This window comes from Rhodococcus sp. C-2, from assembly GCF_027854095.1.
Taxonomy (GTDB): Bacteria; Actinomycetota; Actinomycetes; order Mycobacteriales; family Mycobacteriaceae; genus Rhodococcus_F; species Rhodococcus_F qingshengii.
The window spans coordinates 113,510-225,950 of record NZ_JAQGFI010000006.1 but is presented as its reverse complement, the minus strand read 5'-3'; the positions used below and the strand labels follow the sequence as shown (position 1 = coordinate 225,950).

The window sequence follows — 112,441 nt, the reverse complement described above, 5'->3', positions numbered from 1 at the left end:
TTTCCAAGTCGAGGGTGCGAGCCGCTTTGCGACGCTCAACTTCGGTGGAAGTACGGCCACCACCGTCAGTTTTGTCGTCGACGCAGTTTCCTGAAGGTGCAGCCCAACCCAGCCTTTCCCCATCAGTCGAAAAGAGAATTCCATGGACGTCGAAATCGTAGGCAAGTTGTTGTCCACCCTTCCCGCCGATGACGATCACCCGTATCGCACCGGCCCGTGGCAACCCCAGACCACCGAGTTCAAAGCGGACAACCTCGAAGTCGTATTCGGTGAGGTTCCGAAAGACCTCGACGGTGTCTACCTGCGTAACACCGAGAATCCGCTCCATCCCTCGATGAAGGCGTATCACCCCTTCGACGGTGACGGCATGATTCACATCGTGGGCTTTCGCGACGGAGAGTCGTTCTACCGCAACCGATTCGTACGTACCGACGGCTTGGCGGCCGAGCAGGATGCCGGCGCTGCGTTGTGGGCCGGGCTTGCCGAGTCTCCCAAACTCAGTCGCCCCGAGGGCGGCAAGGGTGCGCGCACCCGGATGAAGGACGCGTCCAGCACCGACGTCGTCGTTCACCGGGGGACTGCTCTCACCAGCTTCTACCAGTGCGGAGATCTGTATCGTCTCGATCCGATGTCGGCGGAGACACTCGGCAAGGAAAGCTGGAACGGCAAGTTCCCCTTCGAATGGGGTGTGTCCGCGCATCCGAAGGTGGACGACAAGACCGGAGAAATGCTGTTCTTCAACTACAGCAAGGAAGCGCCGTACATGCACTACGGCGTCGTGGACTCGGCCAACGAGTTGGTCCACTACGTCGACGTCCCACTTCCCGGTCCGCGCTTGCCGCACGACATGGCCTTCACGGAGAACTACGCGATCCTCAACGACTGCCCCTTGTTCTGGGATCCGGTTCTGCTGGAGAAGGGCGCGCACGTCGCGAATTTCCATCCCGATATCCCGCTGCGTCTCGGAGTCATCCCACGCCGCGGAAATACTTCTGACATCAAGTGGTTCGAAGCCGATTCGACCTATGTCCTGCACTTCGTGAACGCCTACGAAGAGGGGGACGAGATTGTTCTGGACGGTTTCTACCAGGGTGATCCGGAGCCGTCGGACAACGGTATGGGCAATCAGTGGGAGCGCGCCTTCCGTTTCCTCGCTCTCGATCGCATGCAGACCCGGCTTCACCGCTGGCGTTTGAACCTGGTCACCGGAGCCACGCGTGAAGAGCAACTCAGTGACTCGATCACCGAATTCGGCATGATGAACGGCAATTTCGCGGGTGAGAAGTACCGATACGCCTATGCGGCTTCTGGTAAGCCGTCGTGGTTCCTGTTCGACGGCTTGGTCAAACACGACCTGCTTACGGGGAACGAGGAACGATTCTCCTTCGGTGACGGCGTGTATGGAAGCGAGACCTCGATGGCACCACGCGTGGGTGGTACCGCCGAAGACGACGGCTATCTCATCACGTTGACCACCGACATGAACGAGGACGCGTCCTTCTGCCTGATCTTCGACGCTGCCCGCGTCGGAGACGGACCATTGTGCAAACTTCGCCTTCCCGAACGGATTTCGAGTGGCACCCACTCGACGTGGGCGCCGGGTGCCGAGCTTCGACGCTGGCAGAGTGCCGACACCGCAGCCGAAGCGGTCGGACTGTGACGGGCACGCACGACGCGGGCACGTGGGAGATCCTGCGACAGGTGGTGATCGGTGCACGAGACCTGGACAAGACCGGTCAACAACTACGTGAAGCGTTGAATCTGGCACCAGGATTCACAGATCCACTGCTCGAAGACATCGGTTTGGCCGACGAGACCTTGGCCGTCGGGCCGCAGGCATTTCTCGAGATCGTCGCGCCGCTCGACGAGACGGTCTCGCTGGCGAGATGGATCCGCAAGGGCGGAGGGGAGGGCGGCTATGCACTCTCGATCCAGGTTTCGAACATCGAGCCCTATCTGGAACGTGCAGCTGCGGCCGATGTTCGGACGGTGGCCGATCTCGAGGCCTACGGTCACCGGATCGTCCAACTTCATCCCGGTGATCTCGGACTGCTCGTAGAACTCGACGAGATTCCCGACGCCGACGAGTGGTTCTGGGATGAGACGGAGAAGGAGGTTTCCCTCGATCCCTGGGTCGACGACATCCTCGGCGTCGACGTGTCCTCGTCCGATCCGGCCAGGACGGCGACGCTGTGGGCCGAAGTGTTCGGAAAGAAACCGGTCTCGGCGCAACCACTCTCGATCAGGCTGGGATCACGCGTCGTGTCGTTCGTTCCGGGGGAGCGGTCGATGCTCACTGCAATCGATCTGGCGGCGTCGAGCGGCGCGTCTGCCGTCGAGCCCGGGCTGAGTGTCGGCGGCGTGGAATTCCGGATTCACCCACGCTGAGCGTGCTTCACATCGAACGACAGAAATCGGGGCCGATCGCTCGAAGCGACCGGCCCCGAATTCGTGTCATGGACTCAAGCGAAGTCCTGTCGCAAACGAGTCTTGAGCAGCTTCCCGCTAGCGTTGCGTGGCAGCTCCTCGATGAACCGAACCGCACTGGGGCACTTGAAGTGAGCCAGTCGCTCGCGTGACCACTCGATGATCTCCGCTTCGGTTGCATCCGAATCAGCAGCTCGAACGACCACGGCAAGGGGAGTCTCACCCCACCGATCGGAGTGAACGCCGACTACCGCGACCTCGCGGATGCCGGGGTGCCCGGAGAGAACACTCTCCACCTCGGCCGGATAGACGTTCTCACCGCCGGAGACGATCATGTCCTTGAGGCGGTCGTGGAGGTAGAGATAGCCGTCCTCGTCGAACGATCCGCCGTCTCCGGTGCGAAGCCAGTCGCCGTCCAACATGGTGGCCGCAGTGGCTGCTTCGTTACGCCAGTAACGCTTCATGACGTGAGCGCCGCCGATGACGACCTCTCCGCGGGTACCGACCGGGACGTCTTCGAGCGTCACGGGATCGACGATGCGGATGGGCACTCCGAACATCGGCTGCCCGACGGACTTCAACCGATGCGCGGTCGACTCGTCGGTCGCCCGATGATCTTCCGGGGTCAGCATGGTGACGCCGCCGGTCGACTCGGTGAGACCGTATGCCTGCAGGAAACTACACCCGAAGACCTCGGTCGCGTCTTGCAACAGGGGCAGTGGCATCGGCGCGGCTCCGTAGACCAGGAACTGCAGGGCACTCCAATCTGCCTCGCGCACAGCCGGAAGGGAGGTCAGGACGCTGATCACCGCGGGAACGGCGACCGCATGCGTGACTTTGTACTCCTGCATCAGCGCGACGAGTTCGAGAGGTCCGGCGATGGTCTCGAGCAGTAGAGCGCCACCGCCGAGCGTCGTGACCAGGGCGAGACCCAGTCCGGCCACATGGAAGAACGGAACCGGGCACATAGCCACGGAGTCGGTGTCGAGATCGAGCAGGTGATACATGGTGGCGAGGGCACGGCCGAGGTTGGCGCCGGTGAGTTCGATTCCCTTGGGGTGACCGGTGGTTCCCGACGAGTAGAAGATCAGCGCTGTGTCGTCGGGGCGGCGCGACGACCCCGGATCGTCGTCGCCGACACCGGAAAGCCAGTCGTTCCACGAGATCGAGTTTCCGGCGCCATCCACCGTGACGACGGTCCGGACGCTACCGACCGCCGCGGCGACGTCGGAGAGGCCCTCATCGCCTGCTCCGAGTACGACGACGGTCGGCTCGCTGTTGCTCAGGATGTAGTCGACCTCGCCCGGTGCCAGCCGATTGTTGACGGCCGTCAGGATCGAGCCCATCTTCGAAGATCCGTACAGGACGGAGAGGAAAGACGGTGCATTGGCCCCGATGTACGCCACCCGGTCGCCGGGTCGAACACCATCGCGCAGAAGTGCATTCGCGACACGATTTGTTTCGATGTCGAGTTCGCGGAAACTGGTACGCCCGTCATCGGAGATGACGGCGGTGCTCTCCGGACTGGCAATCGCCCGGCTGCGTAGCAAGTCTTCCAGATTCTGCACGGGGCGACCGTCGGGCAGGAGCGCGTTCACGGAAGGTTGACGGACGGCAGGTTCACGGGTGGCAGGTTCACGGGTGGCAGGTTCACGGGTGGCAGTCGAACCTACGGCCGTCGGCTGAGTTGTCATGCTGAATGCTCCAATCTGAAGGGGGCAAAGACAGGGGGTTCGAAAATGCCGGCGGGAGCAGCGAGTACATGCTCGACGGCGCGTAGTGCCGGGCCTGCAGTGATGAACTGACCGGCTGTCGTGCGACTGTTCGGATCTTGTGGTTCGACCAGGTTGACGGTCATCACGATCTCGGGTTTGCCGAAGAGGTGGACTTCCCATTGGTCCCGTCCCGCGTATTCGTCGCGATCAGGTTCCATGGTCCAGATGATGGCGAGGGTGAGGAACTGCTTTCCGTCGACCATTGCGTGCCAGCGCCATTCGGTGGTTCCGACGGTTCCCGCGGCGATGCGTCCGGCGGCGACGTCGAGATCCGTACGTGCCGGAACGACCCTGTGATCGGACACGACCCCGTCGTAGGTGACGCCCAGGCGCTCGCACATGAACGCGATGGTCTCGAGGTACAGCGACGCGTACAGCGAGGGCAACGGCCCGGTTCCGTCCAGTTCCTCCGGGGGCGAACCCATTCCCATGACGGTGAACGCGAAGTCGGGGTCAGGCATGCCGCGAGCGTCGAGCACCTCGTCGATCGTAATTCGGTCGAGTTCGATCGATGTTCCCGTCAGCGCCAACGCCAATCGCTCGCCGATGACACCTGGGCTCACGCCGACCCCGAAGAGCGTCGAATCGCCTTCCTTGCATGCTTGGGCGAACATGTGCTCGCGTTCGGTGCCGTGTGCGCGGGGGAAGTGCTGCCCGGCCGTCGTGATCACGTTGATCCCGGCGCGAAGCAGACGGCACAGATCGTCGTCGTGGCGTTCGTACGGAATCTGCAACCGCGGACTGTGGATGAGAACCTGTGGGCGCGAGCGGATGATCTCGTCCACGTCGCGTGTAGCGATCACCCCCGTCGGTGCTCGTCTGGCGATGTCACCGGCGTCTCGACCCGCCTTGGCGTCGCTGTACACGTAGAGGCCGACCAACTCGAGGTCGGGACGATCGATGATTCCGCGTAGCGCTGTCTTGCCGATGGCACCGGTCGCCCACTGGGCAACACGAATCGGATCGCTCATGATCGAGTGGTCAGTTCGCCGGCGAAGAGGAGCTTGCCCAGACCGCGTTCGTACCGAATCGGGTCGCGGGCCAGACGCGCACGGGCATCGATTGCCATGAAATCTGTGTCGCACGTCCACTCACCGCGTTGCGTGGCGGCGAGTCCGGTCGCGGCGATGTCCAGAGGATTTTCCTTGTGGCCCTGAACATGTGACGCCATGCGGGTATCGACGCTGCCGACGATCAACGACGTGACGGTGATGCCGTGCGGTTCGAGTTCGGCGCGAGCGATGCCGCCGAGCGACAGAGCAGCCGCCTTGGCCGGTGAATAGCCACCCATGAAGGCGGTCGGAGCGATTGCGGCCACCGACAGGACGTTGACTATCGATCCTCCGCCGCGGGCGGCGAGTACCGGCGCGAAGGCGCGGATCATCGTCAGAGGCCCGAAGTAGTTGACCTCCATCTCGGCTCGCGCAGCCGCTTGGTCGTCGGCCTCGATCAACCGATTCCCGGTGAACAGTCCGGCATTGTTGACGACCACTGTGGTGTCACCGCACGCCCTGGCCGCTGCATCGACGAGTCCTGGATCGGTCACGTCGAGTTCGACGATGTGTGCTCCGGTGGATCGCAGCTCGGCGGGCGCCTCGTCGGGATTTCTCACCCCTGCATAAATTTTGGCGGCACCCATCGACTTCGCCTGTTGGACGAAGGCCAAGCCGAGCCCTCGATTGGCGCCGGTGACGAGGACAGTCGCGCCCTCTATCGGCGTTCCGCGAAACCTTGTCATGAGTGCTCCTGTGTCTGCCGTGTGTAGATGAGGTCGTCGGGAAATTTCTTGCTCTTCTTCAAGGACGTTTCAGGCGCGAGCATCCCGAAGATCCAGCCTTCGGCTGTGGCCATGTCGTGGTTCCAGTCCCACCGCAGTGCGCGGTGGCGGATTCCCCACCTGCCGTCCTCGTAGCCGAAGCGGTCGATCAGGCGCGCCGCGGTGAGTGTGTCGGCTATGCCGTCCGAGTGCTTGATTCGTGCGAAGGCAAGCACGTAGGACTCGACGTGTGCTGTGGCCCCGTCGAGTTCGATCAGGACGTTGGTCATTGCGTGGGTCGTCAGTGACCGTGGGTGAGTGATGGCCCCGGCGATGTGGTCGATGTAGTCGTCGGCGGTGCCGGTGAAGACACCCCCGTGGTCTTCGGTTGCGCCGGGTAGATAACACCGCCTGGCGTCCTCGACGTCTCCGCGATCGGCAGCTCGGAGGAAACGAGCCAGAACCTCGTAGATTTCCTGCTTGGCGACGAGAGCGTCGACCCGGCTGTAGTCCCTGACGTCTGGGCCCCCGCCGCTGTCGACTGCGTGAATGTTGTTGGACCTCACGATGATGTCCCTTCTCGGCTCCGGATCGGGGGCCGCACGTTGACGGAGTGCCTCTGTTTACTGTAGTAATCTCTATCACACTGTTAATTGAAGTGTCACGAGGAGGTGAAACCAATGCTTGGAAACACACCACCCGCACAACCTGCGAATGACCCGGTCGTACTCACGCTCTCCGATGTATCGATCGAATTCGGCGGAGTCACGGCTCTCGACGACGTCGGCTTCGACGTCCACGCCGGCCAGATCTGCGGACTCATCGGGCCGAACGGCGCTGGTAAGACCACGCTGTTCAACTGCATCACAAGGATTTACGAACCGAGTCGCGGTGTCATCACCTGGCAAGGAACCGACCTCTTGGGATTGCGGCCCTATGCAATGGCATCTGCAGGGATCGCTCGGACCTTCCAGAATCTCGCACTGTTCAGCGGCATGAGCGTCTTCGACAACACCATGGTCGGCGGATCGTCTCGGGGCCGCTTCGGACTGGCGAGCGGGCTTCTCGGCTGGCCTCCAGCGCGCGCCCGAGTCCGAGAACTGCGAGAGAAGGCCTGGTACCTGCTCGAACGCCTCGAACTCGTCGACGTCGCGAACGCGCCGGCAGCAGGCCTTCCGTTCGGAACACTCAAGCGCGTCGAACTGGCACGAGCATTGATGTCCGAGCCTTCGCTGCTTCTGCTCGACGAGCCCGCCGGCGGGCTCACACACAGCGAAGTCAAGGAGTTGGGAGAACTGATCGTCTCGCTCCGCGACGACTTCGGCTTCGGAGCGCTTCTGGTCGAACACCACATGGGATTGGTGCTGGGTATCTCCGATCACGTTGTCGCACTGAACTTCGGCCACAAGATCGCTGAAGGTACTCCGGCGGAGATCCAGCAGAACGACGCCGTGATCAATGCTTATCTGGGGCGAGCGGCATGAGCCTGCTGAGCGTCGATGATCTGCATGCCGGTTACGGGCGAGGCAATGTACTGCACGGGGTTTCGCTCGACGTGGAACCCGGCGGGGTCGCTGTCGTTCTCGGCGCGAACGGTGCCGGCAAGACCACCATGATGCGTGCGCTTGCCGGATTGATTCCGCACCAGGGAACGATCACCTTCAACGGTTCGCCGCTCGGATCCAAACCTGAACGCGCCGTGGCCGCCGGCGTCAGCCTTGTCCCACAGGGCCGTGGAACTCTCGGTCAACTGTCGGTACGTGACAACCTGCTCGTCGGCGCTGCGCTTCGCAACGACAAGGCGGAGATCGAGGCCGACATCGAGCGGTGGTGTGAGACATTTCCGGTGCTCGCGAGGAGGTCCACACAGTTGGCAGGTTCGCTGTCAGGCGGTGAACAGCAGATGCTCGCGGTCGCGCGGGCATTGATGAGCCGTCCCACCCTGCTTTTGTGCGACGAACCGAGCCTGGGTCTGGCGCCCATCGTCATCGCCGAATTGTTCGACACGCTCGGTGCGATCAACCGGAGCGACGGAACTGCACTGCTGATCGTGGAACAGAATGCCGATCTCGCGATGAAACTCGCGTCGAAGGTCTTCCTGCTCGACGTAGGCACCATCGTCGCTGCCGGCACGCCCGAGGAATTTCGTTCGGACGACGTCGTGCGCAGCGCCTATCTCGGGTACCAGGAGTAAACGGTGACACTCTTTCTCGAACGACTCATCTCCGGATTGACCAACGGCTCGATCTACGCAATTCTCGCGCTGGCACTCGTGGTGGTGTTCCGTGCCACCGGCACGATCAACTTCGCTCAGGGCGAGTTGGCCCTGTTCACAACCTTCGTGGCGTGGTGGCTCACAACGATGTCCTGGCCGATCTGGGCCGCGATCGGAGCGGCTCTCGCTCTCGGCTTCCTGCTCGGGGCGTTGATGGAGCGTCTGCTCATCCGGCCGGTTCAACGTAGAAGTGACATGGCAGTGCTGATAGTGGCACTGGGATTGTTCACCGGGCTCAACTCGTTGGCCGGAATGCTGTGGGGGAGCGAAACGAAGATCATGCCGAGCCCGTTTCCCAACGGTCCCACCGACTACATCTCAGTGGGCGGCGCGCGCGTGTACGGCGACGCACTGGGCGTACTGGTTGCGCTCGTTGTCCTACTTGTGTTGATGTCCTTGCTCTTTCGCAAGACGAGAGTCGGTCTGCACATGCGTGCCGTCGCGGACAATGCCGAATCTGCCACTCTCGCCGGAGTTCCGACCAGCCGGATACTCGCAATCGGCTGGGGTGTTGCGGCAGCGATCGGCGCACTGGCCGGTGTCCTGGTCACTCCGCTCTCGCCGCAACAACTCGGCCTCACGACCATGTTCCCGATCTTCATCGCAGCATCTGCGGCAGCGCTGTTCGGCGGTCTGGACAGTCTTGTCGGCGCAGTTGTGGGTGGGTTGACGATCGGTGTTCTGGAATCGATGCTCAGCGGCTACATTTCGGTCATCGGCGGTTCGCTGCAGCAGACATCCGCGCTACTGATCATCGTGGTGATCCTCTTCGTCAGACCCAATGGACTGTTCGGTACCAAGAAACTGGAGCGGGTATGACGACGCTTGCCGAGAGAAATGAACCCGCGGTCGCCGAAAAGGCAGTCAGGCAGCCGCGCGTGGTGGTTGCCGGATCGACGTCGTACCGGATACTCCAACTGGTTCTGCTGGTGGCTGCCGTCTGTGCCCTGCTCCTCGTGTCGCAGAGCGCGCCGTTTCGCGTAGGGCAGTTCACGAGTGTCTTCATCATCGCGATTGCCATCGCCGGACTGAATATCGTCAGCGGGTACACCGGACTTCTGTCGATCGGCCATTCTGCCTTCTTCGGCCTCGGCGCGTACACGACCGGCGTTCTGATCGTCGATCGCGGATACTCGCCGTTGACCACAATCCCGATGGCAGTCGTATTGTGTTTCGTACTAGGACTTCTCGTCGGGCTTCCCTCCTTGCGGATCAAAGGGCTGTATCTGGCCCTCGTTACCCTCGCCGTCGCTGTGGCGTTTCCCGAAGTGATCCGCAAGACCGGGGATCTCACCGGTGGCGCGGCCGGCATGGTCGTTCGTGCGAATCTTCTGGTCCCGCCGAAATGGACGGGTTTGACCCGCGCGGACACCTATCTCTGGATCTTCTGGGTTTCGGTAGTGACGCTGGCAGTGGTCATGCTCCTGATCCGCAATCTCGTCAAGAGTCGATTCGGTTTGGCAATGGTTGCGGTGCGCGACAACGAGATTGCGGCGAGTGCAAACGGCATCAACGTCGCGCGGGTCAAGATTCTCGCTTTCGGACTTTCCGGCGCGATCACCGGTCTGGCAGGTTCGCTGTTCACGATGTACATCGGCGCGCTCTCACCCGAGTCCTTTTCGTTGATGAAGTCGATCGAGTTCATCACCGGACTGGTGTTGGGCGGAATCGCAACGCAATTCGGCCCGATCGTCGGGGCGACGGCAGTGGTGTTCCTGCCGTACTACACCGGAAGCGTCACCGACGGCCCCGTGTCGGGAGTGGTGTTCGGCGCGGTGCTGATCGCGATCGTGTTCTTGATGCCGGACGGAATCGTCGGCCGGATCAACAGCGTTCTCCGACGGTTTGTCCTCGTGGTTCCCGCAGATCATCCCAAGTATCGCGAAGGTGAACCCCGCACCTGAGCGCCGTCTCCCTCGCCCACTCTCGTTTCTCTCAACTCACAGCAAGGAACTGGACGATATGAAAAGGCAGACCACGATTCCCGCAGTCATCGCCGCTGCGGCACTACTCCTTTCGGCCTGCGGAGGTAACTCCGACGCAGAGAGCAACACGTCGACCTCGGCCGGAGCAGTATCGGTCGACGACTGCAGCGATCCCAGTGGTGCCGCGGCGCCGATCACCGACAAACTCACGGTGGGGTGGAGTGGGCCGACGTCCGGCCCGCTCGCCGACGCGGTCGGCAACGTGATCGAAGGAATGCGAGCACGGTTCGAGGTCGAGAACGCGGCCGGCGGCGTCGGCGGCGTCAAGCTCGACGTCGTGGTCAAGGACGATGCCTTCTCCCCGGAGCGCGCCAAAGCCAATGTCGGAGAGTTCATTCAGAAGGACAAGGTCGACGTTCTGGGCACGTTCGGAGCAGGCCAGTTGAACGCCATCGCGGACGACCAGACCACTGCCTGTGTTCCACTGCTCTTCGCGCAGGCAGGCATGCCCGAGTTCCGGGTGATCGAAGACTTTCCGTGGACCACGGAGTATCTACCGGATCCGGGCGTCGAGATGGAGGTAGTGGTCGAAAGCCTGAAGAAGAAGTATCCGAGCGGCGCCAAGGTTGCCTTGGCCACGAACCAGACCGAGTCCGGACAAGGGATCGCCAACGGCTTCAAGTCCGCGATCGAAGGAACGAACTTCGAGATCGCAGCCGAAGAGGCGCTGACCGACCCCAAGACGGCGGCATCGACCCTCAAAGCCAGTGGCGCCGAGGTATTGGTGGTGGCCGGTGTCACCACCGATTGCCTCGCGATCACCCAGGCGATCGGACGTGTCGGATGGAAGCCCGACACCGTGATTCAACCGTCGAACTGCGTCGACGGTGCGACGCTGTATGCGCCCGCCGGTGATGCTGCCGACGGGCAGCAGGTGATGGTGTGGCTCAAGGATCCCAACAACGCCCTCTACAAGGATGACGCGGCGGTACGTGACTACCTGGCCGGTGCGGCTGCTCACGGTGCCGATTCCCCGACCAACAGCTACACCGTGAACGGCTGGGCCATCGGTGACCTGTTGGTGGACAACTTCACTCGGGCCTCTGAGTCATCCGACGGACTCTCACGCGCCAGCATCATGAGTGCCGCACGAACGCAGGACTACCACCCGCCGATGTTCATCGACGGAATCAAATTCACGATGACCGCGGACCATGCATTGGGAATCCTGGCATTCCAGCCGTTCGAGTGGAACGCCGCTACCCAGGCGTTCGAGAAGCAAGGCGACGTGATCGACATTTCCGGCCGTTACGAGAACTGAAACGAGTACGCGAATGAACAAGGCACACAGGGGATTGCACCCTCGCGTCAAGGTGGACGAATACACCTCGAAGGGGTGGTGGTCCGACGAGACGATCGATCAGGTGTTCCGGGCGCAGGTGCGGGTACGCGGTGACGAACTTGCCGTGGTTGATCCGGCGAACCGGAGCGAGTTGTCCGGCGGAGATCCGCGACGCCTCAGTTGGAACCAACTGGAGAGCGAAGTCATCGCGCTCGCTGCCGGCTTCTCCGAGGTGGGTTTGGGCCGGGGAGATGTTCTGGGCGTGCAGATGCCCAATACCGTCGAATTGGTCGAGGTCTACCTTGCAGCGTGGTCTCTGGGGATCGTGGTCTCGCCATTGCCCATGCAGTACCGCGAACGTGAAGTGGAAGGAATGGCAAACCAGGCGGCGTTTGCAGCATTTGTCACCGTACCCAGTTTTGGTGACAGACTCCCTGCTACGGAGATCGCTGCAATCAGATCCCGGATTCCCTCTCTGAGATCGGTGTTCGCCTACGCTCCCGCATCCGAGCTTCCGGCCCAGTTGCCGGCCGGTGTCGTGGGGCTGAGTCCTCGGGCGGCCACCGAAACACAGCGCAGTGAATTGGATGTCCGAATCACCGAAGATCCCAACGACCCCAACGATGCGATGACGATCTGTTGGACCTCCGGGACCGAAAGCGAACCGAAGGGGGTCCCACGTTCGCACTACGAGTGGCTGGCCATCTGCTGGGCCACGATCGACGCTCCCGACATCGGCGTCGGCGACGTCTTGCTGAACCCGTTCCCGATGGTCAACATGGCCGGAATCAACGGAATGTTCCTGCCGTGGCTCCGCACGGGATGTGTACTGGTACAGCACCACCCGTTCGATCTTCGAGTTTTCCTCGGGCAGATCGAGGCCGAGCGCGTGATGTACACGGTAGCGCCGCCTGCGCTGTTGTGGATGCTGCTCGCCGACGAGTCGATGCTCGCGGCGGTCGACCTGTCGAGCTTGACTCGGATCGGTTCGGGTTCGGTGCCACTGCAACCTCCGATGGTCCGGGGATGGCAGGAGCGATACGGAATCGGAGTCATCAACTTCTTCGGATCCAACGAAGGCATCAGTCTGCTCTCCTCGCCTGCGGACATGCCGGATCCGGACGACCGCGCACGGTACTTCCCCCGCTTCGGTGTCGAGAACTTTCGCTGGAGCACCAGAATCTCCGACTGGATGGACGTGCGCTTGGTCGACGTGGTCACCGGCGAGGACATCACCGAAGTCGGGCACCCGGGTGAGTTGCGAATCAGCGGACCGACGGTCTTTGCCGGCTATCTCGGCGATCGGCCGTCTCCGTTCGACGAACGCGGATTCCTCTGCACCGGAGACATCTTCGAGATTGCCGGTGATCACGGGCAGTTTCTCCGCTACCTGGACCGGGGGAAGGACCTCGTGATCCGCGGCGGAATGAACATCGCCCCAGCCGAACTGGAGGGATTGATCGCCGAGCATCCGGCCGTCGCGGATGTGGCCGTCATCGGCGACCCCGACGAAGTACTCGGTGAGCGCGTCGCAGCAGTGGTCACGCTGCGGCCCGAGACGGAACTCGAGCTGGACGCTCTGGTCGCGTTCCTGAAGGACAAGCGCATTGCGTCGTACAAACTTCCCGAGCGGCTGGAGATTCGGAAAGAACTGCCGCGCAATTCGACCGGAAAGATCCTCAAGCGTGAGCTTCGACAGAAGAGTGTGGCATGAGTGTGATGAACGACAGTGACAAGCTTGCGTTGGCGCGTGAGATGTTCCAGGCGTGGGACGTCATGGACTGGACACGCGTCGTCGACTTGTTCGCCGAGGACGGTGTGCTCCACAGCGTCATGCAGGAACCTCTTGTCGGCAAGGAGGCCGTTGCGGGCCGAATTGCGTTACTGGCAAGCAAGTGTGAACGGATCACACTGAAGATCGAGTCTCTCGGCGTGATCGACGGAAGGGTATTTGTGCAGCGAGTGGACGACTTCCACTTCGACGGTACCCATGGCGTCGTTCCTGTTGTCGGAATCCTCAGCATGGCAGACGGACGGATCACCGAGTGGCTCGAGTACTACGACCGTCCGACACTGTTGGAGGGAATGGGTCTTGTCTCCGACTTCGAGTAGAGGTTTGCCGACCATCGACATCTCCCTGGGGTTGTGGCAGGACCGTCCGCCGCAGGAGGTGACCGCTACTGCACGCCTCGCCGACAGACTCGGGTTCGGCCGAGTGTGGGTGGGGGAGATGGCGACGTACGACGCCTTTGCTCTGGCGACGTCAGTCGGCACCGGATTCGAGCACTCCGAATTAGTGGTCGGCCCGCTCGCGGTGACGGTTCGTGATCCGGCGATGATCGCGATCGGGGCGGCGTCGGTGGCCGATCTCACCGGGCGCCACGTGTCGATCGCCTTGGGTACGTCCAGCACTGTCGTGGTCGAAAAATGGCATGGACGAAGCAGGTCCGGGGCAGCTCGGGCGCTCGCGGAGTCCGCCCGCGGTGTACGAGCGCTGATGGACGGTGAACGGGGCGAAGTCGCCGGAACGGTGATGCGGACCAGCGGATATCGGCTGCGACTTCAGCCGCCAGGTGGGCGGCTGATCGTTGCGGCATTCGGGGACAAGGCGCTTCGGGCCGCGGTGGAGTTGGGCGACGAACTGGTGCTCAATCTGGTCAGCCCGGAGCAAGCGGGGCGCCTGATCACACGGTGCAAGGAAATCGCTGCCGAGTTGGAAACCGGCATGCCTTTCGTGTCGGTGTGGGCACCGGCTGCCGTCGCCGAGAATGGACCGTCACAGGTGTCGATCGATCAACTTCGACGCGGGCTCGTACCGTATCTGGCTGCTCCGGGGTACTCGGACATGTTCGTCCGCGCGGGCTTCGCTGATGTGATCGAGGCAGCCAGGGCCGGGGCCGCGCCGCGCGAGCTCTTGAGCCAGGTCTCGGACGCGATGGTGGCAACGGTGGGAATCGTCGGGACTCCGGCCGATGCCCGCGAGCAACTCGAGGCGTACCGAGCGGCGGGAGTGGACTCCGTCGTGGCCGTGCCTTCATCCACTGATTCGGATCCTGCCGGCAAAGTGACCATGGAACTTCTTGCGGAGATGGCATGACGGACCCCCGACGAACTTACTCTCAGGTAAGTTCGTCGGGGGTATGTCTAACCGAAGGAGTAGCCGTGAGTGATCGCGTTCGTGTCGAGGTGGTGCAGTCGGTGGCGTACGTGACGCTCAGCCGACCGGAGAAACTCAACGGTCTCGATCTGGACATGCTCGACGCCCTGGTGGACGCCGCTCGAACTATCGAAGCTGATCGTTCGATCCGGGGCGTGATTCTTCAAGGCGCGGGTGACGCGTTCTCGGCCGGGTTGGACTTCGCCTCTGCGGGTAAGCAACCGAGGCGCATGGCGAAGGCCTTCGCGAAATTTCCCGGTCAGAAGACCAACCTCTTCCAACGCGCGTGCTGGGTGTGGCGCGAATTGCCCGTGCCGGTCATCGCGGTCGTTCACGGGCACTGCTTCGGCGGGGGACTGCAATTGGCGCTCGCCGCAGACTTTCGATTCACCACCCCCGATTGCACGTTCTCGGTGATGGAGGCGAAGTGGGGATTGATCCCCGACATGACCGGAACGGTCACGATGCGCGAACTCGCGGCAATGGACGTCGTGAAACGCCTCGCCATGACTGCTGAACTGTTCGACGGAAATCAGGCTCTCGAGTGGGGGTTCGTGAGCGGAGTCAGCGACAATCCGATCAAGCCGGCACAGGAACTGCTGTCGCAGATCGCGGTTCGCTCGCCGGACGCCGTCGCAGCGACGAAGACGTTGCTGCACAAGACCTGGAACCGCTCGCCTCGCGGCGCGTTCTGGATCGAATCGCGGATCCAACTGGCGCTGATGCGAGGCAAGAACCACAAGATCGTGCGTACAGCGAATGCTGCGAAGAAGTTGCCGGAGTTCGCCTTTCGAAAGTTCGGCTGACAAACTCCGGCATCGCGACGCCGTTGGGCGTCCACATTCAGGTCGATCACACCATCAGGTCTCGTCCTGATCGATCCTTGATGAGCATCGTGGCGACGAACGAGACCGCCGCCAGCAGGGCGAGGTAGATCGAGATGGCAAGGGTGCCACCGGTCTTGCCGAGGAGCCACTGTGCGACGGTGGGAGCAAAGGCGCCGCCGAAGATGGTGCCTACCGCGTAGGAGATCGACGCACCGCTGTAACGGATCGAAGCCGGGAACAGTTCGGCGAACAACGCGGGTTGAGGTCCGTACGACAGCCCGAGTCCGACCGAGAACAGGATCATCGCCACGTAGATCCAGCCGAGATTCCCGGTGTCGATGAGGAGGAAGAACGGCACCGCGAAGAGGACCATTGCGAGGTTGCCCACGTTCATCACCGTGGTGCGGCCGCGTCGATCCGACCAGTAGGCGCCGATCATGGTGAAAACGCCCCACGTGACGGCACTTGCGAGCGTGGCAATCAGTAGTTCGGTCTTACCCAGGCTATAGGTCTTGGTTGCGTACGCGACGATGAATCCGCCGATCACCATGTAGCCGTTGCCGTTTGTGCCGATGAAGGACAGCGCCGCGAGTACGACCTGCTTCGGGTGTTTCTTGAACAGAGTTCGGATAGGCGTGTTGCTCTCGGTGCGGCGTTCCTTGAGTTCGGCGAATACGGGTGACTCGCTGACCTTGCTTCGAATGTAGAAGCCGACGCCGATCAACACGACGCTGAGCAGGAACGGCACTCGCCATCCCCAGGTGGTGAACTGTTCGTCCGTGAGGGTGAACGTGCACAGTGCCAAAACGCCGGTGGCGAGCAACATTCCGAGCGGTACTCCCATCTGTACGAACGCTCCGAAGAATCCTCGACGCTTGGTGGGTGCGTGTTCGACGGCAAGAAGAGCGGCCCCGCCCCATTCGCCGCCCGTCGAGAATCCTTGGACGACGCGAAGCAGGATCAACAGGATCGGTGCCCAGATTCCGATCGAGGCATACGTCGGCAGCACGCCGATGAGAACCGTCGCGGCACCCATCATCGCCAACGTCGCGACCAGGACACGTTTGCGGCCGAGCCTGTCGCCGAGATAGCCGGCCACGATGGCACCGAGAGGACGGAAGACAAAGCTGATGCCGACCGTGACGTAGGAGACGATCTGGCCGGCCGAGCCCATCGGCTTGAAGAACAGGTCGGCAAAGATCAGGGCTGCAGCTTGGGCGTAGATGAAGAAGTCGTACCACTCGACGGTGGTGCCGACCATCGACGCCATCGCGGCGCGGTCGTATTCCTTCGCGGCGGGCTTGGTGCCAGTTCTGGTTGTGGTCATCGAGCTACTTTCTGCCAGTCACGTGGTTCACCGACACGGTGAAACTGCGAAGTCGGAACAGGGGAGAAACGCTGTTCGATCTGCGACGTTGCCGGTGTGCTCGGTGCATGCTTTTGGCTGACTCGGAGCGTTCCTGCGCGATCTCATCGTCGATATCGGCAACCGAATGATCGGTAGGTAATGAATTATGCAGAAGTGTGAGCGTCAACACAAGCGATGCCGGAAAAGTCTGATTGTTTGATGCGGAGCGTGCGAGAAGTCAGCGACTCACGTGTGGAGTGACGCCGCGATCCGCAGATCGATTTCCCTGGCGCTGAGCAGATGGTCGAGGACGAGAACCGCACAACCGAGGATGCCGGATTGTGCGCCGTGGCTGACCGAAGCGATCTGAAGCTTTCGGGTGGCAAGCGCCGTTGCGTTGCCGTAGACGGACTCCCGAAGCCCGGCGAGGAAGAGTTCGTCCGCCTCGGCCATGTCGCCGCCGATGATCAGGACCTCGGGATTGAGGAGATTGACCGCGCCGGAAATGACGTCGCCGATCAGTCGGCCGCTGCTTCTGATGAGCCGGCGGGCTTCGCTGTCGCCGTCCAGGGCGAGGCGGACGACATCACGCACGTGACCGACGCTTCGGCCCTGATCTCGGAGGGCATGCACGAGAGCCCAACCGCTGGCGACAGTTTCGACGCAGCCGACGTCGCCGCAGCGACACTTCATGCCCCGCGCTGCAGCGGTTTTGGTATGCCCGATCTCGCCGGACGCTCCGAGTGAACCGCGTTGGAGGACTCCGCCCATGACGATTCCTGCGCCGAGGCCGGTTGACGCCTTGATCATCAGGAGGTTGGGCGCACTCTCGCGTCGCTCGCTCAATTCGGCCAGAGCCATCACGTTGGCATCGTTGTCCGCGAACAGCGGAGCCGTGGTCACCGATGCCAGATAGGGGGCAAGCGCGACTCCGTCCCATCCCGCCATCATCGGAGAGTCGAGGCTTGCTCCCGCGGCGACGTCGACCGTTCCGGGAATGCTCAGTCCGATTCCGATGACCTCGGTAGACGCGCGGTGGACCTGGGCCAGTAGTGACGAAAGATGCTCGGCAATTTCGGGCATCAGTTCGTCGGGGCCGACCCCGACCGACTTGTCGATGTCTTCTGCCGCGAGGATCGTGCCCGCCAGGTCGGTGACGGCAAGTTGTGCCCGCGATCGACCGATGGCCACGACGAGAACCACGCCGGACGAGTTCGCGAAGGTGAGAGTGGACGGCGGCCGGCCGCCCGTCGACGGGCCCTCGTCGTCATCGGCGATCAAACCAAGCGATTGAAGTGCTGCAACCCTGGCCGATACCGCCGTCCTGGACAGGCCGGTGAGCTTCCCGATCTCGCTGCGCGTGGTCGCGGAACCGCTGCGTATCAGCGTGAATACCTCTCCCGCGGTAGCCGGAGTCGTGGACGGTCGGGTCATTGTCCTATTCAAGCATTCCTCGTCGGTAACTTCAGCGTGCGAAAGTTCGCATACTTTGTCCACAAAAAGACGTAAGTAGGTCTTGTGAAAAAGCAGAAGTAGGCATAGTCTGTGTCTTGACTCACTGCCACGGGCGTCCGAGGAGACGAGTCGCAGTTTCTGTGAAGCAGGGCGCACAAACAGGGGAGAACCTGATGAGCCGCACCGATACACAAGAGATCGTCGAGTTCGCACGTAAGTGGCAGCAGTTCGACGGTGGACCTGACGAAGAGATCTTTGTAACCTTCGGCCTCGCCCCGGACGAGTATTTCCGCAGGCTGCAGGCAATTCTCGACGACGGCGTCGTAGCGCTGACTCCGCCGGTCACCGGCGAACTCGCAACGGTCTGTGCACATCGACTCGGCCAATCGGTCAGGCGTCGATAAGTCCGACCCGGCGTCAGCCCAGAGTCACCCGAATCCGTGTCACCCGAGTAAGGAATTGAGGTCGCCATCATGCACAAGCACCTTCCGATGCCGTACCCGACCGCCGAAGTGTGGGACTGGCAGCTGCAGGGAGCGTGCCGCGGGCACGATTCCGCGGTGTACTTCCATCCGGACGGCGAGCGTGGACACGCCCGCGAGAACCGTGAACGCAACGCCAAGAAGGTCTGCGCGACGTGCCCTGTACTCCAGCAGTGCCGCGAACACGCACTCTCCGTCCACGAGCCGTACGGCATCTGGGGTGGAATGACGGAGACCGAGCGCGCAGAATATGTGCGATCGCTGCGTAAGCGCAGCAACCGGATGCCCGCGGTCGCCAACGCGAGCTGACGGTCCTTCGGAAAGGACGCCAGTGTGGCCCTCGTAGCCGGTATCGATTCGTCTACCCAGTCGTGCAAAGTCATTGTCCGTGATGCCGATTCGGGAGAGCTGGTACGAGAAGGGCGGGCGGCGCATCCCGTCGGTACCGAGATAGATCCGGCATGCTGGCTCGAGGCGATGGACAGTGCAATCGCCGCAGCGGGTGGGCTCGGCGACGTCGCAGCCGTATCGGTCGGAGCTCAACAGCACGGCATGGTGTGTCTGGACAGTGGCGGCGAGGTCGTCAGACCGGCGTTGCTGTGGAACGACACTCGCTCGGCGAAGGCTGCGACCGATCTGGTCGAAGAGCTCGGCGGACCCAAGGCGTGGGCCGACGCAGTTGGTGTAGTTCCGGTCGCCGCGGTCACGGCAAGCAAGCTTCGATGGCTGGCAGATCACGAACCCGGCAATGCCGATCGCACTGCCGCGGTGTGTCTTCCGCATGACTGGTTGTCCTGGAAGTTGGGTGGGTCCGGCTCGATCGAGGAGCTTGTTACCGACGCGGGCGACGCCAGTGGAACCGGCTATTATGCTGCCTCGACGCGCGAATATCGTAAAGATTTGCTGGCGTTGGCATTTCGCGGTCGAACCCCGCATGTTCCCCGAGTTGCATCGCCGAACGAAAAGATCGGAAGTACACGTTCCGGAGGTATTGTCGGGCCTGGCACCGGTGACAATGCCGCAGCCGCACTGGGTTTGGGGGCAGTTCCCGGTGACGTGATCATCTCGATCGGAACATCCGGCGTCGTCTCGGCTGTATCGGCCACCCCCACGCATGATCCCGGCGGGAACGTGGCAGGATTCGCGGACGCAACCGGCCTGCACTTGCCGCTGGTGTGCACTCTCAACGGCGCGCGCATTCTTGATGCGACGGCGTCCATTCTCGGTGTCGATCACGCCGAACTGTCGCGGTTGGCGTCGACGGCGCCCCTCGGAAACGACGGGCTGGTCATGATTCCGTACTTCGAGGGTGAACGGACGCCCAACCGCCCTGACGCCACGGGGGCCATGCACGGATTCCGGCTGCAGAACTCGACGCCTGCGCACTTTGCACGAGCCGCAATCGAAGGGCTCCTGTGCGGCTTGGCCGACGGCGTCGACGACCTGGTTCGTCAAGGCGTCGAGGTGAAGCGAGTTCTCCTCGTGGGAGGCGGAGCGAAGTCGCGCGCTCTCTGTGAGATCGCGCCGGCAATTCTCGGAGTGCCGGTCGTGATCCCTGCTCCGGGTGAGTACGTCGCCGAAGGGGCATGCAGGCAAGCAGCATGGGCACTGTCCGGGGACACGCAGCCGCCGGTGTGGCCGAAACCGGAAGAGCGACGATTCGACGCCGAACCAGCTCCCCACGTGCGCGAGCGCTACGCGTCGTTGCGCGAACTCACCGAAGGTGTCTGAGCGCTCCCTACAGAAGCCCGAACTTCCGCACTGCGTCGAGTAGCGCGTGCGGGCGTTCGGTCGTCGGCAGGGGATCGACGAGTGCGAACTGGCAACCGACGTCACGGGCAGCGCCGTCGGCGATGTCGCTGTCACCGACCATCAGAGTCTGCGCCGCATCCACATCGAGTTGTGCGAGGGCGTACTCGAAGATCGCCGGTTCGGGCTTGACTGCACCCACCTCGAACGAGAGAACGAACTCGTCGACCCAGACGTCCCAGCCGCGGTCGGCGAACGCCGGACGGATGTCGAAGGCGATGTTGCTCAAGACGGCAGTGCGTATGCCCTTCTCCGACAGTGACTTCAGGACCTCGCCGGTATCCGGGTACGGCGACCACTGATCCGGATCGACCAGCAGGGCGTAGAAAGCTTCGGCCCGAACCGGATCGGGCACCCCGGACTTACTCAACACGTCGAGGTAAGCCTGACGATGCAACTTCGGATCCCGGTCGCGGTTCTCCCACGCGTAGATCCCCGCTTCGTCCATCTCCACGGTTCTGCCCACCGGCGCGGTCATCCGACGCATCAGCTCGGCTTGAGCGTGCACGTCGAGCGGATCGCCTTGGTGATCGACGAGGTGCTCGGTCCAATCGTCGCTCTCCTCCAAACGGAAGAGGGTTCCGGAGAAATCGAACAGCGTCGCGGCGATATGTCCGTCTTGATGGGCCGTGCTGTCAGTGTTCACCTCGACAGGTTATCGGCGTCCGCTTTCCGATGCGTGATGTGAGCCAGTGCACGCGTACTTTGAGAGAGCACATTTTCCGAGGTTCCCCCGACGGGCACGATTTCGATGCCCCGGATGAACCGTATGACGAGGGGGATCCTCCGTGTCCGACCACGCGAATACACCAGACCTGACGAAGCCGTCCGGCGAAGACCCCCACCTCTCACGTCAGCTGTCCAACCGGCATATCCAGCTGATCGCCATCGGTGGTGCCATCGGCACCGGACTGTTCATGGGATCGGGCAAGACGATCTCGCTCGCCGGGCCCTCCGTGATCTTCGTGTACATGATCATCGGATTCATGCTCTTCTTCGTCATGCGGGCGATGGGGGAGCTGCTGCTCTCGAACATGGCGTACAAGTCGTTCTCCGACTTCGCCGCGGATCTGCTGGGCCCCTGGGCGGGATTCTTCACCGGCTGGACCTACTGGTTCTGCTGGATCGTCACCGGCATCGCGGACGTCATCGCGATTTCCGGGTACTTCAAGTACTGGTGGCCAGGGCTCGCGGCGTGGATTCCTGCTTTGCTGACGATCGCGGCGCTGTTGCTCCTCAATCTCCCGACCGTTCGCGCCTTCGGTGAAACCGAGTTCTGGTTCGCGCTGATCAAGATCATCGCCATCGTCAGCCTGATCGTCGTCGGCATCGTCATGGTCGTCTCCGGGTTCACGGCGCCGAACGGTGCCACCTCCGGTATCGACAACCTCTGGAACGACGGCGGGATGTTCCCGACCGGATTCATGGGCTTCGTCGCCGGCTTCCAGATCGCCGTGTTCGCCTTCGTGGGTATCGAGCTCGTCGGTACGACGGCAGCCGAGGCGAAGGACCCGGAGAAGAACCTGCCGAAGGCCATCAACTCCATCCCCATTCGTGTCCTGCTGTTCTACGTCGTTGCACTGACCGTGATCATCGCGGTGACTCCGTGGCGTGAAATCAGCGCAGACAAGAGTCCGTTCGTCGCCATGTTCACACTCGCCGGCCTCGGCATCGCTGCTTCTGTCATCAACTTCGTCGTGCTGACCTCCGCTGCATCTTCGGCCAACTCGGGTATCTACTCCACCTCGCGCATGGTGTTCGGCCTTGCGCAGGAAGGCGACGCACCGAGGGCCCTCGGCAAGCTGAACTCACGCAAGGTCCCCGCGAACGCCCTGATGTTCTCGTGCATCTTCCTGCTGGCGTCGTTGATCCTGCTGTTCTCGGGCGATTCCGTGATCGAGGCCTTCACCGTCGTCACGACCATTTCGGCGCTGCTGTTCATGTTCGTGTGGACGATCATCCTGGCGAGCTACATGGTGTACCGGAAGCGTCGTCCGCACCTGCACGAGGCGTCGAAGTTCAAGATGCCCGGCGGCATCGTGATGTGCTGGGTCGTGCTCGCGTTCTTCGTCTTCATTCTCTGGGCACTGACAACCAAGGACGACACCCTGCAGGCACTTCTCGTCACGCCGATCTGGTTCGTGGTTCTGGGCATCGCGTGGGCGATCATCCGGCGTCGACCCGCTCACCGGGCACGATACGACGCATTCAAGTCAGAACTGGACGCCAGCCGACAGAACGGCGAGAAATAGTTTTGGTCAAGATCGGGTAACGGTGGCGGCCGCCTTGATCAAACTGTTACATTCTTCGGCAGACAGAGGAGCGGGCTTCATCAGAAGGACGCTGCACGCCGACGACTGACGGAGTACACACTGTGGGAAACCACCACCGCACGGGCAATGACGATGTTGTCTTCGAGATCGATCCCGAGGCAGCAAGCGGCCGCCACCGCACCCCGTCGGCTGGCCCTGGTGCCGGTGTCAAGGCAGGTGTCGTAGCTGCGGCTACCGGTGCACTCCTCGTCGGTGCAGGCCAGATGGGCGCAGGAACCGCTGCTGCGGCGCCGGCAACACAGACCATCGCCGGCATCGAAATCCCGCAGGGTCTGCTCCCCGAGGGCGTTGTCGTTCCGGCTGAATTGGCGGCACTTCCGGCTCTCGACATCCCCGAGCTTCCCGATTTTGCTGCCGACCTCAACACGCAGGCACAGCAGTTCCTCGCTGGGATCAACCCCGGCACCTCAGCTCGTACCGTGCAGCCGGTGTCCGGAACGCTGACCTCCACCTTCGGTTCGCGCTGGGGAGCACACCACGGTGGCCTCGACATCGCGGCTCCGATCGGTACGCCGATTCTGGCTGCAGCCGACGGCCAGGTCATCGACGCCGGCCCGGCGTCAGGTTTCGGCCTCTGGGTCCGCGTCCAGCACGACGACGGCACGGTCACCACGTACGGCCACGTCAACGACTACCAGGTCAACGTCGGCCAGCGCGTCAACGCCGGCCAGCAGATCGCCACCGTGGGTAACCGTGGCCAGTCCACCGGCCCGCACCTGCACTTCGAGGTTGCCGAGAACGGCGCAAAGGTCGATCCCGCAGCGTGGCTGCAGGCTCGCGGCGTAGCTGTCACCTGGGTCGACAACTCGTAGAAGAAACTTTCGGAGAACTGCGGTGGCGTCGGGAAATTCTTCCCGGTGCCACCGCAGTTCTCGTTTGTCGGTGACACCGGACGGATAGCCTTCAGTGACGTTGATCGTCGAAGGGGGAATGCGCAATGGGTGCAGAGGTCACGGCGCGAGAATTCACCAGAGCCGACCGTAGGCTCTTTCGTAAGAAGGTGCGCTCGTGCGTCGACGCCATGAAGCAGATGCTCGACGGTGGTGACTTCCGAGACGCCGTCGACAAGCCCGCTCCGCTGTTGGGCATGGAGATCGAGTTCAACCTCGTGACCGGCGACATGACGCCCGCGATGTCCAACCGTGAAGTGCTCGAATCCATCGACGACTCTGCGGTTTTCCAAACCGAGCTCGGACAGTTCAACGTCGAGATGAACGTCGAGCCCGGCCCACTCACCGGTGATGCGACTTTCGAATTGGAGAAGAAACTGCGGGCGTCCCTCGACGTCGCAGACGCGCGAATCCACGCGCACGACGCCGAGATGGTGATGATCGGGATGCTGCCGACACTGCAGCTCGAGCATCTCGATCGTGAGTGGATCACCGCCAACCCGCGCTACGAATTGCTCAACGAGCAAATTTTTGCCGCGCGAGGAGAGGACATCGAACTCGACGTCGAAGGTGTCGCGCTACCCGGTGGCGACGTGGAAATCCTTCGGGCCGACACCAATTCGGTGGTGCCGGAGGCGGCTTGTACGTCCATGCAGTTGCACCTGCGCGTCGCGCCGGAAGAATTCGCAGCGCACTGGAATGCCGCGCAGTGTCTGGCCGGAGTACAGGTGGCGCTTGCGGCCAATTCTCCTTTCCTGGCAGGGAAGGCGCTTTGGCACGAATCACGCATTCCGATCTTCGAACAGGCAACGGACACCCGAACTTTCGAGCTCAAGAACCAAGGTGTGCGACCGCGAGTGTGGTTCGGTGAGCGGTGGATCCATTCGGTTCTCGACCTGTTCGAGGAGAATTCACGGTACTTCCCGGCGCTGCTCCCTGATGTCTCGGACACCGATCCGCTGGAAGTGCTCGCGGCGGGCGGGGTTCCGGAGTTGAGCGAGCTTCAGATGCACAACGGCACGGTCTATCGCTGGAATCGGCCCGTCTACGACTGCTCGGATGGCAAGCCGCACTTGCGTATCGAGAATCGGGTGCTGCCGGCCGGGCCGACCGTCGTCGACATCATGGCCAATGCGGCCTTCTACTACGGAACCGTTCGCGCATTGGTGAACGCGGAGCGGCCACTGTGGTCGCACATGTCGTTCCATGCGGCAGAAGAGAACCTGCACATCGGCGCCAAGTACGGACTCGACGCCACCCTGTACTGGCCGGAGATCGGTTGGGTCGGTGCCGACGAGTTGGTCCTGCGAAGGCTGCTGCCGTTGGCGGACGAGGGTTTGGCCGATTTCGGATTGTCCGTCGCGGCCCGCGATCGGTACCTCGGCGTGATCGAAGGGCGGTGCATGAATCGGCAGACCGGTGCCGCCTGGCAACGCGAGCAAGTGGCGCACGCGGAGGCCTCGGGCGCGGACCGCTCGACTGCGCTCACCGGAATGCTCCGCGGTTACGTGGAGAACATGCGGACGGGAGATCCTGTTCACACCTGGTCCTGATTGCTCTGCTAATTCTCCTATCCGTCAACAGTTTCGGGGACCTAAGTCCCCGAAATGAAGAGGGGGCGACCCCAAAAAAGCCGGACAAGTGGGATGGTTAGAGTGAAAGTGGCTCGGTTACTTCTTCAGGAAGGTGGGCACATGAGTTCACGCGAACATAACAGTGTTGTTGTCGGAGTCGAGGGTTCGGACACTGCGTCCACAGCGCTCCGCGAGGCCGCGAAAATCGCCGCCCAGCGCGAATTGCGACTCGACATCATCCACGCTCTCGACTTCGCGCCTTACGGTTTCGGCGGACCGTACGTCGACGCGGGTGGGGTGTACGAATGGGTCGAAGAGGCCGGAAAAGCGATCTTGGCGGAGGCGGAACAGTTCGCCCGTGAGATCGATCCGAAACTCGAAGTTCACACCGAAATCGCCATCGGCAGCGCAACTCAGTGGCTGATCGAGAGTTCGGCACAAGCCAGGCGGGTAGTCGTCGGAGCGTCGGCGTCAGGCAAGGCGGCGACAGCAGTCCTCGGCAATACCGCGGTCGGTGTGGCCAGTCACGGCAAGTGTCCGGTCATCGTCGTTCGGGACCGCGATGGTGCGGTGCCCTCGGAAGGACCCGTAGTGGTCGGCGTCGACGGCAGCGCGTTGAGCGCCCAGGCCGTCGGTGCGGCTTTCGAGGAAGCGTCGTTCCGCGGAGTCGAGTTGGTGGCGTTGCACGTGTGGAGTGACCTCGGCAGTGCGGCATTCGAAGACCCGAGGGCCGCTGCGCTTGCCCCGCAGTCTCTCGAAGAGGAAGAGCACGCGGTACTCAGCGAGAGCTTGGCCGGATGGTCCGAGCAATACCCGGACGTGAAGGTCCGGCGCGAGGTATACCTCGACAACCCACGCGGACGGCTGTTGGACTGGTCGGCAAAAGCGCAGCTCGTCGTAGTCGGAAGCCGTGGTCGCGGTGGATTCCGCGGCATGTTGCTCGGCTCGACCAGCAACACCCTGATCGCTTCGGCCAAGTGCCCCGTCATGGTGGTTCGCCCCGAAGAATCCTGACCCTCGACAGGCTCTCCCACTACCCCGTTCATTTCGGTCATCGAATATGAACGGGGTAGTCACATGAATGCGGACTCAGGTTCCGTAGTGTTCGATGTGAGTAAGTGTTCGATGGGAGTACCACTGCTCGTGTGCGCGTCGCACACGGCAGCAATCGTCAGGATTGGGGTTACAACGTGCGTATCGGTATGGGTTTGAACTACAGCGGCGGGTTCGCCGAAACCGTCGAAGAGGTCGGTGACCTGGAGAAGGCGGGCCTCGACATCGCCTTCGTCCCGGAGGCGTATTCCTTCGACGCCGTCAGCCAGCTCGGTTACCTGGCGGCCAAGACGTCGACCATCGAACTCGCTTCGGGAATCTTTCAGATCTACACCCGTACCCCTTCGTTGACCGCCATGACGGCGGCTGGCCTGGACTTCGTCTCCAACGGTCGCTTCGTGATGGGACTGGGCGCTTCCGGACCGCAGGTGATCGAGGGGTTCCACGGCGTCAAGTACGACGCTCCGCTGGGACGCACACGTGAGGTCGTCGAGATCTGCCGTCAGGTATGGCGCCGCGAGAAGGTCGAGTACCAGGGCAAGTACTACCAGGTTCCCCTCCCCGCCGAGAAGGGCACCGGACTCGGAAAGCCGCTCAAGCTGATCAATCATCCTGTGCGTGAGCGCATCCCGATCCTGATCGCTTCGCTCGGACCCAAGAACGTCGAGCTGACGGCGGAGATCGCCGAAGGCTGGGAACCTATCTTCTTCCATCCGGAGAAGGCAGCAAGCGTGTGGGGTGAGCCGATCGCCAAGGGCAAGGCCAAGCGCGATCCGAGCCTCGGTGAGCTTCAGGTGTACGCGTCGCCGGCACTGGCCATCGGTGACGACGTCGACCACATGCTCGACTGGGTACGCCCGAGCCTTGCGCTCTACATCGGTGGCATGGGCGCCAAGGGCAAGAACTTCTACAACGACCTCGCGGTGCGCTACGGCTACGAAGAGGCCGCCGAGAAGATCCAGGATCTCTACCTCGCGGGCAAGAAGGAAGAAGCCGCAGCAGCAGTGCCGGACGAACTGGTTCGCGCCGTGTCGTTGATCGGTCCCGAGAGCTACGTCAAGGAACGCGTCGCAGCCTTCGCCGAAGCCGGTGTCACGACGCTCAACGTCACGCCGTTGGCGGCCGACCGCAACGGCCGAGTGCAGCTGATCGAGAAGTTCCGCAAGATTTGTGACTGACCTTGCTGTGCGCCTTTATTAACCGCCGGCGGTTAACAAAGGCGCACAGCAGAGCGGGTGGTTCAGGATCTCCTGCGTACGAAACCCGATTTTGGGCGCTTGTTGACAGGACTTTTTTCACTTCTGACCGGTCGGGTTCTTCGCCTAACGTGGATCGAGTAGCCAGGGTTTGCGTGCGAATCCGGCACCGGTGGCCTCGTTGACGCCCGAAAGGGATGTTGGCGGGGCCGTTGCCGCAGTCCACCCGAACACCCAATGTCCGATTCGGGACTCGCGTCGGCTGATGAATCCTTTTTGCCGTCATTGGGCAATAGTGTGAGGGCGAAGAGATTCTGTGGTCGATTGTGGAGGGACGAACATGAGTGCAACCAAACCCGTCGTCGTAGCGGTAGACGGTTCGGAATCGGCGTCGTCGGCTGTCGTCTGGGCGGCGAGGACCGCGGTGGCGCTCGGTCGACCGCTCCACATCGCGACGGTGGTGCACATCCCAGCCTTCTACTACTCCGAGCCTTACCTCGCCGAGAGCTTCAAGGACGAACTGCGGCGCACTGCCACCGCTCGTCTGGACAGCGCACAGATTCTCGCGCGGCAAAGCATCGACGACGACCTCGAGATCGTCACCGAACTACTCGACGGCAGCGTCTCCGATCGCCTGATCGAATTGTCCAAGGGCGCGTACATCATTGCGCTCGGCCCTCGCGGGCACGGCGAATTCACCGGATTGGTCGTCGGTTCTGCGACGGTCTCGGTTGTCTCGCACGGCGAATCTCCGGTTGCAGTTGTCCGAGGACGGACGCTCGACGGTCGGCCGCCGACCGAGGGCCCCGTCGTCGTCGGTGTCGATGGATCCGAAAGCAGCATCGAGGCAGTCGAGCACGCTTTCGAGCAGGCCTCCGCGCGGGGCGCCACCTTGATTGCCGTCAACGTGTGGAGCGACGTGAGTGTGCAGCCCTCGTTGGGCGCCACCCCCGACGACCCCCTGTGGAGCAGCATCCAGACGGGTGAGGAAGTTGTCCTCGCCGAGCAATTGGCCGGATTCACCGAGCGTTACCCGGACGTCGTCGTCGAAAGAGTCGTCGCGCGTGACCGTCCGGTTCGAGTCCTGAGCGAATACGCGGAGACGGCGCAGTTGATAGTCGTCGGCAGTCGCGGGCGCGGCGGATTCGCAGGAATGCTCCTCGGATCGACCAGTCGAGCGCTCCTGCACACCGCGGATTGCCCGGTTCTCATCGTCCGGCACGTCAACAAGTGAAGAGAATGCATTCCATGAGTTCTGAGTCCACCGTCTCCGGTACCGTTCGACGTGAGATGTCTTTTGGAGGGGTTCGATGACAACGCGGATATTCTTGGTGGACGATCACGAGATCGTCAGACGCGGATTGTTCGACCTACTCGGTGGGGTCGAGGACTTCGTGGTGGTGGGCGAGGCGGCGTCCGTGGGGGAAGCGCTGGCCGCGGTACCGCAGAGCAACGCCGACGTCGCTGTTCTGGACGTACGCCTGCCTGACGGCAACGGCGTCGAACTGTGCCGAGAACTCCGCTCGATGCTTCCCGACCTCCGCTGCCTGATGCTCACGTCGTACGCCGACGACGAGGCGTTGCTCGACGCGATCATGGCGGGCGCCTCGGGATTCGTCCTCAAGCAGATTCTCGGAACCGATCTGGTCGCTGCAGTCCGCACAGTCGGGCGCGGCGGTTCACTGCTCGACAGTCGTGCAACCGAGGCGCTGATGCAGCGGATCCGCAGCGACCGTACAGCTGATCCGTTGGCCGAACTTTCCGATCAGGAGCGAGCAGTCTTCGACCTCATCGGAGAGGGGCTCACCAACCGGGAGATCGGCGCGCGATTGTTCCTCGCGGAGAAGACGGTCAAGAACTACGTGACGCGTCTGCTCTCGAAGCTGGGCATGCAGCGTCGTACTCAGGCTGCGGTGCTGGCGACCGAAATCCGTAGCGGCAGTCGCTAGGATCTAACGACCGGATTTCGGTCGATTCGAGTTGGTGCGACCGAGCGGTACTCGCCAGAGCAGGCGTGCACCGCTCGGATCGTGATTGACGATCGTGCACGTACCGCCGCAATGTTCGGCGCGGCGCTCCAGATTGTGCAGTCCACTCTTGTGGAAGTCGGAGGGGAGTCCGACGCCGTCGTCCTCGATCGTGATCGCAAATTCGACGTCCGCGGTGACAGCGATGGTGATGTGGCGTGCGTGTGCATGCCGAAGGACGTTGCTCAACCCCTCACGCAGCACGGCTTCGGCGTGCTGGTGGATCCCGGGATTCACCAGAGTGTCGATGGCGCCGGAGAATTGGACGCTCGGGGTCACAGCGGACTGTGCGGTGGCGTCGCCGATGACATCGAGGAGGCGTCGGCGCAGGCTCGACGAATCGGTGGCCGTCGGAGTCTGCAGATCGAAGATGGTTGTCCGAATCTCGCGGACTGTCTTGTCGAGCTGTTCGAGAGATCGTTTGACAATCGCGCGCGCCGACTCCGGGAGGGTCTCGTCCGGAAGCGTGCTCTGCAGGCTCATTCCGCTCGCGAACAGTCGCTGGATGACGTTGTCGTGCAGGTCTCGTGCGATGCGGTCGCGGTCGGCGAGAACGGACAACAGGCGTTGCGCCTTTTGTTTCTCGTCGAACTCGATTGCAACGGAGCCGAGTTCGGCCATCGACTCGATCCGGGTCAGTTCGTCGTGATCCCAGTGTGTGTTGGTGGAATTCGACGCCACGATGACCGCGCCGACTACACCCGAGGCGACGCACATCGGTGCCACTACCGCACTCCCAGCCGACGGAACCAGTTCGGTGAGTGCGCCTAAAGTGGTGAGTACCTGTAGCTTTCGAGTGCTCCGCACCACGTCGAACGGATAAGTGGTCGCCGGGATTCTGACGCCACGTGACGTGGTCCGGGCGCTGGCCGCGGCGTGAACCTGTGCGTAGCCGTTCTCGCAGATCACCACGATCACGTCGTCGACGCCGGTCAGGTCCCGAACGCGACTGGCAAGAAGTTGCAGGCCGTCCTCGAGCGAGTCACCGGCCAGCAACCGCGAGCGGATGGCAGATGTTGCGGTGAGCCATCTTTCACGAGTTCGTGACTGCTCGAACAGTCGGGCGTTTTCCACAGCGATACCGGCTGCGATGGCGAGGGCTTCGAGAATGACCTCGTCTTCCTGGGTGAACTCGGCCTGTCCCCGTTTCTCGGTCAGGTAGATGCTTCCGAACACCTTTCCCCGCATCATGATCGGCGCTCCGAGGAAGCTCTCCATCGGTGGATGATTTGCGGGGAATCCCACCGATTCGGGATGGTCGCCGAGATGGGCCACACGCAAAGTCTGCGGGTGATTCATCAGAACACCCAGCACGCCATGACCTTCGGGGAAATGTCCCATGGTCGCGCGTTGGGACCCGGAGATTCCCTCGTACACGAATTCCGAGAGCCCGCCCCCCCGGCGCCGCGACCCCCAGGGCGCCGTAGCGGCAATCCAGAACCGTTGTCGCAGAGGTGATGATCCGTTGAAGCGTCAGGTCGAGGTCCAGGCCGGAGCCGACCACCAGGACCGCCTCGAGCAGGCGGTGGAGTGTCGGTATGTCGGCATTGGAATCGCCCAGGCGGTCGAGCAACTCGCCGAACGTACGTGCCGGACTGTGACCCGAAGCTTCGACCATGGTCGAAGCATATCGCCTCACCGAACGTCAGCTCTCCTGGCGGCGACCTTCCCACCACGACGACCAGTGATGCTTGATCTCGTCGAACTCGTCATCGCTCAGGTCGTAGGTGGTCAGCAGGATGGACATGCCTCCGTCGGGCCGCTGCGCCGTCACCGACTGGGTGGCGACAGACAGCAGGCCAGGGCCGAGATCCTCGACTGTCAACCCGAATTGGTGGTCGGTGACGTAGTCGACTACGCCTTCGAAATAGTCGCCGGGAGCGATTGTCACCGCGTACCGACTTCCCGCTTCCAATTCGATTTCGGTGAACCCGAGGACGCTTGCCACGTTCTCACCGGGGAGCAGAAGGCCGTCGAGATAAATGGTTTTACGCTCGGCCAGTCCGTGGTGCTCCACTGCGAATCTGAGCAGCTGGAGGAATGTCGTCCAGCCCTCGGTGATGTCGTCGTACCAGTCGTCGTCGGCTGATTTCGGCGGTCGGTCGATGCGGACGACCGTCTTGCCGTCCTGTTCGCGAAGTGAGAAACGGTCACCGTTTCCGAGTTTCAGCGTCAACGCTTCGGGGTCGGCCTCAGCGGTGGAGTAGATCTGGGTGATTTCGTCGTCGAGTCCGTCGTACTCCCAGCCGAACCAACGTCGAATCAGCGACGGGTCGCGCAGCGCGGGCCAGAGTACGGACGGGGCTGCGACGACGGACACTTCGATCACGGTTTCGCTCACGCGGAAGACGCTACCGATTTCAGCCCTTCATGGCGACGGTCAGTAGAAATGCAACGTCTTCGAGCGCTTCGACGCTGTGCCGGTCGGCCGGGACGGTCAGGAAATCACCCGTGGATCCTTTCCACTGGTCGCTCCCACATACAAGATTCAGCTTCCCGCTCAGGACCAACAACGTGGCTTCGCCCGGACTGTCGTGTTCGGCGAGGCTCTTGCCGGCGCTCAGCGCGATCACCGTCTGTCGCAGGCTGCGCTGGTGGCCACCGTAGACGGTTTGTGAACTGCGACCGCTGGTCGCCGAGCCCGCCAGTTTCAACTGTTGGCGAGCGAGAGCGGTCAGTGACTTCTTGTCCATCGAAGACCTCTCGGAAGCGGTGAATGTCCTTCTTGGAGTATGACCGACTCACTCGCGAGGTGCCTCGTTATCGGCGGAAGTCGGTCAGCGCGTGTACTCCAACCAGCGGAAGCGCAGGCCGCTCTTCTCCGAGGTCTGCCAGGGCTCGTCGGATTTCAGGTTCCATTCGGGGCCGATCTCGGGAGCAAAAGCATCACCGGCGATGTCGAGGTCGATCTCGGTCACCAGTAGATGCGTCGCGAATGGCAGTGCAGCCGAATAAATTTGCCCGCCACCGACGACGAAGACGTCACCGTCCGGCAACGCCAGGGCGTCGTCCAGACTGCGGACCACCTCGGCGCCTTCGGCGTGCCATTGCGGATCGCGTGTGACGACGATGTTCCGACGCCCGCTGAACGGACGGAACTTCGATGGAATGGAGTCCCAGGTGCGCCGCCCCATGATTACCGGATGGCCCATGGTGACGCGTTTGAAGTAAGCCATGTCCTCGGACACGCGCCACGGGATCGAGTTGTCGGCGCCGATGACGCCGCCGTGGGCCTGCGCCCAGATGAGGGTGACTGTGCGATCGGTCATCGTCAGACCGCTACCGGTGCTTTGATCGCGGGGTGGTGCTGGTAGTCGACGATCTCCACGTCCTCGAAGGTGTAGTCGAAGATGGAGTCGCGCTTGTTCAGCTTCAGGGTCGGCAACGGCAGCGGTTCGCGGCCGAGCTGCTCGGTCACCTGGTCGACGTGATTGTCGTAGATGTGGCAGTCGCCGCCGGTCCAGACGAACTCGCCGACGTCGAGTCCGGCCTGCTGGGCCATCATGTGGGTGAGCAGCGCGTAGCTGGCGATGTTGAACGGAACGCCGAGGAACATGTCGGCGCTGCGCTGGTACAGCTGGCAGGAGAGCTTGCCGTCGGCGACGTAGAACTGGAAGAAAGCGTGGCACGGCGCCAGGGCCATCTGCGGAATGTCGGCGACGTTCCACGCCGAAACGATGATCCGCCGCGAATCGGGGTTGGAGCGCAGAGCCTCGACGGTCTGCGTGATCTGGTCGATGTGCTCGCCCGAAGGGGTGGGCCAGCTACGCCACTGGACGCCGTAGACGGGGCCGAGTTCACCGTTCTCGTCGGCCCACTCGTCCCAGATGGAGACGCCGTGCTCGTGCAGCCACGCCACGTTGGAGTCGCCGCGCAGGAACCACAGGAGTTCGTTGACTATCGACTTGAGGTGGACCTTCTTGGTGGTGACGAGCGGAAAGCCGTCGGCAAGATCGAAACGCATCTGGTGACCGAAGATGCTGCGGGTGCCGGTTCCGGTTCGATCGGATTTGGCGGTACCCGTCTCCATGACGAGCCGGAGGAGGTCTTCGTAAGCAGTGGAGACAGTCACGGGAATCAGTCTAGGGCCTGCCTTGCTGTGCGCCTTTATTAACCTCCGGCGGTTAATAAAGGCGCACGGCAATATAGCCTCGGCACATGCGCGAACTCTTGGTGATCGGTATCGGTGCTGGTGATCCCGACCAGGTGACGGTTCAGGCGATCAAGGCCATGAACAGGGCCGATACCTTCTTCATCATCGGAAAGGGTGACGAGAAGCAGGCCCTGGTCGACTTGCGCACCGGGATTCTCGACGAGCACGTTCACCTCGACTACAAGGTGGTCGAGATCACGGACCCGCCGCGGGACCGAACCCCCACCGATTACGAGGGCGTCGTCGAGGACTGGCACGAGCGTCGGGCCGCGAAATTCGAAGCGGAATTTGCGGCCGAACCTGGCGTCGGCGCGATTCTCGTCTGGGGTGATCCCTCCCTCTACGACAGCACTCTGCGGATCGTCGAGCGCGTGCTCGCTCGCGGGAGAGTTTCGTTCGACTACTCCGTCATCCCGGGAATCACCAGCGTGCAGTCGCTGGCTGCACAACACCGAATCGTCCTCAACCGAATCGGCGAACCCATCCACATCACGACCGGCCGCAAACTGGCCGAGGGATTGCCCGACGGCGTGGACAATGCCGTCGTGATGCTCGACGCGCATTGCACCTTCACTCAGGTAAGCGAAAACGACGCCGAGATCTGGTGGGGCGCGTACCTCGGGACCCCGGACGAGGAGTTGATTTCCGGCAAACTGCGTGACGTCGAAGATCGGATCGTCGCTCGCCGGGCGGAGTTGCGTGAGAAGCACGGTTGGATCATGGATACGTACCTCGTTCGGCGCTGACAACCGACCCTGAATTTGCCGCCTCGATCCTGCACTCTTGATCCCGAACGACGGTCTGCGCACCTATGATCTGCGCATGACATCGTTCGGGCAGGACCGACTGCAGTCGATTCTGCCCGCGCCGCGTGGCCGTGAAAAATCAGCTGTGAAGTCGGCTTTCGACCTTCTGGTTCAGTGGTATCGGCGTCCTGATCAATTCGACAGTTTCAATCGATACCTCGCCACGAAGGGCCTGGAGCTAGCTGTCCGATTGCTGGTCATCGGCTCGCTGACGACGGTCATCATTGCGATGACTCTGCTGCGCTTCAGCGACGCGGGCGTGCACAACCACGTCACCAGCGTCGTCAACGCCGTTATCATCGCCGTCACGATTGCGGTGATCGTGCTCTTCTGCCTTCTGCCCGAAATCACGCGTCGGTGGTCGTACTTCTTTGTCGCCTACTGCGAGGTCGGCGTATTCGTCGGTGTGTTCTTGAACAACGACCCTTTCATCGGGTTGATCCAGTGTGTGCTCTTCGTACTGATCGGTGGTTACATCGCGTACTTTCACAACGCGAGACTCCAGGCGGTTCACATCGCGCTGTCCATCGTGGTTCTGGCAGTGGTCGGCCGAAAGGTTGCGGTCTACGCGGATCCTGCGTTGGCCACAGCACTGTGCCTGATCATCGCCACCGGGATCGTGGTCATCCCGTTCGCCTGCCAGTTCGTCCTCTCACTTCTCGGCTCCGACGCGGACAGTTCGGATGTGGATCCGTTGACAGGGCTTCTGAATCGGCGCGGGCTGCAGCGAGCTGTTGTCGAAATGGGGGCGACGGGGCATGCGTCGAGCAAGTCGTCGTATGTCGTCGCGATTGTCGATGTCGATTCGTTCAAGAGCGTCAACGACTCACAGGGGCACGAAGAAGGCGATCTCGTACTTCGCCAGATTGCTGATCGACTGCGGTGGTGCGGCGGCGAGAAGGCGCTCTTCGCCAGATTCGGTGGGGACGAGTTCGTGTTGGTAGACACGATAGACGTCGGCGCAGCGCCTGCGTTCGAAGACAATCTGCGAAGGCACTTGCGAATCGACGATCGTGATCCGGTAGTGACCACCAGCGTCGGAGTCGCGATCACCTCTGCCGAATGGTCGTCGATTATTTCCGACGAGGAGTTGACGGAACTGTTTCGAGTAGCCGATGCCTCGATGTACCGCGCGAAGGCCGCCGGCGGCGATCAGGTTGTGATGTGGGACGGCAAACAGTGAAAATTGTCTGATTGCGGGGAGTTGACTGGATTACCCTGACCCTATGGAATCTGCCGAGAGTGTTGAGCGTTCGGACGCCGTGGCGTCTCGACGACCGCTCTCGGGTCCCGCGTTCCGGCTGATCTCTTCTCAACTTGTCGATTGGTATCGGCGTCCGGACCAATTCGACACCTTCAATCGCTATCTCGCGGACAAAGGGTTGACCGTCGCCTCGCGGTTTCTCGTCGTCTGCTCGTTGGTGCTGGTCACCGTGATCATGTTCCTCACTCGCTTCAGTCCACAGGGCCCGACCACTTCGCACGCGCGCACCGCGAACGCAGTCATCATGGTCATAACCGTGATGATGGCCGTCGCACTCTCGACGAGGCGCAATCTCTCCCGTTCCTGGTCTTACGCCTTTGTGCTCTACTCGGAAGTGGGAATAGCGGCCGCAATGCTGCTGTACTCCAATCCACTTGCAGCACTGGCACACGCCGTGATGTTCTCGGTGATCGGCGGATACATCGCGTTCTTCCACAATGCTCGAATACAGAGCCTTCACATGTTGTGGGTATTCGTCGTGGTCATCGGCATCGTGACACGTACGGCCGTGGTCGAAAACGATGTGGATACTCCGGTTCTGGTCGCGTTGGTAGTACTGGTCGGCGCGGCAATCTACGTGATTCCCTTTGCCTGTCAGTTCATTTTCTCCATCCTCGGCACCGACGCGTTGAACTCGCAATTGGACCCACTGACGGGACTGCTCAACAGGAGGGGACTGGCCGACGAAGTGCGACTGTTGCTGGAGCGGTCGTACACGCACTCGGCGCTCTTGGTAGTCGCCGCCGTCGACATCAATCGATTCAAGGCCATCAACGACGAGTACGGACATACCGTCGGTGACGCTGTGATCGAAAAAGTCGGATCGAGACTGGTCGAATGCGCCGGCCCGGCGGCCTTGATCGCACGGATAGGCGGCGACGAGTTCGTCATCGTCGATTCGGTCGATCAACGCTCGTTCCATCGACTCGAACATGAGCTACTCCGTTCGACGATCACCTCGCCCGATCATCCCGAGGTGGCGATGAGCGTCGGAATCGCGAAGATCGCAGGGCCTTTCGAATCAGCGGATGATGCGCTGGTCGCCTACCCGACTCTGCTGCGGCGAGCGGATCGGGCGATGTACTCCGCGAAGGCACGCGGTGGGCATTCGGTGGTGCTGCAGACGGAAACGGACTGAGCGCGCTGTGAGTGTCCGTGGTCGGCGTTAGTCTGTTGCCATGCCTGAACTACCCGAGGTGGAAGCGCTGGCAGGGTTCCTTCGTCAGCACGCGGTCGGCGCAGTGGTGGGACGCGTCGACATCGCTGCATTGAGTGTGCTCAAGACCTTCGATCCGCCGATCACTGCTCTGCAGGGGCGTGACGTCACGGGCGCCGCCCGCTTCGGGAAGCATCTGGCTCTGGATTGCGACGGGTTGTGGTTGGTCACGCATCTCTCCCGTGCCGGCTGGATGCGCTGGCTGGACAATCCATCGGCGACGCCGCCGAAGCCGGGGAAGGGGCCGTTGGCGCTGCGCGTTCATTTCTTCACACCCGAAGGGTTGACGCCGGCATTCGATCTCACCGAAGCCGGCACCAAGAAACGCCTCGCCGTCTGGGTCGTGAACGATCCGCAGGAGGTTCCGGGCATCGCCCGGTTGGGGCCGGACGCGATGGCCGTGACCGAAGCCGAGTTCGCACAGATTCTGGGCGGAACGTCGGCGCGGATCAAGAACTCGATAGTCGAGCAGTCGTTGATCGCCGGTATCGGGAACGCCTACTCGGACGAGATCCTCCACACCGCGAAACTCTCGCCTTTCGCGACCTCGTCGCGGCTGACGCCGGATCAGATTTCGACGCTGTATGCCGTGATGCGATCCACGCTGGCCGACGCGATCGAGCGTTCGGAAGGTCAGGACGCGGCCCGGCTCAAAGGTGAGAAACGCTCGGGGATGCGAGTGCATGCTCGTACCGGACTTCCGTGCCCGGTGTGCGGTGACGTCGTACGCGAAGTGTCGTTCGCGGAGCGCTCTTTTCAATACTGCGCGACGTGCCAGACCGGCGGTAAGCCGTTGGCGGACAGGCGAATGTCGAAACTGCTCAAGTAGCGAACTGCGCTGCGAGTAGTTCGACGAACTCGCGGGCGAGCGCCGACGAATGGGTGGGTTCGGTGATTGCGTGGACGATCCGATGCGGCGCATCGGTGATCGGAATACAGACCAATTCGGGGTGCAGGGCGCTCATGGACCGGGGGAGCAAACCTACGCCCAGGCCGTTGGCGGTCAGTGAACAGATCAGGTCTACCGAGTTGGCTTCAAGTGTTTTTCCCCGAGGGACCTGTGATTCGGCGAAGGCTTGGTCGGTTTGGACACGGGCCTCGCTGCCGGAGGCGAAGTCCACGAGAGTGTGATCGCGTAGGTCTTCGAGCCTGATCGACGAAGCCTGGGCAAAGGGATGGTCAGGAGCAACGAACGCTGCGGTGGGTTCACTCCACAGCGGCGCGGCGGCAAAGCTCTTGGGTAGGCGACCTGCGGCCAATCCGACAATGCCGACGTCGATTGCACCGGACCGGACTCCTTCGATAACTACTTCACTGCCGTACGGTCGCGCGGTGATGTTGATTGCAGGGTGGCGCCGTGTCAGATCTGCCAGCGCGCGTCCGACGTCGACGCGCCCCGCCGAGGTGATGGTGCCGACCGTCAACCGCACTTGCTCGTTGCTCCGTGCGGAGACATCACTGACGAGTCTCGACACGGCGCCGAGTACCTCGCGGGAGCGGGCGACAAAAACCTCGCCTGCAGCAGTCAGGCCGACGTTTCGGCTGTTCCGGTTGAACAATTCGACTCCCAGTTCCTTTTCGAGGTCTCTGATCTGGGCACTCAAGGCGGACTGGGAAACGTGCAACCGCGACGCTGCTCGGCTGAAGTGTCTGTCTTCCGCGACTGCCAGGGCGTAGCGGATGTGACGTAGTTCCATTGCACCAATCTATCGTTTCTGGAGATAGATCATGCATATCTATCTATTGGACGCGCGTCGGTGTAGGCGGTCATGCTTGACGACATGATTTCAAGCGACGCGCGTCCGAGGCTCGGACTACCGATAGTGCTGCTGATGGCTGCAGCGACGGGCCTGTGCGCGGGCGGTAACTATTTCAACCAGCCACTCCTCGATTCCATCGCAGATCACCTGAATGTGTCGGCCTCCGCAGCGGCCGCGACGGTGACCATCGCGCAGGTCGCGTATGCACTCGGATTGATACTTCTGGTTCCGGTGGGCGACATGGTGGACCGACGCAAGCTGACGGTAGGGCTCATGCTGCTGGCGGCGACCGGTCAAGCGGTCAGCGGATTTGCGCCCAACTTTGCCACGCTGGCAGTGGGAATCGCTGTCGCTGGCGTCTTTTCGGTCGCCGCCCAGGTGCTGATTCCGTTTGCCGCCTCGCTGGCCGAACCTGAGAGGTCCGGTCAGGTGGTCGGCACGATCATGAGTGGACTGCTGATCGGAATCCTGCTGGCGCGCAGCGTTGCCGGCGTCCTCTCCGGATTGGGAGGTTGGTCGACGGTATACAAGGTTGCGGCGGTGCTGATGGTGGTGATGGCCGTGGCATTGTGGCGATCTCTGCCTTCCGATTCCGCAGATCGCCCGAAGGCAAGCTACCGCGCAACGCTCGCTTCGGTAGGGAAGTTGGCTGCGACCTTGCCGCGCCTGAGAACCCGATCGGCCATGGGCGGACTGGCTTTTGCTGCTGTCAGCACCGTCTTCACGACGATGGCCTTTCTTCTGTCCGGCGAATTCGGCTACAGCGACACTCAAATCGGCTTGGTCGGACTACTCGGTGTGGCGGGAGCTTTGATGGCGACGGTGGCGGGCAGACTGGCCGATCGGGGATTGGGTCAGCTGGCGACCGGCGGCGCCATCGCGATTCTCTTGGTGTCGTGGCTTCCCTTTGTCGCCGGTGCCACCCACGTGGTGTGGTTTCTCGTTGCCATCGTCCTTGCCGACCTCGCGCTGCAGGGAGTGCACGTCAGCAACCAGAACGTGATCTACGCCCTTGTCCCCGAAGCGCGTTCGCGTGTGAATTCCGTGTACATGACCACCTACTTCGTCGGTGCTGCCGTGGGCTCGGCGGTGGGGTCAGTGGTGTGGAAGTCGTACGGCTGGAACGGAGTATGCATCGCCGGGTTGGTCTTCTCCGTTGCAACGGCGATGGTGTGGGTGCATGATCGCCGACTGGAGACGGCTGAACTGCGAATCCCGCAATCCCCTGTTGCAGTGGGGTAGGCACCCACACCTTCTCGGCTCCAGCACCTTTCAGATTTCGGCACCGTCCACCAGGATCTTGCCGACGCGTTCGGGATAGAACGACACGTGGTCGTCGATCCCGGACGCTTCGGCGGTAGTGAACGGATAGAACCACGCCAGATCCTCGATCGGAGCGAGTTCGGTTGTGCCGGTGAACGACAGATACGACGCAGTGCCCTTGTAGGGGCAGGCCGTGGTGGTCGGGGACGGCGCAAAGTACTCGCTGCGAACGTCGATTCTCGGAATGTAGTACCGCGTGGGCAGTCCGGTTTCGAAGAGCAGTCTGGGTCGTCTCGTCTCGGCGACCAGTACGTCGCCGACAAAGACCTGGACGTGGCGGGACGAGGGGAGTGCGTCGATACGTACGTATGGATCGCGGGCGTGGACAAAGACCTGTTGATCCTCCTCGTACCAGGCGTCCATGCGATCCCAATAGAATGCGACGTACTCACTCAGATCCAGGGAACCGTCGAACTGTTCAGGGTAGGTCCAGACGGCGTCCTCGGCCCGGCGATCCCCGATCTCGATCGTCCAGTAGGTGGCGTCACCTTTCCATGGGCAATGGGTGGTCGTCGACGTCGGGACGAGGAATTCGGTACGAACGTCCGCGAGGGGGATGTAGTACATCGGCAGGCGGCCGCGTTCGAAAAGGTATACCGAACGAGTGGTGTCTGCGACGGCGTGACCAGCGAAGAAGGCTCGAATTCGGCGGGGGTTCGGCTCCAGTGCGATCCGCCCGTTGGAAGCTGTGATCTGTGTGTCTTCTGCGTGAGTCAGTGCTGTGGACATTCGCGAATGCTCCTGAGATCGGCAGGGTGGTCCTTCCCATCCTGCGCCCGGCAGCAGTTATTTGACAGGTTGGAGTCGAAATACGCGGATCTGGCGCCCGAATGCTCGATCGGCGTAGGTTTCGTACGGCGGCCACGTGGTGGTCGCGAGCTCCCACAGTTTCTTACGCGTGGCGCCCTCCGCCAGACTCGCACCGACCGGTATTTCGACGCCCTTCACTGTCACGATCGCGGTGGGGTTTGCCATCAAATTGAGTGTCCATGCTGGATGCGTATCCTGCCCCCAGTTCGAACCGACGACGACAAACGCATCGCCGTCGGGTGCGTACAGGAGTGGCGTGGTTCGAGAACGGCCGGTCTTACGGCCCGTCGTGGTGAGCAGTAGCTGAGTCACGGTGTTCTCTCCGACCAGCGAGAGCTTGCCTCCCGACACTCTCTGCACTGCTCGATCGAGCGGAACCAGATCCTTGCCGAGATCCGAGAACCATTGTGTATGGCCGACATTGCGCATCAATGACCGGTAGATATTGCGCATCGGACCCCTCGCATTCTCGGCACTGTTTCGAGGCTGGTGCACCTCGACTCGGAAGAGTCTGCCACGTCAGGTCACAGATACCTGAGTCCCAAGGTCCCGAAAGGAATGAAGCGGTCAGCCGAATTCGGTTTTGGTGGAGTGGAATTGGGGCATACCGCCGAAACCGTTCGTTTGTGCGCGTTGGACGGTCGTTGGAAGATCAACCCTCCGAGGTCAAGACATCAGGCTCTAGCCACTCGACGCCGAGCAGTTCGGACAGCGACCGCAGACCGGATCGATCACCACCTTTCAGACCTGTGACCGAATTGAGATTGCGCAACATGACCGTGGCGACGTCCTCTTCCTTGGTGCCCACGCCGAAGGGTATGACCCACGGGCACGTCTGGTAGTCGCGATGCGACCGACCGAACGTCTGTTCTGCCGCGATCCCTGAGTAGCGCGGTTGATGAAAGATTCCCGTCCGTGGCAACGGGGACGCGTGAGTGCCGTCCGGGAGTGCTTCGTTGGCATGGAGCGAGATCGAGGTCGTGACATTGAAGACGATGACCGGTGCGTCCCCGCGTTGAAACCGCAGACGTTGACCCTCCTTGTCCGGCACCGCACCGAACAGTTTTGCCACCGAGATCCCGGCGTCTTCGATCATCTCGACCAGTGGATCACCTGCCGTGGAGACGAATTCGACGGCCACCAACACCTGCTTGCCTGCCTTGACCTGCGCCTGCGCCCACTGGGCCGTCGACTCGGCGCGGATCATGCCCGCTTTCTGTCGGTAGCGCAGAACCAGCGCACGGCCGCGCGCGATGTTGCGACTCTTGCGGGCCAATCCCATTTCGTAGGCGTACTCGGCCCACTCCGTCTCGTACTCGGCGCGCTGGGCATGGGTGAGGTCGATCGGCATACCGTCGAGCGGAACGGGTCCCCACGGAGTCGGTCGATGAATCATCAAGGGCGGTTTGCTGTTCGACATCCACCCACGCACGGTCTCGAGCGCGCGAGATTGCAGCGCAGGTGATTCCTTCGCCTCTGCGCTCCACGTCCACTTCCCGTAGGACTTGTCCAGCGGAAGGCCGGACTCGACCAGCCTGGCGCCCAGGTCGGACCAGTACTCCGAAGGTTCTGAATGCAGCTGCGCGAAAAGCGGTGCCAGGTAACGCTGATCGGCCGGCGTGTGTCCCGGTGTTGCTGTCACGGACAGGACGAACGGCGCTTGCTCGTGAGCATTCGAAAAGCGCGCGACCTTCTCGAATGCGGCCGTGCGCTGTGTGTCGTTGCTGTACAGCTGGGCCTCGTCGGCAATCACCACACCGAACGTGTACTTGGGGCGGCCGTTTCGCGCGATCAGCTTCTTCAATTGGTCAGGCGACATGATCAACCAGCGGAATCCACCGTCGCCCACCGAGGCGATGGAATAGCGCCAATGCGGAATGGTGATCTGTGCGGGTCGATCGACGAGGACGAGGATGTTGGTTTCGCCGCGCTCCTCGGCAATCGTCTTGGCAGACATCACTGCGATCAGCGTCTTACCCAGGCCTGCATTGTCTGCCAACAGAAACCCGCGGTTGCCGGCGCGAGCGGCATCGACGACGGCTGCAGCCCCCGAAACCTGCTCGGGCCGAGGAATTTTGGGTGCAGCAACGGGACGTTCACCGGTGCTGTCATTGATGTCGTCCTCTACCCACTGCTGATAAGAGAAGGGGAGTGCCTTGAATGGAGCGAGTTCTACGGGCAACTCCGTACCGACCCACGCGTAGCTCTTCCATTTCTTGACGAATTGCGCACCAGGCGCCGGCGTCCGAAAGGGAACGTCGAGGAGCCAGACTCTCTCACCAGGGCCGGCAGTCGGCACATCCGGCATCGTCGCGCGTGAGCTCTTCTTTGCGACAGTCTTCTTCGGGGCGGTCTTTCTGGTCGTGTTCCTCTTGGGTGCAGCCTTCTTCGGTGCAGCCTTCTTTGCGGCAGCCTTGCGTGCCGTGGTTGCTTTGCGTGGTGGCATCAGGCGGTTTCTGCTGTGAGGAATTCACGCAGCGTGAGCGCAGGCCGGCCGACAAGGTCCTCCACGGTGCCCGTGATCAGCGCCAATTCACCCTGCGCGATTGCGGTGTACGTCGACACCCATGCGTCGAGTTCCCAAGCGGGTGCGTTGTACGACGCCCGCGATTCGTAAGCTTCCTCGAGCGTTTCCTCGACGTACGTGGTTCGCTTGCCGGTGACTTCGGTGATGATGCTCGCGGCCTCGGAGAGCGTCAGTGCCTCCCGTCCGGTCAGGCTGTACGTCTGTCCGACATGAGAATCCAGATCCTGCAGAACCGACACAGCGACGGCAGCAATGTCGGAGCGCGCTACCGCGCCGACGAGACCGTCCCCTGCGGGTCCGCGGATCACACCGTCTTCACCGGCGAGAGCGGGTAGGAAATCGAGGTAGAAGCTGTCGCGCAGGAAGGTGAATGCGAGCCCGGAAGCGCGGATATGTTCTTCGGTGACCCAGTGATCGCGAGCGAGCGTGAACGTCGCGTCCGGAGCAGCGCCGAGGAAAGACGTGTACACGATGTGCCTGACCCCGGCCTCCGCTGCGGCGTCGATGAAGGTGCGGTGCTGATCCAGACGATCTGCGCTTTCGGCCGCCGAGACCATGAAGAGGGTGTCGATTCCGGCCAGAGCCGCGAGAGCGCGCTTCTGATCCCCATACGTGGTCTCGGCCGAATCGGCACCGGGGAGCTGCGGTAATCGGTTGACCGACCGTGCGATCAGCCGCTGTGGGACACCGGCGTCGGCCAACGACCGGGCCACCAGTCCGCCGATATGACCGGTCGCGCCGGTGACGGCGATCCTCGCAGACCGTGAATCTACGGACATGGTGCCCCTCCTTCGGTCGGTGTGCATCCCATCTTGCCGGAACCCACTCCCACGTCAGGTCACGACGCGACGATTACACCGCGAGCCACCGACAGAGCGTCGGACAAAGCTGTCCTGGTGTTGTCGTCGAGGGACAGCAGCGGCCGGCGGGGAAGGCCGGCGTCGATGCCGAGAGATTCCAACCCGGCTTTGACCGTCGACGGCAGTCCGCGACTGACGAGGACCTTCAGTAGCGGCTCGATCTGTTCGAACACAGCGGCGGCACCCGACCGATCACCGGATTCGAGTAGACGCCAGAAGTGCACCACCTGTTCGGGGGCCAGACACGGGGCTGCCGTGCACCATCCGCTTGCACCGGCAGAGAAAGATTGCAGTGCAAGAGGATTGCTGCCGTTGAAGAAGGGGATCGTGCCACCGCTCAGTTCGTTGATGCGGTTCATCCGGGTGATGTCGCCGGTGGATTCCTTGATCATCGTGATGCCGTCGACGGTGGAGACGAGATCGACGAGAAACTCCGGCGACATGTCGATCCCGGTGGTGGCCGGATTGTTGTAGATCATCGTGGGAATGTCGACGGAATCGGCCACCGCGGTGACGTGTTCACGAATCTCCTGCTCACCCAGATGCCAGTACGACGTGGGGAGGATCATCATTGCGTCGGCTCCGGCGTCTGCCGCGATCGATGCTCGGCGGAGTGCTCCCGTCGTCGTCAGATCCGACACTCCGACGACGGTGGGGACTCGGCGGTCGACGTAGTCGACAGTCTCCCGAGCTACCGTCTCCCACTCTGCATCGTCGAGATAGGCGCTCTCGCCCGTACTGCCGAGTGGGGCTATCGCGTCGACACCACTGCTGATCATGCTGTCGAGGAGCGTGTGTAGCGGCTTGGGGTCGAATGCTCCGGTGTCCCGGTCGAACGGGGTGATGGGATAGGCGACGATTCCCTTGATGGTGCTGCTCATGAGGCTCTCAGTTCTGTTGGTGGGAAACAAAAGTCAGTTGGTCAGTGTGTCGGGATGATTGCGGAGAGCGCGACGGGCGTAGTAAGCGAAGTTCGCCTCGCTGCGCCGAGGAGTCAGTGTCCAATCGTGTGCCTCCTTCGCCAGGCGAGGCGGTAGCGGCTTGATGTCTCCGGCAGCCATCGCCAGCAACTGCAGTCTGGCCGCTCGCTCGATCAGATGCCCGAGAGAGCATGCCTCTTCGACCGTGTTGCCGACGACGAGTTGGCCGTGGTGGGCGAGCAGAATTGCCCGCTTGTCGCCGAGTGCAGCCGAAATGATCTCGCCCTCCTCGTTTCCCACGGGAACCCCGGGCCAGTCGGCGAGAAATGCGCAGTCGTCGTAGAGCGGCGCGATGTCCATTTGGGAGACGACGAGGGGAATCTCGAGCATCGACAGCGCCGTCGCATGTAGTGGGTGTGTGTGGACGATGCAGTTGACGTCGGGTCGTGCGCGGTAGATCCAACTGTGGAACCTGTTGGCGGGGTTCGGCATGCCCTCCCCGTCGAGGACTTCGAGATCCTCGTTGACGAGCAGGAGGTTGTCCTCGGTGATCTCGTCGAACCCGAGGCCGAGTCGCTGTGTGACAAACGTTCCTGGCTGCCCACCGCGGGCGGAGATCTGTCCGGCAAGGCCGGAGTCGTGGCCGGCGTCCGACAGTGCCCGGCAGGTCAGTGCGATCTTCTGTCGAAGAGTCCAACTACCTGTCGTTACTTCGGTGAGCATCTTCGTCTCGGCGGTGGCCATGAGTTCCTGCTTGCTCGCATGCATCGTGTCGGTCATGGGGTGTGCCTTTCTCGGGACCCGGAAATCAATGACATTCAGTCACCTATAAGACACAAAGTGTCATATAGGACGGAAATGTGCAACCCTCGATTCCTGCATCGCTGATCGACGCAGGTCAATGTATTGGTAGGGTGATGACACAAAGTCTCGTGAGGGGAACCGAATGGCAGCGTTTTTGCGAACACATCGGCGTCGCGCCGGTCTGACGCTCGAGGGCCTGGCCGAGCAGACCGGTCTGACGAAGAGCTATCTCTCCAAGGTCGAGCGGGGTATCAGTACCCCGTCGATCGCGGTGGCACTCAAGATTGCGCGTGTGCTCGACGCCGATGTGGGGCAACTGTTCTCGGACAGTATGGAGGGAAATGCCATGACGATCGTGCGCGCGAAGGACCGCGTGATCGACCCGGCCAACTCCGTGCAGTCTTCCGTCTACGATCCGATCGCGCCCTCACTGGTCGGAAAGGCCATGCAGCCGTTCGTGGTTCATCCGGCCTCGGTGATGGGTCCCAAGTTCATGGACCACACGGGAGAGGAGTTCGTGTTCGTACATTCCGGATCCGTAGAATTCGAAATCCCCGGGCAGACGATGCACCTCGACGCCGGCGACAGCTTGTACTTCGACGCGAATACGCCGCACCGGATGCGGTCGGTGTCGGCGGATCGTGCGGTGGTGCTGGTTGTCGTCTACGACAAGCCTTCGGCTGGATCACCCAGCGGTGACTCGCTGGAAACGCACTGCGGGGTGGGCAGATGACGCTGGGGATCGACACGACACTGACGCTTCTCGCGGCCGGTCTGATCTTCCTTCTCTCCCTGTGCCTGGGAATCTGGAAATACCGACAGATGGCCACTTCGGACAATCACCTCGCCCATCCGTATGTCGACATCGCACACCGCGCTGCCCTGATGTACTCGTTTGCGACGCTGCTGATCGCGGTGTTCGTCGAACTCAGTGCGTGGCCGACGTGGATCAACCTGACCAGTGCCGCAGTGGTCGTGTTCTTCTTTCTCGCAGCGATATTCAGCTACATCGCTCACGGTGCGATGAAGGACACCGACAATCAGTTCGAGTCCGCCGGTCCGCCCCTGCACCTCGGGATGTTTCTGCTGATCCTCGGTGAGGTGGGCGGATTTGCCGTCCTACTCGCAGGTTTCGTGAAAGGTCAGTTCTTCTGATCGGGCTTCAGCGCCTGTGCTCGTAGCCGATCCAAGCCCGTCGACGCTCACCCATCGGGTCGTTCTCTACTCGGGACGTCTCGTCGAAGATCATTGTTTGCCGCTCCGGTACGGAGTAGGCGGGCCAATCCCGGTCCGGGACTCCGTGGCGGGCGAAATGGATCCAGTGGCGCTGCATGGTGGAGGTCACCGCAGTCAGTCCGCGGCGCCCACCGACCGCGGTCAAGGCCGCGGTGAGTGCATCCGAACGCCCGAAGACCGCAAGCAATTCGGTGGCGTGGGTAGCGCCCATGCCGACGAGTCTGAGCAGGCGAGGCGCAAAATCGTAGCGGTAACTGTAGGTAGGAGCTACCTGGCAATGACCCTGTGCGCAGAGTATCGCGGGCTCCCAGAACGTGATGTCGCCGCCGAGATCTGCGGCAGCAAACCGGTGCGGATACGTGGGATACGCCGCGAGCGCACGTGCTTTCACTTCAGGGGTGGTGTGGGAGAACATCTTCTCGATCCGAACCGGGTCGGTAGGCAAGATGTCGAGAACGCGCGGGAAGATTCTTCCCTCGTGGAGATTCGAACCGACGAGCAGCGGAACGGGGTGGGCGCGTCCGGCGGCGAACACGTCGAGCGGGTGTTCGGGAAGGACGTCGTCACCCACCACGGGGGCAAATGCCCGCGTTCCGGGTTCTTCGTCCGCGCCGCGGCGCGTAAGTTCTTCGCCGGCAGCGACCAGGTCCTTCACCGAAGCGGAGCGCAGCCACGATCCCGGATCGGTATCCGGAGCCTGTGCGATCTCGAGGAACTCGCGTGCCCAACGGTGCGCTCGCACTTTTCCGTATGCCGAAGCAGCCGGCGGACTTTGAGCGATGGCCCGGGCGAACAGCCCTCGTGCCGCCGGCGTTGCCATCAGAGTGGTGACCGCGTTGGCGCCGGACGATTCACCGAAGACGGTGACGGCGTTCGGGTCGCCGCCGAAAGCGGCGATGTTGCGTTGGACCCACGTCATCGCGGCGATCTGATCGCGCAATCCGAGGTTCGTCTCGAATGATCTTTCCGCAGTGGAATATTCACTGAAATCGAGGTAGCCCAACGCGCCGAGACGATATTGGATCGAGACGTAGACGATGTCGCCACGTTCGACCAGGCTCGTTCCGCGGTACATGGGCGTCGACGGATTCCCGCCGTTGTACGCGCCGCCGTGAATGAAAACCATGACCGGTCGCAACGAATCCGACGGTACCTGCGGAGCCACGACATTGACGAAGAGTGAGTTCTCGTCGAAATTGCTCTTGCGCTGCGGAGACGGAGAGCCGAATGCTTCCGCCGGGCGGACACCATGCCAAGCCTCGACCGGCTGCGGTGCGCGAAATCTCCGAGGACCGGTCGGGGCCGTTGCGTAGGGGATTGCTCGCCAGGTGCGCAGTCCTCGATCGAGGCGCCCGCGTACGACCCCGGAATCGAGAGTGATCTCGAGGGGGCTCGTCACGGTAGGGAGATGTCGGTGCCGTGGCTACGGTAACCGCTGTATCCCGCCCAGGCCAAGCGTTGTTCACGTCTGGGATCGTTCTCGACGCGGACGATCTCGTCGAAGATCATGGTCCGACGCTCCTGCCCCTCGTAGCGCGGCCACGATCCGCGCGGCGAGCCGTGCTCGGCGAAGTGAAGCCAGTGTCCCTGAACAGATTCGGTGACTGCGCGCAGTCCGCGTCGACCGCCGGGAAGGGTGAGGCCGCGCCCGACAAGGGTGTCACCGATGCCGAAGACTGCAAACATCTCGAATCCGTGTGTGGCGTCGAGGCCGAGCCAGCGCATCATCGTCGGCGCGAAGTCGAATCGGTAGGCGTACGTCGGCGCCGATTGTGCGTGCGCTTGCATCAACTCCACGGACGGGTGCCAGAACGTGACGTCTCCGCCGACGTCGATCGCGGACTGCTCGTCCGGGTAGCCGGGATAGGTCGCGAGGATGCGCTTCCCGGCCTCGGGATCGGTGAGGGCAAACATGGTGTCGATGCGCGACGGGTTGGTCGGAAGTGCGTCGAGCACCTTCGGGAACAGCGTCCCCTCCCGTCTGTTGGTGCCGATGATCATCGGCACCTGGTGTGCCGATCCTTCTTTGAATGCGTCCAAGGGGGAGCGGGGGAGGAAGTCGCCGTCGACGACCGGTCCGAAGGGATGTAGTCCAGGTGTGTTCGCGAGTACCTCGGCGCCCAGTCTGCTTCCGGCTCTGCCCAATTCGACGGCTGTCGCCGAGGTCAGGGCCTTCGCGGGTGGTAGGCCGGAATCGAGGATCTCGACGAAACGCGCGCCCCAGGCATGCGATCGCTGCGTGCTCGAGACCAGATCCGGAGCCGAACTCTCGGCGATAGCGCCGGCAAAGAGTCCCTTGGCGGCCGGAGTCGCCATCAGGGTGGTGACGGCGGTGGCTCCGGCGGATTCACCGAAAATCGTGACTTTTTCAGGATCCCCACCGAAGGCGGCGATGTTGCGTTGCACCCACTGCAGGGCCGCGACCTGATCGCGCAGTCCGAGGTTGGAGTCGAATACGCGCTCGGATGTGGAGAACGGGGTGAAATCGAGGTAGCCCAGAGCGCCGAGTCGGTAGTTGATCGAGACGTAGACGACGTCGCCGCGTTCGACGAGGGACACGCCCGAGTACAAGCCGGTGGCCGAGGTCCCGATGGTGTTTGCCCCACCGTGGATGAAAACCATGACGGGACGCGGAGTATTGCCGGTGTTCGCGGGGGCGAGCACGTTGAGCGTCAGGCAGTCCTCGCTGCTCGGCTGGTACTTCCCGGGCGCGAGCAACAGCCCCTTCTTGTGTTGGACAGACGCGTCGCCGAACCTGGTCGCGTCGCGTTCTCCGGTCCACGGCGTGACCGGCTGGGGTCGCGTCAGACGCAGTGTTCCGACCGGCGGCCGGGCGTAGGGAATTCCGCGCCAGGCACGAAGTTTTCCCACCCGGCGGCCGCGCAGGGTGCCGTCGGCCGTGGTCACAAGTATGTCGGACGCCATGTCGCGACTATACGTACTTCGGGAGCGCGTCAGCGGCGAGCCTCCAGCAATCGAAGCCAGACTTCACTGACCGTCGGATACGAGGGCACCGCATGCCAGAGAGTTTCCAGTGGTACGGCGCCGACGACCGCGATTGTCGCCGCATGCACCAGCTCGGATACTTCGGGCCCGGCGAAGGTAGCGCCGAGGATCACGTCGGTGGCCTTGTCGATCACCAACTTCGCGCGCCCCGAGTAGTCGTCGCGCAGCAGCGAAGATCCCGCGACGGCGAGTTCGATCTCCACGACTTCGACGTCGTAGCCGTCGTCGCGAGCTTTCTTCTCGGTGCGTCCCACCCAGGCGATCTCGGGTGAGGTGAACACCACCTGGGGGACCTGTCCGTTGTCCGCCGACGCGGTGTACCGAGGTCCACTGAGCCCGCGACTCTCGGCCCGCGCGGCGATGACGTCTCCGCAGACTCTCGCCTGATACTTGCCCATGTGGGTGAGGGGAGAACGACCGTTGATGTCGCCGACTGCGTAGAGCCATTCACCTTGGGCGCAGAGGTGATCGTCAGTGGTGACGTACTTGCCGTCCTCGAGGCCGATGACGGACAAGCCGAGATCGGCTGAGGTCGGGCCGCGGCCCGCCGCGACGATGACCTCGTCGACTTCGATCACGCCGGACGATGTCTCGATGCTGACGGGTCCACCGTGGATGTGACCTTCGCCGGTGTCCTTGGCATCGGGGCGTGAGACCGAATTGACGGCAGTGCTCAGTCGAACGTCCACACCGCGGGCGCCGAGTGCTTCGGCCACCATAGTTCCGGCAAACGGTTCTGCTGATTTCAACAGAGCATCGCCCCTCACGAGCAACGTCACGCGAGCGCCGAACGACGACAACCACGTTGCGCACTCCGTTGCGACCACTCCGCCGCCGATGACCGCCACTCGCGACGGAACCTCGTGCAGGTTGGTCGCATCGCGCGAGGTCCACGGGAGTGCCTCGCGCAATCCCGGTGTCTTCGGGACGGTGGCGGTCGTTCCCGTGGCGAGTACGACGGCCTGGCGGGCACGGAGCTTACGGGTCCCGTCGACGGTCACTGCTCGCTCGCCGTCGATGACCCCGTGGCCTTTGATCACGGTGATGCCCGCGGAGGTTGCCCAGTCGACCTGGGACGAGTCGTCGTGGTTGTGGGTGAACGAGTCGCGCCGTTTCAGAATGGCATCGACGTCCAGCGGTCCGGCCGGGATCCCGGGCAAGGCGTCGGCCGCCTCGAGGACCTGCCCCGGGCGCAGTAGTGCCTTGCTGGGCATACAGGCCCAATACGAGCATTCACCGCCGACCAGTTCGTGTTCCACGATTGCGGCGGTGCGATTACTTCCGGCGATGGCGTATGCGGCGGCGTTCTCGCCGGCGGGTCCACCGCCGATCACGATGACATCGAATTCGTCGGTCATTGCTCCACGGTATGTCGGATCGGTCCGAGTTCGCTCGGTTACCGCCGGGTACGAGAACTCGATGATGGTTACAGTTGCACTCATGACGCGGCAGAAGATTTTGATCACCGGTGCCAGTTCGGGTCTGGGTGAGGAGATGGCCAGGAGATTCGCCGCGGCCGGTCGCGACCTCGCGTTGTGTGCCCGGCGGACGGATCGTCTCGACACGCTGCGTGGGGAGCTGGTGGCGCAGTACCCGTCGATCAGCGTCGCAGTGCGCGAACTCGATGTGACCGAACACGATTCCGTCGTCCGGGTTTTCGGTGAGCTGCGCGACGAGTTGGGTGGCCTGGACCGGGTGATCGTGAACGCCGGGCTCGGCAAGGGCGCCAAGATCGGAACCGGAAAAGCGCACGCGAATCTTGCAACAGCGCAGACGAATTTTGTCGGCGCGCTGTCGCAGTGTGAAGCTGCGCTCGAGATCTTCCGCGCGCAGGACTCCGGACACCTGGTTCTCGTGTCCTCGATAAGCGCGGATCGGGGGCTACCCGGGCCAAAAGCGGCCTATTCGGCGAGCAAGGCGGGAGTAGCGGCGCTGGGTGAGGCGCTCAGTATCGAGTTGGCGCGCACACCTATTCGGGTCACCACGCTGCTGCCGGGCTTCATCAAGACCGACATGTCCGCCGGCGCCGGCGACGACGCTGCGCTCATGGCCAGTCTGGACGAAGGCGTCAGTGCCATGGTCGACGCTATCGAGAAGGAAACCACCCGAGCGGCGCTACCCGGCCTCAAGTGGCAAGGGATAGATGCGGCCCTACGATTCCTGCCCAACTCCGTGACAGCGAGGTTTGTCTGATGAGCATCCACATCTCGAACGGTAAGCCCCGGGTAGTGATCGTCGGTGGCGGCTTCGGTGGACTGTATGCAGCGAGACGACTCAAGAAGGCTGACGTCGAGGTGGTTCTGATCGACCGAGGGACCAGCCACGTCTTCCAGCCCCTGCTCTACCAGTGCGCCACGGGTCTGCTCTCCGAAGGGCAGATCGCAAGTCCGCTGCGACATCTGCTCGAGGACAACAAGAACACGAACGTCGTTCTGGGCGAGGCCAAGTCGGTGGACGCCGACGCCGGGATACTGACTGCCAGTCGCTTCGACGGGTCGACCTTCGAATTGCCGTACGACTACCTGATCGTGGCGGCTGGAATGCGCCAGTCCTACCACGGCCAGGACGAGTTCATCAAATGGGCGCCCGGCATGAAAACCCTCGACGACGCTTTGGCGATCAGGCGCAGTCTCATTGCTGCGTTCGAGATGGCCGAATCGCTCCCGACTGCGGAAGAACGTCGACCGTGGCTGACATTCGCCGTGGCGGGCGGCGGACCCACCGGCGTCGAATTAGCCGGACAGATCCGCGAATTGGCGATGCACGCGCTCACCAACGAGTTCCGGTCCATCGACCCTGACGAGGCAAGGGTACTGCTCTTCCACGGCGACGATCGGGTGCTCCCTTCGTTCAGTCGCAAGCTCTCGGCCGCCGCCAAACGTACTCTCGACGGGATCGGCGTCGAGACTCACCTCGGCGTGCACGTCACCGACGTGTGCGAGACCAGCATCGAGACGACGGACAAGAAGACAAAAGAGAAGCGGCAGTACGAGACCCGCACGATTCTGTGGACCGCGGGCGTCGAAGCAGTGCCGTTCGCCGAGGCACTGGCCACGGCGCTGGGTGTGAAGCAGGTCGGCGGTGGCCGCATCGAGGTGGAAGCCGATCTGACCGTTCCCGGCCACCCGAACGTCTACGTGGTGGGCGACCTCATGTCGCGGGACAAACTTGCCGGGGTGGCCGAGGTCGCGATGCAGGGTGGTCGGCACGCCGGTGCCCGGATCGCTGCAACCGTAGAAAACGGAGTGCCCAGCCGAAAACCGTTCAAGTACCGCGATCTTGGAACCGCGGCCTACATTTCGCGACGCCACGCGTTGCTTCAGGCAGGGCCGGTCCAGTTGTCCGGGTTCATCGGATGGGTGTCCTGGGGAATCATCCACATCGCGTTCCTCGCGGGGTTCCGCAATCGCGCCAGCACGGTGCTGAACTGGGGCGCAACCCTGGCGTCGAAGACGCGTCGGGAACGGGCAATCACGTACGGCGACCCCGAAACCGCTCGGCAGCCGTACAACTGAGGGTTACTCGGTCTTGAACACGGGGTTTCCGGCGGTGTCGATCATCCACCACAGGCTGCCGACGCTCTGTCCGAGCATGTCGCCGGGAACCTTGTCGTCGAGGTACCGATAGACGGGCTTGCCGTTGACGGTGATCTGGAAAGATCCTTCCGGCCCGTCGATGGTACCGATGACAGCGTCGATTCCTTCGACGATCGGCGAATCCGTGACCGAGGTGACCGCCGGCCAGTAACGCAGGCACGCTTCGTCGCACGACCCGGCTTGTGAGTTCTCCTCGTCCGGGTTGTAGACGTAGACGGTCATGCCTTCGCCGTCGACGGCGATCGTCCCGAGTGGGGAGTCGGCGGTCTTCAGCAGGGGTGCATCAGCGGCGGCGGGTGGCGACAGCGACGTCGAAATGGCAGTGACGTTGTCTGCGCTGTCCCCGGAATCGAGGGCGTCGGGCGAGCAACCGGTGAGGATCAGGGCGGTACTCGCAACTGTCGCGAACAACCACTGTCTGCGCATGACGTCTCCGTTCTGGGCGGGAGTGCTCGGGACAAGCAATCGGGGATACCCGTTGCGGACGAGCTGAAAACGCCGGGCGTCCGGATTCCTCGACAATAGCTCTGTTACAGAGCTATTGTGAGGTTGTGGATGGAAGCGGAGCAAATCTTGCGGATGACGTCCTGGAGACGCTCGGACAATTGCGCCGGGGCACGAGGAAGGCGTCGGGGCGGCCGTTTGCGGAACGACCGCTCGCCGGCGCCCAGATCGAACTCGTCAGGCTGCTACGACGCAACCCGGGTCTGTCGGTGGCCGAGGCTGCCGGGCGATTGGGTGTCGCGGCAAACACGGTGTCCACCTTGGTGCGGCAGCTCGTCGACGAGGGAGTGATCGAACGCGTTGCCGACGAGGCCGACCGCCGCGTCGCGCGATTGGTGCTCGCGGACGAGGCGCGCGCCCGCGTCGAGGTGTGGCGTGATCGCCGGAGTGTGATTGTCGGTCAGGCATTGTCGACTCTGACCGCAGAGGACAGGGCAAGTATCGAGGCTGCTCTACCGGCCCTGTCTCGATTGGCGAGCGCTCTGGCAGCAGCCGGATCGGAAGGCGGGGGGCAGTGAGATGCTGACACAGTGGTGGAAGAGCCGAGCGGCAGGTTCACCCGACCCCGGCGCACACGCGGTCGAGATCGACTCGGTTACATACAAGTTCGGCGACCACCGCGCGGTGGACAACCTGAGTCTGGTCATCAATGCGGGGGAGTGTTTCGGCCTGCTCGGTCCCAACGGCGCAGGAAAGACTACGACGATCAGGTTGCTCAACACGTTACTTCCTCTGCAAGACGGTGACATTCGGATTCTCGGTCGCTCCGTTCGCAGCGAAGCGATGACCATTCGGCGCTACCTCGGGTACGTGCCACAACAGCTCTCGATCGAAAGCGCATTGACCGCACGCGAGAACGTGACCTGGTTCGCGCGACTGTACGACGTTCCGCGGTCCGAACGACGCGAGCGCGTCGACCAGGCGCTCGAGATGGTGGATCTGCTCGATTCAGGTGAGCGTCTCGCGTCGAGCTTCTCCGGCGGTATGGTGCGACGTCTCGAACTTGCGCAGGCGCTGGTGAACCGACCGTCGTTGCTGGTGCTCGACGAACCGACGGTGGGGCTGGATCCCATTGCCCGCGAATCCGTCTGGCAGCGAGTGGCGGAGATGCAGAAGCAGTACTGCATGACTGTGCTGCTCACGACGCACTACATGGAAGAAGCGGAGGAGTTGTGTGATCGTGTTGCGTTGATGCATCACGGTGAACTTCGTGCGGTGGGCGAGCCGAGCGCGTTGGCCGCCGAACTGGGGCCGGAGGTCACTCTCGAAGACGTGTTCCGTCACTACACCGGCGACGATCTCACCGGCGACAAGTCAGGAGGTCTCCACGATGTCCGCAGTGCCCGTCGCACAGCGCGCCGCTTGGGCTGATCCCACTACCAACAGTCTTGCTCGATTGCTCTCGAGAATTTACACATTCTGCCTCGTGGAAGTTCAGAAGTTGCGGCACGACCGATCTGAATTGGTCACGCGCGCAATCCAGCCGATCCTCTGGTTGGTGATCTTCGGTCAGACGTTCAGTCATATCCGAGCGATCCCGACTGGCGACGTACCGTATCTCGACTTTCTCGCGCCGGGCATCATTGCGCAGTCCGCGCTTTTTGTTGCGATCTTCTACGGAATCCAGATCATCTGGGAGCGTGACGCGGGAGTCCTCACCAAACTCATGGTGACGCCGACGCCACGAGCCGCGCTGGTCACCGGAAAGGCATTTGCGGCCGGTATCCGTGCGGTCGCCCAGGCCGTGGTCGTAGTCGTTGTAGCGGCGCTGCTGGGCGTGAGCATGACGTGGAACCCGATCAAGTTGCTCGGCGTCGTGGCTGTCGTTGTCCTCGGCTCGGCGTTCTTCGCCTGTCTGTCGGTTGCGATCGCGGGGATCGTGCTCAAACGAGATCGATTGATGGGCATCGGCCAGGCGATCACCATGCCGTTGTTCTTCGCGTCCAACGCTCTGTACCCGGTCGAACTCATGCCGACGTGGGTTCAGTGGCTCAGTCGCATCAATCCGCTGAGTTACGAGGTGTCAGCGCTGCGCGGTCTGCTGATCGGAATGCCGACCGACTACCTCGTCGACTTCGGCGTGCTGATCGGGGCCGCGCTGCTCGGAATCATCACAGCTTCGGCACTATTGGGCCGCTTGACTCGCTGATCTGACTCGCTGAACTTCGCTCCGGACTAGTCGCGAGTGAACGGTGGGGTGTAGGTGCTGCAATCCGGAGGGACGGCCGGGAGTCCTTCGGACGAGCGAAGTTTCTCCGCAATCGATGAGAGCAAGTCCTGCGATTCAGGGGAGAGATCGACCGCTTTTATGGCCAGAGAACGTAATTCGCTGTCGTGGAACTCCTCGACAACCGAACGGTCTTCTTCCGGAATCAGTTCGGGATCTTGGCGAGGTGTCGGGCCGAAGAAGTACTCTGCTGCCACGCCGAAGTAATCGGCCAATGCCAAAACGACTTGCTCCGATGGATTCGTGCGCACACCGCTCCGGAGTTGCGAGAGGTACGGTGTCGAAATCTTGCATCCACGTTGCGAAAGGGCTTCCACAACTTGTGCGTTGGTGAGTCTCGGTGCTGTGGCCGGGTACAAGGCGTTCAAACGGTCCTTGAATGAATCGGTCACAATTCCTCCCTCGAGCGTGACCCAGCGTCACAGCTACTTCGCAGTTTTCACATAGTAGACGACACGGTTATTCTGGACTCTGGTCGAAAGTCCTTTCACCTGCGGATATTTGGCGCAGAAAAATTCCAAAGACTTTGTAAAGTATGTGATTTTCGCCGCGTACTGACCGTTCGTTTTGCCAAGGTGTACGGCGGTAGCGTATAAGCCGAACGGTGGTGGTTACGCCATTGTGCTGCAGGTTCTTTCAGCCGGTCCTATCCATTTTGTGTCGATGCATTCCTGCTCGGTCTGTAACGTGCGAAGCGCTGCCGCCGGGCACCGGGCGTCGTCGTGCCGGCGGTTGGCGCGCCGCGTGTTCGGGACTTCTTCTCGGTGCTCTGCTCGACGCTCGCGCGCAGTGGTGGGCCCGTATTTTGCTGCACTCGAGAGTGAGCGCTCAGGTGTGTCCACCTGCGAAAGTGACGCGCATTGAAAGCGGCCGATTGGTATGTCATCGACGTTGGAACACAGTGTTTCTCGTCGGTCCCCATTTTTCATGCGGTGACATAAGGTTCATGCGGTGACATCAGCGCCGCCCGGGCGTGTTGCTGCGGCGGACCGGGCTCGAAGCGCAGCCGGCCGGCCGGACATGTCGAGCGTCGACTCTGCGTCTTTCGGATCGGAATTGCCCGCTGCGCCAGTAGTAGTCGACGTCGTCGCAGTCAGGTGCATGTCAGAACCATGTGGAGGATTACACGTCTTGCACACGGAGGGCGACAGTCCAGGCGGCAATTCTGTCGCACAGATCTACCATCCAGTCCCCGCCGTGCGCTGCTCAACCTGCGGCATGTGTGCCTCGGCCTCGGAAGCGCTTTATGGCACGGGGGTTGCTGACCGGCGCATACTGGTTACAACACAGTGTGTTCGAAGGGCAGGACTGACATGGTCAGTGTCGAGAAGTGGGCGATGTGGGATTCCGCCGTGGAGGTGGACGTCACCGAGGGCGCTGCGCTGCCTACTGCGCACGCGTTGATCGCAGCTGCCATCGACGAAACCGAAGCGGTCTGCGACCTTCGCCGGGGAGACGCCGAGATTCACGCCGTCAACCTCGCTCAGGGAACTCCGGTCAAAGTGACACGACGTATGTCGGCTCTGCTGCGGTCGGCGCTGTGGGCTGCCCGTATGACCGGCGGTGCAGTCAATCCGCTTGCCGACAACTACTCCGAGGACGAATCCATCCCTCCGGTGCACCCGACCCCGACGTTCGAGGACGTACAGCTCGACGGAGACGTGGTGTACGCGCCCTGGGGTGCGTCGTTCGACATCACCGGAGTTGCCAAGGCCGACACCGTCGATCGCGCCGCGCAGATCGTCGCCGCCGAATTACAATGCGGCGTTGCTGTGCGGATCGGCGACGTGATCGCCACGGCCGGCCATGCACCGGCTGGTGGCTGGCAGATTCCGGTGCCGGACAGCGAAGAAGTCGAACTGATCAACGGAACCGCGATGGCGACGGCGCGGGCGCTGGAGCTGCCCTCCTGGGAGCCGAACCAGGAGCGGCCCTCCACGGAATGGGCACAGGTCTCGGTGATTGCTGACGACGCGGTGTGGGCGTACGCCGCGAGCGAAGCTGCGTTGATCCGGGGGATAAGCGCCATCAAATGGGTTGAACAGCAAGAGCTTCGGGCTCGGCTCGTCGACCGATCCGGACGCGTGTACACAACGGAAAGTTGGTTCGGCCCGGCGGCCGCGTGAGTCAGGCCCGTCCGCGCTCTCTGCGGTACCACTGCACCAGAGCATCTGTGGATGTGTCGCCGAGGTCGCCGGGTGCTGCTTCGGAAGAGAGCGCAGGCCCCAGTTCCATGGCTTGTGTCTTGCCGAGTTCGACGCCCCACTGATCGAACGGATTGACACCCCAGACAGCACCTTCGACAAATACCTGGTGCTCGTAAAGTGCGATCAGCTGACCGACGACCGAGGGGGTCAGCTCCTTCGCCAAGATAGTGCTCGACGGTCGGTTGCCTGGCATCACCTTGTGTGGCACCAGCTCCGGAGCAGTGCCCTCTGACGCGATTTCTTCGGCAGTCTTCCCGAACGCGAGAACCTTTGTCTGAGCGAAGAAGTTACTCATGAGCAGATCGTGCATTGATCCCGTGCCGTCCGCAGTAGGCAGATCGTCGGTGGATTCCGCGAACCCGATGAAATCGGCAGGCACCAGCCAGGTGCCCTGATGCAGGAGTTGGTAGAAGGCGTGTTGGCCGTTGGTTCCGGGCTCGCCCCAGAAGATCTCACCGGTGGACGTGGTCACCGGTGAGCCGTCGGCGCGAACCGATTTGCCGTTGGACTCCATGGTCAGCTGCTGCAGGTAGGCGGGAAAGCGCAGCAAGTCGTTGGAGTAGGGCAGAACTGCGCGGGACTGTGCGCCGAAGAAGTTGGAATACCAGAGCCCGATGAGGCCGAGGAGGACCGGCGCGTTCTGCTCGAGCGGTTGGTTTCGGAAGTGCGTGTCGATCTGGTGGAAACCGTCGAGGAACTCCGCAAAGCGAACCGGTCCGACGGCACACATGACCGACAAGCCGATCGCCGAGTCGACGGAGTAGCGCCCGCCGACCCAATCCCAGAACCCGAACATGTTCGCGGTGTCGATGCCGAACTCCGCCACACGGTCACCGTGGGTGGAGACTGCGACGAAATGCTTGGCTACGGCCGAGACGTCTTCGCTGCCCAGACCGGCGAACAGCCAACGCTTTGCCGCTGTCGCGTTGGTGAGGGTCTCGAGGGTGGAGAACGTCTTGGATGCGACGATGAAGAGCGTCGTCTCCGGATCGAGGTCGTCGAGCTGCCCGACCAGATCGACAGGGTCGATGTTGGAGACGAACCGGACGCTGATTCCGGCGTCGGCGTAATGCCGTAATGCGCGGTAGACCATCACCGGCCCGAGGTCGGAACCGCCGATGCCGATGTTGACGATGGTGCGGATGCGCTTGCCGGTAGCTCCGGTCCACTCGCCGCTGCGCACACGATCGGCAAAAGCGCCCATCGCGTCCAGAACTTCGTGAACGTCCGCGACGACGTCTTGACCGTCGACGGTCAGCGCAGAATCCTTGGGCAGACGCAGCGCTGTGTGCAGTACGGCGCGGTCTTCGGAAGTGTTGATGTGATCGCCCGCGAACATCGCGTCGCGTCGTGCCTCGACGCCGGCCTCGCGGGCCAGGTCGACGAGCAGCGCGAGAGTCTCGCGGCTGACGCGATGCTTGCTGTAGTCGATGTGAAGATCACCGGCGTCGATCGTCAGCTCTCGCCCGCGGGCTGGATCGTCCTGGAAGAGTTCTCGCAGGTGAACGCCTTCGATGTCGGCGTAATGAGCGCGCAGTTTCTGCCAGGCTGAGGTTCCGGTGATGTCAGTGCTCACGATCATCGACTTTAGTGGCACAAGCTGGAAACTTCCGCGTGAGTCTCGCTCGCGGGCAGACGGACGCGGCTCCGACGAGCATCATGGAACCCATGGACACATTCGAATTCATTCGATCAGTTCCCACCCAGTTGTTCGTCGGCGGTCGGTTCGTGCCCGCGGAGAACAACGCGACCTTCCCGGTGGCGGATCCGGCGACCGGGAAATCGTTGACCGATGTCGCCGATGCGAGCCCCGCGGACGCGCTGCGCGCTCTCGACGAAGCCGTCGCCGTCTCGTCGAAGTGGGCGAGCACACCTGCGCGCGAGCGTGGTGAAATCCTGCGAGCCGTCTTCGAGAAGATCACCGAGCGAGCCGAGGACGTGGCGCTGCTGATGACCCTCGAAATGGGCAAGGCACTCGCCGAAAGTCGCGCCGAGGTGAAGTACGGGGCGGAGTTCTTCCGGTGGTTCAGCGAGGAGGCCGTTCGCATCGGCGGGCGCTACACGCCGGCCCCGGCGGGCAACGGCCGGATCCTTGTCACCAAGGCGCCGGTCGGACCGTGTCTGGCCATCACTCCCTGGAATTTCCCGTTGGCGATGGGTACCCGCAAGATCGGCCCGGCGTTGGCCGCCGGCTGCACGATCATCGTCAAGCCTGCCTCGGAGACCCCGTTGACGATGTTGTTGCTTGCTCAGCTCATGGCCGAAGCCGGGTTGCCCGACGGAGTCCTCTCGGTGTTGCCGACATCGAAATCCGGTGAAGTGACCGGCCCTCTCATCGACGACCCTCGACTGCGCAAGCTCACCTTCACCGGCTCCACCGGCGTCGGCAAGATGCTGGTGGAGAAGTCCGCGAAGCGATTGCTCCGCACGTCGATGGAATTGGGTGGCAACGCACCCTTCGTGGTGTTCGACGACGCGGACGTCGACAAGGCAGTCGAGGGCGCGGTACTGGCGAAGCTTCGCAACGGAGGCGAAGCATGCACCGCCGCCAACCGGTTCCACGTCGCCAACGCCGTGCGTGAAGAGTTCACGACCAAGCTGACCGAGAAGATGGCGACTTTCACGATGGGACCCGGTACCGACCCGGAGACGAAGCTCGGCCCGCTGATCAACCAGAACCAACTCGACACGGTCGCGGAGTTGGTTGCAGATGCGGTGGATGCCGGGGCGAAGGTGCGACTGGGCGGCGAAGCGCCGGGTGGTGAAGGGTACTTCTATCCAGCCACGGTGTTGGCAGACGTTCCGGCCAGCGCGCGGATTCTGAAAGAAGAGGTGTTCGGACCCGTCGCCGCGATCACCGGCTTCGACACCGAAGCCGAGGGAATCGCAGCCGCCAACGACACCGAGTTCGGACTGGCCGCGTACATCTTCACGAGGGATCTCGACCGTGCGCTTCGGGTTTCCGACGCACTGGAATCAGGAATGATCGGCGTCAACCGCGGAGTGATCTCGGACGCGGCAGCGCCGTTCGGTGGCGTGAAGGAATCCGGATTCGGCCGCGAGGGCGGGACCGAGGGGATCGAGGAATACCTGAACACGAAGTACATCGCGCTCGAGAGCTGATACACACGCGAACGGCCACATCGGGACTGCCAGAGGCATCCGATGTGGCCGTTCGCAAGTGAACAGGTCGTGCGCTAGTGGCCCAGGCGTCCGCGGCCCAGGCGCAGGAGCAGCATCGCGAGGGTGTGGCCTTCCTGGCCCAGCTCGTTGAATCGTTCGAGGACCTTCATCTCGCGGCTGTGCACCAGACGCGGACCACCCGATGCCATCCGGGTACGGCCGATGATCTGGGAGACCTCGGAGCGACGTTTGATGGCCGCGAGGATCTCGGCGTCGAGACGGTCGATTTCTTTCCGTAGTTCGTCGATCTCCGCCTCACTCTGGGGGATCTCGACGTCTGTCGGAGCAGTATCGACAGTATTTCCATGGGGGGCTGCAGCCTGGGTGCTCATTGCTATTCGTCTCCTCTTCCTACTGCGTGGATCGTGGTCTCGGCTCGGGTCGTTACCGATCCAGGCACACTGACGAAAATGCCCCGGATCCGATTCGGACCAGGGGCGGGTGAGCTGTTCAGATCACGTGCACCGAGGTCCGGGGCACGTAAAGTAACGCCACAGCGGGCCGACGGGGTCGGCCGTGTTGTCGCGAACGGAAATGCTGAACATAGCGTCCAGTTTGCCATGCTCGACACAGGTAATCCAAGTGCCTCTACCAGCAGGTGGACGCACTGACGACCGTGTCGGTGGACGCCGGTAGCGTGGACAGGCGATGAACACGTACCCAGCACTCGGTGAGCACGACGGACATTCCCAGCACGACGGGGGCGGCGCGCGGGGACACGACGCGGGTTCGGACGCCCTCCTCGAGGGTCTCAACCCGCAACAGCGCGAGGCCGTGGTCCATGCCGGTTCGCCGTTGCTGATAGTCGCGGGAGCCGGCTCGGGCAAGACTGCAGTGCTGACGCGTCGCATCGCCTATCTGTTGGCCGAACGGGGTGTCACCCCCGGTCAGATCCTGGCCATCACGTTCACCAACAAGGCTGCGGCCGAGATGCGCGAGCGTGTGGCAGCTCTTGTCGGACCGCGTGCCAACGCCATGTGGGTATCGACGTTCCACTCCAGTTGCGTGCGGATCCTGCGAGCACAGGCGGCGCTCCTGCCCGGTTTGAACTCGAATTTCTCGATCTACGATTCCGACGATTCGCGTCGACTGCTGACGATGATCTCGAAGGACCTCGAGCTCGACACCAAACGATTCTCCGCGCGGCTTCTCGCCACTCACATCTCCAACCTGAAGAACGAACTCGTCGGACCGGAAGAGGCGGTTGTCGCAGCCGATCAGGATCCGGCCGAACTTCCGCGACTGATCGCCAAGGTCTACGGCCACTACCAACAGCGGCTGCGTGCGGCGAACGCACTCGACTTCGACGATCTCATCGGTGAGACCGTCGCGCTTCTTCAGGCGTTTCCACAGATCGCCGAGTACTACCGCCGCCGCTTCCGTCACGTGCTCGTCGACGAGTACCAGGACACCAACCACGCGCAGTACATGCTTGTGCGTGAACTGGTCGGCGGTGCCGGCGAGTCCGACCACGCCGTTGCCCCGGCCGAACTGTGCGTCGTCGGTGACGCCGATCAGTCGATCTACGCGTTCCGCGGAGCCACTATCCGCAACATCGAAGAGTTCGAACGCGACTACCCGGATGCTCGGACCATCCTTCTCGAACAGAACTACCGTTCGACGCAGAACATTCTGTCTGCGGCCAACTCCGTGATTTCCAAGAACACCGGCCGACGAGAAAAGCGTCTGTGGACCGATTCGGGTGAAGGCGAACTGATCGTCGGCTACGTTGCAGACAACGAGCACGACGAAGCATCGTTTGTCGCCTCGGAGATCGATCGGCTGGTGGACCAGGGCGAGACCAAGTTCGCCGACATCGCGGTGTTCTACCGGACCAACAACTCCTCGCGCGCGCTCGAGGAGATCTTCATTCGACTCGGAGTGCCGTACAAGGTGGTCGGCGGCGTTCGCTTCTACGAGCGCAAGGAAGTTCGGGACATCGTCGCGTATCTGCGCGTCCTCGCCAACGAGGACGACACCGTGAGCCTGCGACGCATTCTCAACACGCCCCGACGCGGTATCGGTGATCGAGCCGAAGCCTGCGTCGCCGTGCACTCCGAGCATCGCAACATCAGCTTCGCCGCCGCTCTCCGTGACGGCGCGGAAGGCAAAGTGGCGCTGCTCAATACGCGGTCACAGAAGGCCATCGCGTCGTTCCTCGAGATGATGGACGGGCTGCGGGCCCTGCTACCGACAGCGGCCGCCGACGAGGACGAACCGTTCGAGCTCGGTGACATCGGTGAGGTTGCCGAGGCGGTGCTCGAGCGCACCGGCTACCGCGCCGAGCTTGCGGCGAGCAGCGATCCGCAGGATGGCGCGCGACTCGACAACTTGAACGAACTCGTCAGCGTGGCAAGGGAATTCAGTTCCGACGCGCGAAACGCGGCCGGGCTGATCGATCCGGACGACGAGGAAACCGCAGCAATGCGTGAAGGTGAACCCGATCCGGGTTCGCTTGCCGCCTTCCTCGAACGGGTATCGCTTGTCGCCGACGCCGATCAACTGCCGGACTCCGACGACGGCGTCGTGACCATGATGACGCTTCACACCGCCAAGGGCCTCGAGTTCCCGGTCGTCTTCGTCACCGGTTGGGAGGACGGGCAGTTCCCGCACATGCGCGCCCTCGGCGATCCGGCGGAGCTGTCCGAAGAGCGTCGACTTGCTTACGTCGGCATCACCCGTGCCAGGCAGCGCCTGTACCTGACGCGCGCGATCATGCGTTCGGCGTGGGGGCAACCGATCCAGAACCCGGCGTCGCGGTTCATCCAGGAGATCCCGGAGGACCTGATCAACTGGCGCCGTGAGGATCCGGGCACCGGTGGCGGATTCGGAAGCGGCAGGCCGGGTTACGGCAGCGGAAGCCGCTACGGCAGCCAGGGCGGCCAGGGATACGGCGGCGGGCAGAACTACGGGGGAGGGTCCGGCAAGGCCGCGTCGACTCCCAGTTTCGGGGCCGCGCGTGGCCGCAACAACGTTCTGGTCCTCGCCACGGGTGACCGCGTCAGTCACGACAAGTACGGTCTGGGCACCGTGTTGGAAACCAAGGGCACTGGCCCCACCGCGACGGTCACCATCGACTTCGGTAGCGCGGGCAAGGTGCGGTTGATGCTCATCGGCGGTGTGCCGATGGTCAAGCTGTAGAAGACAGGCAAAAACTTCCGGCCCGTACCTGGAAAGGTGCGGGCCGGAAGTTTTTCATCAGAAGCGTTGGGCTTGCGATCAGTCCTGCTCGACGCCGAGGCTGATGCCGCGTGAGGCGAGCCAGGGGAGGGGATCGATCTTGTTCTCGCCGGCGAGATGAACCTCGAAGTGAAGGTGCGGGCCGGTGGAGAAGCCGCGGTTGCCGACAGTGGCGATCTGGTCGCCGGCCATGACCTGCTGACCAACCGTGACGGTGGACGTGTCGATGTGGCCGTAGACGGTGATCGTTCCGTCTGCGTGCTGTAGGCGTACCCACATGCCGAACCCGGAAGCCGGACCTGAATCGATGACCTTGCCGTCGGCGACGGCGACGATGGGCGTCCCGATCGGGGCGGCGATGTCGACGCCGGCGTGCAGGGTGCCCCAGCGGGTGCCGAAGTTGGACGTGAACGTGCCCACTGCCGGCAGGACGAACAGCGGGCGACGGGCAGCGGCTTCGCGTGCTGCGCGCTCGTCACTGAAACGCTGGCCCTTGGCAAGCAGGTTGCTGAACTGGGAGAGGTCGGTCGGCGCTGCGACGTTGAGGACCTGCGGAGCGTCGGCCTCGGTGGTGGCTGCCGTGGAGGTGGCCGGAGCGAACTGAGCGGCCTGCGGTTCTGCGGTGGTACCGATCGCGGAGGACTCGTTGGCGAGTGCAACTTCCGAGTGGTCGGCGGCAGAAGAGGAACCGTCGTTGACAACTGCCTGGCCCGCGGCGACAACCGCGCCGGCTGCAACTGCCAGAACGGCGGCGCGGCCCTTGAGAGCGGAGGGAGGGGTGGGGAGTCGGTGAGCACCGCTGCGGCGAACCGGAGATTCGACATCGACTGTCGGTGCGGAGGAGGCGTAAGTGGGGGTGCTGATCACGTCGGACTCGACGAACTCGTGAGAGTCGGAATCTGACGACGTGGAGGATGAATTTCGAGTGAACATATCGGTAGAGATCTCAGAACTTTTGGTCTCGGTGTAACGCCTGGCCGAGTGCGTTGGATAAGTGGTCGTGACCTCGTCTGGAGCTGAGTTCGAGAACCTACTAGCGGTGAACTGGCTGCGGTGATGCATATGCCGGTTCTCTCCTCGAGTTCGTGATCAGCCCGTGACTTAGACCGACTGACGGTAACGAAATGATTGCGATGGGCGCAAGCCGTAGCGGAAACCTGTCCGATTATGTGACGTGCCTCACAGCTTGACCTGGGAATATGTCGATCCGGGCAAAACGGACGAATCATCTCGTTTCGTGATCGCGCGTGTCACAACCGGATCACCGGTCCATTCAGGCACTACCGTCGATCGAGTGTCCACAACACCTGGAACTACGTCGCAGGCGCGTATCGACGACCCCGGAGTGAAGTCCGGGGCGCCACTCGCGGCGGTAATCGGACTGCTCGGTGCCGTCGGAGTGGCAGCCAGTCCCGTCGTCGGAGTCGGGAGTGGCCGCGGGGTCGACACGACGGGGGCTCTTGCTTCCGCCGCTCTCTTCGCTGCCGTCTGCACGATCGTCGTGCCGCTGGTTGCGGTGCTCACCTCGGGGCGCAGGCCCGCCTTCGCAGGTGGACTCCTGGCAGGTATCGGCGCGGTGTCCCTCGGCGCGGCGATCCTCGACGTTCAGTTGTTCGTCGACGCAATCGATGCAAACCGCTTGGACCTTTTCCGTCCGATTTCGGCGGGTTCGATCGATGCGGGTCCGGGCGCTTATCTCGCGCTCGCGGGCCACGGACTTCTTGTGGTGTCCGGTGTCCTCGGCTTCATGGTCGTCCATCGTGAATCGGAGCGGGACGGATACGGCAGCGCTCGCGCCGCGGAATTCGACGGGCGATCGGTTGGCGGGCGGATCGGTGGGTGGCCGACAGCGCTGCTGATTCTGGCCGCGGTGGTGTTCGTGCTCTCCCTGTTCGGTCCTTCCTTCAGTTCGCAGGATCCGATCTTTCTGGTCAAACCGCTCGTCGACTCGGCGGCGGCCACCGCCGTCGGTACGGGATTGGTCGGCGTCGCGGTACTCGTTGCGGTCGCGGCGGCATTGACGTCCATCTCGCTACCGGTGGGCTGCGGCGCCCTGATCGGTGTCGGTCTCGGCGCACTCGCAGTCAGTGGAACCAGGGTGATGGCTGGGTTCGCGGCCGGCGATCGGATCGGCGTCGGTTCGGGATCGGTGGTCGGGGCGCTGGCCGCCGTGGTCATCGCCGTGATCGGAGTTTCAGCTCCCTACCTCGCATCCAGGCGTGAAAGAGATGCGATTCCCGCTGAAAGTGTGGTTCGCGCACCCGCGAAGACGACAAAGGGTGCGCTGAAAGCGGCGATGGTGGCTCAGTCCCGGGCGGCGCAAGCGCGGGTGAACAGACTTCACCGCGTTGCCGGTATCGGCGCAGTTGTCACCGCAGCAGTGGCGGCCCTGGGGGTGGCACTTCCGGTCCTGTCGTTGCCGGAGAACATCCCCGAACCGTCCATGCTCTCGTCTCGAGTTGTCTTGCTCGCGGCTGCTGTACTGCTGGTCGCCGGTCTGGGCTTGTTCGCCCCGGGCCGCGCCGCGGTGGTGCGGCCGGCCGTCGGCGTGTTGTGGACCACGGTCGTGATGGGAGTCGCCGCTGTCATGCAGTCGGCTGTCATCGCCACGGACGTACCGGGCGTCGGGTTGGGGGCCGGTGCCTTCGTGCTCTGCGGCGCGGCTTTCCTCGCTGCGGCGACGGGACTGCTCGTCTGGCTGGCGGGAAGCGCCGAGCGTGAGGATGTCGACACGTCGGTAGGTGGCGGTTCGCGAGGGCTGGTGCTTATCGTCGGTGGGATCGGCGCCGTCGCTGTCCTGATCGGAACCGCGCTTCCCCTCTATCAGGGCGACGCCTATACGGCGGCCTCAGTTCTGGAGTGGCCGTGGGGAATTGACGTCTGGGGTCAACTGCTCGTCGGCGTCACCGTCGTGATCGCCGCTGTGATCGCAGCGTCCGCGCGGCCGTCGCGGGGCGCGGCATTGCTGATCGGATCTGCCGTGGCAGCTCTGGTGTACGTCGGTGAGTGGCCGCTCACGTCATCGCGCATATCGGACGCAACCGTGGGGGTGGGTGCGATCACAGCGGCCACGGGCATAGTGTTGCTTCTCGTTGCAGCGTTCTCGAGCGCAAGAATCAGTGAGACTGATGCTTGACAAATTCGGTGTGGCCACCTTGCCGAATCGGTGAGGCGTGCCTCATCGGGCAATTGCGCGTGACTTGGGCCACATAGCATCAATGCGGGCGCAAACCGAACGCGGCAACTGGTTAAAGTCCAGAACAGACCCGCTCCTACCCCTCGAGCGGGTGACAACGCAGACGAGACGGTGAGCAGATGGATCTCTTCGAATACCAGGCGAAGGAACTCTTCGCCAAGCACGGAGTGCCGACTTCGGCTGGACGTGTTACAGACACAGTCGCCGGCGCACGCGAGATTGCCGAAGAAATCGGTAAGCCCGTGATGGTGAAGGCACAGGTCAAGGTAGGCGGCCGCGGCAAGGCCGGTGGCGTCAAGTACTCGCCCGACGTGGATGCCGCAGTGGCAAACGCCGAGGCAATCCTGGGCCTGGACATCAAGGGCCATGTCGTCAAGAAGCTGCTGGTCGCAGAGGCAAGTGACATTGCCGAGGAGTACTACATCTCCTTCCTGCTCGACCGCACCAACCGCACCTACCTGGCCATGTGCTCGGTAGAGGGTGGCGTCGAGATCGAGGTCACCGCCGAGGAGAACCCCGACGCTCTCGCCAAGATCCCCGTCGACGCAGTCAAGGGCGTCGACCTCGCGTTCGCGCGCAGCATCGCCGAGGCAGGAAAGCTGCCCGCAGAGGTGCTCGACGCAGCGGCCGTGACGATCCAGAAGCTGTGGGAGGTCTTCATCGGCGAAGACGCACTCCTCGTCGAGGTCAACCCCCTCGTTCGTACGCCTGACGATCAGATCCTCGCCCTCGACGGCAAGGTCACCCTCGACGAGAACGCAGCGTTCCGTCAGCCCGGCCACGAGGTATTCGAGGATCGCGACGCTACCGATCCCCTCGAGCTCAAGGCCAAGGAAAACGACCTCAACTACGTCAAGCTCGACGGTGAGGTCGGAATCATCGGCAACGGCGCAGGCCTGGTCATGTCCACGCTGGACGTCGTCGCATACGCCGGCGAGAACCACGGTGGCGTCAAGCCCGCCAACTTCCTCGACATCGGCGGCGGAGCTTCCGCTGCAGTCATGGCTGCCGGCCTGGATGTCATCCTCAACGATGCACAGGTCAAGAGCGTGTTCGTCAACGTCTTCGGCGGCATCACCGCGTGTGACGCAGTTGCCAACGGCATCGTCGGCGCACTGAAGACCCTGGGTGACGAGGCCAACAAGCCGCTCGTCGTTCGCCTGGACGGAAACAACGTCGAAGAGGGTCGTCGCATCCTCGCCGAGGCCAACCACCCGCTGGTCACGGTCGTCGCAACCATGGACGAGGCCGCCGACAAGGCCGCCGAACTCGCTCACGCAGCGAAGTAAGGGACTCACAGAACAATGGCAATCTTCCTCACCAAGGATTCAAAGGTCATCGTCCAGGGCATCACCGGCGGCGAGGGCACCAAGCACACCGCTCTGATGCTCAAGGCCGGCACCCAGGTCGTCGGCGGCGTCAACGCTCGCAAGGCCGGCACCACGGTCTCGCACGTTGCAGCTGACGGTTCCCCTGTCGAGCTCCCCGTCTTCGCGACGGTCGAAGAGGCAATCAAGGAGACCGGCGCAGACGTCTCCATCGCATTCGTTCCCCCGGCCTTCTCGAAGGACGCCATCGTCGAGGCCATCGACGCGGAGATCCCGCTCCTCGTGGTCATCACCGAGGGCATCCCGGTTCAGGACTCCGCTTACGCTTGGGCGTACAACGAGTCCAAGGGCAAGAAGACCCGCATCATCGGACCGAACTGCCCCGGCATCATCACCCCGGGTGAGGCTCTCGTCGGCATCACGCCCGCCAACATTGCAGGCACCGGCCCCATCGGCCTGGTCTCCAAGTCGGGCACCCTGACCTACCAGATGATGTACGAACTCCGTGACTTCGGCTTCTCCACCGCCATCGGCATCGGCGGCGACCCGGTCATCGGAACCACCCACATCGACGCCATCGAGGCGTTCGAGAAGGATCCCGAGACCAAGGTCATCGTGATGATCGGTGAAATCGGTGGCGACGCCGAAGAGCGTGCAGCCGATTACATCAAGGCCAACGTCACCAAGCCGGTCGTCGGCTACGTGGCAGGCTTCACCGCTCCCGAAGGCAAGACCATGGGCCACGCCGGTGCCATCGTCTCCGGTTCCTCGGGAACTGCTCAGGCAAAGCAGGAAGCTCTCGAAGCTGCAGGCGTGAAGGTCGGCAAGACGCCGTCCGCTACCGCTGCTCTCGCTCGCGAGATTCTTCAGTCCCTGTAAGGGGCTTCGCCCCCGTGCGTGGTTAGGGAGTCTCCGGACTCCTTAACCACGCACAGTGGTATCGACCCACATCGACCCGGCAGGTTCCAACTGCCCGGCACCGGATGTGATGGATGCGACGATCGAATCGAGATCGTCGGCGTCACCGGCGGCGAGCGTCATCACCGCCTTCGATCCATACGTAGTTCCGAGCACCGAGACGCCCCGCGCTCTCAGCTCCGCTTCCACCCGACCGGCCTCTGAGTGCCGGATCGCCAAAGTGCGCAGGACCTTTCTCTCCCTGGCCACAAGCTCGGCCGAATCGAGAGCCACCGAGACCGCTCCCGAATACGCGCGGACCAATCCACCGGCGCCGAGCTTGATTCCGCCGAAATAGCGCGTGACGACAACAATCACATCGACCAGATCTCGAGACTTGAGAACTTGAAGCATCGGCACCCCGGCAGTGCCGCCCGGTTCACCGTCGTCGTGTGCACGCTCGACGCGTGAGTTCGCCTCGTATCCGATCACGAAAGCCGAACAATGATGGCGCGCATCGGGATACAGCGATTTCTGCTCCGCGACGAACTCCGTGGCGGCTTCGGCGTCGTCTACCCGGTGAAGCGCGGCGATGAATCGTGAGTGCTTCACCTCGGTTTCGACGACGTGGTCGGCGCCGGGCGCGAGGGTGAAGGGCATCTGCCCATTGTCTCCTGTCGGTGTTAGCGTGCGAAGTCGAGACACATACGCTGGTAACCATCGAAGACCGTCTACGAGGAGAAGTCATGACGTTCACGCCGCAAGGGCCCAGCTTCGGGCCACCGAATCAGCCGGCAGCGGGCGGTGGAACCAAGAATCTCGGATTCATCCTGCTCATCGCCGTCGCGGCACTCGGCCTGATCAATTTCCTGCTCGGTTTTGCGCCCTTCACGTCGATCAGTGGAAGCAGCAGCGGCATCGGTAGCGGCCTGGATACCAGTTCGAGTTTCTTCGAATCGAGCATCTACGGCCTCGGATTCGTTTTCGCCGGCGGTGTGGTCGCAGGCGTCTCGCTGCTCCCGAAGCAGTCGTATGCAGGCATTGCCGCAGCGCTCACCCTCACGGGTTTCTTCGCTTTGGTGTTCGCCGCGTTCTCCGTCGGTACCAGCGACTACGTCGACATCAGCCTCGGTTGGGGCCTGATCATCGTGCTGATCCTCTCGTTCGTGCAGACCGTCGTCGCAGTCGCCGCGTTGTTGTTCGAGATCGGAATCCTGAAGGCGCCCGCGCCCCGACCGGTAGCTCAGCAGTACGGTCAGCAGCAGCCTTACGGCCAGGCGCCGGGGCAGGCGCCAGGTCAGCCACAGGGATACGGACAGGCTCAGTACGGCCAGCCTCAGCAGGCTCAGCAGCCGGGCCAGTACCAGCAGAATCCGCAGTACGGGCAGGCGCAGCAGCAGGGATACGGGGGAGCGCACGCCGCCCCCACAGACCCGACCGCTTCGCAGCCTTACGGCCAGACTGCGCCTCCATACGGTCAGAACCCTGTGCAGAATCCCGGACAGACCGACTCGTCGGCCGCGACGACGTCGTCTTACTATCCGCTGACCTCTCAGCCCGGTGGCCAGCCGAACCCGAGTTACTCGTCGGATCAGTTCACCGCTCCACGCGGTTACGGCCAGCCGTACAACCAGCAGCAGACTGGCTCGACCGAGCAGCCGACGGGCTTCGAGCCGCCCACTTTCGAAGCGCCGACGCCGTCTGCGGAACCTGACCAGGGCAGCAGCGATTCCGCGGCCGAGACCAAGGTCTTCGGCTCGCAGAACCCCGACGAGCGTCAGCAGTAGTACTTCTTCGTTTCACGAACATGAATGTGGCCTCCGACCCGCTGCGGGTGGAGGCCACATTCCGTGAGCCCGACGGCGCGCCTGAGTGCGCGGCGCACTGTCGAGTGAAACCCTCGAGGGGATGAGTTCTTTGATTGATGGCACCCGGTCCCGTCCCACGTCCTCACGACCCGGACGTGGTCGTACTGGCAGCGGCCGCGTCGGCGGCGGTCGCCCGGGACCGAACCCGGACCTGGCGCGCAAGCTGCTGACCGTCGCCTTCCGACCGTCGGGCCTGACGATGCTGCTGATCGCGGCTGTCGTCGTGGTCACTTTGGTATCGGCGAGCAGCGATCTGACCGGAACCTTCGGCGCCATTGCCACCACCTGGTTGGTCATCCACCAGGTGCCGGCGACTATCAGCGGCGTCCAACTCGGTGTACTGCCACTGCTTCCAACGGCGGTCATGATGTGGGTGGTCGCACGCCGATGCGCGTCGACTGCGGTGCACACCGACTCCCGTGACGACACCCTCCGCCTGGTGGGGGCGGCAGTAGCCGGGCCGTTGACTATCACGGCAATCGCTCTCGCCGTTGTCGCCGACGCCTCCGCGGCAATTCCGCTGTCGAGCCCCAACACGTTGGCCGCTTTCGGCTGGGTCGCCGGGATTCACCTGATCGCCGCGTCCGTCGGTGTTGCTGCTGCGCACTGGGATCGCGTCGTCGCCGAGATTCCGCCGTGGGCATCTGCCGCTGTTCGTCCGGCCGCGGCCGCGTCGGCAGCGCTGCTGGCTGCGGGCGCCGTGGCCGTCGTGGTGTCACTACTCGTGTCGTGGTCGACGGTCGGTGACCTACTCGCACGCGGCAACGGGTTTGTCGGCGTACTGGGATTGACGGTGTTGTCGCTGCTCTATCTGCCGAACCTCGTGGTCGGTGCAGCCGCGGTGATGACGGGATCGACGGCCGATTTCGGAAACGTCTCCATCAGCGTGTTCGGCAACATCGGTGGAGATCTGCCACCCTTGCCCCTTCTCGGAGCGGTTCCGGAAGGCGTCGCCGGCGGAATCTGGCCGGTGCTGTTGATCGTTCCGGCTGCGGTGGGTGTGATGCTCGGCCGTGATTGCGCTCGACGCATCGCCGGGCAGGACAGTGTGCTCGCAGTGCTGACGGCAGCTGCCGGTGCCGGCGTCGTCATGGCTCTGCTTGCCCTTGCTGCGGGGGGAGACCTCGGGCAGTTCGGCACCGTCGAGGTCCTGTGGTGGGGCTTCGGTCTTCTAACTTTTGCGTGGCTGGGATTGTTCGGAACCGTCTCGGCGCTGTTCGCGATGTGGTTCTCACACCGCGGACACATGAAGGACGAGGTTGCGCCGCCGACGGCTGAACCGGCTCGAGAATCCGAGCCCGAACTTGCGATCACGGCCGCGGCCACAACGGATGGCGAGGACGACGAAAACGCCGACGAAGTGCTCGCCCAGGAATCTGCGGTGGTAGTGACCAAGGTCGTCGAAGCCGAAATTGTCGAAGAATCAGGCGAACCCGTGCAGGTAGTGACAGAGGAAACCGTCGAGATCGAAGTAGTCGACGCGGAGGTTGTCGCGGCACCCGAGGCGGACCCCACAGCCGGGGCCGAGCCGGAGACCGACCTGCCCTCGAAGCCGCAGGAGTCCAGCGACTAGGCTGTCATGCGGCCGATACTCCGGCCGCATCATCTTCCAGTTCTCAGGAGTAGTGCGCTGACTGCCTCGGCCGACAATCCGCAGCCGACAATGCCCGACAGGGTCCAATTTCGCGACTCTGTCGCGCGGGTAGTCGTACTCGCTTCCGGCGCGGGAACCCTGCTGACTTCGCTGATCGACGCTTCGCATGCCGAGGGATACCCCGCCGAGATCGTTGCCGTCGGTGTAGATCGTGACTGCCTCGCCGCCGAGCACGCTGCGGATTCGAAGATCCCGTCCTTCAAGGTCTCGATCAAGACCTACGAAAATCGTGCCGCCTGGGACGAGGCGCTGACAGCAGCAGTGGCCGAGTACGAACCCGATCTCGTGGTCAGTGCAGGCTTCATGAAAATCCTCGGCCCCAGCTTTCTCGAGCGTTTCGGCGGCCGAATCATCAACACTCATCCCGCGTTGCTGCCTGCCTTTCCCGGCGCGCACGCGGTTCCCGACGCTCTGGCGTACGGCGTGAAGGTCACCGGTTCCACGGTGCATCTCGTCGACGGCGGAGTTGATACCGGGCCGATCTTGGCGCAGGAAGCTGTGCCGGTGCATGACGACGACACCGAGTCTTCGTTGCATGAACGCATCAAAATTGTGGAGCGACGGTTGTTGGCGGACGTCATCGCCGCTGTTGCTACGCGCGGAGTGGTTTCCGATGGACGAAAGGCCGTGATCCCCAGTGAGTGAACGCAAGGCTGTGCGCCGTGCACTTGTCAGCGTCTACGACAAGAGTGGTCTGATCGAGCTGGCCACGGGCCTGCACGAGGCCGGTGTCGAGTTGGTCTCGACCGGTTCGACCGCGTCGAAGATCGCCGACGCCGGAATCCCCGTGACCCCGGTCGAGGCTCTGACCGGATTCCCGGAATGCCTCGAAGGCCGTGTGAAGACGCTGCATCCGCGCGTCCACGCCGGCGTTCTCGCCGATACCCGCAAGCCGGATCACCTCGCTCAGCTCGAGGAACTCGGCATCGCGACCTTCGAATTGGTGGTCGTGAACCTGTACCCCTTCACCGAGACGGTTGCCTCGGGCGCTAGCCCGGACGAGTGCGTCGAGCAGATCGACATCGGCGGCCCGTCGATGGTGCGTGCTGCAGCCAAGAACCATCCGTCGGTTGCCGTCGTGGTCGATCCGGCTCGGTACGCCGACGTCCTGACTGCCGTTGCCGGTGGCGGATTCACCTTGCGTGAGCGCACTGTGCTTGCGGCGCAGGCTTTCCAGCACACTGCGTCGTACGACGTCGCGGTTGCGAGCTGGATGACGAGCACGATCGCAGCTGACGAGGACGGTTCGCTGTTCCCGGCCTGGGTCGGTGCGACCTGGAACCGCAGCGCTGTTCTTCGCTACGGCGAGAACCCGCACCAGGACGCCGCGCTGTACGAAAACCCGGCTGCGCCTGCAGGTTTGGCTCAGGCGGAGCAGTTGCACGGCAAGGAGATGTCGTACAACAACTACACGGACTCCGACGCAGCGTGGCGCGCAGCGTACGACTTCACTGATCCGGCCGTCGCAATCATCAAGCACGCCAACCCGTGTGGCATCGCCATCGGCACCGACATCGCCGACGCCCACCGCAAGGCGCATGCATGCGATCCGGTCAGTGCTTTCGGTGGTGTGATCGCTGCCAACCGCGAGGTCACCGTCGAACTGGCCGAGCAGATCGCCGACATCTTCACCGAGGTCGTCATCGCGCCCTCGTACGAAGACGGAGCTGTCGAGGTTCTGCAGCGTAAGAAGAACATTCGTGTTCTGAAGGCAGCCGCTCCGACCGCTACCGGAATCGAACTGCGTCCGATCTCTGGCGGTACCTTGCTCCAGCAGCGCGACGTCCTGGACGCCGACGGCGACAACCCGGCCAACTGGACCCTCGCCAACGGTGAGGCTGCCGATGCCGAGACTCTCGCTGACCTCGAATTTGCTTGGCGCGCCAGCCGTTCGGTGAAGTCCAACGCGATCCTGCTGGCCTCCGGCGGTGCCTCTGTCGGCGTCGGCATGGGCCAGGTCAACCGCGTCGATGCAGCGCATCTGGCTGTTCAGCGAGCCGGTGACCGCGTCGTAGGTTCGGTTGCGGCTTCGGACGCGTTCTTCCCGTTCCCTGACGGTCTGCAGGTGCTGCTCAACGCCGGCGTCAAGGCTGTTGTGCAGCCGGGTGGTTCGGTTCGCGACAACGAAGTGATTGCCGCAGCCAAGGAAGCCGGTGTCACTCTCTATCTGACCGGTGCGCGCCACTTCGCGCACTGACCCCTGCGTCGGTAGCGGGCCTCGACTCCTCAACGGGAGTTCGGGGCCCGTTCTGCATTCAGGCCGCCCGGGTCTTTCAGGCGGCGCTGCTGTGGGTGCCCTGGAGTTCGCGGGGTGAGCCGGTGATGACGACGCGTGAGGCTCCGCGACTGCGGATCTCGCTGATCAATGCGCCGAGGGTAGCTTCGTGGGCCGCATCGGAGTGTGAAAGATCCAGGGTGACGGCGTATCCGGTGAGGTCACCGGGCAGATCGACATACGGCGGCGCGATGGACAGTTGGTTGACTCGAAGTTTCATGTGGAGCTCCTGCGTGTGAAAGGTAAAAGAAAAGGCACCCGAGGCGTTTGCCCTGGGTGCCGAGAACGAATCCGGTGAAACTGGGGATCATTCTCGGGGTACACCGCGCTTGTTGCCCATGTGCTTGGCCGACATTGCGGCCGAAAAAATGTGCTTGTCTGCGGTGCAGCTGCGCCACGAAGGTACGGATACGACGTGCGGGTGTAGCGACATGATGTCCGTTCCTTTCTGTGTGGCGTTGCTGGTTAATGGATGACCGTACAGCACGGATCGAGGGTTCGCACCAATAAAAAGCGCCGCGAACGTAAACTCCGGGTGACTTCTGTCCCCAGGTTCGCTGGATTGAAAGAGTCTTCATTGCAGGTCAGGCGTAGAAAGCAGAATTCCCTCCGCGATGGTTCGCGGAGGGAACTTTCTACCTGAAAAAGAGGACGTTCGGTCTGTACGTGATCAGGAGAACGAACGGACCCACGCTGTGAAGGGCTCCGAGAACTCTGCCGAGTACGGAAGCGGCGCGACGTAGTCGGCACCGGTGGACTGTTCGTCGCCGATGTCCTTGAGTACGAAGTTGGCGTTGCGCATCCGCACGGAAGTCAGCGCTGTATGTGAGAGCGCGGCGTCGAGTGCCGCGACATCGGCGGGAATGACTTGGATGTCCTTGTCCGAGCAGCTCGTGAGAACGGGCATGCCCGCCGGTAGCGCCGCCACGAGCGCAACCGGGTCCAATGCGTCTTCCTCGGCGAGTGCCTTGGCATTGGCGTGTACGAGTCCCGCATTCTGCAGCGGCTCGGGCATGTCATCCGGAACAGTGCCCTCGGATCGCAGCGACTCGACGGCATCGGCGAGCGCGACGCGCAGTTCGTCAGCCAGTTCGACCGGCAACTGACCGGCGCCGACGACCGCATCGAGCTGGCGGTGAATCTGCGTCGTGAGTAGATCGAGAAGTCTGGCGCTCAGTGGCTCGAGCAGTGCGAGGGCACTGACTCTGGCGCCCTCCTTCGCGGTGGCGAGAGCCAGTGCGACTACGGCGCCGTCGCTGTGTCCGACCACGAACAAGCGCTCGGGATCGACACCGGGTTGCCCGGCGAGGTAGTCCAGTCCGTCGGAGGCGGCGTCGACAAAAGTGTTGAAGCCGAGATCGGCGATGTCCTCGATGTCGTAGTCACCGAGGGCGGTTTCGCCACTGCCGAGCTTGTCGTAACGCAGGCTTGAAATCCCTTGTTTTTCAAGAAGATCCGCGATGAACCGCAGAGTTCCGATGTCGCCTTCGAGGAGGGCGCTGTCGCCGTTGCGATCGGTGGGGCCGCTGCCGGCCAGAATCAGCGCGGCCGGGGCAGGGGCGTCGGGTGAGGCGGCCAGGCGAAGACTCCCGTACAGGGTGACGTCGCCGGATTGGAACGAGATCTCGGTGTCGGACATGACGACTTGTCTACCAGGTCGGTGCGGTCAGGCGGTGCGCAGACTCCGGACACGACGCCAGCCACGCCAGCTGAACCACAAGAGCGCGGCGAGCAGGGGAATGATCAGGAGCGGCAAGATCATCGCGATCAAGGAAGTGAAGAAAGTCAGCACATCCTCGATGACGGAAACGACGGGATTTGCCAGCCCACCGGTAGTGGCCGTACTGACCGCGCGAGTGCCGGTCTGCGCGGCGCTGAACGTCAACGCCGTCGGCGCTCCGACGATGATGCCCGCCAACGCGGCCATCGCAGGGTCGAGATGACTGAATGCCGCCCAGGCGGCGATCACTCCGGCAATCGGTCCGGTGACGTTCCCGATCACCGAGAGTGCGTTGTCCACGAACGGAATGAGGTCGGCACCCAGTTCGACCACCGCGGCGATTGCCAATGCGACCAGCGCGCCGGTCGATCCGATCCACCGCATCGACTCGCCGACGGTGATCCCGAACAGTTCGAAGTGGACGGCAGCGCTGAGCATCAGCAGGGGCAGGAAGGTTCGCATTCCGGACGCTGCGGCGAGTCCGAGGCCGAGCATGGCCGGCAACACCCAGGTATCCATGGGTGGAGTTTAGGTCTACTGTGCGCCTTTATTAACCGCCGGCGGTTAATAAAGGCGCACAGCAAAGTCTCGGAAAGGACCTTTCATGGCGACAAACCCGCAGCCGATGTTCTTCCTAAACCTGCCCGTCAAGGACCTCGGCAAGGCCACCACCTTCTACGAGGGCCTCGGATACTCCAAGAACACGCAGTTCTCCGACGAGAATGCGTCGTCGATGGTTATCAGTGACACCATCGTCGTGATGCTGTTGGCCGAGCCCTTCTTCAAGACCTTCACCACCAAGGGCATCGCCGACACCTCGACGTCGACGGAGGCGCTGCTCGGTCTCTCGGCCGAGACCCGTGAGGCCGTCGACGCCCTCGTCGACAAGGCGCTCGAGACCGGCGGTTCCGAAGGTAACGCGACGCAGGATCACGGCTTCATGTACAGCCGCAGCTTCCAGGATCCCGACGGCCACATCTGGGAAATCATCTGGATGAATCCCGAGAACATCGAAGGCTGAGCGACCGAACTTCCTCGGCGAGAGGCGAAACCCCGCAAACACTCGTAGCGTGGAGTGGTGACTGTCGCAAAAACCCTCGGAGAGCTACGCGCCTCCGGACACGTACAGCGAAGTGTCAAGGAAGAACTACGAGAGAATCTTCTCGCCGCGTTGCGGGACGGCCGTGACCCCTGGCCCGGGATAGTCGGGTTCGAGGACACGGTCGCCCCGCAACTCGAGCGGGCGCTGATCGCCGGCCACGACGTGGTTCTGCTCGGCGAACGAGGTCAGGGAAAGACGAGGCTGCTTCGCACTCTCGGGCTCCTGCTCGACGAGTGGACGCCCGTCATCGAAGGCTCGGAACTGGGGGAGCACCCGTACGAGCCGATCACCCCGGCTTCGATACGTCGAGCCAAGGAACTGGGCGACGACCTCCCGATCGCCTGGCGCCACCGCAGCGAGCGGTACTCCGAGAAGTTGGCGACGCCGGATACCTCGGTCGCCGACCTGATCGGCGACGTCGATCCGGTCAAGGTTGCCGAAGGCCGGAGCCTCGGCGATCCGGAGACCATTCACTTCGGCCTCGTGCCTCGCGCGCATCGCGGAATCGTGGCCATCAACGAGCTCCCCGACCTCGCCGAACGCATCCAGGTCTCTTTGCTCAACGTGATGGAAGAGCGGGACATCCAGGTCCGCGGGTACACGCTTCGGCTTCCGTTGGACGTTCTTCTGGTCGCGAGCGCCAACCCCGAGGACTACACCAACCGCGGGCGCATCATCACACCACTCAAGGACCGCTTCGGCGCCGAGATCCGCACTCACTACCCCGTCGAGCTGGCGGGCGAGATCGCGGTGATCGAGCAGGAGGCGCACCTGGCCGCGGAGGTGCCCGACTACCTTCTCGAAATTCTTGCCAGATTCACTCGCCTGCTCCGCGAATCCACCTCGGTGGATCAGCGATCGGGTGTGTCGGCACGCTTTGCCGTCGCCGGCGCGGAAACCGTCAGTGCCGCCGCGGTACGACGGGCAGCGGTGCTCGGCGAAGCCGATCCTGTTGCACGGCCCGTCGATCTCGAGTCCGTGGTCGAGGTTCTTCGCGGCAAGGTCGAGTTCGAATCCGGTGAAGAGGGACGGGAACTGGAGGTGCTCGAGCACCTGCTGCGTCGCGCGACCGCCGATACGGTTCGGGTACGTCTCGGCGGGATCGACCTGGGGATGCTGGTTGCTGCGGTGGAGATGGGCAACACGATCGTGACCGGTGAATCTGTCACGGCCAAGGCATTTCTCGACGAGCTTCCGGACCTCGAGGTCCTGGACGAAGTAGCCGAACGTCTCGGTGCGCAATCCGACGGCGAGCGTGCCGCCGGTGCCGAACTTGCCCTCGAAGGGCTTTACCTCGCGCGCCGGATCTCCAAAGATCAAGGCCCGGGCGGCCGCTCGGTATATTCGTAAGGGGCAGTGATGATCCACAATCCGCGGTACGGGCCTTACGACGGTGGTCCCGATCCGCTCGCGCCTCCCGTGGATCTGCGCGAGGCCCTGGCAGCAATCGGCGACGACGTGTTGTCGGGCACGTCGCCGCGCCATGCCCTCCGAGAGCTCCTGCGCCGAGGCAACCGGGACATGCGCGGGCTCGACGACCTTGCTGCCCAGGCGAACCGGCGCCGACGTGAGTTGCTACGCCGCAACAATCTCGACGGAACGCTCGACGAGGTTCGTATGCTTCTCGACAAGGCGGTGCTCGAAGAGCGCAAAGAACTGGCACGTGCTCTCGACGACGACGCACGATTCAACGAAATGCGGATCGAGGAGTTACCGCCGTCGACAGCTCAGGCCGTGCAAGATCTGGCCGACTACAACTGGCGCAGCGAACAGGCTCGCGCGGATTACGAGAAGATTCGTGATCTGCTCGGACGTGAGGTTCTCGATCAACGCTTCTCGGGAATGAAGCAGGCACTCGAGGGCGCCACCGACGAGGATCGTGAGCAGATACGCCAGATGCTGGCTGATCTGAATCAACTGCTCGACGCGCACTCTCGCGGGGTCGACACTGCGGCGCAGTTCGCGGAGTTCATGGACAAGCACGGGCAGTATTTCCCGGACAACCCGCGCAACGTCGAGGAACTTCTGGATTCTTTGGCGCAGCGCGCGGCGGCTGCACAACGATTGCGGAACTCGCTCTCGCAGGAGCAGCGTGACGAGTTGGATGCGTTGGCGCAGCAGGCATTCGGTGATCCGAGCCTGATGAGTGAGCTGAGTCAACTCGACCAGTTCCTTCAGGCGGCTCGGCCGGGTGAGGACTGGGAAGGTTCGCAACAGTTCCGCGGCGAGAACGGTATGGGTTTGGGTGAGGGGACCGGTGCCCTGCAGGACATCGCCGAGCTGGAATCCTTGGCGGATCAACTGTCGCAGCAATACGCGGGCGCGGCGCTCGACGACATCGACCCCGAGCTACTCGCGCGGCAACTCGGCGACGAAGCCGCCGCTGATGCTCGCACCCTGGCCGATCTCGAAAAGGCTTTACAGGAACAGGGTTTCTTCGATCGTGCACCAGACGGTCAATGGCGCTTGTCGCCCAAAGCCATGCGACAGCTCGGGCAGACTGCTCTGCGCGATGTCGCCGGGCAACTGTCGTCGCGAACCGGTCAACGCGATACGCGTCGGGCCGGTGCGATGGGTGAACCGACCGGAGCGTCCCGCGAATGGGAATTCGGGGACACGGAACCGTGGGACGTCACGAGAACCATCACCAACGCCGTCCTGCGTGACCCGGGTCGAATGCCGGTGCGGCTGAGCGTCGTCGATGTCGAGGTGGCCGAAACCGAACAGCGCAGTCAGGCTGCGGTTGCTCTCCTGGTGGACACGTCGTTCTCGATGGTGATGGAAGATCGCTGGGTGCCGATGAAGCGCACCGCTCTGGCACTCAATCATCTGGTGAGTACGCGATTTCGCAGCGACGAACTCCAGTTGATCGCCTTCGGACGCCACGCGCACGTGCTGAGCCCGTCGGAGCTCGCTGGTTTGGACGGCGCGTGGGACCAGGGAACCAACCTGCACCACGCACTGTTGTTGGCGGCCAGGCATCTTCGACGCCACTCCAACGCACAGCCGGTGGTACTGATCGTCACCGACGGTGAGCCGACGGCTCATCTCGAAGCGGACGGAGAAGCCAGGTTCGACTACCCGCCGAGTGCGCGAACCCTCGGTTTGACGGTTCGAGCACTCGACGCGGTGGCCAGGCTTGGCGCCAAGGTCACGTTCTTCCGCCTCGGTGAGGATCCAGGTCTGGCCAGGGTGGTCGACCGGATGGCGCACCGTGTGGGTGGACGCGTCATCGCGCCGGACCTGGACGGCCTCGGCGCCGCGGTCGTGAGTGACTACATGCGAGGTCGCCGCTGATTCCGGCCGTCAGTCTTGTTCAGCGGGCTGGTGCTGGGTGATGCAGTGGATGCCGCCGCCACGTTCGAACAGCGGTCTGGCGTCGACGGTGACGACGGTGCGCCCGGGGTAGGCGGCCGCAAGGATCCGGGCCGCTTCGGCGTCGGCCGGATCGTCGAAGCTGCAGGCGATCACTCCGCGATTGACCACGAGATGGTTGATGTAGCTGTAGTCGACGAATCCCTCGTCGTCGCGCAGGATCTCGGGCGCAGGTACCCGAATGACCTTCCACGGCCGACCGCCGACGTCCGTCGAGCTTTCGAACAACTCGATGATCGTCTTGCTGACGGCGTAGTCGGGGTGCACCGGATTGCGTTGGTCATGGACGAGTACAACTCCGGGGGAAGAGATGGCAGCGACGATGTCGACGTGTCCGCGCGTTCCGTAGGTCTCCTGATCGCGAGTCAATCCGCGGGGAAGCCAGATCACGTGCTTGGCGCCGATGGTGCGGGCGAGTTCGGCCTCGATGTCGGCCTTCGTCAGGTCGGGGTTTCGTCCCGGATCGAGTTGGACGGTTTCGGTGACCAAGACGGTGCCGAGACCGTCGACCGCAATACCGCCGCCCTCGTTGACGATTGGTGAGTCGATCAACTGGGCACCGGATTGTTCGACGACAAATGCGCCGATCTTCGAGTCCTTGTCCCACTGCGCCCAATCCTGTGCACCCCAGCCGTTGAACACCCAGTCGACTCCGCCGAGACGGCCTTCGTCGGACAGGACGAACGTCGGCCCGATGTCGCGCATCCATGCGTCGTTGAGAGGTGCCTCGACGATGTCGACCTTCTCGGACAGGTACTTTCGTGCTTCTTCGACTTCGGCGGGATCGACGACGACGGTGACCGGCTCGAATTCGGCGACGGCGTGGGCGACGGCCGCCCACGTCGAGCGCGCTTCGTGCTGTTCTTCCGCGGTGTCCCCGAGAGAGTATCCGGCGCTCGGGTACGCCATCCAGGTACGTTCGTGCGGTTCACTTTCCGCGGGCATGCGCCAGGTCATCGGTTGGCTCCTGCAGTGTTCACCGGTGCGGTCAGGGCCGAGTAGGTGTCGGGTCGGCGAGTGGCCAGGAACGGGAACAGCGCAAGCCAGTCTTCACGGTGCTGCAGATCGAGATCTGCGACCAGGACGGCTGATTCGTCGCGCGGAGCCTGAACGAGGATGCGTCCGTACGGGTCCGAGATGAACGACGAACCGTAGAAGGTGATGAGACCTTCACTGCCGTGGCGATTGGGGACAACCATGAAAGTGCCGTTGGCGATACCGTTTCCGACGATCACTTGCTGCCACAGCGGTTGGGTGTCGAAGTTCGGGTGATCGGGTTCCGAGCCGATCGCCGTCGGGTACACCAGGACCTGGGCACCGGCGAGGGAGTATGCACGTGCGACCTCGGGAAACCACTCGTCCCAGCATGTCGGGAGTCCGAACTTGGCGCCGAGTGCCTCGTGAACGGGGTATGCGTCCTCGGACGGACCGCCGCGAAAGTACGTGTCCTCGTAGTACCCGGCCGTCACCGGAATGTGGAGCTTGCGGGTACGACCGAGAAGTTCACCCCCGGGCGAGACCAGGATCGCGGTGTTGAAGCCCAGGCCGTCCTCGGCGTCGCTGCGCTCGTACAACGACGCGTGAACGAGAACCTGGTTCTCCGCGGCGGCCTTGGTGGCGAAGGCGAAAGTGGGTCCGGTGAGCAGGTCTTCCGCCGCGCGTCCGGGATTGTCGCCGGCCGGGGTGGAGGCGGGGTAGCGGCTGAGCGTCAGCTCCGGAAGAAAGACCACGGAAGCGCCCAGCTTCGCTGCGGACGCAATGCCTTCGCTCAATTCAGCGTGGAGGTCGTCTTGGTCCTCGTGCCAGCGATGTTGGACGAGACCTACACGCAGAGGGGTGGACGTGGACGGCGAAGTCGCGGCCGGTGACTCGGGTGGGGTGAGGGCGGTGATCGTCAGCATGGGGTTTCCTCGGTGCTCGGGTATTCGACGTTCAACGTAAAACGAATGTGATTCGTTAAGTATGGTGGGTGAGCGCTGATTGATCAAGGACTTTCGAGGAATTGTTTTTTGCAGCGCCCCGGACGGTGTGGATCACTACAGGAGGACATATGCCGCGGCCATCGCAACGACTGCTCTCACCGGCGATCATCACCGAGGCAGCGATCGAGTCGGTGGACGAATCCGGCGACTTCACCATGCCGGGACTCGCCGCAAGTCTGAAGGTTCGACCGTCCTCGCTCTACAACCACGTTTCCGGACGAGCCGAGATCGTCGAACTGATGAGGGCTCAGCTGATGGCAGGAATCGACGTCGAGTCGGCCTCGGGGACCTGGAGTGAGACCGTCGCGGCGCTGGCAGCCGAGTACCGGCGAAGCTACGCCGCGCATCCTCGTCTGATTCCGCTCTTCACTGCCCAGACGGTGCAGGCCGGTGTGGCGTTCACCCTCTACAACGCATTGGCGCAGGCATTTGCCGATGGTGGCTTCGACCCGACCGAAACACTGCACGCGATCACGACCGTCGACAGTTTTGTTCTCGGTTCGGCCCTGGACCTGGCGGCGCCGGACGTCCAGTGGGCGTCGGGACCCGAAGCCAACGACGCGATGAAGGCGGCGTTGGCAACATCCGGGAAAAATCCCGAACGTGCCGACGCCGCCTTCGAATTCGGCTTGCGCGTGTTGATGGCGGGCCTGATCGCGCAGGCCCCCGAAGCTAGTGACTCCTAGGACACGCTGAGGTCGTTCTCGTCGCGCAGAGCCTCCGTGTCGCGATTGAGGGTCTTGCCCTCGAAGAACTCGGGATTGCGCACTCGCATGACCATCATCAGGACCGCGCCGAGGATGAGGATTCCGAACCCGAGGAAGAAGACCAGGCCGATTCCGCCGATGGATGCTCCGCTGGCATTGTCCGGATTCATACTCTCCTGGACCGAAATGACGAACACCGCAAGCAGCATGAGGCCACCGATGAGTGGGAACGCGAGCCGAAAGACGAAGTTTCGTACGCTCTCTAAAAGCGTCTTGCGGAAGTACCACACGCACGCGAATGCGGTGATGCCGTAATACCAGCAGATCATGATGCCGAGTGCGGCGATCGTATCGAGCAGAGCACTTTCGGACAGGAACGTGACGACGCTGTAGAACACTGCGGTTACCGCGCCGGCCACGACGGTCGCGTACGACGGCACCAGGAACCGAGGCGACACCTCGGCGAGCTTCTTGGGGAAAGCTCCGTATGCACCCATGGCGAGCATGGTTCGTGCCGCGGGCAGGAACGTGGTCTGCAGGCTGGCGACTGAAGAGACGAAGACCGCGAGGAACAGAAGCATTCCGCCCCAGTTGCCCAGGACCGGGTCGGCCAGAGCGCCGAAGACGTTCTCGGAGTTGTCGGGATTGCCGAGACCGAGGCCTTCCTCGCCGACGCCGGCGTACATCATCGCGGCAACGGCGACCAGCAGGTAGGTCAGGAGAATGGTTGCGACACAGAGCAAACCGGCGCGGCCCGGGGTCTTCTTGGGGTTCTTCGACTCCTCGCCCAGCGTGAGACAGGTATCCCAGCCCCAGAACGCGAAGATCGATCCGGTGAGTCCGATGACAAACGCACCGATGGCGAGTCCGCTGAACGGGTTGAACCAACTCAGGTCGAAGGACAATCCGGCCGGGGCGTCGCCGGCGCCGACGTGAACCAGTGCAACGACGGCGAAGACGACCAGCAGCACCATCTGGAAGCCGACGAGCGCGAACTGTACGCGCTCGCTGGTAGTGATTCCCCGACTGGCAATCCAGGTGGCCAACGCGATGAACACCAGTGTGGTGCCGACGTTGACGAATTTATTGCCCGGCAGATCGGCGATGGAGGGATTGTCGGCCACCCGCGCGATGAACAGATAGAAGAAGTCGACGGCAATCGCAGCGAGGTTCGAGAGCACGATGATGGTGGCGATCACCATGCCCCAGCCGCACATCCAGCCGACGTACGGTCCGAATGCCTTGGTGGACCACGTGAATGACGCTCCGCAGTCAGGAGTGTCGGAGTTCAGTTCGCGGTACGCGTACGCGGTGAGGAACATCGGGATGAAGCCGGCGATGAAGATGGCGGGCATCTTGAGACCGACCGCAGCGACGATCAATCCGATGCTGGCCGTCAGGGTGTAACCCGGTGCCACGGAGGAGATTCCGAGCACCGCGCCGGAGATCATGCCGATCTTGCCGGTGGCGAGGCCTTTGGAACTCAGTTCGGTGCTGGTCATGACAGTGCCTCCGGCTGGGTGAATTCGTGCTTGGGCACTACGACCATGGGTACGGGCAGTACGCGCAGCATCTTGGCGGCGGTCGAGCCCAGGAAAAGTTTGCGGGGCTGGGCGAGGCGACTTGAACCGACCATCACGAGATCGCCGTCCTGCCAGTCCAGTTGACGCACTGCCGATTCCACGGTGGACCCGTCGGCGATGATGACCTCGATGGGGAACTCCGCGGGGAGCGCGGCTCTTGCGACGTCGAGTGTGTCCTGAGCGTGATTTCGTGCACGCTCCCTGGCCGACTCGGCGGTGTCGCGATGATCGCGCAGATCGTTCTGGGGGTCGAGCGCTACCAGTGAGACCAGTCGCAGCGGAACCTGCATCAGTTCGCTGGCGCGCACGGCGGTGTTCAAGACGATGTCGGCGCCGACACGGGTGCCGAGTGCACAGGTGACCTCTCGTATAGCAGTGGCCGCCGAGTGCCGCGTTCCGCGAGGCGCCAGTGCTACCGGGACATGGGCGGAGTGAAGCAGTTCGGTCGAGACCGAACCTATCGCGTGACGGCCGAGCAGACCGTCGCCGGAAGCTCCCACCACGATCGCGAGCGCATTCAGTCGGTCCACTTCGTCGAGCAGGCCCTGAGCGAACGACTCGTGGAAGCTCAGGTGTACTTCCACCTGGATGTCCTCGGGCACCGACGCTTTCGCCTCGGCGAGCCAGTCGTGTGCACGCGCGGCGAGGATGTCGTCGTAGCCGGCTTCCGAGGGAACCTTGGCCGGCAGTGTCCGATCCGGTGGGAGGACCATGCAGATGTCGAGTTGCGCGCCGAGACTGCGCGCGAGCTGGGCCCCGAGGACCAGCCCGTCTTTACCGCTGGGTGTGGCGAGGTATCCGACGATAAGGCGCATGGTGGCTCTTTTCCGGATTGGAGGAATCTGCTGTGCGCCTTTATTAACCGCGGGGGGTTGATAAAGGCGCACAGCAGGAGGGCGGCGACTCAGTCGTGCGAACTCATGACGTGCTTGAGACGGGTGTAGTCCTCGACTCCGTAGGCCGAGAGATCCTTGCCGTAACCGGAATACTTGAAGCCGCCGTGCGGCATTTCGGCGACGAGCGGGATGTGGCAGTTGATCCACACCGCACCGAAGTCGAGAGCAGCGGAGACGCGTTGCGTGACACCGTGATCCTTGGTCCAGATGCTCGAGGCCAGGCCGAACCGAACGTCGTTGGCAAGCGTGATCGCCTCCTTCTCGTCGGAGAAGCTCTGGACTGTGAGGATAGGACCGAAAGTCTCTTCCTGCACGATGTCGTCCGATTGCGCGACGCCGGTGATGACGGTCGGCTCGAAGAAGAATCCGGTTTCGCCCGAACGCTTTCCGCCGGTAACGATCTTGGCCGACGCCGGCAGGTTCGCGATCTTGTCGCTCACGGCGTTGAAGTGATTGATGTTGTTGAGCGGGCCGTAGAAGGCATCAGGATCGGAAGGCGCTCCGGGGCGCAGCTTCTCGGCGTTCCGGACGAGGGCTTCGACGAGCTGATCGTGGATGGACTCGTGAACGATCACGCGAGTGGCCGCGGTGCAATCCTGGCCGCCGTTGAAGAACGCTGCCTCGGCGATGCCGGTGGCGGTCTTCTCGATGTCGACGTCGCCGAAGACGATCGCCGGCGCTTTGCCGCCCAGTTCGAGGTGCGCGCGCTTGAGTTGCTGTGCTGCGGACACGGCGACAGCGATGCCCGCCCGCACCGAACCGGTGATCGAGACGAGACCGAGGGCCGGGTTCTCCACCAACGTCGCTCCGGTTCCGCCGTTGCCGAGCACGACGTTGAACACGCCGTCCGGCAGGATGCCCTTCGAGAGCTTCGCCAGGACCAGCGTGCTGCCCGGTGTGGTGTCGCTGGGCTTGAGGACGATCGTGTTGCCGGCCGCGAGGGCGGGCCCGATCTTCCACAGCGCCATCATGAACGGGTAGTTCCATGGAGTGACCTGACCGACGACGCCGATCGGCTCACGACGGACGTAGGAGGTGAAACCCTCCATGTACTCTCCGGCCGCCTTGCCCTCGAGAAGTCGTGCGGCTCCGGCGAAGAACCGCATCTGATCGGCTCCGACCTTGACCTCTTCGTCGGCGATCATCTGGTGAGCCTGGCCGGTGTTGGCGCTTTCGGCTGCGACGATTTCGTCGCTGTGCGCTTCGATGGCGTCGGCGAGCTTGAGGAGTGCAGCCTGCCGCACGCTCGGCGTCGTCTTGCCCCAGGTCTCGAATGCTCTCTGTGCGGCTTCGACGGCGGCGTCGACGTCTTCCTTCGTGGAGACCGGCGTACGCCCGACCACACTCTCGTCCACGGGGTTGATCAGGTCGAGTGTTTCCGTCGCGGCTGAGGCGACGAATTCACCGTTGATGTAGTTCTCGAGTACGACGATCGACATCGGTACCGGTTCCTCTCGAGGTCGAACGAGTTCCGGCCGAGGTGATCAGCACGGAACTCGCACTTTGTGGGGCGTGTGTGAGCAAGTGTGCGCTGACTCACAAGTAAAGGCAGCTGCCAAAAAGGTGAAATCTTTGATCGCCGACGCACCGAGTTGTACAGTCCAGCCCATGACGATCGCTGTGCGGTGGATGTTGGCGCAGCCGGACCTCGCGCTGGAACTCAAAGGCGGCGCCCAGGGCGTCGGTCGCGAAATCACATTTGCGCACGCCACGGAGTTGCTCGACCCTTTCCGGTGGTTGACCGGCGGCGAATTCATCCTCACCACCGGCATCCGATTGCCGTCCACTCAGCAAAAGCGCGGCCGCTATCTCCGAATGCTCGACGCGGCAGGTGTGGCGGCGGTGGGATTCGGAACCGGGCTCTCGTACCCCGAGGTCCCGGCCGATCTGGTGGCCGTCGCCGACGAGATCGGACTCCCGCTGATCGAGGTGCCGCTGCCGACGCCTTTTGCTGCCGTCGTCAAGCGCGTAATGAGCCGGTTGGCAGAGCAGGAATATGAAGCTGTCCTCCGGGCGTCGCGGGCGCAACCGCGGATGACGCGTGCCGTCATTTCCGGCGGAACGGCTGCGACCGTGCGTGAACTGGCGATCGCGACTTCGGCGACGGTGCTTCTTCTCGACGTCGCCGGAAGAGTTCTCGAGAGCTCACCTCAACTGCCGACGGACGACGTGATCGACGAACTGCGAGCAACTCTCGGCGGCGGTGCCTCCAGTAGCGTGACGCTCGCAAGGTCTGGAGCGTCGATCGCGGTGCAGCAGATCAGCGTCGGGCGAACGCCGTACGGATACCTGGCGGTGATCAGTGCTTCGGCGCTCAGCTACGTCGATCAGATACTGCTCGGTCACGCGAACTCGTTGTTGGCGTTGGACTTCGAGAAACCTGCGCGTCTGCGTGCTACTCAGGATCAGTTGAATGCGCACGCCCTCGGGCTGCTGCTCACCGAGGATCGCGACCCGGCGCCGGCGTGGCAACAGATCAGGCAGGCAGCCGACGGCGAGGGAATGATCCGAGGATTGACAGTTCTTGCCGACACGTCCGACGTAGCGGGACGCGTCGGAGCCGAGATTGCCGAGTTCATGAACAAGGCGGGGCGGCAGTTGTTCTCGCGGATCAACGACACTCGCGTCACGGTGCTGCTGCGTGGAACCGACGACGTCGAGTTCGCCCGAGAGCTGCTCGGCGGGGTATCGAGGTCGGATCTTCGCGCGCTTCGTGTCGGCTTGAGCGCGCGACGGGTGGTCGCTGCGCTGGCGGTCGCCGTCGAACAGTCCCAGCTGTGTGCGTCGGCGGCCGAAATCGGTGGCGAGCCTTTGGAATTCGCAGCTCTGACCGGAAGTGTGCTGCTGTCTTTCGATTCGACGCGTGAAGTGCTCAACACGCTGGCGGAAACGATGATCACACCGATCGAGGACTACGACCGTGACAACGGCACCGAACTGCTGGCGTCGCTGCGGGCATTTCTCGAGGCCAACGGACACTGGGAAGCGGCCGCCATCACGATGGGCGTTCACCGGCACACACTGCGGAGCCGAATGGCGAAGGTGGAGAGCCTGATCGACTGTCGGCTGGAAGTGGCCAGGGTTCGGGCCGAACTACTGCTCTCGATCATTGCCCGGCAATCGTGACTGCCGGGCAATGATCGAGACTTGGCAAAGCGGCCGTCAGGCCTTGCTGCGAGCGATGATGTCGGCTGCGGTTCGCTGACCCATCCGAACGGCACCGTCGACGTGCTGGTACCCCTCGGCCGCAATGTCGGAGCACGAGAAGTGAATCGGGCCGACGGGCGTGCGGGAATCCGCGCCGTAGCGGTGCAGGCCTCCGAGGTCGAAGCTCGCTGCGTACGCACCGCGGGTCCATTCCTCCGAGCCCCAGTCGGATTCGTAGTACACAACCGGCTCTTCGGCCTTCGGGCCGAGATAGCGGGCAAGTGAGGCCAGAATCGTGGCCTTACGCTCCTCGACGGAAAGCTCGAACATCGCGTCGGCCTTCTCGTCGGAGACGAAAGCGACCAGGGTGCCGCGATCGTCCTCGTGGTTGGTGTTGTCGTACACCTCCTGCACTACCTCGGACGCGCCGAAGCCGGTGCCGGAGAGGCCGTCTTCGCGCCAGAAAGGCGTCTCGTACACCGCGTGAACCTTGATGACGAGGCCGAGGGACTGGTGCTGGTGCATCTGGTGCTGACGACGCGGCAGCGGGGGATCGTACGAGATCCGGGAGTAGAGGTTGGGCGGTACGGCCAGGATCACTCGGCTTGCCTCGACGCGAACATCGCCGTCCGCCAACACCGTTGCACCGGATTCGTTCCACTGCACCGTACGCACGGGTGCGTTGAGGAAGACGTCGTCGCCGAGGGCCTCTGCCATGCGGATCGATACCTGCTGCATTCCGCCGATCACTCGCTTGTCGAGGATGAAGTCCTCGTCGACGAGATGGGAGAACGAGCCTGCGGAAGCGGCCATGAGTACGGCCTGCAGGGCAGAGAACGAGTGGGCGGGCTTGGTGAGCATGCCACCGGCAATGAAAAGACCGATGTTGTCACGTGCCTCGGCGTCGTCGGACTGATTGATCAGCCACTGCTTGAAGGAGACTGTGTCGAGATCGCGGGCGAGGGGATGTGCCCACGGTTCCTCGGCGCCGATCTGTGCTGCGAGATCGTCCATCTCGTCGATGAGACGGTCCATCTCCTTCTTCGTGGTGTCGTTCGTGGGGAAGGAATCGCCCGTGTACTGCGTCCGCTCACCTGCCGACGAGATGTAGACGGACTCGCCCTCGCGGTAGCGCTCGAAAGTTTTCAGGCCGAGTTCGTCGAGCAAGGCGATCAGGGCGGTCTGGTCGGGGGAGACCCACTGGCCGCCGATTTCCAGAACTGCTCCGTCGATGGTGTCGGTCCACGTGCGGCCGCCGACGCGGTCGCGCGCTTCGATCACAGCGACGGTCAAACCGGCCTTGCGCAGCGCGGTTGCAGCTGCCAGGCCAGAGGGGCCGGCGCCGACGATTGCAACGTCTCTCTGGAGAGTAGGCACTTGCGAGCTCCTTCATGTTGAGCACCGCTCGAGTCGAAAGCTGCCGACGAGCGAGTGAACGGGTGTCGGTTTTCAGTCTGTCCCGAGGAGACGCACACCACACCTGACGAAACGGAGTGTTCGATCGTCGAACTTGTGCCGTTTAGGCGCGGCTAGCCGTTGACGACGTGACGATCGCCGAGTGGTCGGCTCAGCGGGACATCCAAGCTGCCGAACACGGCAACCAGAATGCACATCTTGTCCGCGGCCTCGGGCAGTGCCCCGGTTCGGAGCGTGACGATCACCGTCGTATCGGTCTCTTCGACGGTTGCGTACGCGCCGTAGCACTCCGGAGTGCCGGTCACGAAGTGGACGGCCACCGTGTGATCGTCGACCTCGGACCACGATTCGAACATCGTGGCCGTCGCACCCACGATGTCGGTGCGGCTGTCGAACTCCGTGCCCATCTCGCTGTCGTCGACCTCGTCGGGAACGGGGGTTCCGAGCGACCAGTCGGCGGGACTTGCTTCGTTGGCCGCCATCGGATTCGGTGCGGCAACCGGCCCCGTGGTCTGGGCCCCGACGGAGCATCCGGCCACAGCAAGGCAGGCCAGAACGGCGAGGGTTAGTACACGCATGAATCCACCGTAACCCTGCTCAAGCGAGTAGCGCTGTGACCAGCGCAATTGCCGGAATTGACGCCAAAGTGGTGACAAAGGCACTGTCTCGGGCGAGGACCATTCCGCGCCGATAGCGGCTTGCGTAGATGAAGACGTTCTGCGCCGTCGGCAACGTCGAGACGACCACGATGGCGAACAACTGATGACCGTCGATGCCGAGGAGGAAATGCGCCATCAGATAGGCCAGCACAGGTTGGACCACGATCTTGAGCGTCGACGCCAGCGCGACGTCGCGGCGTGGACTCGAGCCTTTCTCCAGCACCCGCACGCCGTAGAGCGAGAGCCCGAATGCCAACAGCGCACCGGGTACCGACGTCGCGCCGATCAATTCGAAAGGCTGCATCAGCGGCCGGGGCGGTACCCAACCGATCAACGCGACGATCAACCCCGCAGCGCCCGCGAGCACGATCGGATTCTTGAACGGGGCGGTGACGGTGTCGATCAACGAGAGCTTCTCGGCATCCGTGCCGCGAAGGGCCGTCAGATCGAGGATCGTCAAGGCGATCGGGGAGTACACGACGATCTGGAAGAGCAGGAGCGGCGCGACGAACGTGGCATCGCCGAGCACGAACACCGCGATCGGGATTCCGAGGTTGGCTGAATTCACGTACGAAGCCGACAGCGCGCCGATGGTCAGTTCGGGTAGCGGCCGGTTGAGCCAGATCTTTGCGACGACGACGTACAGAGCGCCGACGGCAAAGGCAGTAGCCGACGCAACGGCGAGCGTCGGCGAGAAGATCACCGAAAGATCAGACGACGCGAGGGTGGTGAACAGCAGGGCAGGCGTCGCGACGAAGAAGACGAGTCGACCGAGAACGAACTGTCCTTGGCTACCGAGGGTGCCGAGACGGCCGAGGAGATACCCGACCGCGATGACAACAAAAATTACGGTGAAACCCGCAACAACTCCCGACACGCTGCGGGCACCTCTCGACTGGAATGAACGACTTCGGGAAAATCTTAGTCAGGGCAACAAAAAGGCCGCGCAGTCGAGTGACTGCGCGACCTCTTCGGTACTTCTACGTGTGACTACCGAGCACGTATGACTACCGGGCGGCGGTGAAGGGGAGCAACGCCATTTCGCGTGCGTTCTTCACTGCAACGGCGACCTGACGCTGCTGCTGCGGGGTCAGGCCCGTGACGCGACGGCTGCGGATCTTGCCGCGGTCCGAGATGAACGTGCGAAGCAAGTTGATGTCCTTGTAATCGACATGCGTGATCTTCGCTGCGAACAACGGGTTCTTCTTGGGCTTACGACCCTCTACGGGGCGTGGCTTCTTCGACGGTGAACGCTTGACTGCCATCCGACTTCCTTACCAGCTCGACTTGTGTACGCCAGGCAGTTCCCCACGGTGCGCCATTTCTCGCACGCGAATCCGGGAGAGCCCGAACTTCCGCAGGTGGCCGCGCGGACGTCCATCCGCAGCGTCTCGATTGCGCAATCGTACCGGACTGGCGTCGCGTGGTAGACGTTGCAGGGTCGCTTGGGCCTTCGCGCGCTCCTCTGCCGAGCTTTTCGGGGAGCGGATCGTCTCCTTGAGAGCGGACCGCTGCTCCGCGTACCGCTCGACGACGACCCGTCGCTGGTTGTTCTTCGCGATCTTCGACTTCTTGGCCATGCCTACTTCTCTTCTCGGAAATCGACGTGCTTTCGCAGCACCGGGTCGTACTTCTTCAGTACGAGTCGATCGGGGTCGTTACGACGGTTCTTGCGGGTCACGTACGTGTACCCGGTGCCCGCGGTGGACTTGAGTTTCACGATCGGGCGGATCTCGTTGCGTGCCATCTGCTCAGACCTTCTCGCCGCGCGCGCGGATCCGGGCGACGACGGATTCGATGCCGTCGCGGTCGATCGTCTTGATGCCCTTGGTCGAGAGCGTGAGTGTGATGCGACGCCCCTCGCTGGGCAGGAGGTAGGTCTTGCGCTGGATGTTCGGGTTCCAGCGACGGTTCGAACGCTTGTGAGAGTGCGAGACGGATTTTCCGAACCCCGGCACACGTCCGGTCACTTGGCAGTGAGCCGACATGGGTGTTCCTTTCAACTTGCAGATGACAATCATTTTCGACAATGCGGTGAGATCAATGTACCGTTCAACCTCGGTAATGACAATCATTCCCAGAAAGGCCCGCTGTGAACACGATCTTGGACGGCAGGACTCCGCTGGTCCTGGTCGCCGGCATGAGCGAATCCACCCCACACACCGCACGAGCGTTGCTGCGGACCGGAACTGTTCTGGTCCACCACGACCTGAGCCACGTCCGTGAAGGGGTGGTCCGGCGGACGGTCACCTCGATGACCGGGAGTGCCGGGTCTGCCGGCACTGTGTCCGAGCGCGAGACGATCCTCGAGCTCGCGCACGGCTGCGTCTCCTGCACCCTGCGCGAAGACTTGCTGCCGCTCCTGCGCCGGCTTCACTCGCACAGTTCGGTGCAGCGGATCGTGTTGCTGTTGGACCGGCAACTCGAGCCCGAGGCGCTGTGCTGGGCGATCGAGCACGTCGTCGTGACCGGCGTCGTCGGCCAACTGGACGGACCGGCGCAGCGGGACGTCCGCGTCGATGCCGTCGTGACGTGCATCGACGCGGCGACCTGGCTGGCAGACGCCACCGGCGACGAAGCCCTCGACGACGACCGCACCCTGGCTCAGGTCGTCGTCGGGCAGGTCGACTTCGCCGACGCGCTCGTCCTACGCGGGTCCGATGCGCTCGACGGCTGGCAGCGGTCCCGCTTGAACGCGGTTCTCGCGCGCATCTCTCCACGGGTACCCGTCTTCGATGAGGGAGACGACATCGAGGCGCTGCTCCTCGAGGTGCCTGCGGATGCGCGACGCGGTGAACTGGCCGACGCTCACTCACCGCTGTTGCGTCGCCAGCCGCCGCTCGACGACGACGGCGGAGTGATGCTCGTCGAGTTCACCGCGAACCGGCCGTTCCACCCCGGTCGTCTGCACGAGGCGATCGACGTCCTGCTCGAAGGCGTCGTGTACTCCCGCGGACGAGTCTGGGTGGCAACGCAACCGGGTGAAGCGCTCTGGCTCGAATCGGCCGGCGGTGGCTTGCGGGTTGCGAGCGCGGACACCTGGCTTGCCGCGATGACGCCGGAGGAACGAGACCGCGTTCCAGCTGAACGCCGTGCACTCGCGGCCCTGAAATGGGACGAGCGTTTCGGTGATCGCGACACCTCGATGGTCGTTCTCACATGCGGTGCGAACCCGCTCGAGATCGACCGAACACTGCAGCACGCCTTGGTCACCGACGACGAATTGGCGGACGAATCGTCGTGGGCAACGTGGGAAGACCCGTTCGGCGAGTTTCACGAAGACCCGTGTGACGAATCCGAATCACCTTATGCCGAAACCGAATCAACGCGAGAGGGAAACGAATGAAGAAGCAGATGCACCCCGACTACCACCCGGTGGTCTTCCAGGACGCCAGCACCGGCAAGAGCTTCCTGACCCGATCGACCGTGACGAGTGAGCGCACCGTCGAATGGGAAGATGGTGGCACGTACCCGCTGCTGGTCGTCGACGTCACGAGCGACTCTCACCCGTTCTGGACCGGAGCGCAACGTGTGATGGACACCGCCGGACGCGTCGAGAAGTTCGAGCGGCGCTACGGAAAGCGCAAGGCACTCTGATGGCCGTTCCCAAGCGGAAGATGTCCCGTTCCAACACGCGCAGCCGTCGTGCCCAGTGGAAGGCGACGGCGCCCGATCTGGTCGAGGTCACGGCCTTCGGCCAGACCCACCGGGTGCCTCGGCGACTGGTCAAAGCAGTTCGGCTCGGGGTGATCGACCCGAGCCGCATCTGACCGTGCGATCCTTGGCCGGTGCTGCTGAGGATCCTCGAACTGGTGGGCATCGTGGCGTTCGCGGCCTCGGGTGCCCTGGTGGGCGTCACCAAGCGACTCGACATCTTCGGGGTGTGCTCGGTGGGTGTGTTCACCGGCATCGGCGGCGGTATCGTCCGCGACGTTCTCCTCGGCGTCCATCCGCCCAGCTCTCTGAGCAGTTGGCCGTACTTCGGAACGGCCGCCGCCACCTCACTCGCCGTGTTCTACCTCCACGAGCCGCTCAATCGACTGCGTCGTGAAATCCTGGCGCTCGACGCACTGGGGATGGGCTTGTTCGCGAGCACCGGCGCCGTCATCGCGCTGGACAACAACGCCAGTTCGCTGGCGGCGACGTTGATCGGTGCGACCGCGGCGATCGGCGGCGGCGTGATCCGCGACGTTCTCGTCAACGAGGTGCCACTGCTCCTGCACAAGGACCTGTACGCGGTTCCCGCACTGCTCGGCGCTGCGTTGGTGGTCACAGTCTCGCAAGCCGGACTGTCCACCAACGCCGCGCTGGTGTGCGGCACAGCGTTCGCCGCGGTGTTCAGACTGCTTGCGTTATGGCGTCATTGGAGCCTGCCCGGGCCGAGGCGAACCCGGGACTGACCGCGACACGCCGGAGGCCGGAATCGGACCCTCTCAGCCGCATCTCAGCACTTCAGTCCAAACTGTCGGTATGCGTATTTTGGTGGTCGACGACGACCGGGCGGTTCGCGAGTCGCTTCGGCGGTCGCTCAGCTTCAACGGCTACACGGTCGAGCTCGCGGTCGACGGGCTCGACGCACTCGAGAAGATCCTCGCCAACCGGCCCGACGCCGTCGTGCTCGACGTCATGATGCCGCGACTCGACGGACTCGAAGTGTGCCGTCGTCTTCGCAGTGCCGGCGACGACCTGCCCATCCTCGTGCTCACCGCCCGCGATTCGGTCAGCGAGCGAGTGGCCGGTCTCGATGCCGGAGCGGACGACTACCTGCCCAAGCCCTTCGCTTTGGAAGAGTTGCTTGCCAGGTTGCGTGCACTACTTCGCCGCACCGCGCCCGATCTGGACGCCGATTCCGAAATGATGGCGTTCGAGGACCTCACCCTCGACCCGGTCACCCGTGAGGTCAAGCGCGGCGAACGATCGATCAGCCTGACGCGCACCGAGTTCTCCCTCCTCGAAATGCTCATGGCCAACCCACGCCGCGTGCTGACCCGTGGACGCATTCTCGAAGAAGTGTGGGGATACGACTTCCCGACGTCCGGCAATGCCCTCGAGGTGTATGTCGGCTACCTGCGTCGCAAGACGGAAGCCGACGGCGAACCGAGGTTGATCCACACCGTCCGCGGAGTCGGCTACGTCCTGCGGGAGACGCCTCCGTGATCACCGCTCCGTTCGGCAAGAACGCCGAACCGAAGAAATCCTCCACCACCCAAGCGTCCGTCGAAATGCGCCCGCCGATGCCACTGACCCGTTCGGTGTCATTGCGTTGGCGTGTGACGCTGCTCGCCGCGTCGGTGGTGGCCATTGCCGTCGCAGTCATGGCGATCGCTGCCTACGCGGTGGTTTCGCGTGCGCTCTACGCGGACGTCGATCACCAGTTGCGTACCAGGGCAGCGGTGCTCATCGACAGCAATGTCGTGCGATTCGATCCTCGCTACATCTCCGGTGCGACGCTGTACACCACCGACATCAGTGTGGCCCTGATCTTCTCGGACCTGAGCACGTACCAGCCGCCCGGTTCCGACGTGCCGATCGGCGAAGCCGAAGATGCCGTTGCGCGTGGTGAATCGGATTCTTCGCTGCGAACCGTCGACGGCCAGCGAGTGCTTGCTCAACGGACGCATGACGGAAGCACTTTGGTGATTGGTCAGCGGCTCGCGCCGACCGTTGCGGTACTGGATCGGCTGGCCTGGGTGCTCTTCGTGGTCGGTGGGTGTGGTGTCATCCTGGCTGCGGTGGCGGGTACTACCGTGGGCCGCACCGGTTTACGGCCCATCGCTAGGCTGACTGCCGCCACCGAACGAGTCGCTCGGACCGACGATCTGACGCAGATCCCCGTTACCGGCAGCGACGAATTGGCGCGCCTGACAGAGAGTTTCAACACGATGCTGCGGGCGCTCGCCGAGTCCCGTGAGCGTCAGTCGCGCCTCGTCGCGGACGCCGGACACGAGTTGCGGACGCCGTTGACTTCGTTGCGCACCAACATGGAATTGCTGATCGCGTCAAGTCGCCCCGGTGCGCCGCAGATTCCCGACGAGGACATGGCAGAACTTCGTGCCGACGTCGTCGCGCAGATCGAGGAACTCTCGACTCTGGTCGGCGACCTCGTCGACCTGGCCCGTGAAGACGCACCCGAAACCGTGTACGAGCGCGTCGACGTCAGCGACGTCGTCGAGCGTGCGCTCGAACGAGCGCGGCGCAGGCGCAACGAAATCGAGTTCGAGGCGGTCACCACTCCGTGGTACGTCTACGGAGATCAAGCGGGCCTGTCGCGTGCCGTGCTGAACGTCCTCGACAACGCTGCGAAGTGGAGTCCGAAGGGCGAACAGGTACGCGTCGAAATGCGACCGGTGGGTCAAGGATTGTTGGAATTGACCGTAAGTGATGCGGGACCTGGCATTCCGGAGGAGGATCGGGAGTTGGTGTTCGATCGTTTCTACCGGTCGACTGCGGCACGTTCGATGCCGGGATCGGGTCTGGGACTTGCGATTGTGCGTCAGGTCGTCGTCAAGCACGGCGGCACCATCGCGATCGACGAATCCGATCGTGGGGGAGCGCTTGTTCGTATCGTGCTTCCCGGTGAACCGGGGCCGAGTGCCGAGTAGCGTGTTCTGTAGACCCGTTGGTCCCTCGCTTCGGTGACTGACGTCACGGCTTAATGCGTTCGGCCCGAAAGTCTTTCGGGCCGAACCGACAACACCGGTTTTTCACGTCGAACTCTGGGTAAAGTGACAGGCACGTCTCAGCGCCTTCTCAGCAGCGCAAGGCAGCATTGTCGGCAGAACAGTTGTGACTGCCCGTCCGGTGGTCACCGTAGACGAAAGCGAGCCGATGACCGAGGACCGTAACGTCGGGCCGACCCGGCCCGAGCAGCCCAACAGCGAACCCACCACCCAGGCGCAGCCGACGGCACCTCAGGCACAGCCTCCCGTGCCGCCGCAGCAGCCTCAGGGGCAGGCGCCTCAGCAGCCGTACCAGCCGACCGAATCCTTTGCCCGACCCGCCGAAGCCCGACCCACTGAAGGCCGGCCCACCGAAGCCTTCGGGCAGGCGCAGCAGCAGCCCACGCAGGCCTTCGGCCACCCGCACGGTGCCCATGAGGCCGCGTACCAGCAGAGCGCCCCGTACGGCGCACCCAACCCTGGTGGCCCCGGCGGTCCGAACGGCCCGGGCGGCGGCCACAACCAGATCCCCGCACCGCTGCAGGGGCCGAACTCCGGTTCGACCACCACAAAGCCGAAGTCGGGACGCATGGCGCTGGTTGCCGGCGCTCTCGCCCTGGTCCTGGTCAGTGGTGGTGTCGGTGGCGTGGTCGGCGCCGTCGTCGCGGACCGCAACGGTGGAACCGCGACGGTCACCAACTCTCTGAACGCTCCGAAGCCCACTGCGACCAACACGTCCAACGCTCCCGCCGGCTCGGTTCAGGCCGTTGCCTCGAAGGTCGTGCCGAGCGTCGTGCAGATCGAGGTAGCCACCGCGCAGGGACAGGGCGGTGAGGGCTCCGGTGTCATCCTGTCCTCCGACGGTCTGATCCTGACCAACAACCACGTTGCCGGCGCACAGGGAGCGCAACTTCGCGTTGCGTTCTCCGACGGAACCAAGGCCTCGGCCACTCTGGTCGGTGCCGACCCCGTCTCCGACATCGCCGTCATCAAGGTCGACGGTCGCAACGACCTCACCCCCATCGATCTCGGCAACTCCGGCGACGTCCAGGTCGGACAGCAGGTGGTTGCCGTCGGGTCCCCACTCGGCCTGGCCGGCACGGTCACCGAAGGCATCATCTCCGCACTCGATCGCCCGGTGTCCACGAGCGGCGAGTCCGGCAACCAGAACACCGTCATCGACGCTCTGCAGACCGACGCAGCGATCAACCCCGGCAACTCCGGTGGCGCCCTCGTCAACATGGACGGCCAGCTGATCGGCATCAACACGGCGATCGCCTCGCTCGGAGCGTCGTCGGGTACCCAAGGCGGTTCGATCGGCCTCGGTTTCGCCATCCCGATCGATCAGGCACGCCGCGTCGCCGACGAACTGATCAAGACCGGCAAGGCGACTCAGGCCATGATCGGCGTGACCGTGCCGTCGCAGGACAACGCCGACGGCGCAACCGTCATGGATGTCACTGCTGACGGGCCGGCCGCCAAGGCCGGTATCCCGAAGGGTGCAGTCATCACCAAGGTCGACGATCGTGTTGTCGCAGATGGTGATTCGCTGATCGCGGCAGTGCGTTCACATGCTCCCGGCGACAAGGTCTCGATCACGTACAGCGACGGCGGGCAGACCAAGACCGTCGACGTCACGTTGGGAACCGCGGCAGCGCAGGGCGGTCGATGATGTTCGGCGATCAGCAGACGATCGACCCGATCTTCGGCCAGATCGCAACGGCGTCGGGATCGGACACTACGGTAGGAGTCATGGAACTCGAAGCCACATCGGCCGGCCGCGCTCTGGTCGTCATCGTCGACGATCGCACAGCCCACGGCGACAACACCGACTCCATCGGTCCACTGGTCACGGAACTGCTGAACGAAGCGGGTTTTCTCGTCGATGCGACGGTCGCCGTCGCCGCCGACGAAGTGGAGATCCGCAACGCTCTCAACACCGCAGTCATCGGTGGCGTCGACCTCGTCATCTCGGTCGGCGGTACCGGGGTATCCCCGCGTGACGTCACTCCTGACGTGACCGCTGAGGTTCTCGATCGCGAGATCCCGGGAATTGCCGAAGCACTTCGTGCTTCCGGTCTTTCGGCCGGATCGCTCGAAGCAGGCTTGTCCCGCGGCCTCGTCGGAGTTTCGGGAAGCACCGTGGTCGCCAATCTGGCGTCGACCAGGCCGGCAATTCGCGACGGCATGGCAACCCTGACGGCTTTGGCGAGTCACGTGATCGCCGAGCTCTCCAGCCTCGAGGGCTGAGACAGCTTGTCGGAGCAACCAGATACCCCGAAGAAGCCGTCAGTCGACAAGAAGCGCCTGGCGCGCATCTTCGGGGACGTCTTTCCCGAGATGACGTCGGACGAGCGGGGTCCCGAGGGATCCTCGCGGTCCTCGGACGACGACTGGCTGCGCAGTCAGCGGCCCCCGCACCACGGCGGTTGAGAAGTAAATCAGGCCCCGGACAATTGTCCGAGGGCCTGATTGATCTGTGGGCACTGCCTATTCGAGAGTCTTGGCGTGCGCTCCCGTGTCGGCGCCACCGGCATTGGCCGAGAGGATGTCGCGGATCTGGATGAGCAGATCGGTTTCGCTGGCTTCCTTGTCCTCGGGCTCGGAGACGAACTTCTTCTTCGCCGCATTCGCAGGGACGATCAGCACGAAGTAGACGACCGCTGCGATGATGATGAAGTTGATGATCGCGGTGACCACGGCGCCGATATTCACGAAGGTTTCGGAATTACCGGCAATGATCTCCTTTCCCCAGCCCAATTCGTCGGATCCGCCGATAGCTGCGATGAGTGGGTTGATGATGTTGCTGGTGAATGCCGTGACGATGGCGGTGAAGGCTGCGCCGACGACAACCGCGACGGCCAGGTCGAGCACGTTTCCGCGAAGCAGGAAGTCCTTGAATCCCTTGAGCATGTCGGTGTCCCCTCGAGTCTCCGATGGCAAGTGCCAGATGGTCCGTTGATACCGAACCGACTGGAAAAATCCTAGAGGAGCTTCGGACGCTTTGTGCGGTCAGCGGAATGTCACGGTGATCGCATTGGACAGAGATGCCGCGGCTACGACGTTGGCTGCTGGTGTCGGCAGGGCCAGCAAAATCACCTGTTCCTGCTGGTTACGTGTACTTTCCGACGTGGTGACCAAAGCGACTACTGCTCCCGCTGCAAGAATCTGCGGGGCCTTGTCGGCAATTGATTCGTTGGGTGTGTCGGGGTGGGGTGTGTCTGGGCGGGATGTGTCAGGGCCGACGGTCAGGACGTCGACGACGTCCCCGCTGCGCAACATGTCCGCGACGGCCGCATCGGCCAATCGGACGGGGACGATGCGGGCGTCGTCGGTTCCTACCGACAACCCGGCCAGCCGTGGGCTGAGAACGCGCACGTCGGTGACGGTTTCTCCGGAGCGAATCGGGCCGGCAACGGTTCTCCCGACTACCAGGTCGGTGTCGGAGACAACTCCTTCGGGAAGTTGTTTCGAGTCGATCTCGCGGACCTCGACGTCCGAATCCGCAATCACCTGCCCCGGAGTGAGATCGCGGCTCGAGACAACTACGGCGACGGTGTCAGTCGCGGGATCGCCTCGAAAGAAGAGAACAACGCCGAGTGTGGCCAGGACGACCGCTGCGATCTTGCGGACGGTCGCTGAGCGAAACCGTGTGCCGCGTGTCAGTTCGACGACGCGATCGAAGGTGTTCGGCGTGAGATCGAGCTGGGCGCGCAATGGATGGGAGCGCCTCGGCGAACGAGAACGTACTGACGGCATTCATGCACGTTAGGGCCGGAAGCGGTGCTTCCGGCCCTAACAATGTGAACCTGTGGACAACCCGGAGGTTGTGGAAATCAGCTTGCGGCAGCCTTTGCGGGCGCCTGCGTGCTGGTCGACGAACTCGATGTCGAAGAGGAGTCCGACTTGGACTCGGACTTCGCAGCGGGTGCCGAATCGCTCTTGGCCGGCTCGCTCGCAGTCCCGGAGCCGCCGCGGCTGTCGGTGCGGTAGAAGCCGCTGCCCTTGAACACGATGCCAACAGAGTTGAACAGCTTGCGGAGCTTGCCTGAGCAAGCTGGGCAGACCGTCAGCGAGTCTTCGCTGAAGGACTGGACGATGTCGAAACGGTTGTCACATTCCGTACATGCGTATGAGTAGGTGGGCACCGGGCTTCCTCCGCACTGTGATGTTCGAGCAGCCGCGTATTTACACCGCAGCCTTTAGCACTCTACAAGTGACAGTGCCAACAGCGCTAATCAGGGATCTATTCCCGCAGATCAATCGCCTTGGAGCGGCGTGAGACCGCCGCTTGGCGTCAATGCCCAGCCCATGGGAATGTCGTGGTCGTCGGCAGGCAAGGCCTCGACGAGTTCGGAGTCTCTGACAATTGCCACGAGCCGAGTCTGTGGTCCGACCGACCCGAGCGTCCGGTCGTAGAAGCCTGCGCCACGGCCGAGGCGTGTTCCGCGAAGATCCACCGCGAGAGCAGGGACAAGCATGCATTCCACGTCGGACAGGGCCTCCGGTGGCAAGACGGGTCCGACAGGCTCCCGAATGCCGTACTTCGCGGGACGCAAACCGTCCGCGCCGCTGTACTCGACCCAGGACAACGGTCCCGGCTCCCCGGTGATCGGAAGTAGTACACGCTGAGCGATCTCGGCAACGGCGTCGAGCAAATCGGTGGATCCTGGTTCGGTGCGGGTGGGGACGTACGCACAGACGACCGAGCCGTCGACAATCACTGAACGTATGTGCGTGATCAACGCCGCAGTTTCCGTGTTTCGAGTGTGCTCGGAGACTGCATCACGTGCTGCGAGTGTGATTTGTCGCCATTGTGCTTTTGTCTGAGGTGTCACCCCGCAACGATATTCGTCGTGCTGACCGAGCGGTAACAAGCGGCGGCTAAGGTGTTGGCATGACAGACGTTGTCGCTAGCAGCACGAGGGCCTTCCGTACGGCCGTGGTTCCCGCAGCCGGACTTGGTACGCGTTTCCTGCCTGCCACCAAGACGGTTCCGAAAGAATTGCTGCCGGTCGTGGACACACCGGGTATCGAACTGGTGGCAGGTGAAGCTGCGGACTCGGGAGCCGAGCGGCTCGTCATCGTGACGTCCCCGGGCAAAGACGGCGTGGTTGCCCACTTCGTCGAGGATCTCGTGCTCGAAAGCAAGCTGGAAGCAAGCGGAAAACTCGCTGCCCTGGCGAAGGTGCGCAAAGCGCCGGGTTTGCTCGAAGTCGACTCCGTGATTCAGGAGCAGCCCCTCGGCCTCGGGCATGCAGTCGGTTGCGTCGAGTCGGTTCTCGACGACGACGAAGACGCCATCGCGGTCCTTCTGCCCGATGATCTCGTACTACCGCGTGGCGTCCTGGAGATCATGGCGCGAGTTCGGGCCAAGCGCGGCGGGTCCGTTCTCTGTGCAATCGACGTCCCGAAAGACGCAGTCAGCGCTTACGGCGTCTTCGACGTCGAGATCGTTCCCGACGCGGTCAATCCCGACGTCCTCAAGGTCGTCGGCATGGTCGAGAAGCCGGCTGTGGAAGACGCGCCGTCGACCTTTGCCGCTGCAGGTCGCTATCTGCTCGATCGTGCGATCTTCGACGCACTTCGTCGCATCGAGCCGGGAGCCGGCGGTGAGTTGCAACTCACCGACGCCATCGCTCTCCTGATTTCCGAGGGCCATCCGGTTCACGTGGTGGTGCACCGCGGAACGCGTCATGACCTGGGCAACCCCGGCGGGTACCTCCGCGCTTCGGTGGACCTGGCACTCGACAGTGACGATTACGGCCCGTCCTTGCGTAAGTGGCTCGCGGATCGGCTCGACCGCTGAGCGTGTCGCCACGGTGGTTGATCGCCCGATAACGCAGTATCAATGTGCTTGTCCCTTTTCGGCGGCAAGGCATCATGAGCTGACGGATATCACCGAATTTCCAGACACAGGAGGACGCGGACCAGATGCGGTCGGTTGAGGAGCAGCAGACCAGGGTTACCGCTGCTGCAGTGGCACCCCGTCCGGTTCGGGTCGCCATCTCGGAGGCGCAGGGACTGCTGTGTGCCGAGGAAGTGGTGACCGAACGCCCATTGCCGGGATTCGATCAAGCTGCCATCGACGGTTACGCGGTTCGCAGTGTCGATGTCGCCGGAGCCGGAGCCGACCTCCGAGGCGAGGACGGCGAGCCTACCGACCTCAGCTTGCCGGTGGTCGGTGAGGTGACGGCGGGCTCACGCCAACCGATCCGCTTGCAACCTCGCCAGGCCGTCCGAGTCGACACCGGCGCGCCTTTGCCCACGCTGGCCGACGCAGTTCTTCCCCTCGAGAACACCGACGGTGGTCGCGCTCGCGTTCGGATCTTCGAGCCGGTGCGTTCGGGCGATTACGTTCGCCGTGCAGGCGACGACGTCCAGCCGGGCGACGTGGCCGTTCGGGCAGGCACCATCATCGGAGCCGCACAGGTCGGGTTGCTCGCTGCGGTCGGCCGCGACAAAGTACTCGTCCATCCCCGTCCGCGCCTCTCGGTTATCAGCGTCGGTGGAGAACTCGTCGACGTGGATCGCACGCCGGGGCCAGGCCAGGTTTACGACGTAAATTCGTATGCCCTCGCCGCCGCAGCGCGCGATGCCGGCGCCGACGTCAACCGTGTGGGAATCGCAGGCAACGACTCTCGTCGTCTTCGCGAAGTAGTCGAGGGACAGCTGATTCGCTCGGAAATCGTTGTCATCGCCGGTGCCGTGGGCGGCGGAGCGTCCGACGAGGTTCGTGAGGCGCTTGCCGACCTGGGGACACTCGAGGTGGAGCGCGTTGCCATGCATCCGGGATCGGTGCAAGGCTTCGGAAAGCTGGGAAGGGACGAGGTTCCGACCTTTCTCCTACCGTCCAACCCGGTCAGCGCACTGGTGGTATTCGAAGTCATGGTTCGCCCGCTGATCAGAATCGCGCTCGGACGCCGCCAGCCGATGCGGCGAGTAGTGAAGGCTCGGACAGTGGGAACGATCACGTCGATTGCCGATCGCAAGGGTTTTCTGCGTGGTCAGCTGATGCGTGACGAAGCGACAGGGGAGTACCTCGTGCAGGCCCTCGGGGGCGCGCCCGGTGCGTCCTCACATCTCCTCGCGACCTTGGCGGAAGCCAATTGCTTGGTTCTGGTCGATCGAGACGTCACCGAAGTGCACATCGGTGAAGAAGTCGACGTAGCTTTTCTCGCCCAACGTGGGTAACGCCGACCCGAGTGGGGTGTGATGTCAGTCCATCCAGGATGGCCGGAAGATCTCGGCCCGCTGCGAGTGCCCGCGGGAGTGGTGACCGTCCGCCCCGTGAAGCTCCGTGACGCTGCTGTGTGGAGTCGTCTCCGCATTCGCGATCGCGAGCACCTCGAGCCGTGGGAGCCCACCGGAGAATCGCCCTGGGATGCTCGCCACCACATCACCGTCTGGCCGTCCCTGTGCGGAAACCTTCGCTCCGAAGCGCGCAAGGGCAGGATCCTTCCCCTGGTGATCGAACTCGACGGGAAGTACTGCGGGCAGGTCACCATCGGAAATGTGGTGCGCGGCGCTCTGCGGTCCGCCTGGGTGGGCTATTGGGTCGCCTCGCACGTGACCGGTGGGGGCGTAGCCACAGCTGCCGTTGCACTCACACTCGATCACGCATACTCGAAGGTCGGTCTGCATCGAGTGGAGGCCACTGTTCGGCCGGAGAACGCGTCGAGTCGCGCAGTCCTACGAAATGTGGGGTTCCGGGAGGAAGGTCTTCTCAAGCGCTACCTCGATGTCGACGGCCAATGGCGTGATCATCTTCTGGTCGGAATGACCATCGAGGAAGTACCCACCACCGTCGTCGACAGATTGGTGCGGTCCGGACGTGCTTCGTGGGTGTGACGAAGACGGCGCCAGAAGCGTGAGAAACGCGAGCTAAACAGCAGTTACCGCTGAGTAGTCCTACTTTCGGTCGGGAAAATGTGGTTTTTGATTCAACCAGAACTTGAGACTTTTGGGACTGAACCGGAAGTTCAGTTCGGTACGCGTGTGACACATGAGTATGGTGGGGTTCGGCGCGTCGGCAACGATGCGAGGGCGTCGGCCGTTAATCTTGACTCGTCAACGGCTGGCATAGGTGCTGGTAGGTGATCGGGAGGAGGCCGCGGCATGCCTAGCTCATTCGTGTGGATCGGGCTGGTGGCCGTGTGGCTGTTCGTCCTGGTGCCGATGCTTGTCAACAAGCGCCCCAGGATCCGGCAGACGAGTGACGCGGCACTCGCGACTCGAGTACTCCACCGCGGCGACAGCAACCCTGTTCAGCGCGGGCCGGCAGCAGGACATCGAAGCGATCCGAACTGGCAACCAGAACCAGTGCGCAGCAGCTACGACGCGGAGGACCAGATGGACACTCACGCAGAAGACGACTACGCCGGCGGTCGTGCACCGGTCGGAGAATTTGTTCCGGTTCGGCGCGGCCGAGGCGGATTCGACCCCGAAGCGGATGCCATCGCCCGGGAGGCGCGGTATGCATTCCGTCAGCGGACGTTGCTGGGACTTGCGTTCGTCGCGATTCTCTCGGGCGCTCTCGCATTGATCATCTCGCCGATGGTGTGGTGGTTGTTTGCGCTGACCGTGTGCGGCCTCGGCGGGTACATGGCGTACTTGCGTCGGCAGGTTCGGATCGAGCAAGAGATTCGCCGCCGTCGTACCGAACGCCTCAACCGATCGCGACTCGGAGTCGAATCGCACACCGACGAAGAGCTTCGCCTGATTCCGGCGCGACTGCGTCGGCCAGGAGCGGTTGTCCTCGAGGTCGACGACGAAGATCCGGTGTTCGATCACCTGGATCACTACGAAGAAGAGATCAGGCACACCGAGATGCGTCGCGCGTCCGGTCAGTGATCTTCTGGGCCGATCTCGTCGGGCCGAAAGTTCGTGTCGGGTGATTCCAACGGGAGTATTCGTTCCTGTTAGAGTTGCCGAGCACCGCTGAGGCGGTGGCACGGGGCTGTGGCGCAGTTGGTAGCGCGCTTCGTTCGCATCGAAGAGGTCAGGGGTTCGATTCCCCTCAGCTCCACCAAGAAGTACCAGCGAAAAGGGTCTTTCAACGAAAGTTGAACGACCCTTTCCTGCATTTTCAGGGCCTGCCCGAATTGCGAAGATTCGATCTGAGTGTGCGCCGTTTCATACGATTGCGACCGCTGATCCGGACCGTTGAGCTTCCAAGTGAGGGATGATCCTTGGGCGGATACATGTTTGCCGGAAATGTAACGAGGGTGTGTCCGGTGCGATAGGCACGGTGAGTCTGCCGCAGTTTTCCGCAGGTCGGACGTATGTGTCGGGGAGGAATGTCGATGAGCCAGCCACGACGGCTAGCGATGATGCTTGTTGCTGTGATGTGCCTGATGGGTATCGGCGTCCTTGCCGTATCGGTCTTCCCCGCCATCGTCGCCGCCCAACCTGGCGGCAACAGCGGTGGTGGCAACAACGGCAACGGCGGCAACAACGGCAACGGCAACTATGGCTGGCATTGTCACCGTCACAACTGCGGCACGACCGTAATTCCGACACCGACACCGACACCGACCACGACTGAGCCGACGACGACGACTGAGCCCACGACGACTGAGCCGACGACCACGACTGAGCCGACGACCACGACTGAGCCGACCACGACTGAGCCGACCACGACTGAGCCGACCACGACGACTGAGCCGACCACGACGACTGAGCCGACGACCACGACTGAGCCGACCACGACGACTGAGCCGACGACCACGACTGAGCCGACCACGACGACTGAGCCGACCACGACTGAGCCGACCACGACTGAGCCCACGACCAACCCTTCGGCGTCGCAACGTCCGAGCAGCAGCGCTTCCCCCGCGACCAACCCTTCGGCGTCGCAACGTCCGAGCAGCAGCGCTTCCCCCGCGACCAACGCAACTTCGCAGACCGAGAGTCCTTCGAGCCAAGCACCCTCCGAGACACAGTCTCCTTCCGAATCGCAGCCGAGTTCCGAGCAGTCGTCCGCGGTAGCGGCTCCGCCGGCTGGACCGTCTGATCCGCAGGGACCGTCAGCGGGCGGCGGAGCGCCTGCACCCTCTGCCGGTGGACCGGCAAACGCTGCGCCGGGCGCAGTCGCAGCCCCTTCCGCACCCGAGGTTCTGGCCGCACCCGCACCCGTAGCTCCGCAGGTACCGTCGAACGTTCCGAACGTCGCGGCTCCGACTGACAACCCGCAGGCATTTCCGACGGCGTTCACTCAAGGGCTTCCGCCGATTCTCAACGCCGCCGCCGTCGCCGGCGGTGTAGGCGGAATGGCAGTGGTAGCGGCCGGTGCGGGAGCACTGACTTTCCGCGGAGCATCGCTGCAGAAGGCACGATTGGCTGCCGCGCGTGCCGAATTCCTGGCACCCGGATCACAGGGAGGTGCGTGAGTCGTGCCGGACAGACGTTCACATCGCCGCGTTCTGGCCGCGGTGGATGCCGTATGCGACGCAGCAGCGTCGTCGGAGGCAGTGTCACTGCTGACGGTGGTGCAGACAGTCGCCCGCGAGCGTGGGCGCCCGATCGAGATCGATCTGGAAACCCCTCTCGCCACCGGAGTGTGCGGTCAGCGCCGGGCCTACGACGACCACGACGTCATCGTTTTGGCTCCCGGACTACCCAATGTCGAGCGGACTCTGGCACATGAGTTGGGGCACATAGTGTTTCGCCACGAGGGTGCCGAGATCGCCGAGGCGACGCTCGAGGTCAGTGACGATTTGATCGCCTACATGTTGAGTCAACGTTCTCTGCGGCGCAACGAACCCGTGCCGATGGACGACATCGCGGAGTGGGAAGCCGAGACGTTCGCGTCGATGTTGATCATGCGTCTGCGAACGATGAGTGGCCGTGGGACACCGCTGTCGGTGTTGCGGTACGACGAGGCGATCGGATGATCTTTTGGGCTGTGGCCCTTCTCGTCTGGGTTGCAGCCGGCGCGAGACTGGGTCGAGTTGTCGCGCGCACCGCGACGCCGTTGCGAATGTCGATGGTCTTTGCAGGCTTCTCGGTCGCATTGTCGTCGACGGTCATGGTGCCGGCGGTATGGGACATCGTCGATCGCATTGCGCCGGAGCAGCATGCCGCCGCGATGATCGTCATCGTCTTGTGGACAGCGTTGTCTGCGGCCAGTGCAGTCGGCGCCGTGTCTGCGTGGCCGGTGATGTCACGTCCGGCTATGCGCGGCCTCGCCACCGTGCTGTACTCGGTGGGGCTCCTGGTGGCGATCGCGGTTCTCTTCGGCTACCCGGCGCCGGCTCTGATCTTTATCATCGTCGCTCTGTCCCTTGTCATTTCGACGGGGCTACGGCACGTTGCGTGGGCGCCGTTGGGGCGCGGAATCGCGTTGATCGTGACCGGTTCGTCGATCCTGCTCGTCGTGGTCGTCGTGATGCTTGTCGAATCGATCGGTGGCACCGGCGCACTCGAATCGGATATCTGGACGGGCGCAGGGGTGTGGTTCATCGCTGCCTCGAGTGTTCTGATTGCGCTGGGCATCACGTGGGTGCTTCTCGAGACCTGGTTACGTGCGCGACGAGATCTGTACCGGCTGCGGCGGATGCACGCGCTTCTCGTCAAGCGATTCCCCGAGGTAGTCGACGCGGACAGCGCCGGGAGTACGTCTGTGCTGCGGGCATCGGACATGATCGCGCAGATCATGGATGCGATGTACATCCAGTCCGGCGCCGGGATGTTCGACGTCGGTGGTCAGGAACCGCCGCGGGCCGTCACTGCACACGCGGGGATTTTGGCGGGGTGGATCGCCGATCCCTTGGCCTCGGATGTGTTGGACACCAGGTGGATTGCGCCTCCTGAGAAGATGTCGGCGCGCCGATGGGTGTTGTTGTTGGCGAAAGAACTCGATGAAACGACAAAAGTAGGTCGACGTTCGTAGTCGACCTACTCCATGTCATTGCAGTGCTCGAGATCGAGTCAGTGCTTCAGCACGGTCACATCAGCGTGACGCGTCAGGCGGAACCTCTGGCAAACCTTCACTCGCGCGGAGCTTTTCAGCCATCGTGGTGAGTAGATTCTGCGATTCTTCCGAGAGGTCGAATGCACGGCTCGAGAGGCGGCGAAGCCCGTAGCCTTGGAGCTGTGAGAGCAGTTCGAGATCGTGATCGATCTTGGCTGCGTAGATGTCGTTGAAGAAGTAGTCGGGCTTCACCTTGAAGAACCGGGCGAAGGCTGCGACTGTCTCGTCTGAGGGGTTGGTGCGCTGTCCCGAGCGGAGCTGCGAGATGTACGGCTTGGAGATCTGATGGCCGTCTTCGATGAGCGCTGCCGCAACCTCGGCGTTGGTATGGGGTTTGCGCCCCGGAGGATGAACACTGTCGAACAGTTTGTTCAATCGTTCTGCAAAGTCAGCCATTGTGAACCGCCCCGTAATCCTCTCTAGCTAGCAATTGTCCGTTCAGTGAATCCTACGGTATCACGCGGATAACCGATCGGTAGCTCACCGTAGTCTGTTTAGTGGACTAGTTGTCAAATGTGTCCGAGATTCGATTCGTCCGCCCAATGAGTGCTCAGCTATGTCTCAGCGCACATTGAGTTTCCGCCACACGGAAATGTGCAGCTACGACTGCGCTATTCGAACCTTCCAGTACTTGGCCAATCTGCCCAATATCAAACCTTTTACCCGTTTTGGCGATATTAGCTATGCGTTAGCCTGGTTTTTCACAACTATTTCGATTGAAAAACTGCAGTTCAAGCGATGTTTGAAGGTTTGGGGTCGCGATCAGGGTG

Annotated in this window: 114 protein-coding genes, 1 tRNA gene and 1 pseudogene (1 of these 116 only partly in view); 65 read left to right on the top strand and 51 right to left on the bottom strand. The window is 63.0% G+C overall.

The features are described from left to right. The 3 genes in view from PCS43_RS14945 to PCS43_RS14935 are tightly spaced (at most 48 nt apart) and all read left to right on the top strand, a layout consistent with a single transcriptional unit that may run on beyond the window. Positions 1-94: the end of an acetyl-CoA acetyltransferase gene (locus PCS43_RS14945; protein ID WP_042451084.1), read on the top strand. 1,139 nt of this gene lie to the left of the window's left edge; 94 of the gene's 1,233 nt are visible here — the last part of the coding sequence; its start codon lies off the left edge, out of view; the stop codon is at positions 92-94. Between the two features lie 48 nt (positions 95-142). Next, positions 143-1,660: a carotenoid oxygenase family protein gene (locus PCS43_RS14940; RefSeq protein WP_003940450.1), complete on the top strand. Its 1,518-nt coding sequence runs from the start codon at positions 143-145 to the stop codon at positions 1,658-1,660. Continuing rightward, a complete protein-coding gene (locus PCS43_RS14935) occupies positions 1,657-2,388 on the top strand; it encodes a hypothetical protein (RefSeq protein WP_042451081.1) in 732 nt (243 codons plus the stop codon). The genes PCS43_RS14940 and PCS43_RS14935 overlap by 4 nt, the downstream gene beginning before the upstream one ends. A 74-nt stretch (positions 2,389-2,462) precedes the next feature. Here PCS43_RS14935 and PCS43_RS14930 read toward each other — a convergent pair whose 3' ends face one another. From PCS43_RS14930 to PCS43_RS14915, 4 genes are read right to left on the bottom strand one after another with little or no spacing between them, the layout of a single operon-like run. Beyond that, positions 2,463-4,121 (bottom strand): long-chain-fatty-acid--CoA ligase, encoded by a 1,659-nt coding sequence (locus PCS43_RS14930; protein WP_052417005.1) that lies wholly within the window; start codon positions 4,119-4,121, stop codon positions 2,463-2,465. Further along, positions 4,118-5,173: an NAD(P)H-dependent amine dehydrogenase family protein gene (locus PCS43_RS14925; RefSeq protein ID WP_042451078.1), complete on the bottom strand. Its 1,056-nt coding sequence runs from the start codon at positions 5,171-5,173 to the stop codon at positions 4,118-4,120. The genes PCS43_RS14930 and PCS43_RS14925 overlap by 4 nt, the downstream gene beginning before the upstream one ends. After that, a complete protein-coding gene (locus PCS43_RS14920) occupies positions 5,170-5,940 on the bottom strand; it encodes an SDR family oxidoreductase (protein ID WP_042451076.1) in 771 nt (256 codons plus the stop codon). The genes PCS43_RS14925 and PCS43_RS14920 overlap by 4 nt, the downstream gene beginning before the upstream one ends. Next, complete coding sequence (locus PCS43_RS14915) at positions 5,937-6,524, bottom strand: nuclear transport factor 2 family protein (protein ID WP_042451074.1); 588 nt, start codon at positions 6,522-6,524, stop codon at positions 5,937-5,939. The genes PCS43_RS14920 and PCS43_RS14915 overlap by 4 nt, the downstream gene beginning before the upstream one ends. Before the next feature lie 114 nt (positions 6,525-6,638). Between PCS43_RS14915 and PCS43_RS14910 the strand changes: the two genes are divergently transcribed. The 9 genes from PCS43_RS14910 to PCS43_RS14870 all read left to right on the top strand — a co-directional run bounded on the left by PCS43_RS14910 (position 6,639) and on the right by PCS43_RS14870 (position 15,463). Beyond that, entirely contained in the window at positions 6,639-7,442 is an 804-nt protein-coding gene (locus tag PCS43_RS14910) for an ABC transporter ATP-binding protein (protein ID WP_042451072.1), read from the top strand. Then, complete coding sequence (locus tag PCS43_RS14905; protein ID WP_003939931.1) at positions 7,439-8,152, top strand: ABC transporter ATP-binding protein; 714 nt, start codon at positions 7,439-7,441, stop codon at positions 8,150-8,152. The genes PCS43_RS14910 and PCS43_RS14905 overlap by 4 nt, the downstream gene beginning before the upstream one ends. A gap of 3 nt (positions 8,153-8,155) precedes the next feature. Continuing rightward, a complete protein-coding gene (locus PCS43_RS14900; protein WP_003940241.1) occupies positions 8,156-9,052 on the top strand; it encodes a branched-chain amino acid ABC transporter permease in 897 nt (298 codons plus the stop codon). Continuing rightward, positions 9,049-10,137 (top strand): branched-chain amino acid ABC transporter permease, encoded by a 1,089-nt coding sequence (locus PCS43_RS14895; protein ID WP_030534909.1) that lies wholly within the window; start codon positions 9,049-9,051, stop codon positions 10,135-10,137. Before PCS43_RS14900 ends, PCS43_RS14895 begins: the two co-directional genes overlap by 4 nt. 58 nt (positions 10,138-10,195) lie before the next feature. Beyond that, positions 10,196-11,479, top strand: coding sequence for an ABC transporter substrate-binding protein (locus PCS43_RS14890; RefSeq protein WP_003939841.1), 1,284 nt, complete (start codon positions 10,196-10,198; stop codon positions 11,477-11,479). A 13-nt stretch (positions 11,480-11,492) separates the two neighbouring features. After that, entirely contained in the window at positions 11,493-13,214 is a 1,722-nt protein-coding gene (locus PCS43_RS14885) for a class I adenylate-forming enzyme family protein (protein WP_209909611.1), read from the top strand. After that, entirely contained in the window at positions 13,211-13,612 is a 402-nt protein-coding gene (locus tag PCS43_RS14880) for a nuclear transport factor 2 family protein (RefSeq protein ID WP_021345212.1), read from the top strand. Before PCS43_RS14885 ends, PCS43_RS14880 begins: the two co-directional genes overlap by 4 nt. 4 nt (positions 13,613-13,616) lie before the next feature. Continuing rightward, positions 13,617-14,597 carry an LLM class F420-dependent oxidoreductase gene (locus tag PCS43_RS14875; RefSeq protein WP_230793093.1) on the top strand — a complete coding sequence of 327 codons (981 nt, stop codon included), beginning with the start codon at positions 13,617-13,619 and terminating at the stop codon, positions 14,595-14,597. A gap of 65 nt (positions 14,598-14,662) precedes the next feature. Beyond that, positions 14,663-15,463: a crotonase/enoyl-CoA hydratase family protein gene (locus tag PCS43_RS14870; RefSeq protein ID WP_042451070.1), complete on the top strand. Its 801-nt coding sequence runs from the start codon at positions 14,663-14,665 to the stop codon at positions 15,461-15,463. 46 nt (positions 15,464-15,509) lie between these two features. Here the strand turns inward: PCS43_RS14870 and PCS43_RS14865 are convergent, their stop codons facing one another. After that, positions 15,510-16,811 carry an MFS transporter gene (locus PCS43_RS14865; protein WP_042451068.1) on the bottom strand — a complete coding sequence of 434 codons (1,302 nt, stop codon included), beginning with the start codon at positions 16,809-16,811 and terminating at the stop codon, positions 15,510-15,512. 267 nt (positions 16,812-17,078) lie between these two features. Then, a complete protein-coding gene (locus PCS43_RS14860) occupies positions 17,079-18,266 on the bottom strand; it encodes an ROK family transcriptional regulator (RefSeq protein WP_003946405.1) in 1,188 nt (395 codons plus the stop codon). A 194-nt stretch (positions 18,267-18,460) separates the two neighbouring features. Between PCS43_RS14860 and PCS43_RS14855 the strand changes: the two genes are divergently transcribed. From PCS43_RS14855 to xylB, 3 genes are all read left to right on the top strand, one after another. Then, positions 18,461-18,691, top strand: coding sequence for a DUF3263 domain-containing protein (locus tag PCS43_RS14855; RefSeq protein ID WP_030534904.1), 231 nt, complete (start codon positions 18,461-18,463; stop codon positions 18,689-18,691). A 69-nt stretch (positions 18,692-18,760) separates the two neighbouring features. Then, on the top strand, positions 18,761-19,078 hold the full coding sequence (locus PCS43_RS14850; RefSeq protein ID WP_003946343.1) for a WhiB family transcriptional regulator: 318 nt from the start codon (positions 18,761-18,763) through the stop codon (positions 19,076-19,078). Between the two features lie 24 nt (positions 19,079-19,102). Beyond that, positions 19,103-20,500, top strand: coding sequence for a xylulokinase (gene xylB, locus PCS43_RS14845; RefSeq protein WP_007727678.1), 1,398 nt, complete (start codon positions 19,103-19,105; stop codon positions 20,498-20,500). Between the two features lie 7 nt (positions 20,501-20,507). Here xylB and PCS43_RS14840 read toward each other — a convergent pair whose 3' ends face one another. Continuing rightward, positions 20,508-21,224 (bottom strand): HAD family hydrolase, encoded by a 717-nt coding sequence (locus tag PCS43_RS14840; protein ID WP_007727677.1) that lies wholly within the window; start codon positions 21,222-21,224, stop codon positions 20,508-20,510. Positions 21,225-21,366: 142 nt separating this feature from the next. On the opposite strand from PCS43_RS14840, the gene cycA reads away from it, so the two are divergent. From cycA to PCS43_RS14805, 7 genes are all read left to right on the top strand, one after another. Further along, positions 21,367-22,830: a D-serine/D-alanine/glycine transporter gene (gene cycA / locus PCS43_RS14835; RefSeq protein WP_030534902.1), complete on the top strand. Its 1,464-nt coding sequence runs from the start codon at positions 21,367-21,369 to the stop codon at positions 22,828-22,830. Between the two features lie 122 nt (positions 22,831-22,952). Further along, complete coding sequence (locus tag PCS43_RS14830) at positions 22,953-23,723, top strand: M23 family metallopeptidase (RefSeq protein WP_003946431.1); 771 nt, start codon at positions 22,953-22,955, stop codon at positions 23,721-23,723. 125 nt (positions 23,724-23,848) lie between these two features. Next, complete coding sequence (locus PCS43_RS14825) at positions 23,849-25,354, top strand: glutamate-cysteine ligase family protein (RefSeq protein WP_042921350.1); 1,506 nt, start codon at positions 23,849-23,851, stop codon at positions 25,352-25,354. 141 nt (positions 25,355-25,495) lie between these two features. Beyond that, positions 25,496-26,389: a universal stress protein gene (locus PCS43_RS14820; RefSeq protein WP_007727672.1), complete on the top strand. Its 894-nt coding sequence runs from the start codon at positions 25,496-25,498 to the stop codon at positions 26,387-26,389. A gap of 176 nt (positions 26,390-26,565) precedes the next feature. After that, positions 26,566-27,606 carry an LLM class F420-dependent oxidoreductase gene (locus PCS43_RS14815; RefSeq protein WP_030534899.1) on the top strand — a complete coding sequence of 347 codons (1,041 nt, stop codon included), beginning with the start codon at positions 26,566-26,568 and terminating at the stop codon, positions 27,604-27,606. Positions 27,607-27,964: 358 nt separating this feature from the next. After that, positions 27,965-28,858, top strand: a complete 894-nt coding sequence (locus tag PCS43_RS14810; protein ID WP_003946389.1) for a universal stress protein — start codon at positions 27,965-27,967, stop codon at positions 28,856-28,858. Positions 28,859-28,934: 76 nt separating this feature from the next. Further along, positions 28,935-29,573: a response regulator gene (locus tag PCS43_RS14805; RefSeq protein WP_003946380.1), complete on the top strand. Its 639-nt coding sequence runs from the start codon at positions 28,935-28,937 to the stop codon at positions 29,571-29,573. A 3-nt stretch (positions 29,574-29,576) separates the two neighbouring features. Here the strand turns inward: PCS43_RS14805 and PCS43_RS14800 are convergent. The 5 genes and pseudogenes from PCS43_RS14800 to PCS43_RS14780 form a co-directional block, all read right to left on the bottom strand. Next, a pseudogene (locus PCS43_RS14800) lies at positions 29,577-31,269 on the bottom strand (GAF domain-containing protein). Positions 31,270-31,296: 27 nt separating this feature from the next. Then, positions 31,297-31,992 (bottom strand): hypothetical protein, encoded by a 696-nt coding sequence (locus tag PCS43_RS14795; RefSeq protein WP_136470725.1) that lies wholly within the window; start codon positions 31,990-31,992, stop codon positions 31,297-31,299. A 19-nt stretch (positions 31,993-32,011) separates the two neighbouring features. Further along, on the bottom strand, positions 32,012-32,344 hold the full coding sequence (locus PCS43_RS14790) for a cupin domain-containing protein (protein ID WP_003946336.1): 333 nt from the start codon (positions 32,342-32,344) through the stop codon (positions 32,012-32,014). Positions 32,345-32,428: 84 nt separating this feature from the next. Continuing rightward, positions 32,429-32,920, bottom strand: coding sequence for a dihydrofolate reductase (locus PCS43_RS14785; RefSeq protein ID WP_003946393.1), 492 nt, complete (start codon positions 32,918-32,920; stop codon positions 32,429-32,431). Positions 32,921-32,922: 2 nt separating this feature from the next. Further along, the gene (locus PCS43_RS14780) at positions 32,923-33,723 is read right to left on the bottom strand and encodes a thymidylate synthase (protein ID WP_054188824.1); all 801 of its coding nucleotides are present in this window, start codon (positions 33,721-33,723) and stop codon (positions 32,923-32,925) included. Between the two features lie 86 nt (positions 33,724-33,809). On the opposite strand from PCS43_RS14780, the gene cobF reads away from it, so the two are divergent. The 4 genes from cobF (at position 33,810) to PCS43_RS14760 (ending at position 37,919) form a co-directional block, all read left to right on the top strand. After that, positions 33,810-34,550 (top strand): precorrin-6A synthase (deacetylating), encoded by a 741-nt coding sequence (cobF, locus tag PCS43_RS14775; RefSeq protein ID WP_003946376.1) that lies wholly within the window; start codon positions 33,810-33,812, stop codon positions 34,548-34,550. Between the two features lie 76 nt (positions 34,551-34,626). Further along, positions 34,627-35,793 (top strand): GGDEF domain-containing protein, encoded by a 1,167-nt coding sequence (locus PCS43_RS14770; protein WP_223304416.1) that lies wholly within the window; start codon positions 34,627-34,629, stop codon positions 35,791-35,793. Between the two features lie 43 nt (positions 35,794-35,836). Further along, a complete protein-coding gene (locus PCS43_RS14765) occupies positions 35,837-37,012 on the top strand; it encodes a GGDEF domain-containing protein (protein WP_073512717.1) in 1,176 nt (391 codons plus the stop codon). A gap of 40 nt (positions 37,013-37,052) precedes the next feature. Continuing rightward, positions 37,053-37,919, top strand: a complete 867-nt coding sequence (locus tag PCS43_RS14760; RefSeq protein WP_007727653.1) for an Fpg/Nei family DNA glycosylase — start codon at positions 37,053-37,055, stop codon at positions 37,917-37,919. Here PCS43_RS14760 and PCS43_RS14755 read toward each other — a convergent pair. Further along, positions 37,912-38,787 (bottom strand): LysR family transcriptional regulator, encoded by an 876-nt coding sequence (locus PCS43_RS14755; protein WP_073512718.1) that lies wholly within the window; start codon positions 38,785-38,787, stop codon positions 37,912-37,914. The two genes, PCS43_RS14760 and PCS43_RS14755, sit on opposite strands and share 8 nt — an antisense overlap. A 72-nt stretch (positions 38,788-38,859) precedes the next feature. On the opposite strand from PCS43_RS14755, the gene PCS43_RS14750 reads away from it, so the two are divergent. Continuing rightward, positions 38,860-40,092: an MFS transporter gene (locus tag PCS43_RS14750; RefSeq protein ID WP_030534893.1), complete on the top strand. Its 1,233-nt coding sequence runs from the start codon at positions 38,860-38,862 to the stop codon at positions 40,090-40,092. Between the two features lie 30 nt (positions 40,093-40,122). Here PCS43_RS14750 and PCS43_RS14745 read toward each other — a convergent pair whose 3' ends face one another. The 6 genes from PCS43_RS14745 to PCS43_RS14720 form a co-directional block, all read right to left on the bottom strand. Then, positions 40,123-40,902 carry a DUF427 domain-containing protein gene (locus PCS43_RS14745; RefSeq protein WP_047272578.1) on the bottom strand — a complete coding sequence of 260 codons (780 nt, stop codon included), beginning with the start codon at positions 40,900-40,902 and terminating at the stop codon, positions 40,123-40,125. A gap of 57 nt (positions 40,903-40,959) precedes the next feature. Further along, the gene (locus tag PCS43_RS14740; protein WP_003946395.1) at positions 40,960-41,436 is read right to left on the bottom strand and encodes a nitroreductase/quinone reductase family protein; all 477 of its coding nucleotides are present in this window, start codon (positions 41,434-41,436) and stop codon (positions 40,960-40,962) included. A 199-nt stretch (positions 41,437-41,635) separates the two neighbouring features. Further along, positions 41,636-43,429 carry a DEAD/DEAH box helicase family protein gene (locus PCS43_RS14735; RefSeq protein ID WP_209909608.1) on the bottom strand — a complete coding sequence of 598 codons (1,794 nt, stop codon included), beginning with the start codon at positions 43,427-43,429 and terminating at the stop codon, positions 41,636-41,638. Then, a complete protein-coding gene (locus tag PCS43_RS14730) occupies positions 43,429-44,289 on the bottom strand; it encodes an SDR family oxidoreductase (RefSeq protein ID WP_007727644.1) in 861 nt (286 codons plus the stop codon). Before PCS43_RS14730 ends, PCS43_RS14735 begins: the two co-directional genes overlap by 1 nt. A gap of 59 nt (positions 44,290-44,348) precedes the next feature. Further along, a complete protein-coding gene (locus PCS43_RS14725) occupies positions 44,349-45,251 on the bottom strand; it encodes a dihydrodipicolinate synthase family protein (protein ID WP_209909605.1) in 903 nt (300 codons plus the stop codon). A gap of 33 nt (positions 45,252-45,284) precedes the next feature. Further along, complete coding sequence (locus PCS43_RS14720) at positions 45,285-46,070, bottom strand: aldolase (RefSeq protein ID WP_030534888.1); 786 nt, start codon at positions 46,068-46,070, stop codon at positions 45,285-45,287. Positions 46,071-46,236: 166 nt separating this feature from the next. On the opposite strand from PCS43_RS14720, the gene PCS43_RS14715 reads away from it, so the two are divergent. Together PCS43_RS14715 and PCS43_RS14710 are read left to right on the top strand one after the other, a co-directional pair. Next, positions 46,237-46,827 (top strand): helix-turn-helix domain-containing protein, encoded by a 591-nt coding sequence (locus PCS43_RS14715; RefSeq protein ID WP_003946400.1) that lies wholly within the window; start codon positions 46,237-46,239, stop codon positions 46,825-46,827. Beyond that, positions 46,824-47,249 (top strand): hypothetical protein, encoded by a 426-nt coding sequence (locus tag PCS43_RS14710; protein ID WP_003946354.1) that lies wholly within the window; start codon positions 46,824-46,826, stop codon positions 47,247-47,249. The genes PCS43_RS14715 and PCS43_RS14710 overlap by 4 nt, the downstream gene beginning before the upstream one ends. A 7-nt stretch (positions 47,250-47,256) precedes the next feature. On the opposite strand, the gene PCS43_RS14705 is transcribed toward PCS43_RS14710, so the two are convergent. The 3 genes from PCS43_RS14705 to PCS43_RS14695 are packed head-to-tail and all read right to left on the bottom strand — an operon-like array spanning position 47,257 to position 51,694. Continuing rightward, entirely contained in the window at positions 47,257-48,729 is a 1,473-nt protein-coding gene (locus tag PCS43_RS14705) for a carboxylesterase/lipase family protein (RefSeq protein WP_209909602.1), read from the bottom strand. After that, complete coding sequence (locus PCS43_RS14700; protein ID WP_007727637.1) at positions 48,726-50,255, bottom strand: carboxylesterase/lipase family protein; 1,530 nt, start codon at positions 50,253-50,255, stop codon at positions 48,726-48,728. The genes PCS43_RS14705 and PCS43_RS14700 overlap by 4 nt, the downstream gene beginning before the upstream one ends. Before the next feature lie 29 nt (positions 50,256-50,284). Continuing rightward, positions 50,285-51,694 carry a dihydrolipoyl dehydrogenase family protein gene (locus PCS43_RS14695; protein ID WP_039972850.1) on the bottom strand — a complete coding sequence of 470 codons (1,410 nt, stop codon included), beginning with the start codon at positions 51,692-51,694 and terminating at the stop codon, positions 50,285-50,287. 82 nt (positions 51,695-51,776) lie between these two features. Here PCS43_RS14695 and PCS43_RS14690 point away from each other — a divergent pair, with 82 nt between their 5' ends. Together PCS43_RS14690 and PCS43_RS14685 are read left to right on the top strand one after the other, a co-directional pair. Further along, complete coding sequence (locus tag PCS43_RS14690) at positions 51,777-52,529, top strand: SDR family oxidoreductase (protein WP_007727631.1); 753 nt, start codon at positions 51,777-51,779, stop codon at positions 52,527-52,529. Beyond that, positions 52,529-53,851, top strand: coding sequence for an NAD(P)/FAD-dependent oxidoreductase (locus tag PCS43_RS14685; RefSeq protein WP_003946361.1), 1,323 nt, complete (start codon positions 52,529-52,531; stop codon positions 53,849-53,851). Before PCS43_RS14690 ends, PCS43_RS14685 begins: the two co-directional genes overlap by 1 nt. 3 nt (positions 53,852-53,854) lie before the next feature. Here PCS43_RS14685 and PCS43_RS14680 read toward each other — a convergent pair whose 3' ends face one another. Then, entirely contained in the window at positions 53,855-54,358 is a 504-nt protein-coding gene (locus PCS43_RS14680; RefSeq protein ID WP_007727629.1) for a COG4315 family predicted lipoprotein, read from the bottom strand. Between the two features lie 125 nt (positions 54,359-54,483). On the opposite strand from PCS43_RS14680, the gene PCS43_RS14675 reads away from it, so the two are divergent. The 3 genes from PCS43_RS14675 to PCS43_RS14665 are packed head-to-tail and all read left to right on the top strand — an operon-like array spanning position 54,484 to position 56,585. Then, positions 54,484-54,954: a MarR family winged helix-turn-helix transcriptional regulator gene (locus PCS43_RS14675; protein ID WP_007727626.1), complete on the top strand. Its 471-nt coding sequence runs from the start codon at positions 54,484-54,486 to the stop codon at positions 54,952-54,954. A 1-nt stretch (position 54,955) separates the two neighbouring features. Beyond that, entirely contained in the window at positions 54,956-55,807 is an 852-nt protein-coding gene (locus tag PCS43_RS14670; RefSeq protein WP_007727623.1) for an ABC transporter ATP-binding protein, read from the top strand. After that, positions 55,767-56,585: an ABC transporter permease gene (locus tag PCS43_RS14665; protein WP_007727621.1), complete on the top strand. Its 819-nt coding sequence runs from the start codon at positions 55,767-55,769 to the stop codon at positions 56,583-56,585. The genes PCS43_RS14670 and PCS43_RS14665 overlap by 41 nt, the downstream gene beginning before the upstream one ends. Positions 56,586-56,611: 26 nt before the next feature. Here PCS43_RS14665 and PCS43_RS14660 read toward each other — a convergent pair whose 3' ends face one another. Together PCS43_RS14660 and PCS43_RS14655 are read right to left on the bottom strand one after the other, a co-directional pair. Then, a complete protein-coding gene (locus PCS43_RS14660; protein ID WP_003946341.1) occupies positions 56,612-57,055 on the bottom strand; it encodes a helix-turn-helix domain-containing protein in 444 nt (147 codons plus the stop codon). Positions 57,056-57,607: 552 nt separating this feature from the next. Next, positions 57,608-57,766, bottom strand: a complete 159-nt coding sequence (locus tag PCS43_RS14655; RefSeq protein ID WP_155277906.1) for a hypothetical protein — start codon at positions 57,764-57,766, stop codon at positions 57,608-57,610. 210 nt (positions 57,767-57,976) lie between these two features. Between PCS43_RS14655 and PCS43_RS14650 the strand changes: the two genes are divergently transcribed. Next, positions 57,977-58,789 carry an FAD:protein FMN transferase gene (locus tag PCS43_RS14650; protein ID WP_007727618.1) on the top strand — a complete coding sequence of 271 codons (813 nt, stop codon included), beginning with the start codon at positions 57,977-57,979 and terminating at the stop codon, positions 58,787-58,789. Position 58,790: 1 nt separating this feature from the next. Here the strand turns inward: PCS43_RS14650 and pgi are convergent, their stop codons facing one another. Beyond that, positions 58,791-60,446 carry a glucose-6-phosphate isomerase gene (gene pgi / locus PCS43_RS14645; protein ID WP_007727615.1) on the bottom strand — a complete coding sequence of 552 codons (1,656 nt, stop codon included), beginning with the start codon at positions 60,444-60,446 and terminating at the stop codon, positions 58,791-58,793. 92 nt (positions 60,447-60,538) lie between these two features. Here pgi and PCS43_RS14640 point away from each other — a divergent pair, with 92 nt between their 5' ends. Then, positions 60,539-61,993 (top strand): NAD-dependent succinate-semialdehyde dehydrogenase, encoded by a 1,455-nt coding sequence (locus PCS43_RS14640; protein ID WP_007727613.1) that lies wholly within the window; start codon positions 60,539-60,541, stop codon positions 61,991-61,993. A gap of 74 nt (positions 61,994-62,067) precedes the next feature. On the opposite strand, the gene PCS43_RS14635 is transcribed toward PCS43_RS14640, so the two are convergent. Then, positions 62,068-62,385, bottom strand: coding sequence for a chorismate mutase (locus tag PCS43_RS14635; protein ID WP_209909599.1), 318 nt, complete (start codon positions 62,383-62,385; stop codon positions 62,068-62,070). 316 nt (positions 62,386-62,701) lie between these two features. Here PCS43_RS14635 and pcrA point away from each other — a divergent pair, with 316 nt between their 5' ends. Beyond that, complete coding sequence (pcrA, locus tag PCS43_RS14630; RefSeq protein ID WP_003946394.1) at positions 62,702-65,194, top strand: DNA helicase PcrA; 2,493 nt, start codon at positions 62,702-62,704, stop codon at positions 65,192-65,194. Between the two features lie 78 nt (positions 65,195-65,272). Here the strand turns inward: pcrA and PCS43_RS14625 are convergent, their stop codons facing one another. Next, complete coding sequence (locus tag PCS43_RS14625) at positions 65,273-66,295, bottom strand: M23 family metallopeptidase (RefSeq protein WP_030534879.1); 1,023 nt, start codon at positions 66,293-66,295, stop codon at positions 65,273-65,275. A gap of 232 nt (positions 66,296-66,527) precedes the next feature. Here PCS43_RS14625 and PCS43_RS14620 point away from each other — a divergent pair, with 232 nt between their 5' ends. The 3 genes from PCS43_RS14620 (at position 66,528) to sucD (ending at position 70,636) form a co-directional block, all read left to right on the top strand. Further along, a complete protein-coding gene (locus tag PCS43_RS14620) occupies positions 66,528-68,369 on the top strand; it encodes a hypothetical protein (protein WP_253741274.1) in 1,842 nt (613 codons plus the stop codon). Between the two features lie 179 nt (positions 68,370-68,548). After that, complete coding sequence (gene sucC, locus PCS43_RS14615) at positions 68,549-69,718, top strand: ADP-forming succinate--CoA ligase subunit beta (RefSeq protein ID WP_064443901.1); 1,170 nt, start codon at positions 68,549-68,551, stop codon at positions 69,716-69,718. A gap of 15 nt (positions 69,719-69,733) precedes the next feature. Continuing rightward, positions 69,734-70,636, top strand: coding sequence for a succinate--CoA ligase subunit alpha (gene sucD, locus PCS43_RS14610; protein WP_003946432.1), 903 nt, complete (start codon positions 69,734-69,736; stop codon positions 70,634-70,636). A 42-nt stretch (positions 70,637-70,678) separates the two neighbouring features. Here sucD and PCS43_RS14605 read toward each other — a convergent pair whose 3' ends face one another. Continuing rightward, positions 70,679-71,314 carry an IMPACT family protein gene (locus tag PCS43_RS14605; RefSeq protein ID WP_003946418.1) on the bottom strand — a complete coding sequence of 212 codons (636 nt, stop codon included), beginning with the start codon at positions 71,312-71,314 and terminating at the stop codon, positions 70,679-70,681. An 86-nt stretch (positions 71,315-71,400) separates the two neighbouring features. On the opposite strand from PCS43_RS14605, the gene PCS43_RS14600 reads away from it, so the two are divergent. From PCS43_RS14600 to purH, 4 genes are all read left to right on the top strand, one after another. Next, on the top strand, positions 71,401-72,441 hold the full coding sequence (locus PCS43_RS14600) for a DUF5336 domain-containing protein (protein ID WP_030534877.1): 1,041 nt from the start codon (positions 71,401-71,403) through the stop codon (positions 72,439-72,441). Between the two features lie 121 nt (positions 72,442-72,562). Next, positions 72,563-74,095, top strand: a complete 1,533-nt coding sequence (locus PCS43_RS14595) for a cell division protein PerM (protein WP_064444234.1) — start codon at positions 72,563-72,565, stop codon at positions 74,093-74,095. 6 nt (positions 74,096-74,101) lie between these two features. After that, positions 74,102-74,821, top strand: a complete 720-nt coding sequence (gene purN / locus PCS43_RS14590; protein WP_030534875.1) for a phosphoribosylglycinamide formyltransferase — start codon at positions 74,102-74,104, stop codon at positions 74,819-74,821. Then, on the top strand, positions 74,814-76,373 hold the full coding sequence (gene purH / locus PCS43_RS14585; RefSeq protein WP_003946407.1) for a bifunctional phosphoribosylaminoimidazolecarboxamide formyltransferase/IMP cyclohydrolase: 1,560 nt from the start codon (positions 74,814-74,816) through the stop codon (positions 76,371-76,373). Before purN ends, purH begins: the two co-directional genes overlap by 8 nt. Before the next feature lie 76 nt (positions 76,374-76,449). Here the strand turns inward: purH and PCS43_RS14580 are convergent, their stop codons facing one another. The 3 genes from PCS43_RS14580 to PCS43_RS14570 form a co-directional block, all read right to left on the bottom strand. Beyond that, positions 76,450-76,671, bottom strand: a complete 222-nt coding sequence (locus PCS43_RS14580) for a hypothetical protein (protein ID WP_003946391.1) — start codon at positions 76,669-76,671, stop codon at positions 76,450-76,452. A gap of 450 nt (positions 76,672-77,121) precedes the next feature. Then, positions 77,122-78,090 (bottom strand): alpha/beta hydrolase family protein, encoded by a 969-nt coding sequence (locus tag PCS43_RS14575; protein ID WP_209909596.1) that lies wholly within the window; start codon positions 78,088-78,090, stop codon positions 77,122-77,124. A 27-nt stretch (positions 78,091-78,117) separates the two neighbouring features. Continuing rightward, positions 78,118-78,690, bottom strand: a complete 573-nt coding sequence (locus PCS43_RS14570) for a DUF4126 domain-containing protein (RefSeq protein ID WP_007727593.1) — start codon at positions 78,688-78,690, stop codon at positions 78,118-78,120. Positions 78,691-78,775: 85 nt separating this feature from the next. On the opposite strand from PCS43_RS14570, the gene PCS43_RS14565 reads away from it, so the two are divergent. From PCS43_RS14565 to PCS43_RS14555, 3 genes are read left to right on the top strand one after another with little or no spacing between them, the layout of a single operon-like run. Then, the gene (locus PCS43_RS14565) at positions 78,776-79,192 is read left to right on the top strand and encodes a VOC family protein (RefSeq protein WP_003946398.1); all 417 of its coding nucleotides are present in this window, start codon (positions 78,776-78,778) and stop codon (positions 79,190-79,192) included. A 54-nt stretch (positions 79,193-79,246) separates the two neighbouring features. Then, the gene (locus PCS43_RS14560; protein WP_102999408.1) at positions 79,247-80,623 is read left to right on the top strand and encodes an ATP-binding protein; all 1,377 of its coding nucleotides are present in this window, start codon (positions 79,247-79,249) and stop codon (positions 80,621-80,623) included. A 9-nt stretch (positions 80,624-80,632) separates the two neighbouring features. Then, entirely contained in the window at positions 80,633-82,570 is a 1,938-nt protein-coding gene (locus PCS43_RS14555; RefSeq protein WP_209909593.1) for a VWA domain-containing protein, read from the top strand. Positions 82,571-82,579: 9 nt separating this feature from the next. Here PCS43_RS14555 and PCS43_RS14550 read toward each other — a convergent pair whose 3' ends face one another. Both PCS43_RS14550 and PCS43_RS14545 read right to left on the bottom strand, forming a co-directional pair. After that, positions 82,580-83,605 carry an agmatine deiminase family protein gene (locus PCS43_RS14550; protein ID WP_007727577.1) on the bottom strand — a complete coding sequence of 342 codons (1,026 nt, stop codon included), beginning with the start codon at positions 83,603-83,605 and terminating at the stop codon, positions 82,580-82,582. Next, complete coding sequence (locus tag PCS43_RS14545; RefSeq protein ID WP_054188815.1) at positions 83,602-84,549, bottom strand: nitrilase-related carbon-nitrogen hydrolase; 948 nt, start codon at positions 84,547-84,549, stop codon at positions 83,602-83,604. Before PCS43_RS14545 ends, PCS43_RS14550 begins: the two co-directional genes overlap by 4 nt. 149 nt (positions 84,550-84,698) lie before the next feature. On the opposite strand from PCS43_RS14545, the gene PCS43_RS14540 reads away from it, so the two are divergent. After that, a complete protein-coding gene (locus tag PCS43_RS14540; protein WP_054188814.1) occupies positions 84,699-85,316 on the top strand; it encodes a TetR/AcrR family transcriptional regulator C-terminal domain-containing protein in 618 nt (205 codons plus the stop codon). Here the strand turns inward: PCS43_RS14540 and PCS43_RS14535 are convergent. The 3 genes from PCS43_RS14535 to PCS43_RS14525 all read right to left on the bottom strand — a co-directional run bounded on the left by PCS43_RS14535 (position 85,313) and on the right by PCS43_RS14525 (position 89,255). Further along, positions 85,313-86,839 (bottom strand): APC family permease, encoded by a 1,527-nt coding sequence (locus tag PCS43_RS14535; protein WP_054188813.1) that lies wholly within the window; start codon positions 86,837-86,839, stop codon positions 85,313-85,315. The two genes, PCS43_RS14540 and PCS43_RS14535, sit on opposite strands and share 4 nt — an antisense overlap. After that, on the bottom strand, positions 86,836-87,735 hold the full coding sequence (locus tag PCS43_RS14530) for a universal stress protein (RefSeq protein ID WP_007727555.1): 900 nt from the start codon (positions 87,733-87,735) through the stop codon (positions 86,836-86,838). Before PCS43_RS14530 ends, PCS43_RS14535 begins: the two co-directional genes overlap by 4 nt. Positions 87,736-87,824: 89 nt before the next feature. After that, positions 87,825-89,255: a gamma-aminobutyraldehyde dehydrogenase gene (locus tag PCS43_RS14525; RefSeq protein ID WP_003946421.1), complete on the bottom strand. Its 1,431-nt coding sequence runs from the start codon at positions 89,253-89,255 to the stop codon at positions 87,825-87,827. A gap of 169 nt (positions 89,256-89,424) precedes the next feature. Between PCS43_RS14525 and PCS43_RS14520 the strand changes: the two genes are divergently transcribed. After that, on the top strand, positions 89,425-90,942 hold the full coding sequence (locus PCS43_RS14520; RefSeq protein ID WP_209909590.1) for a PucR family transcriptional regulator: 1,518 nt from the start codon (positions 89,425-89,427) through the stop codon (positions 90,940-90,942). Between the two features lie 36 nt (positions 90,943-90,978). Here the strand turns inward: PCS43_RS14520 and PCS43_RS14515 are convergent, their stop codons facing one another. From PCS43_RS14515 to rpmB, 7 genes are all read right to left on the bottom strand, one after another. Beyond that, the gene (locus PCS43_RS14515) at positions 90,979-92,340 is read right to left on the bottom strand and encodes a flavin monoamine oxidase family protein (protein WP_063315957.1); all 1,362 of its coding nucleotides are present in this window, start codon (positions 92,338-92,340) and stop codon (positions 90,979-90,981) included. Between the two features lie 152 nt (positions 92,341-92,492). After that, positions 92,493-92,957 carry a hypothetical protein gene (locus PCS43_RS14510; RefSeq protein WP_037132827.1) on the bottom strand — a complete coding sequence of 155 codons (465 nt, stop codon included), beginning with the start codon at positions 92,955-92,957 and terminating at the stop codon, positions 92,493-92,495. 19 nt (positions 92,958-92,976) lie between these two features. Next, on the bottom strand, positions 92,977-93,915 hold the full coding sequence (locus PCS43_RS14505; protein ID WP_054828132.1) for an AEC family transporter: 939 nt from the start codon (positions 93,913-93,915) through the stop codon (positions 92,977-92,979). A 130-nt stretch (positions 93,916-94,045) separates the two neighbouring features. Further along, positions 94,046-94,303, bottom strand: a complete 258-nt coding sequence (gene rpsR / locus PCS43_RS14500) for a 30S ribosomal protein S18 (RefSeq protein WP_003946414.1) — start codon at positions 94,301-94,303, stop codon at positions 94,046-94,048. A gap of 9 nt (positions 94,304-94,312) precedes the next feature. Then, entirely contained in the window at positions 94,313-94,618 is a 306-nt protein-coding gene (gene rpsN, locus PCS43_RS14495; RefSeq protein ID WP_003946379.1) for a 30S ribosomal protein S14, read from the bottom strand. A gap of 2 nt (positions 94,619-94,620) precedes the next feature. Beyond that, on the bottom strand, positions 94,621-94,785 hold the full coding sequence (gene rpmG, locus PCS43_RS14490) for a 50S ribosomal protein L33 (protein ID WP_003946358.1): 165 nt from the start codon (positions 94,783-94,785) through the stop codon (positions 94,621-94,623). Between the two features lie 4 nt (positions 94,786-94,789). Continuing rightward, positions 94,790-95,026 carry a 50S ribosomal protein L28 gene (gene rpmB / locus PCS43_RS14485; RefSeq protein ID WP_003946346.1) on the bottom strand — a complete coding sequence of 79 codons (237 nt, stop codon included), beginning with the start codon at positions 95,024-95,026 and terminating at the stop codon, positions 94,790-94,792. Between the two features lie 104 nt (positions 95,027-95,130). Here rpmB and mrf point away from each other — a divergent pair, with 104 nt between their 5' ends. The 9 genes from mrf (at position 95,131) to PCS43_RS14440 (ending at position 102,130) form a co-directional block, all read left to right on the top strand. Further along, positions 95,131-96,384 carry a ribosome hibernation factor-recruiting GTPase MRF gene (mrf, locus tag PCS43_RS14480; protein WP_082900782.1) on the top strand — a complete coding sequence of 418 codons (1,254 nt, stop codon included), beginning with the start codon at positions 95,131-95,133 and terminating at the stop codon, positions 96,382-96,384. After that, on the top strand, positions 96,381-96,635 hold the full coding sequence (locus tag PCS43_RS14475; RefSeq protein WP_003946367.1) for a type B 50S ribosomal protein L31: 255 nt from the start codon (positions 96,381-96,383) through the stop codon (positions 96,633-96,635). Before mrf ends, PCS43_RS14475 begins: the two co-directional genes overlap by 4 nt. Beyond that, positions 96,635-96,808, top strand: a complete 174-nt coding sequence (gene rpmF / locus PCS43_RS14470) for a 50S ribosomal protein L32 (protein ID WP_007727540.1) — start codon at positions 96,635-96,637, stop codon at positions 96,806-96,808. The genes PCS43_RS14475 and rpmF overlap by 1 nt, the downstream gene beginning before the upstream one ends. Before the next feature lie 18 nt (positions 96,809-96,826). Continuing rightward, positions 96,827-97,438, top strand: a complete 612-nt coding sequence (locus PCS43_RS14465; protein WP_003946409.1) for a trimeric intracellular cation channel family protein — start codon at positions 96,827-96,829, stop codon at positions 97,436-97,438. Positions 97,439-97,508: 70 nt separating this feature from the next. Beyond that, complete coding sequence (locus PCS43_RS14460; protein ID WP_003946387.1) at positions 97,509-98,195, top strand: response regulator transcription factor; 687 nt, start codon at positions 97,509-97,511, stop codon at positions 98,193-98,195. A gap of 65 nt (positions 98,196-98,260) precedes the next feature. Further along, positions 98,261-99,640 carry a HAMP domain-containing sensor histidine kinase gene (locus tag PCS43_RS14455; RefSeq protein WP_020908630.1) on the top strand — a complete coding sequence of 460 codons (1,380 nt, stop codon included), beginning with the start codon at positions 98,261-98,263 and terminating at the stop codon, positions 99,638-99,640. Positions 99,641-99,866: 226 nt separating this feature from the next. Next, the gene (locus tag PCS43_RS14450; protein WP_232509058.1) at positions 99,867-101,369 is read left to right on the top strand and encodes a S1C family serine protease; all 1,503 of its coding nucleotides are present in this window, start codon (positions 99,867-99,869) and stop codon (positions 101,367-101,369) included. Positions 101,370-101,449: 80 nt separating this feature from the next. Further along, the gene (locus PCS43_RS14445) at positions 101,450-101,947 is read left to right on the top strand and encodes a MogA/MoaB family molybdenum cofactor biosynthesis protein (protein ID WP_176720912.1); all 498 of its coding nucleotides are present in this window, start codon (positions 101,450-101,452) and stop codon (positions 101,945-101,947) included. Between the two features lie 6 nt (positions 101,948-101,953). Continuing rightward, positions 101,954-102,130: a hypothetical protein gene (locus tag PCS43_RS14440; RefSeq protein ID WP_209909586.1), complete on the top strand. Its 177-nt coding sequence runs from the start codon at positions 101,954-101,956 to the stop codon at positions 102,128-102,130. Between the two features lie 57 nt (positions 102,131-102,187). Here the strand turns inward: PCS43_RS14440 and mscL are convergent, their stop codons facing one another. The 4 genes from mscL to PCS43_RS14420 all read right to left on the bottom strand — a co-directional run bounded on the left by mscL (position 102,188) and on the right by PCS43_RS14420 (position 104,535). After that, positions 102,188-102,610, bottom strand: coding sequence for a large conductance mechanosensitive channel protein MscL (mscL, locus tag PCS43_RS14435; RefSeq protein ID WP_007727535.1), 423 nt, complete (start codon positions 102,608-102,610; stop codon positions 102,188-102,190). Between the two features lie 99 nt (positions 102,611-102,709). Beyond that, positions 102,710-103,456, bottom strand: a complete 747-nt coding sequence (locus PCS43_RS14430; protein WP_073512730.1) for an SAF domain-containing protein — start codon at positions 103,454-103,456, stop codon at positions 102,710-102,712. Between the two features lie 77 nt (positions 103,457-103,533). Then, positions 103,534-103,845: an FmdB family zinc ribbon protein gene (locus PCS43_RS14425; RefSeq protein WP_209909582.1), complete on the bottom strand. Its 312-nt coding sequence runs from the start codon at positions 103,843-103,845 to the stop codon at positions 103,534-103,536. 111 nt (positions 103,846-103,956) lie between these two features. Beyond that, positions 103,957-104,535: a 5-formyltetrahydrofolate cyclo-ligase gene (locus PCS43_RS14420; RefSeq protein ID WP_042921299.1), complete on the bottom strand. Its 579-nt coding sequence runs from the start codon at positions 104,533-104,535 to the stop codon at positions 103,957-103,959. A 59-nt stretch (positions 104,536-104,594) separates the two neighbouring features. On the opposite strand from PCS43_RS14420, the gene PCS43_RS14415 reads away from it, so the two are divergent. The 5 genes from PCS43_RS14415 to PCS43_RS14395 all read left to right on the top strand — a co-directional run bounded on the left by PCS43_RS14415 (position 104,595) and on the right by PCS43_RS14395 (position 108,728). Further along, positions 104,595-105,506, top strand: coding sequence for a UTP--glucose-1-phosphate uridylyltransferase (locus PCS43_RS14415; protein ID WP_003946415.1), 912 nt, complete (start codon positions 104,595-104,597; stop codon positions 105,504-105,506). Positions 105,507-105,631: 125 nt separating this feature from the next. Then, positions 105,632-106,891: a molybdotransferase-like divisome protein Glp gene (gene glp / locus PCS43_RS14410; protein ID WP_003946353.1), complete on the top strand. Its 1,260-nt coding sequence runs from the start codon at positions 105,632-105,634 to the stop codon at positions 106,889-106,891. A gap of 21 nt (positions 106,892-106,912) precedes the next feature. Continuing rightward, complete coding sequence (locus tag PCS43_RS14405; protein WP_209909579.1) at positions 106,913-107,548, top strand: GNAT family N-acetyltransferase; 636 nt, start codon at positions 106,913-106,915, stop codon at positions 107,546-107,548. 267 nt (positions 107,549-107,815) lie between these two features. Next, a complete protein-coding gene (gene sepX / locus PCS43_RS14400) occupies positions 107,816-108,550 on the top strand; it encodes a divisome protein SepX/GlpR (RefSeq protein ID WP_007727521.1) in 735 nt (244 codons plus the stop codon). Between the two features lie 102 nt (positions 108,551-108,652). Next, positions 108,653-108,728: transfer RNA gene (locus PCS43_RS14395), tRNA-Ala, on the top strand. 292 nt (positions 108,729-109,020) lie between these two features. Here PCS43_RS14395 and PCS43_RS14390 read toward each other — a convergent pair. Together PCS43_RS14390 and PCS43_RS14385 are read right to left on the bottom strand one after the other, a co-directional pair. Next, the gene (locus PCS43_RS14390) at positions 109,021-109,185 is read right to left on the bottom strand and encodes a hypothetical protein (protein WP_209909576.1); all 165 of its coding nucleotides are present in this window, start codon (positions 109,183-109,185) and stop codon (positions 109,021-109,023) included. Between the two features lie 2 nt (positions 109,186-109,187). Beyond that, positions 109,188-109,913 (bottom strand): hypothetical protein, encoded by a 726-nt coding sequence (locus PCS43_RS14385; protein ID WP_270923062.1) that lies wholly within the window; start codon positions 109,911-109,913, stop codon positions 109,188-109,190. A gap of 178 nt (positions 109,914-110,091) precedes the next feature. Here PCS43_RS14385 and PCS43_RS14380 point away from each other — a divergent pair, with 178 nt between their 5' ends. Together PCS43_RS14380 and PCS43_RS14375 are read left to right on the top strand one after the other, a co-directional pair. Then, positions 110,092-110,592 carry an ImmA/IrrE family metallo-endopeptidase gene (locus PCS43_RS14380; RefSeq protein WP_003946241.1) on the top strand — a complete coding sequence of 167 codons (501 nt, stop codon included), beginning with the start codon at positions 110,092-110,094 and terminating at the stop codon, positions 110,590-110,592. Next, entirely contained in the window at positions 110,589-111,590 is a 1,002-nt protein-coding gene (locus PCS43_RS14375; protein WP_003946245.1) for a hypothetical protein, read from the top strand. Before PCS43_RS14380 ends, PCS43_RS14375 begins: the two co-directional genes overlap by 4 nt. A gap of 60 nt (positions 111,591-111,650) precedes the next feature. Here the strand turns inward: PCS43_RS14375 and PCS43_RS14370 are convergent, their stop codons facing one another. Then, entirely contained in the window at positions 111,651-112,067 is a 417-nt protein-coding gene (locus PCS43_RS14370; RefSeq protein WP_003946231.1) for a helix-turn-helix domain-containing protein, read from the bottom strand. Between the last annotated feature and the right edge of the window lie 374 nt (positions 112,068-112,441).

What these genes read in the sequence shown, in the direction of transcription:
- PCS43_RS14940 (WP_003940450.1), top strand. Translation starts at nt 143, where the DNA reads ATGGACGTCGAAATCGTAGGCAAGTTGTTGTCCACCCTTCCCGCCGAT.
- PCS43_RS14930 (WP_052417005.1), bottom strand. Translation starts at nt 4,121, where the DNA reads ATGACAACTCAGCCGACGGCCGTAGGTTCGACTGCCACCCGTGAACCT.
- PCS43_RS14925 (WP_042451078.1), bottom strand. Translation starts at nt 5,173, where the DNA reads ATGAGCGATCCGATTCGTGTTGCCCAGTGGGCGACCGGTGCCATCGGC.
- PCS43_RS14920 (WP_042451076.1), bottom strand. Translation starts at nt 5,940, where the DNA reads ATGACAAGGTTTCGCGGAACGCCGATAGAGGGCGCGACTGTCCTCGTC.
- PCS43_RS14910 (WP_042451072.1), top strand. Translation starts at nt 6,639, where the DNA reads ATGCTTGGAAACACACCACCCGCACAACCTGCGAATGACCCGGTCGTA.
- PCS43_RS14905 (WP_003939931.1), top strand. Translation starts at nt 7,439, where the DNA reads ATGAGCCTGCTGAGCGTCGATGATCTGCATGCCGGTTACGGGCGAGGC.
- PCS43_RS14895 (WP_030534909.1), top strand. Translation starts at nt 9,049, where the DNA reads ATGACGACGCTTGCCGAGAGAAATGAACCCGCGGTCGCCGAAAAGGCA.
- PCS43_RS14890 (WP_003939841.1), top strand. Translation starts at nt 10,196, where the DNA reads ATGAAAAGGCAGACCACGATTCCCGCAGTCATCGCCGCTGCGGCACTA.
- PCS43_RS14885 (WP_209909611.1), top strand. Translation starts at nt 11,493, where the DNA reads ATGAACAAGGCACACAGGGGATTGCACCCTCGCGTCAAGGTGGACGAA.
- PCS43_RS14880 (WP_021345212.1), top strand. Translation starts at nt 13,211, where the DNA reads ATGAGTGTGATGAACGACAGTGACAAGCTTGCGTTGGCGCGTGAGATG.
- PCS43_RS14865 (WP_042451068.1), bottom strand. Translation starts at nt 16,811, where the DNA reads ATGACCACAACCAGAACTGGCACCAAGCCCGCCGCGAAGGAATACGAC.
- PCS43_RS14860 (WP_003946405.1), bottom strand. Translation starts at nt 18,266, where the DNA reads ATGACCCGACCGTCCACGACTCCGGCTACCGCGGGAGAGGTATTCACG.
- PCS43_RS14855 (WP_030534904.1), top strand. Translation starts at nt 18,461, where the DNA reads ATGAGCCGCACCGATACACAAGAGATCGTCGAGTTCGCACGTAAGTGG.
- PCS43_RS14850 (WP_003946343.1), top strand. Translation starts at nt 18,761, where the DNA reads ATGCACAAGCACCTTCCGATGCCGTACCCGACCGCCGAAGTGTGGGAC.
- PCS43_RS14825 (WP_042921350.1), top strand. Translation starts at nt 23,849, where the DNA reads ATGGGTGCAGAGGTCACGGCGCGAGAATTCACCAGAGCCGACCGTAGG.
- PCS43_RS14820 (WP_007727672.1), top strand. Translation starts at nt 25,496, where the DNA reads ATGAGTTCACGCGAACATAACAGTGTTGTTGTCGGAGTCGAGGGTTCG.
- PCS43_RS14810 (WP_003946389.1), top strand. Translation starts at nt 27,965, where the DNA reads ATGAGTGCAACCAAACCCGTCGTCGTAGCGGTAGACGGTTCGGAATCG.
- PCS43_RS14805 (WP_003946380.1), top strand. Translation starts at nt 28,935, where the DNA reads ATGACAACGCGGATATTCTTGGTGGACGATCACGAGATCGTCAGACGC.
- PCS43_RS14790 (WP_003946336.1), bottom strand. Translation starts at nt 32,344, where the DNA reads ATGGACAAGAAGTCACTGACCGCTCTCGCTCGCCAACAGTTGAAACTG.
- PCS43_RS14785 (WP_003946393.1), bottom strand. Translation starts at nt 32,920, where the DNA reads ATGACCGATCGCACAGTCACCCTCATCTGGGCGCAGGCCCACGGCGGC.
- cobF (WP_003946376.1), top strand. Translation starts at nt 33,810, where the DNA reads ATGCGCGAACTCTTGGTGATCGGTATCGGTGCTGGTGATCCCGACCAG.
- PCS43_RS14770 (WP_223304416.1), top strand. Translation starts at nt 34,627, where the DNA reads ATGACATCGTTCGGGCAGGACCGACTGCAGTCGATTCTGCCCGCGCCG.
- PCS43_RS14765 (WP_073512717.1), top strand. Translation starts at nt 35,837, where the DNA reads ATGGAATCTGCCGAGAGTGTTGAGCGTTCGGACGCCGTGGCGTCTCGA.
- PCS43_RS14760 (WP_007727653.1), top strand. Translation starts at nt 37,053, where the DNA reads ATGCCTGAACTACCCGAGGTGGAAGCGCTGGCAGGGTTCCTTCGTCAG.
- PCS43_RS14755 (WP_073512718.1), bottom strand. Translation starts at nt 38,787, where the DNA reads ATGGAACTACGTCACATCCGCTACGCCCTGGCAGTCGCGGAAGACAGA.
- PCS43_RS14750 (WP_030534893.1), top strand. Translation starts at nt 38,860, where the DNA reads ATGCTTGACGACATGATTTCAAGCGACGCGCGTCCGAGGCTCGGACTA.
- PCS43_RS14745 (WP_047272578.1), bottom strand. Translation starts at nt 40,902, where the DNA reads ATGTCCACAGCACTGACTCACGCAGAAGACACACAGATCACAGCTTCC.
- PCS43_RS14740 (WP_003946395.1), bottom strand. Translation starts at nt 41,436, where the DNA reads ATGCGCAATATCTACCGGTCATTGATGCGCAATGTCGGCCATACACAA.
- PCS43_RS14735 (WP_209909608.1), bottom strand. Translation starts at nt 43,429, where the DNA reads ATGCCACCACGCAAAGCAACCACGGCACGCAAGGCTGCCGCAAAGAAG.
- PCS43_RS14730 (WP_007727644.1), bottom strand. Translation starts at nt 44,289, where the DNA reads ATGTCCGTAGATTCACGGTCTGCGAGGATCGCCGTCACCGGCGCGACC.
- PCS43_RS14725 (WP_209909605.1), bottom strand. Translation starts at nt 45,251, where the DNA reads ATGAGCAGCACCATCAAGGGAATCGTCGCCTATCCCATCACCCCGTTC.
- PCS43_RS14720 (WP_030534888.1), bottom strand. Translation starts at nt 46,070, where the DNA reads ATGACCGACACGATGCATGCGAGCAAGCAGGAACTCATGGCCACCGCC.
- PCS43_RS14715 (WP_003946400.1), top strand. Translation starts at nt 46,237, where the DNA reads ATGGCAGCGTTTTTGCGAACACATCGGCGTCGCGCCGGTCTGACGCTC.
- PCS43_RS14710 (WP_003946354.1), top strand. Translation starts at nt 46,824, where the DNA reads ATGACGCTGGGGATCGACACGACACTGACGCTTCTCGCGGCCGGTCTG.
- PCS43_RS14700 (WP_007727637.1), bottom strand. Translation starts at nt 50,255, where the DNA reads ATGGCGTCCGACATACTTGTGACCACGGCCGACGGCACCCTGCGCGGC.
- PCS43_RS14695 (WP_039972850.1), bottom strand. Translation starts at nt 51,694, where the DNA reads ATGACCGACGAATTCGATGTCATCGTGATCGGCGGTGGACCCGCCGGC.
- PCS43_RS14690 (WP_007727631.1), top strand. Translation starts at nt 51,777, where the DNA reads ATGACGCGGCAGAAGATTTTGATCACCGGTGCCAGTTCGGGTCTGGGT.
- PCS43_RS14685 (WP_003946361.1), top strand. Translation starts at nt 52,529, where the DNA reads ATGAGCATCCACATCTCGAACGGTAAGCCCCGGGTAGTGATCGTCGGT.
- PCS43_RS14680 (WP_007727629.1), bottom strand. Translation starts at nt 54,358, where the DNA reads ATGCGCAGACAGTGGTTGTTCGCGACAGTTGCGAGTACCGCCCTGATC.
- PCS43_RS14670 (WP_007727623.1), top strand. Translation starts at nt 54,956, where the DNA reads ATGCTGACACAGTGGTGGAAGAGCCGAGCGGCAGGTTCACCCGACCCC.
- PCS43_RS14665 (WP_007727621.1), top strand. Translation starts at nt 55,767, where the DNA reads ATGTCCGCAGTGCCCGTCGCACAGCGCGCCGCTTGGGCTGATCCCACT.
- PCS43_RS14655 (WP_155277906.1), bottom strand. Translation starts at nt 57,766, where the DNA reads ATGCACCTGACTGCGACGACGTCGACTACTACTGGCGCAGCGGGCAAT.
- PCS43_RS14650 (WP_007727618.1), top strand. Translation starts at nt 57,977, where the DNA reads ATGGTCAGTGTCGAGAAGTGGGCGATGTGGGATTCCGCCGTGGAGGTG.
- PCS43_RS14640 (WP_007727613.1), top strand. Translation starts at nt 60,539, where the DNA reads ATGGACACATTCGAATTCATTCGATCAGTTCCCACCCAGTTGTTCGTC.
- PCS43_RS14635 (WP_209909599.1), bottom strand. Translation starts at nt 62,385, where the DNA reads ATGAGCACCCAGGCTGCAGCCCCCCATGGAAATACTGTCGATACTGCT.
- pcrA (WP_003946394.1), top strand. Translation starts at nt 62,702, where the DNA reads ATGAACACGTACCCAGCACTCGGTGAGCACGACGGACATTCCCAGCAC.
- PCS43_RS14625 (WP_030534879.1), bottom strand. Translation starts at nt 66,295, where the DNA reads ATGCATCACCGCAGCCAGTTCACCGCTAGTAGGTTCTCGAACTCAGCT.
- sucC (WP_064443901.1), top strand. Translation starts at nt 68,549, where the DNA reads ATGGATCTCTTCGAATACCAGGCGAAGGAACTCTTCGCCAAGCACGGA.
- sucD (WP_003946432.1), top strand. Translation starts at nt 69,734, where the DNA reads ATGGCAATCTTCCTCACCAAGGATTCAAAGGTCATCGTCCAGGGCATC.
- PCS43_RS14605 (WP_003946418.1), bottom strand. Translation starts at nt 71,314, where the DNA reads ATGCCCTTCACCCTCGCGCCCGGCGCCGACCACGTCGTCGAAACCGAG.
- PCS43_RS14600 (WP_030534877.1), top strand. Translation starts at nt 71,401, where the DNA reads ATGACGTTCACGCCGCAAGGGCCCAGCTTCGGGCCACCGAATCAGCCG.
- PCS43_RS14595 (WP_064444234.1), top strand. Translation starts at nt 72,563, where the DNA reads ATGAGTTCTTTGATTGATGGCACCCGGTCCCGTCCCACGTCCTCACGA.
- purN (WP_030534875.1), top strand. Translation starts at nt 74,102, where the DNA reads ATGCGGCCGATACTCCGGCCGCATCATCTTCCAGTTCTCAGGAGTAGT.
- PCS43_RS14580 (WP_003946391.1), bottom strand. Translation starts at nt 76,671, where the DNA reads ATGAAACTTCGAGTCAACCAACTGTCCATCGCGCCGCCGTATGTCGAT.
- PCS43_RS14575 (WP_209909596.1), bottom strand. Translation starts at nt 78,090, where the DNA reads ATGTCCGACACCGAGATCTCGTTCCAATCCGGCGACGTCACCCTGTAC.
- PCS43_RS14570 (WP_007727593.1), bottom strand. Translation starts at nt 78,690, where the DNA reads ATGGATACCTGGGTGTTGCCGGCCATGCTCGGCCTCGGACTCGCCGCA.
- PCS43_RS14565 (WP_003946398.1), top strand. Translation starts at nt 78,776, where the DNA reads ATGGCGACAAACCCGCAGCCGATGTTCTTCCTAAACCTGCCCGTCAAG.
- PCS43_RS14555 (WP_209909593.1), top strand. Translation starts at nt 80,633, where the DNA reads ATGATCCACAATCCGCGGTACGGGCCTTACGACGGTGGTCCCGATCCG.
- PCS43_RS14550 (WP_007727577.1), bottom strand. Translation starts at nt 83,605, where the DNA reads ATGACCTGGCGCATGCCCGCGGAAAGTGAACCGCACGAACGTACCTGG.
- PCS43_RS14545 (WP_054188815.1), bottom strand. Translation starts at nt 84,549, where the DNA reads ATGCTGACGATCACCGCCCTCACCCCACCCGAGTCACCGGCCGCGACT.
- PCS43_RS14540 (WP_054188814.1), top strand. Translation starts at nt 84,699, where the DNA reads ATGCCGCGGCCATCGCAACGACTGCTCTCACCGGCGATCATCACCGAG.
- PCS43_RS14535 (WP_054188813.1), bottom strand. Translation starts at nt 86,839, where the DNA reads ATGACCAGCACCGAACTGAGTTCCAAAGGCCTCGCCACCGGCAAGATC.
- PCS43_RS14530 (WP_007727555.1), bottom strand. Translation starts at nt 87,735, where the DNA reads ATGCGCCTTATCGTCGGATACCTCGCCACACCCAGCGGTAAAGACGGG.
- PCS43_RS14525 (WP_003946421.1), bottom strand. Translation starts at nt 89,255, where the DNA reads ATGTCGATCGTCGTACTCGAGAACTACATCAACGGTGAATTCGTCGCC.
- PCS43_RS14520 (WP_209909590.1), top strand. Translation starts at nt 89,425, where the DNA reads ATGACGATCGCTGTGCGGTGGATGTTGGCGCAGCCGGACCTCGCGCTG.
- PCS43_RS14510 (WP_037132827.1), bottom strand. Translation starts at nt 92,957, where the DNA reads ATGCGTGTACTAACCCTCGCCGTTCTGGCCTGCCTTGCTGTGGCCGGA.
- rpsR (WP_003946414.1), bottom strand. Translation starts at nt 94,303, where the DNA reads ATGGCAGTCAAGCGTTCACCGTCGAAGAAGCCACGCCCCGTAGAGGGT.
- rpsN (WP_003946379.1), bottom strand. Translation starts at nt 94,618, where the DNA reads ATGGCCAAGAAGTCGAAGATCGCGAAGAACAACCAGCGACGGGTCGTC.
- rpmG (WP_003946358.1), bottom strand. Translation starts at nt 94,785, where the DNA reads ATGGCACGCAACGAGATCCGCCCGATCGTGAAACTCAAGTCCACCGCG.
- rpmB (WP_003946346.1), bottom strand. Translation starts at nt 95,026, where the DNA reads ATGTCGGCTCACTGCCAAGTGACCGGACGTGTGCCGGGGTTCGGAAAA.
- PCS43_RS14475 (WP_003946367.1), top strand. Translation starts at nt 96,381, where the DNA reads ATGAAGAAGCAGATGCACCCCGACTACCACCCGGTGGTCTTCCAGGAC.
- rpmF (WP_007727540.1), top strand. Translation starts at nt 96,635, where the DNA reads ATGGCCGTTCCCAAGCGGAAGATGTCCCGTTCCAACACGCGCAGCCGT.
- PCS43_RS14460 (WP_003946387.1), top strand. Translation starts at nt 97,509, where the DNA reads ATGCGTATTTTGGTGGTCGACGACGACCGGGCGGTTCGCGAGTCGCTT.
- PCS43_RS14455 (WP_020908630.1), top strand. Translation starts at nt 98,261, where the DNA reads ATGCGCCCGCCGATGCCACTGACCCGTTCGGTGTCATTGCGTTGGCGT.
- PCS43_RS14450 (WP_232509058.1), top strand. Translation starts at nt 99,867, where the DNA reads ATGACCGAGGACCGTAACGTCGGGCCGACCCGGCCCGAGCAGCCCAAC.
- PCS43_RS14445 (WP_176720912.1), top strand. Translation starts at nt 101,450, where the DNA reads ATGGAACTCGAAGCCACATCGGCCGGCCGCGCTCTGGTCGTCATCGTC.
- mscL (WP_007727535.1), bottom strand. Translation starts at nt 102,610, where the DNA reads ATGCTCAAGGGATTCAAGGACTTCCTGCTTCGCGGAAACGTGCTCGAC.
- PCS43_RS14430 (WP_073512730.1), bottom strand. Translation starts at nt 103,456, where the DNA reads ATGCCGTCAGTACGTTCTCGTTCGCCGAGGCGCTCCCATCCATTGCGC.
- PCS43_RS14415 (WP_003946415.1), top strand. Translation starts at nt 104,595, where the DNA reads ATGACAGACGTTGTCGCTAGCAGCACGAGGGCCTTCCGTACGGCCGTG.
- glp (WP_003946353.1), top strand. Translation starts at nt 105,632, where the DNA reads ATGCGGTCGGTTGAGGAGCAGCAGACCAGGGTTACCGCTGCTGCAGTG.
- PCS43_RS14405 (WP_209909579.1), top strand. Translation starts at nt 106,913, where the DNA reads ATGTCAGTCCATCCAGGATGGCCGGAAGATCTCGGCCCGCTGCGAGTG.
- sepX (WP_007727521.1), top strand. Translation starts at nt 107,816, where the DNA reads ATGCCTAGCTCATTCGTGTGGATCGGGCTGGTGGCCGTGTGGCTGTTC.
- PCS43_RS14375 (WP_003946245.1), top strand. Translation starts at nt 110,589, where the DNA reads ATGATCTTTTGGGCTGTGGCCCTTCTCGTCTGGGTTGCAGCCGGCGCG.
- PCS43_RS14370 (WP_003946231.1), bottom strand. Translation starts at nt 112,067, where the DNA reads ATGGCTGACTTTGCAGAACGATTGAACAAACTGTTCGACAGTGTTCAT.